The sequence below is a fragment of the Leisingera sp. ABM4_103 genome (genome assembly GCF_056158685.1).
The window spans coordinates 1-113707 of the sequence record NZ_JBSWTU010000007.1 but is presented as its reverse complement, the minus strand read 5'-3'; the positions used below and the strand labels follow the sequence as shown (position 1 = coordinate 113707).

Sequence of the window (113707 nt, the reverse complement as noted above, 5' to 3'; positions counted from 1 at the left end):
CGACGTCCTGCGGCGCGATGCCTGCGTGCTCCAGCGCCTCGGTGACAGCAGCGGCCATCAGCTCTTCCGTGCCGGGTAGCGTAGATTTGCCGAACGGCGTATGCCCCCATCCGATGATCTGTGCTTCGCTCATAGTGTCCTCCTCAGGTGGGGGTGCGCGCGGCATAGAGCTGCGCGAGTTTCGTTTCGATGCTTTGGGCCGCCTCCTGCAGCCGCGCCGCCAGTTCGGCCCGCCGCGGCGGCTGCATCCGGCTTTCGATGGCGGCCAGCGACAGGGCGCCGGCCAGGCTGCCGTCGGGGCGATGCAGTACCACGCCGATTCCCCACGAATCGGGAAAGACCAGCCCAGGATTGAGCGCATAGCCGGTGCTGCGCGTCTCCGCGATGCAGCTTCGAATTCGGCCGGGCGGCAGCTGCGGGTACTCCGAAGCCAGCAGCGCGGCATTGGCTTCAAGCGCGGCCTCCGCCTCTGCAGCAGGCAGGGCGGAGAGCATGGCCAGCGAGCCTGCGCCGACGCCTAGCGGGTGCAGCCGCCCGGTCATCAGCGCAAAGGTACGGATCGGGTATCCCCGCGCCTATGCCGCCGGGCTGGTTTGCACCGGCGCCGCGCTGTCGATCGTCATCCCGCCGTCGATCGGGCTGGTGATCTACGGGGTGATCGCCGAGACCTCGATCTCGCACCTGTTCCTGGCGGCGATCCTGCCCGGGCTTTTCATGGGACTAATGATGCTGCTGACGCTGCCGCTGGCCAAGCGTCGCGGCGGCGCGGGCGGCGATGCGCCCTCGCTGCAGGCGCTTAGCCCGGCGCCGCATGCGGACCGGCCCTATGCGCTGCGGCTGTGGCTGTCGTTCAAGGATAGTTTCTGGGGGCTGATGACCCCTGTGGTGATCCTGGGCGGCATCTACTCCGGTGTCTTCACCCCGACCGAAGCGGCGCTGGTAGCCACGGTCTATGCGCTGCTGGTCGGCGGGCTGGTCTACCGGACGCTGACCATTGCCGGGCTCTACAATTCGCTGTGCGATGCTGCCGCATCCTCTGCCACGGTGATGCTGGTAGTGGCCTATGCCAGCCTCTTTGGCTGGGTGGTCACGGTGGAGGATCTGATTGGCAGCTATTCCGGGGTGCTCTTGGGGCTGAGCGGCAATGAATGGGTGATCCTGCTGGTGATCATGCTGATCCTGCTGGTTGCGGGCATGTTCATGGATGCGGTCACGGTAATGTTCATCTGCCTGCCGATCCTGATGCCGGTGGCCCGCGAACTGGGCTGGGATCCGGTCTGGTTCGGGGTGCTGGTGATGGTCAACCTGGCCATCGGGCTGATCACCCCGCCGGTCGGCATTAACCTGTATGTCGCTGCCAATGTCACCCGGCTGCCCATTGAACGGGTCGCGCGGGGGGCGATGCCCTTCCTGCTGTTCTGCCTCTTGGGGCTGGCGGTAATCGGGCTGTTCCCGCAACTGTCCATCGGCCTGTCCGGCCCTGCCAACTGAGGAATTTGCAATGACCAGAAAAACCGTGATTGTCACCGGTGCAGCCCGCGGTATCGGGCTGGCTGCCGCCAAACAGTTTCTTGCCGAGGGGCGGCAGGTTGCGATGATCGACCGCGACGGCGAGGCGCTGATGGCGGAAGCGGCGCAGCTGAAAAATGTGCTGCCGGTTGTTTGCGATGTGTCGCAGCCGGATCAGGTGGCGGCGATGATGGCGGAATGCGCGGAACACTTTGGCCGGATCGATGCACTGGTGAACAATGCGGGCGTGGCTGATTTCGGACCAATCGAGGAGACCGGCTTCGACCGATGGCGGCGGGTGATGGAGACCAACCTTGACGGCGTGTTCCTGTGCAGCCAGGCGGCGATCCCGCATCTGAAGGAAACCGCGGAGGCGATCGTCAATATCGCCTCGATCTCGGGGCTGCGAGCCTCAACCCTGCGGGTGGCCTATGGCACCTCGAAGGCAGCGGTGATCCACCTGACGCAGCAGCAGGCGGCAGAGCTGGGGGAACACGGTGTACGCGCAAACTGCGTGGCGCCCGGACCGGTGCGGACCAAGCTCGCAATGGCCGTGCACAGCCAAGAAATCATCGATGCCTATCACGACGCTATCCCCCTGAACCGCTACGGGTCGGAGGATGAAATCGCATCGGTGATCGTCTTCCTGTGTTCGGATAAGGCCAGTTACGTGACGGGGCAGACGATCGCCTCGGACGGCGGTTTCCAGTCCACTGGTGTGGGGCTGCCTGCATTAAGGAAGTAGCGCCGCGGGAGGGGCTATTAAGTTAATGCGGCTGCCCGCAAAAAAGTGCGAAGCGGCGGCATGACCGACGCCTGCCTCTGTCGCGGCAACCGTTGCCCGCCCGAAGTGATTGCTTGCGCTGTCTGGCTGTACTTCCGGTTTCTGCGCAGCCTTCGGATGGTAGAGGATCTTCTTGCTAAGCTGGGTATCATCGCATCAGAAAATGTGGGCCCAGGCTGAAAAGTTAGGAAGAAAACGCGCAACAACAATTGCGGCCGGTCAGCTGGCAAGCTCGGCAGAAATTGGCATCTGGACGATGTTGTCATGTCAATCGGGGGGGCGAGCATTGGCTTTGGCGGGTCGTCGATCAGGAGGGGTAGGTGCTGAATGCTCTGGTCCAAGCCCGCAGTGACCAGCAGGCTGCTCTACACCTGATGCGCAAGCTGTTGGCCCGGCAAGGCCATCTGCCGGGTATTTTATCACCGACCGGCTTCGCTCACAACGAGCGGCAAGGCGTGCGATTATGCCCGGGGTTGAGCATCGCCCGAACAAGAGTGTGAACAACCTGGCCGAAAACTCCCGCCAGCCTATCCGAGAGCGTCAAGGCATTTTGAATCGCTTTCGGAAGGCTTGGCCCTTGCGGCGCTTCGTCTTCATTCACGATCCGATTGCAAACTTGTTTCAATTGCCCCGCCACGAAATAAGATCCGCGGAATTTTGCGAGCTCCGCACCACCGCCAGTGATGCGTGGCGCGATATTGCCAATCTCCGAGCCGCGCGAACATCGCAGACAGACCCGGTCGGTTACTTCGCAGTGCCTTGACCTTAAACATCAAGCACTGCGACCGGGTCACCTTGAGCCGCCAAACTCTACTTTGGCCGTGACTCGCGGCAGCCACCAATGGCCTCATCTCACCAACAGCACTCCCCTCAAGCAGCCTGTTCCTTTTTGATAGCCGTAGAAAACAGCCGATCTATTTGGGCAAAGATCCTCTCGCGGACTTCGGCGCTTTCAGCAAACAACTCGTGCTTGGCATTTTTGATCAACTCCAAACTGCCACCGGGCCAGCGTTCCATGCGGTTTTGAATCGCGGGAATGTCAACGATTTGATCCTGATCGCCGCAGAAGGAGATGCATGGGATTTGCGGAGATGCCACGCCTGACAGGCTCCGGGTTTCTCGAAGCGCCTGGAACAGCCAGCCCATGCTTGGTCCGCCAATTTGCAGCTCGGACAGCGACAGGGCCTGACTTACCCAGTGCTGATACATATCCGGATCGTTTGTAAGCTTGTTGCCTTCGAACGCAGAGCCCAGAACATAGGTTTGACCGGTATAACCGGGGGCATAAATGTGGCCTCTTCCCAAGGCTTGAGCGGCCCATGTCAGCGGCCACGCTGCCATACGCTCAATAAGGGAAAGTTTAATCCCGAACATCGGTGCGGTGAATGCACACGCCGACACTGGCAGGCCTTCCGTCAAAGCGCGAAAGCCAATGCAGGCACCCATCGAATGCCCGATCAGATACCAGGGTTTCGGAAGATTCAGCTTCTCTGCAGCCTCGAACATCGCGGCGGCATCCATCTGAAATTCGGAAAAGCGCTTCACATGGCCTGTCTTCCGGTCCCCGGTGACCCGGTCAGCGAGACCTTGCCCGCGCCAGTCGATCGCGAATGCCGTATAGCCCAGCCTATCGAGATCCGCGGCCGTGCGGCCCCATAGCTCTATGTACTCCGTGCGACCCGGGAACAGGAACACAGTGCCTTTGCAAGCCTGGCCGGTTTTCCACAGCCCCGCACGGAGGCGTACATTGTCTTTTGCGTGTATCCAATAGGCCGACCCGTTTTCAGGGCCTTCAGCTGCCTTGGAGTAGTAAACTGCTTTTTCCATTATCAACCCGGTTTATTCATCCAAATCGATGGGGGCAGGTTGCGTGCGCCTGAAAGCGCCGTAGAATCAAGTTGCTACACCAAAATCCGCCAGCAGCTTCGGACGCACGCATGGGTGAAACGCTACGGCCGGTCACGGCCGGATTCAACCGCTCTCTTTCGATCGAAACTCGCGCCGAGCGCCTGACGGGCGATCCTGGCGCAGTACTGCTGCGAGAAGCTCTCGACGCGACCGGGATTATCGGCTGGATGGCGGCGCGGATGAAGGACAGCCGCCGCCAAGCCGATGTCGTGCATGACCTGCCGTCGCTCTTGCGGACCATGGTGCTCCTGGTCGCTCAGGGTTGGCAGGACCACGACGATGCGGATGCCTTGCGGCATGATCCAGCGATGCGTGTGGCGGCCGCCTCGTCGGCCGGGCTGACGCCGCTGACTGGGCACCCTGGGCTGGCCTCTCAGCCCACGCTTTCGCGTTGCACAGCGATGCTGGCGGAGCCAGGCAACCTGAAGGTTCTGCGGGAGGCTGCCCTCGAACTCGCCGGTCGGAACCTGCGCGCCGAGAATGGCGGGCAGCGGCGCACTCGCATGACGCTGGACGTCGACAGTCTGCCCATCGAGGTGCATGGCCATCAACCGAAGGCCGAGTGGAACGGGCACTACCGGACCCGGGTCTATCACCCGCTGGTCACCTCCATCGCCGAGACCGGCGACATGCTCGACGCGCGTTTACGCCCCGGAAATGTCGGCACTGCCGACGGTGCGCTGGACGTCATTCTCGACGTCGTCGATCGGGCCGAGGCCAGCCTGTGCAAGATCACGACCGTGCGCATCGATGCAGGCTTCCCCTCTGGCGCGCTCCTGTCGGGCCTGGAGGGGCGCGGCATCCACCACGTCGCCCGCCTGCGGGCGAACGCAGCCCTCGACAGGCTCGCGGCGCCGCACATGAAGCGACCGCCGGGACGACGGCCGACGGAACCGCGGCTTTGGACGCATGAGCTGGAATACCAGGCGCAGGGCTGGGACGAGCCCCGCCGTGTGGTGCTGGTGGTCAAGGAGCGCGAGGGCGATCTGCTACTCGACCGCTTCTTCCTCGTCACCTCGATCTCGCGCTTCCAGATGAAGGGGCAGGCCCTGCTGGACCATTATCGCCAGCGCGGCAAAGCAGAAGGCCACATGGGCGAGCTGATGGACGTGCTGTCTCCAGCGCTGTCCTCCACCAATCGCGCCAAGACCCATCTGCGCGGCAAGAAGCCGAAATCGGTCACGCCCCCCATCGATGCCTTCGCCTGCAACGAAGTCCGGTTGCTCGTCGCCATGCTCGCCTACCAGATCATGCACGTGGCGCGCCGGGCCATGGCGCGCGCCACGAAAGCCCCTTGGAGCCTGCGCCGCCTGCGGGAACGCGTGCTGCGCGCCGGCGCTCGTCTCATCATTTCAGCCCGGCGCATGACCTTGATACTTGCCGCAACGGCCGCGCCCTACTGGGCCGCCATCTGGCCGCAGATCCAGATGCTACGCGGGGCCGACCCATAATCGCGAGCAAGTTGCAGATGCCGCCGACAGAATGAACGCCCAGGGGCGGCCAGAAGTCGTGGCCGATCCAAAGGGTGAAATCATCCAAAGGATGTCGTCTCGTCCACTCTCTCAACCAAACCGGGATGCGTAGCTCTCATCGGCAATAAGCTGGTGCCCAGAAGCCGGCAAGAACGGCTTCAACCCGCCTCCAGCGCGCCGCCGAGCCGGCTCGGCGAATAATGCGGGATCAATAAGTCTCTTCAATATAAGTCATTTCGGGCACAACCAGCTCGCCTGCGGCACGCCGGAGCCGAGTTCCGCGGCGGCAGCCATGATAGTGCTCAGGCCGCATCCGCAATTTTTCTGAATTCCTGCTCCTGTGTTCGCCAGAAAAGACTGCCGATTGCAACCACCACACTGCCGGCCAGCAGAATTGAAAAGCCGTGGAACTGGCCAACAAGGAGAAACGTGGCAGCGAGCAGAACAACGACAAAAACCATCTTGAACCACAAAATTTTAGCTGGGGCTTCCTGCCGACTTTCTTTTGTCCCGACAGGCGGTTCTGCTACCGCAGACAGGTCCAGAACCCAATAGATTTGGGCAAAACAGACAAAAAATACAAAGCAGGTAACGAACAGAAGAAGGAAGCTTGTGAAGAACGGGGACGGACTCTGGTCAAGCCAACCCCACTCTGCGTTCTGCACACCGAAAGCTGCTCGCATATCGTTGATCAGCCAGTCTGCGACGGTCGCCCCATCTGATATCAAATACGCGGCATTCAGTTTTATGCAGGTGGCAAGCAGGATCCCCAAAACCGTGCAGCGAAAGATCCCCCGCATGATTTTGGTTCCGGCTTCGCGAACCTGGCGCTGGTGCTCTTCATTGGTTTCAAGCTCGGGGGCACTGCGCACTCCGCAGTAGTCACTGACAATCGTGTAGAGCAAGAGAAGACCGATGAAAAAGAACCAGTAGATCATACCAGAATAAAGGAATGCGAGCATGGACACCATGATAGCTTCCGGGACCGATGCCACCTCGGGGCGGGCGAGGACCACGAGGATCCAATCCAGCATGGCATTACCCGGGTCGCCCTGCAGGAGTGTGCGCAAATACACTCCTGCCCACTGAACAAAAAAGACCATCAGAAAACAAATCAGGAAGATCGCCCAGTATGAAAGGGAGAATGAGTCCACCTTGCGCGTCCAGCCTTCATCGCCAGTCAAATCCCCGTGGATCGCTGCCAGCGAAGCGCGCCCGTCTTCTTTCCAGAACGACAGCAGCTCTGCCGCGAATATCAGGAACAGCGGCAGCAAGGCCATTTCGCCAACGGTCCAGCTCAAAGACCAATAGAACCCGACTTGTTTGTCCAAGCCCTCAATCGGGCTGTAGGTGACACTGTGGACCCCCATGATATAGGCTAGGAACCAGAGCACACCGCCGCTAGCCCAAACCGCTATCGGCAAGTTCAATGAGTTGCGGCCGTGGAAAAGGGCTTCGGACGTCCTCGCCAGTCTGAACCGCCGCTTTGGCTGTACGGCGGCGGCATCTTGTGGTCTTTCCTCAGGCACAAGCACCAGGTTGCTCAAGGCAGCATCCGGAACAGGTAGCTGATCCCGCGGCACGGACTTTCTTTTCTGACGTCTCTTCGCCGCCAGCCGCGATTGCCCCGCACTCAGTTCTGCCTGCCATTCGCTGGTTGCTGCTGGGTCTCCGCACCCGAACACTCTGGCAAGCCAGCGGATATTGTCTGCACTTATTCCCTTCTCGTTGTCCTGAAACCAGAGTTGAACGGTGCGCAGGTCAATGCCGGTCCGGTTCGCATCGATCTGAGAAATTGCATCGGCAAGCAGATCCGGCGTCCAGGGCCCTTCAGGGAACCCGTCCTTGTCCACGGGCCGGCCGACGCCGGCGGCTGCAGCCTGTTTGAACAGGTCTTTGAATGTCCCTCCGTTCGATGATGGAGGCTGGAAGAATTTATCTCGTTTTAACAATAGCTTAAAAACTTTCGTTTCGTTATGTTTCGCAAGTCTTCGTATCCTATCGTGCCACTCGCTCAATTCGACGTATTCAGCACGCCGATTCAATTTAATGGTGTGCTAACCAATGAACAACGGCATCAAAGAAGCCATAGAAGCAATGGGTGTGCGGGTCGGAAAACCGCTCAGCGGGTACGAGCCAGCCGCACGCTCTCTCAAAGCCTGTGAACGCCCGGAGGGGGCTGCGCATCGTGCCAGGAAAGGTGTCAGAAAACAGGCGGTTCCGGTCGCCCAAGTTGAGGACGCGCGAGGCAAGACCGGTGTCGCCTATTTCTGGAACACGGGAGAATTTGAACTGGATTGGAGGTAGCCGTATGCGCAGCCGTCATCCGGTGTCACCCCGTTTCATCAGCCCGAACAAACTCTGCACAAGGTTAAGCTGTCCGGCGGCATGCCGCCGCGTCATGGCCCTGAGCGCTCCGCCCGGATTGGCTATTGGAGTAACCGGGTGGAAGCGGTTCCGGTCGATGAGCAGAACACACAGCATTGCCGCGATTTCTCCCATTTGACCGGCAGCATCCTGGTAGGCAGAAGGGTGAATGCAGAGGGGATGCAGCCGGTCAATGGCAGCGTTTATGAAATCTCGCTCATCAAAGCTTGGCCTGTCGCCGCAGGAAATCATGACCTGCATTTGCATGTCGCGGGAACAGAGGCTGAACAGCCTGGTCAGCGTAAGACGGGCCCCGAAGCTGCGGACGTCGTCCTTGTGAACCCGATCCGGCGCCGCATACTGCTTTTCTAAGCAATCTGCACGGCCGTCAGGCTGTGCAGCACAAACATCCAGGCCTGCCCGCTTGGGGGCAGTCCCTATCTTCTCGGGATCGTTACAGGGTACAATTTTTTCTTGAGTTGTATCTTGTATATAGCGGCGGACATCTCTGTCCGGCAGGGCGGACTCTTCATGCTTCGTTTCGGCGAAAGCCTGCAGCTCTTCAAGAACCGAGCTGACCTCACCCAAATGATCCCGCAACGCGCTTGCTGACACAGAAGCGTTGTAGCGGGCGGGCCAGCCGGTGAATTCCTGCGCCAGCTCTGACAAAATCTGGCTTTCGGGGTATACCGGCTGCAGTTCCATCAGCAGTGATTTGATCCGGCGCTTTGCAGCACTGACTTTCTGCTTCAGCACAGACCGGTCAATCCTGCCGGATGCAACATCGGCCTCCAGACTTATGAGGCGGGGCATTGCTTCAATCAACGGAGTGAAAACGATGCCCTGGCGGAACTCTTCACCGTTGGCCCTCCGGTAGCGGCAGCGGCGGCCATTCATAGCGGCTTCGTTGCGGATGAAACCGAAGGCTTGCTCCAGGGCTTTTTCTATGCGCCTGACCGTCCGTTCGTCCTTGCCGGTCAGGTATGCGATATTTGACTGCATCGAAAAGCAGACCGGCTCCATTGCCGGGTCGGTCCAATCGGATGGCCTGGTTTCGTCAATCATGGCGAGCACAACGGTCAACTGGCCATCATTCATTCCGAGTGCAGGGGCTATTCGTCTCAGCAGGCGCTCGACGTCGCTGCGCTGCATGTTTCCTGGAAGTACCGGAAAGGTTTTCGCCTCATTCTGTGAGGCATGGGCATATCTGCTCAATTTCTTGCTCCGTGTCATTGAAGCAAGGCGGAACGGCTTACGAATAAGGCAAAATATCTTTGTTCGCACGAATGCGTTTTCACTTGCCTGTTATGCCGGGGATGCACTAGGAAAAGGGTGACAAGTTATTTTCCTGCATCCCCCCGTATTGGCTACGCCTTGCGGGGGTTTCGCTTTTCAGCGTGGTGTGATGGGCTGTTTGTCCTTTCAGGGCTGAAGTTTCTTGCATGCCGGCATTCAACCCGGCGGTTCGTCGGTGAACGCCTGCACAAGCTATTTCCCTGCGCAGTCCATGGCGGGGCACCGCACGGGTCCCTGCAAATCCTTGGCTATCCTCCTGGTCTCCATGCACACGCAGTGGCGAGTGAAATAAAATTCGAGATGCGCAAAATTTCACATCTGCCTATTTTCGTCTGTTGACACGAAATTGATAAACGTGGCAAGCATCTATTGCGGGATGCGATGGCTTCTCGCTGAACAATCATCTTGCTAGGAAGTCGTCTCCAACAGGGGACGACACATGCCGATAGAGAGACATCAATCCTTGGTCACGGTCGCTGGCGTAAACAGCTGGAAAAAGGCGGGGAAAGTCTTTCGAGTTCGGTATGACCTGGTAAAACCAGGGGTGAACAGCGGTGCGCCGGCCTACAACTGTATTTACATTGTCGACGGCCAGGAGCACGTGCTGGTCGCGACCAACGCCAGGCCGACCGGGTTCATTGAAGAACGTCAAATCAACCTTTGGCCGGGCGTTCTCAAAAAGCACCACCTGCAATACGGAGACGGTTCAATGCTGGTCTTCAATCCCGAAGACCAAACCCTCTCTACTTGGATGGTCGGGCCCGATGGCAAGGCTGAACTCAGCACAACCGGCGAGGACAGCACCGGGGCGGACAACTAACCAAGGCGCCGCACGCCCGGAGATTGCGGGCAATCCATTTCCAACTGTGCGCGAACCCGCAGCTACGCCTCGTGGCGGGTCTGCTCCACGTATGCACGCAGCCCGGGCATGCGCCGAATTTCCTGATTATCAAACACATTCCGAATTTCGCCTGCAATGGGCGAGATCCCGCGGTGTCGGACCCGCGGGTTATTTCTGTGCATCTGAAACTACGAAAGGAACGAGGGATATGCACTTTTCGAGGACCCTGAAGACTGCCGCGATGGCTGCGGCAGTGGCTGTGGCTGGAACCAGCGCAATGGCGGCCGGTTCGGATACCGGTGTTGAAGCCGGTTTCTATGCGCTTGGCCAGGACCTGAACACCATTCTCGATGGTGCAGGTGGTTACGTCATCCTGATCCTGTCTGTGATCATCGGTGGCGCAACTCTGGCCGTGACCGGCCGCTGGGGCCATGTTTTCATTGCCATCGGTGTTGCGGTTTTCCTGGGCTACGGCGTCCAAACCGCCACCAGCCTCGGCGGTGTTACTGCAAGCACCGGTCTTCTGGAGCTGCCGGCCGTGGAGGCCCCCGTTTCGGAAACCGTCACTCAGTGATCCGGACCTGCTTCCCGTGCCTTCTGGCGCGGGAAGCAATCCCTGAAAGGAAGAGGCATGGACAAGGTCGTCAAAGTGGAACAAAGGCTGCAAGACCCGCCGCAGTTCTTTTTCCTGCCTGCCGATGAGGCGGTGGCCGGAATGTTTCCTATTGTACTGGGCCTCCTTGGCCGCCAGGCGTTTTTTGGCTTCGCAGCCGGGCTTGCGTTTTATTTCATCTGGAAACGTGTGAAGGGCGAGCGTGGATTGCATGGGCTCCTGGCTCTTCTCTATTGGATCACTCCGAAAGAGATCACCATCTATCGGTCCTTCCCGGATAGCGCTGTCAGCGCCTGGAGGGCGTGATGAACTTTCAGAACATGAACAAAGCCCTGAACCGCTCCCGGAAAGCGGTACTGACTCTGGGCGTTGTATCGGCTGGACTGGTTGGTGCCGTCGTGATGCTGTCGGCCAAGCTCTATTCGCAGTCCAATCAGGTGGTTCTTGTGCCGACCACCGTCAGCGACGGGATGGTGGCGCGCGGAACAGTGGATAAAGGCTATGTTGAGGCACTGGCCCTGGATGCGGTCTATGCGATGTACAACAGCTCGCCCCGGACCCTTCATTACGGGCGCGGCGTCCTGGAACGGCTGAGCGGCCCGGCTGAGCGGGCCGGCATCCTGGATACTTACGACCGGATTGCCAAGGACATCACCGAACGCAAGATCTCGACCGTCTTCTTTCCCCGGAAGATCGAGCACAACTTTGCCACCTATGAAGTGGTGGTTGAAGGCGACCTCGCCACCTACCTGGAAACAACTCAAGTCACCCGCGAAGACCGCCGGATTTTGATCCGGTTCAAGCCGCAGGCCGGTTCTGTCCGGCTCGCCGCAATCGGGAAAATCTCAGCGGAGGAGTGAAGCTGACCATGATGAAGACTTTGAAACTGGCTGCGGTCTTCGCAGCCGGGCTGGCGGCGGCTTGCCCGGTGAATGCGGCAGACCAGCGTTTTACCGTCTCTGAGGATGGCCTTGTCCGCTTCAAGGCATCTGTCACCGGCATTACCCGCGTCAGTGTCGTGGGCGACCGGATCACGTCGATTGTCAACGACAATGAGGCTTCGGTTTATCAGGTCCGCAATGACGAAAAGACCGGGGATCTGTTCCTCAAATATGCAGGCCCGGAAGGGATGCCGGAAAAGGAAGGCGGCTATCTGGTCACGGAAAAGGGCCTGACAGTCGCCTATGAAATCCTGCCGATCCGCGCGAGCACGCAAACCGCGCTGATCACGGTCAGAAGCAAGAACCCGGAACCGGAGGCTGCTGCGGGCAGCGGCGGCTTCGCCGGCACCTCACTTGGCGGCGGCGACGGGTTTGCAGCTCAGCTGACGGCCGCAACCCGCAACACCATCAGGTCTAAAATCCGTAGCCCGCGCCCGGGCAGCGCTCGCCATGGTGCGCTGATTACCTCGCACCGCACCGGTGAGCTGGTGGGCGAGGTTCGTGTGGCTGCGGCTGGCAAGTCGCCCCGGCAGGTTCGGGAACAGGAGTTTTACCGGTCCGGCGTGCTGTCGGTTTGGGTTCAGAAAAAGAGCCTCGCTGCCGGTGAGCGGTCCTGGGTTGTTGTTGTGAGGGCGAAGTGATGGCGCAGAAAGACCGCAAAAAGAACCAGATCATTGCCATTGGTGTTGTTGGCTCCATCGTGGCTGGTGGCTTTATCGTCCTTGGCTCGATGATGAACGGCGGAGCAGGGGGCGCGGGTCTGCCAAAGCGCGCTAATCCCACAGTTGACGAAACGATTATTTCGGACCGCACGGCTGCGGCCTCACCGGAAATGTCCTGGATCACCTCCGGGCGGATCCAAATGGAGCAGTTGCAAAAGGAACTGGAAGAGCAGCGCAAGCTGGTCGAGCAGTCCCGCCGCGAAGCCGAGCAACAGGCTGAAGCAATCCGGCAGGAATATGACGAGCCTATACTGCAGCTGATCGAAAAGATTTCGACGCTGGAAACACAACTGGCTGAAGCCAAAGACCGCCCTGCTTCAAGCGGGCCGGAACAGACCTTCAATGCCGCGGCGCAATTGCCCGGCAAAGAGCAGTTGACCCGGGACCCTGCGGAAATCGGGCCGGGAAGTGACTTCATTGAGCGCCGCACCCCTACGCGCACCGCACCTCGCCGGACGGGGCAAACAGCCGGTGATGGGGAAGGGGCCTCGGTACGCAGCACCTTCGGGCAGAGTTTCACACTCGCCGCCATCGAGCAGCCGCAAACGGAAGAACGCGAGATCCGCCGCCTGGGCAGCTACCTCCCGGCAGGCAGCTACGCACCAGCAGTTGTCCTTTCGGGCGCCGATGCGGCCACCAATGTGTCCAACCGGGACAATCCTATTCCGGTTTTGTTCCGGATTACCGGCTCCGCGGTGACCGCAGCGCTTGGAAACCGTCAGCCCGCGCGGGTGAACCTGAAGGGCTGCACAGTGCAGGGCTCCGCTACCGGCGATCTGTCGTCGGAACGGGTCAAGGTGCGCCTGATCTCCATGACCTGCGTAAACCGGCAGGGGGAAGTCCTGGAAACCAAAGTCGCAGGCTACATGGCTGGTTCCGGAAAAGAGGGTGTGCGCGGGCACGTCGTGAGCCGTGAAGGGACCAACGTCCGGAATGCTGCCATCGCGGGTGCTTTGGGCGGGCTCGGCAAAGGGCTGAGTGCCGGAGCTACCGCGTCTCTCAGCCAGGAAGACGCTTCGGTCAGTCAGATCCTGCAAAGCGCAGGCGCAGGCACACTGGCCGGCGGAGCGGAAGAAGCGGCCAGCACGCTGGCAGATTACTACATCAAACGGGCCGAACAGTATCAGCCGGTGGTCTCCCTCTATGGCGGAACCAAGGTCGAGCTCGTGTTTCTCGAAGGGGTGGAGCTGGGCCAATGAAGAAAATCGCAAGCCTGATTTTGATCGCGCTGGCCGCTGGCTGTGCCAATCCGAACACGGAAAAAGACTTCCTGTGTGAAGCGCAGCAAGGGTCTCCCTGTACCACTATCGGTGCTGTGGATGGCACTGGAACCGCCGCCGTGACCTCTGTTCAAGAGCGCCCGGAAGACACTGCTGTGAAGAGCCTCGCGCAGAACCCGCTGTTCTCCGGCAAAGGGGCTTTCACCGGCCTGCCGGACGGCGGTTTTCCCTACAACGCTGCGGCCTACCGCTCTCCGGAAGTCGTCGGAACGCTCTGGATAGCGCCGATCCTTGATGAAGGCGGGATCATGCATGAGGCGCGCTTTGTGCATTTCGTGATCCAGGAAGGGCAGTGGCGGCAGTAATGAGCAAAACCAACTCAACAAGCCTGAGCGGCAAAGCAGCCCGCATGGTTTCGATCAGGCAAGAGCGCCGTAATGCTGGTTTTGTCGAAGTGACGGTGTGGCTCCCTGTAGAGGAAGTTCGCCACTTCCGGGTCAAGGCTTGGCAAGCAGTTGAGGCCGTAAGCCGCTCTTTTCCACGCAATACCCTATTGGGCCAAAAACGCCGTCAGAGGGGCAGGAAATGAAAATAGTTCGTGACATAATGGACGGTCTGTTCGGGGATGTCCCGTGGACAGAGGAAGAGCCTGACCTGATGGAGGGTGATGTGCTCTCCGACATTCTGCCGTGGCGGGTCTATGATCCGGAACACAAGCTCTACCACTTTACCCACGGCAGCGGCTTCCTCATGGAAGCGGGGGCGTCGATCGGTCAAAACGATTTGGCGGAGAATATTGGCGGTGTCATTGCCGCCAACCTGCCGTCCGGAGCTACATTTCAGGTGCTGAATTGGACCTCTCCGGCCATCGAACCGGTTGCCGGGCGGTGGAAATCGGCGCGGCTTGGCCGTTCGGCTCTGATTGACGAAATGGTCCGTCAGCGGGTGTCCCACCTTCAGAATATGCGGTTCGGCATTGATGAGGATGGTGCCCGTGCCATCCCCTTCGACAGGCACATCTTCGTCGCGGTCTGGCAGGAAGGGGAAGAGCTTGGGATTGAGGACGAGAAGCGCCTCAAGTCCATGCGCTCGGCCCTCAGGAACGTGTTCGCCACGGCCAGCTGGTCGATGGATGTAGAGCCGCCGCGCTTTCTCGCCCTTTTGAGGGAGCTGTTCCACGCTGCTCGCCCGGAAGGCAGCGGTGAGGACTGGGACCAGGAAGCCTATGACGACAACATGCCGCTCAACTATCAGCTGCCCGGCGCGTCCCTGCGGGTTGGAAGCCAAGCCCTGCAATTCTCCGGAAGCCCAGAGCTGGCGGCTACTGTCTCTTCGGTGAATGCCTACCCGGGGGAATGGGTCTTTGGCCTCGGCATGGCCCTCAACGGCGATCCCGCCCGGCTGATGGACCGCCCGCTCGGTCCGGTTCTGACATCCTTCACGCTGAAGGCGATGCCAGGGCAGAAAGCCGGGGCGTTCATTCTGAAGAAACGGGGTATGGCGGAACACGCTGCCAACAGTTCCTTTGGCAAGTTTGTCCCGAATTTCGCGGAGAAAAAGGCGGAGCTGGACGGGCTGGCGGCTGAAATCCAAGCGGGCGAACGCCTCTTTGAAACACTCTATACTATCGTTTCCTACGCCAGGGGCGGTGCAACAGAGGCGCAGATGGCGGCAGGCGAGGTGGAATCCATCTACCGGCGCCAGCGGATCAAACTCTCTAAAGACACTTTCCTGCAGCTTCCCTTATTCCTTGCCAGCCTGCCGTTTGGCTGCTCGGGCCGGATGATGTCCGACTTCGGGCGGCAGATGCGTATGCGGCTTATGAAATCAACAGCGGCAATGGCCTTCCTGCCAGTGCATGGGGAGTGGATGGGCAATGCCCGGGGAACCGGAATGCTGCTGGCGGGCCGTCAGGGGCAGGTGTTCCAGTGGGACAATTTCCGTTCGTCGGGCAACTACAACACCGCCGTGGTAGGCAAGTCCGGTGCCGGTAAATCAGTGTTCATGCAGGAACTGGCGGTGGGGATCTACACCTCCGGCGGCAACGTCCTGGTGATTGACGACGGCTATTCGTTCAAAACCACGGCGGAAATCCTGGGCGGTAAGCACATTGCTTTTGACGGTCAGACCCGCAACCGCCTCAACCCGTTCTCTCTGCTCGATGCGGGTGCCATGGGGCAGGACGAATACAAGACCGATGCCATCGAGCTGGTTACCCGCGTTGTCGCCTCGATGGCTGATCTCGGCGGCCACACCGGCGGCCGGGTTGAAGGGGTTGAAGAGGACTATATCCGCACAGCCATTGCCCAGGTCTGGGACGAAAAGGGCCGGGACGGTGAAATCTCCGATGTGCGCGACCGGCTGCAGGATGCCGCGGCTGGTGAGCCGCGGCTGCCGGATGTGGTGCGCAAACTCAACCGGTATTCCCGCGGCGGGGCCTACGGCCACTACTTCGAAGGCGAGGCCAATATTGCACTGGATGCCCCGTTCACGGTGGTGGAGCTGAGCGACATCAAGGGGCAGGCCGGTCTTGAAGCGACGATCCTACAGATCGTCATGTTCCTTGGCACCGAACTGATGTTCAAAACTTCCCGCTCCACGCCTACAGCAATCGTGATTGATGAGGCTTGGGATCTGCTGAAAGGAACCGGCACCGCGGCCTTTATCGAGGGTGTCGTGCGCCGGGCGCGGAAATACACCGGGGCGCTGATCACGGGCACGCAGTCGATGCAGGACTATAAGGCCAACCCGGCCGCCAGCGTCTGCCTGGAAAACTCGGACTACCGGATCTTTCTGGCCCAGAAACCGGAGAGCATCGACGCGCTGCAGAGCATCGACCCGCCGGTGAAAATGCTCCTGAAGTCGCTGACATCGGTTCCGGGCCGGTTTTCCGAACTCGCAATTCAGATGCCTGAGGGCTTTGCCTACGGGCGTCTGCTGCTCGATCCGTTCTCGCTGGCAGTGTTTTCATCGAAAGGCTCCACGGTTGAGCGGATGAACCACTACAAGGCTGAAGGAATGAGCACAGTGGAAGCCATCAAGACCCTTGTTGAACGGGGGGAAGTGGCATGAGCTGGCAGAAGAAGACCCTCATTGCGCTTGGATTTGTGGCTCTGGCCCAGGCCGCTGTGTTTGCTTTCCTGCTGCTTCCGGATGTCTTTCGTGATGGGCCTCCGGCGATTGCGGTTTTCGACCCGGAGAAGAGCCTGACCATGTTTGTGGTCTGGTCAAATGGCCGGGTGCCGGATGAACAATTCGGGGACACACTCCCAGCGTTCCAGCAGGCTGTTCAGTTGGAAATTGACCGGCTGTCCGGCCAGACCGGCCAAATTGTCGTCCGTAAGGGCGCGGTGCTGTCGGCTGCGGGCCTTCAGGCCGCAGATGTCACCGGCATCATCATGGAAAAGGTGCTGGGTGATGCAGCGTTCTAAGCTGACCTTGATCCTGCCTGTCCTGGCCGTGACCGCCGCGGGTTACTACGGGCTTGCCTGCGGGCGGCTGGTTGTGAATGCGACCGGCAGCCTGAAAGGCAATGCCTACGCAATGGTGACCTGGCCGCTGATCCTGCGGCCGGGTGCCATCGTCGCGGTTGAAATGCCGGAGATCCTTGAGGGAAAATTCGGCGGGCATGAGCTTTACCTGACCAAGCGGATTGCCGGAGTAGCCGGCGATCCGGTCCGCCGCTCGGGAAATAGCCTCTGCATCAATGGCACCTGTGTCGAGGGGCAGCTGAAGAACGGCGCGCTTGTTGCACCGCTCTGGCAGGGCGATGCGGTGCCGGACGGCATGATTGCCGTGTTTGGAGACAGCCCGGACAGCCTGGACAGCCGGTATGCAGTGATCGGCCCGCGGCCGGTGGCGGACGTCGTCGCCGCAGGATTTGAAATCCCTTTCCCCCATTGGACAGACCTTGCGGAGCGCTGGAAATGACCCCGCCGCATTCTGTTTCTAAAACAATGAACCGCATCCGAAACCGTATTCGGAGCTGCTGCAGGCAGCGCAGAGGCCGCGGTTTCGGATCCCGTTCAAACAGAATGGGCGCACGCCGCCGTTTTCATGCTGCCCTTCTGGTCCTCGCTGCTGCCGCAGGGCAGGGGGCGGCCAAGGATCTCGGCACCCACGGCCCATTGTTCGAGGTGGCTGAACCCTCGCTGCTGGACACGATCAAGGACCGGCTCCTGGAAATGGAAGCGGCTGGCGAACTGGATCAGATGCGGCAGGACATGCAGGACACCACGCGGGCCTATGTGAACCGGCCGCGTCCGGTTCAGGGTCTCGGCAAAGCGGAGGAATACGCGGTTTGGGAGGTCGATATGTCGATCACCCTGAAAGAGGATCTGGCAGACCATCAGGGCCGGGTTTTCGCCCGCGCTGGCACAGTCGTGAACCCGTTGGCCTATTCCCGCTTTGAAAAGCGCATCGTCCTGCTTGACGGCGACGATCCCGGCCAGGTGGCCTTTGCGCTGGCAGATGGCGGCGAGTTGGACACGCTTCTGGTTCTGGTGAACGGTGATCCGCTGGGCCTGATGCGCGAGCATGGCCGCCGGTTTTATTTCGACCAGGATGCTGTGCTGGTGAAGCGTTTCGGCATCCGCAATGTGCCTGCCGTGGTGCAGCGCGCAGATCCCGTCATGCAGGTGGAAGAAATCGCGCTCGGAAAGGGCGGGGAGGTGCTGCAATGAACCTGCGCGCCCTGATCCTCGCCTTTGCCTTCGCCCTTGCAGCAACCCAAGCGGCAGCAATTTGCAACAAGCGGTTTCTGAACCCCATCACGGAAGTTTGCTGGGACTGCATTTTTCCCATCTCCATCGGCGGCCTGAGCCTGAGCTTTGGCGCCAGCCGCCCGGATACGAGAAACCAGACCTTCCCGCTCTGCGTCTGCCCGGGTGTTCCGCCCCGGCCCGGCCTGTCCATTGGCCTTTGGGAACCGGCCCGGCTGGTCGATGTAGCAAATGAGCCCGGCTGCTTCGTGAATATGGGCTTTGACATGGATTTCGGGCTGCTGTCTCTGGGCAAATCCTCTGCTACTCAGCAAAGCGGCGGCAGCACCGGGTCGCGCTGGCAGGCACATTATTACTTCTATCCGCTGATTTCCTGGCTTGGTGTGGTGGTCGATGGTCTTTGCCAGCAAAGCGCGCAATTCGATGTCGCCTATATCTCGGAGATTGACCCGCTCTGGCAGGACGCAGAGTTGAACAACCTGATCAACCCGGAGGCAATCCTGTTTGCCAATCCGATTGCCCAGGCGGCCTGCGCTGCGGATTGCACCAAGGCGTCCTCCGGCAATCTGCCGATGGATGCGCTGTTCTGGTGCACCGGCTGCGGCGGCTCGATCTACCCAATCCAGGGCGATGTCGCTGCCCATGTTGGCGGGGTGATGGCGAGCCAGGTGGTTGCAACCAAGATGGTGGCCCGGATGCACAGGCTGCTGATCGCACGGAAAACCGCGTCGGAAAGACCGCTTTGCCAAACCCAATCGCAGCCGGTGATCAAGAAAAGCCAGTACCGGATGCAGGTGACGCGCCCGCGCCCGAAAACCTCGGGCCGCTACGCCTGCGGCCCCATCGGCTTTTCAGCTCAATACGTGGATCGGCTGAGAGAGTTCCCCTTCAAAGGGGAATCCTTCGGCTGGCTGTTCTGGAGGAAGAGAAATTGCTGCGCACTCTGACTTTTGCACTCGTGGCTGGATCCGCATTGGCTGTCACACCCCTGTCCCTTGGCGCCCAGGAGGCGGGGGAAGGTGTGACCGAATACGCACCGGGCAGCACCGGGCGGATCACCGCGCCGCTGGCGGCCATCGTTGACAGCGCCAAACAGCAGGGGGAGGTGCTGCGGCAGACCCTGCGGCCGCTTGATGAGGCGGAAGGGGCCTTTTCTGACGTCGATTTCGACGGGCTGCGCACCCGCGCTCTGTCGGATCCACGCGTCCGGGCCTTGCTCGGCGCGGATGCCACCGGGGGAGCTGCCAGTGACGCGGAAGAAGTGCGGTACGACGGTGCCACCATCTTTTTGCTGGCCTCTTTCTCGATGCCCAAGGAGTCACTGCAGCAAATGATGGCTGAAGCCCGGAAATTCGGTCTGCCCATCGTGTTCCGCGGGTTCGTGAACAACTCGGTCTATGAAACTCAAGCCGCCCTGGAAGAGACGTTTGGCTCTCTGGATGATGCCGTGGGCTTCTCCATCGACCCTACTGTGTTCACCCGGTTCCGGATTACATCGGTGCCGCAGGTCATTGCCATGAGTGAGGCGGTCGATGTCTGCGAAACACCTGGATGCGAAGCGGACCCTGTGCCGCCGCATGACCGGGTGGGCGGCAATGTTCCGGTCGAATTTGCCCTGCGCCTGATCGCGGAACAGGGGGAGGCCGGCGCTTCTGAGGCCCGGCGGCTGCTCTCCCAGCAGGAGGCCGCAGATGCTGAATAGATCTCTTTCCCTTGCCCTGATGGCCGTCCTGCTTGGCAGCGGCGCTTTCGCGCAATCCTTCATGGACCGCGCTGCGGCTGCAGCTGATAGGTCTGTGAATACGGGCAGCACTTTCCGGGATGAAACGGTCAACGAGGTGGTGACGCCATTTGAAACCTCCCGGCCGCCAGAGGCGGGCATGAGGCACACCACTTTCGAGGACCGCATTCTGGAAACCCGCGATGCGGATAAGACCCAAGGCCGGGTTCTGCGCGCCACAGAAGACAGCGCGCTCATCCGTCCGGACATCGACATCGACGGGCAGGGGGAACTGTTCGATGACGCCAATTGGGCGCATGAGAATGCAGAGGACATTGCCGGACGGTATTTCAGCAGCGAAACCGGCAGCTGCACCACGCCGGAGGTTCCGGTGTCTGACGTGCGCGACGCGTTCTGCGAAAGCCTGCCTGCGCGGGAAGAAAAGACCTGCCGCCTGATCCGGAAAATCCGGGTGGACCGGACCGACACTTACCGCTGCGACAGGCGGGCTGCGAATTATGTGCAGGTTTGCGAAAAGACCAATGAATATGAGTGCAAGGTCAACTCGAACCGCTCTGCCTGCATTCGCAGAAAGATCCGGATTACCGGCGGTGATGTTACCTGGAGCGGAAAAACTGCGACCATCAGCTTCCCGGCCGCTTCGCCAACCGCGAACGATGGCAGCAGCCATCTGAAAAAGCATAGGTTTTCCATAGAAGTCTCAGACCGGTTTGCCCCGGATGAAGTCATCATGGAGCACGTTGAGGCCCGGGGCGCTCTGCAGGTTTTGGCCGGGAACACAGTTGTTGGCACGTTCTCCCGCACCCGTACCGGCCATTTCCTGAATGGCCGCGGCAATGCGTGCCCGGCCAATGACACAGACGGCTTGCTTGTCCCCATGGTTAAGTTGGGACCTCCCAGCTTCAACCAAAATCAACTCTACAGGTGCTTCTGGGGACCGCCCTTCGGTGGCATGGGCGTGCAGCCTCTGACGGCAATTATCAAGAAACCGCTGGCAAGCAGCACCGCCTTGCAGCCGCCGGCATCCGGTCCCGGCGTTTTCTCAAGCGGCTGGGATATGCCGGAAGGCCCTACTTCCTGGCGGGCAAAAGTCTACAGGCTCATCGAGCACGGCAACGATAAAATCTTGCAGTGGTTCGAATGCCAACCGCTGGAGCATGAACTTTGCCATCAAATGCAGGTGCTTACCCGGAGCGAAACGGTTTCGAAAGATGTGCTTCGGTTCATCAATCTGAACACCTATCCCCGGTCGCGCCCGGACCAGGGCCAGCGGTTCCGCAAGACCGACTTCACAGCTCGCGTTGTCTTCGCCGGAGGGACGTCCAATGGCGGCAGAGCCAAGATTACCATCAAGTTCGATGGTGCCTGCTGCGACAGCTTCAGAAACGTCGGAGAGGAGGTCTGCGAGTGAGCCGCCTGATCCTTCTTCTCTTTGCTCTCCTGTTCTGGGCTGCACCCGCCTCGGCCGAAATTACCTGCGCAGATGCCGAATACAGCTGTGTGGAAACAGACACGGCGTCCACAGGCGGCATCCGGCTCACCAGTTATTGTTCCCGTGAAGCAGGAACACGCTCCTGCCATGACAGCGCTCCGCTTGATGAATGCACCGCCACGCGCGCCAGTGTTAATTGCACCAGGACCAACCGCCGCTGCGTCGATTACCGCAACGGGGAATGCCGTCAGTGGCGTCTCACCTATTCCTGCCTGAATGAAGACGACGACATGAGCCCGGCGCGGCTTGTGAACACCGAGTTCGGGCCGACGCAGGAGGAAATCATCAACCGTTGCGGCAGGTTTGAAGACAATGAGGAATGCGAGCTGGTTGAAACCATCACCGAGGAGGGTGCCGAAGTCCGCGACATCAACCGCAAGAGCTTTTCCCGGAGTTGGTGGAAGCGGAAGCGCGTTTACAGCTGCCTGTCCGTTGGTGAAGGCGAAACCGACTGCGGGCCGCTGGAAAGCGATCCGACCTGTATCCTGCAAGGCAACACCTGCCTTGCTGAACGTGATGGGGTCTGCACGAACCGGGAGTATCACTACCGTTGCGGCGTCTCTTCCGGGGATCTGGAAACCAGCTGCGAGCCAATCAACGTCTGTGTTGGTGACAACTGCATCGGGGTCGAACAGGAAACCTCTGATGACTTCGGCAGATCTGCGGCCTGGCTGAACGTGCTGGCGCAGATGCAGGAGGAATACCGGGAGCAGGCCGCCACTGACCCGAACGATGTGCGTTTCTTCCAGGGCACCACAATGACCTGCAGCAAGGCGCCAGGACGTAACTGCTGCGGGACCGGGGGTCTCTTTGGCGGCACTTGCCCGGAATCTGCTGCAATCCTGCGGGACAAGCGGGAAGCGGGCGCAACCCGTTTTGTTGGCGTCACCTGCCAGCAGAAGGTTTTGGGGGCCTGCGTCAAGAAACGCTACCACTACTGCACCTACAACTCGAAATTCGGCCGGGTCTTCATCGAGGAGTTCAAAAAGCAAGTTGACGAGGGCTGGGGCACGCCGGGCTCAGCAAACTGCGGGTATGTCACCATCGAAGATTTCGGGAATGTGGACATCGAGGAAATGGATCTGTCGCCTGTCTTCGGTGACATCATGAGCGACATTCAGGTTCCCGTCTCTGAAGATCTGCAGTCTTTCTATGAAGACCGCTTCCCGTCGGCCGGCAGCCAGGCGCAGGACGCATTCGGGGAGATGGGCCAATGAACCGGCGCATCTTCCTTCTGTCCAGCCTCAGCGCAGCGGCGGCACCGGCATTGGCCAGTGCTCAGGAAAACCCTGGCGTTGGTGTGATCTTCATCGGGGCGTCCTGGTGCTCCTTCTGTAAATCTGCTGCGCCGGTGCTGGCGGCCATGACCCAGCCCGCCGGCATTCCGGTCCTGGTTGCCTCGCATGACGCACGGCCGATCCCGCCGTTTGCAGACGTGACCGATGCCAGAACGCACCCGGTTGCCGCGCAGATCACCGAGTTCCCCACAACTCTGATTTACTCGCAGGCCGCCGGGGAAATCACAGGCCGGATCACCGGTTACCGCAATGCGCGCCACTACGCGCAGTCCGTGCGGGCCGCAGTTCTCGCCGCAGCCGGGAGGACGGGCTGATGCTGAAACCGTTGACCCTTGCCGCACTTCTAGCCACTGCAGCCTATCCCGCCAGCGCGGGGCTGGTCTGCAATGGTGAAGAAGTAGACGGCTGGCATTTCTATTGCGACCCGGAACCTGAGCCGGAGCCGGTCAAACCTGAACCGGCACCGGAGCCGGAACAGGAAGCCAGAGAAGAACCCCAGGAGCCGGAAGAACCGAAAGAGCTGACGGCCACCGAGGAGATCGAGGCGTTCCGGGAATACGCCGACGAGCTGAAGCACCGCGCCATTCTCGATCCGACGCCGGAAAATGTGCAGGCGTATATGGAGGTGAACAAGCAGATGGCACAGCAAGCGGCGCGTTTCGCGGCCGTCTGGCAGCGCGTGCTGTTCGGCTCGCCCCACCTCGATGCCAATACCCGCCGTCCTCTGACCCAGATGGGCACCAATATCTATCAGGACCAGCGCAATGCGGCGGAGCAGGCGGCTCTGCGCCGGGCGGCGCAAGAGGCCGGTCTGATCTTTGTCTATGACAACCCTGCGGACTGCCGCTTGTGCCTCGCGCAGGCGCAGATCCTCGACGGCATCCGCAATGCCTACGGCGTGGAAATTCTGGCTGTGTCCACCGATGGCAGCCCCATCGAATTTTTCCCAGACGCGGTTCAGAACGCGGGCCAGCTTGAGGCCCTTCAGCTCGCGGACAAGCCGCGCCCCTTCATCGCCATTGTCGATGCCGCCAGCGGGGAAACCCAGCTGATCGGGGGCGGACTGCTGACAGAAGATCAGATCCTGGAGCGCATCTACGTGGTCCGGGAAGTGCCCATGGGCGAACGGTATCAGTGAAGGAACAGGCAGAATGGCGTATTTCATCGGCAATATCCCCGTGGATCCGGCAACCGGCGACGGCCAGAACCTCCTTGGCCGGGCGCACCAGGAACACAGCCGCATTACCTGCGGCTGCCGGAAACCGGCCCCGCAAATGTATGTGGCCTGCGTGTATGGCCGGTTCATTCTGAAGCGGATGCCGGGCACCGGCGCGGAACACGCGCCCGGCTGCGAGTTTTTCCTGCCGCCGGAAGATCTCTCGGGCTTCGGCCAGGTGCAGGGCAGCGCGATCAATGAAGATCTGGATAGCGGCACCACGACGCTGAAGGTCGATTTCCCTTTGACCATGGGCAGCAAGCGCCCGGCACCGCCCGCGCCTTCGGGACAAAAGCCGACCGAGGCCAAGGCCAGCCCGCGTAAGCTCGGCCTGTCGAGCCTGCTGCAATACCTGTGGCATGAGGCGGACCTGGTTAAATGGACCCCGGCGATGCAGGGCAAACGCTGGTGGGGGCCGGTGCAGCGTGCGCTTTTGAACGCGGCGGCGGGGAAATCCGCCAAGTCCCGTGACCTGCGGGATATTCTCTATGTTCCGGATTACTGGAAGGCGGAGCGGAAAGAAGAAAACGCCGCGCGCCGGGCCAAACTCCTGCGCGGCCTTCAGGCGCCTGCGCGCGGCCCGGCCCCGCTTGGCCTCGTTGTGGCCGAATACAAGAGCCATGAAGCCACCCGCATGGGTGCGCGCTTCCTGTTCAAACACGCGCCGGACTGCGCCTTCTTCGCGGAAGAGGACCTGGTGCGGAAATTTGAGAAGGTGTTTGCCGATCAGCTCATGCTCGCGGACGCTTTGGGTGACGTGCATGTGATGGTGATCGCCACCTTTAGTGTGGCTAAAGCTGGCTACCCTGTTCTGCGGGAAATCGGCATGATGCTGGTCACTGCAAACTGGATCCCGTTTGAATCCATCCGCGACTATCAGCTGATCCAGGCACTGACAGAGAGCAGGCGCGCTTTCCTCAAGTCCCAGCGGTTCACCCTCGACCATGAGACCCCGATTGCCTGCGCGGTGCTGACCGACCTGGAAAGCCCGGTTTCGCTATTCGTTGCTGATCCCGCCGCGGACACCAACGCCGTCGCCGCCCTGCGCGAAGTGGCTGCAGAAGGCACCTATCCTGCTTGGCTCTGGCTTGATGAGGACACGATGCCGGAACTGCCGAGAGAGGGTGCGGCCACCCCCGGAGCAATTAAGTTGGCAGGTTCCGGGGATGGCCATGAACCCCGGCCAGACTTGTTATGGGACGCTGACCGGGTCTCAGTGCCTGAAGCTATGCGGACCTCCACAGAAAGGAAAGACGCATGAACAAGCTGTTTCTAAGCTGTGTTTTTGTTGCCGCCGGGGCCAACGCTGCCGCGGCCATGCGCGAAGTGGCTGCAGAGGGGACCTATCCCGCTTGGCTCTGTCTGGACGAGGACGCGATGCCGGATCTGCCCCTGTCCGGCAACCGGCGGGCAGAAAAAGGAACGGCCATCCTCGAAGAGACAGGGGATCATGAGGATGGCCGGCAAGCCCTTGGTTTTTGGGAGGAAACAATCAATAGGGGCCTGCCCCAACCAGATAGGAACAGGCCGGGTGAAAGGGAAGGCCAATGAGGCGCAATTTCCTGAGCCTTTTCGCCGCAGCCTCGGTCTTGGCTGCAGCACCTGCGGCCGCCGACGTCGGCCAGGACCTGAAACAGTTCTGGGAACGCACCGGCGGCGGCGTGAACGTCACCAAGCCGACGGCCTACAAAGGGCAGCAGGCGGGCTATGCCACGCTGGGTTCCCTCTATCTGCGCACCCGGCCGCGCAACAGCCAGCTTGCAGAGATCCAGCTGCCCTCCGTTCGCGCGGGATGCGGCGGCATCGACATCTTCGGCGGCGCCTTTTCCTTCATCACCGAGGAAGAGCTTATCGCGCTGATGGAAGCGATCATGCAGAACGCTGCCGGATTTGCCTTCGAGCTAGCGCTGGAAAGCCTGTCGCCTGCGGTGCAGGAGATTGTCGCCAAACTGCGCGATCTGATCCAGCAGGTGAACGCAGGCAACATCAACTCCTGCGAAGCCGGGCAGCTGCTCACCGCCTCACTCTGGCCCAAAATGGACGGGGCCTCCCAGCACGTCTGCCAGACTATTGGCGGCTATACAGGCCGGTTTGCAGACCGTGTGGCCTCGCGCCACGGCTGCGGCACCGGCGGCCAGCATAACGCGACGCTGGGCCGTGCGAGCGGGGCCTTGGCCGAGCAAGTGCCGACAAATGTGAACTATGCCTGGCGCGCGGTGAAGAAAAACAACTTCCTTGCTTCCAGCCCGCGCATTGCAGAGTTTTTCATGACCCTCACGGGCACGATCATCACCATGGCTCCGGAGGATGATGACGCCAGCGCCACGCACCGCACCATCCCGCCGCGTGCCCTATCGCCGGATGCTGCCAAATCCCTGGTTGAGGGCGGCGCCTACAAAAGCCTGCGCTGCGATGAGACAAATGACTGCCTGAACCCGGTGCTCAGGGACAGAACCCTGTCCGCATCAGACGCACTGTTCGCCGTCACGGCGGATGCCATCCAAGGGCTGTCGGATGCCATCAGCAATGACACCGCACCGCCGGATGAAGCCATTGCCCTTATCAACCTGACCACCATTCCGGTCTACAAGCACCTGGTTACAGCCAAGAGCTACAAATACCAGTTTGTCCAGGACGACATCAACTCGATGGCGGAGCTGGTCGCGGTCGATCTGGCGATTGCCTACATTGACGAGGGCATGAACGAGATCCTGAACTCGGCCGCCAACGTCGATATTGCCGGTGACATCAACCGGGAGTTTCAGGAAACGGTGCGCGAGTCCAAGGCCGTGCTGCAGGACCTGCGGGCCTCTGCACAGCGGAAATACGCGGAAGCCCTGCGCAACCTGGAGCGCCTGAGCCTTGCCAGGGGAGAACTGGCCGCATCGTCCAATGCGATTTTCAGCAACATCATCACTCAGACCGGGGGGCAGTGATCCATGCCCGAACTCGAAATTCATACAGTTGGCGGCGGCTACTATCTCTATGATGTCTTCAACTACCTCGCGGCCTTCACCGGCTCGGGCAACTTCGGAGCACTGATTTACGGCGGTATCGTCGCTGGCGTGCTCGTGGCAGGCCTCCAGTTGGCGATTTTCGGAGCAGCACGGCAGGCGGTGACCTACTTCATCGGCGTGATGCTGGTGGTTACCGTCGGCCTCGGCCCCAGGGCGCGCGTGATCATCATGGATTCCACCGTGCCGCTTGGTATCTACGGCACAGTAGACAATGTGCCGTGGTCCGTGGCCTGGGCCGGGTCTCTGACATCGAGGGCCAGCGCATCGCTCACAGATGTGATGGAAACGCTGCTCGCTGCGCCGGATAACCTGACCTACCAGAAATCCGGAATGCTCTTTGGCTCCACCATTTTGAGCCAGGCGGCCCGCTGGCGCTCTGTCACTCCGGTTGTTCAGGAAACCCTCGTGAACTTCATGGAAAACTGCATGGTCGATGGCTCGAACATCGGCATTGTCGATGTGGGCGAACTGGGTCAGGCGGGCAATCTGGTGGCCTACATCGGCGCCAATGTTCCGCAATCTCTGGCCTATTACGATCCGGTTCTGGAAGAAACCACGACCTGCGCAGACGGCTGGCCGCAGATTACCAACCGTCTCAACAATGAAGTGCAGAATGTCCTCTATCAGAAGGCCGCTGCAGCAGACCAAAGCCACTTCGCTGCAGATCCCGCGCTCTCGGCTGCCGATATGCGGCGGACACTCAATCAGTTTCAGACCTTCATCGGCATGACCTCGGCCGGCGCTCAGGCAACCATCCGGCAAACCATGCTGGTCAACTCACTGGACGGCGCGGTCCAGCGGCTGATTGCCTCCTCTGGAAACAACGCGGCCATGACGGCCTATCAGGCAGCTCGAACGGAGGCCCAGACCTCGGCCAGCTACAGCGCTGTCGGGATCTCGGCTCTGAAATGGGTGCCGCTCCTGAAAATCGTCTTTGAATCGCTCTACTACGCGGCGTTTCCGCTGGCGATGATCATGATGATGACGCCTTTGGTATGGAATGTCATGAAGGGGTACTTCGGGGGCTTCCTCTGGCTGTCCGCCTGGGATCCGCTTTCTGCAATCCTGCATTCCATCGTCATGAAAGCCAGCTCCGGGTATTACCGGGAGGCAATGGGCTCTTATAGCGCCGGTGCGCTCGACTATTCCCTGACCTTCGCCAACTACCTGGGCGTCCGCGCGGTCGAACAGGATGTGGGCACCATCGCGGGCTACCTGATGATGTTAGTGCCCTTTGTTTCCACGGTGATCCTGTTCGGCGCGAGCCGCATGGCTGGCCTTGCGACCTCGATGCTGAACGTGGGGCAGGGGGCTGCAATTGAATCTGGCCGCGAAGCGGCCACCGGCAATATCTCCCTCTCCAATGCCAGCATGAATAATTTCGCGGCCAACAAGTGGAACACCTCCGCCGTGCGGGATGCGGGAGCATCCACTGTACGGATGGCAAATGGCGCGATGCGGACAGTCAATGCCGATGGTTCTTCGACCTTCGCCACCGGCACCGCCCAATCGACCGGCGGCATGTCGGCGCGGGTAGGCCAGACCATCAGGGAAGAGGTGTCCGACCGGAAAGAGGCGGCGATCCGCAATGCAACCTCGCTGAGAGATGAGTGGAGCACAGCACTTAATCAGACCGCCGCGAACTATGCGAACTTCGGCCGGTCTCTTTCGAACGGCACAAGCACGGCTAATGACAGCTCGGTGTCCCAAGGTAACAGGTGGTCTGAGGAGGCCCGCGAAGCGCATACGGCAGTTGAAAACTTTGCCAAAGAACATGGGATCTCGGTCGATGCCGCCTACAAGGTGGCGTTGTCTGCAAGCACACCAGGCGGGACCGTCCTTGGTGCACAAGGCAGTATCAATGGGACAGGTCTCGACAGCGACTCTTATCGCCGTGTGGCGTCTGCCGCGCGGGACTCTGGCCTGACGGAAACAGTCGCCAAATACGGCGATGCAGTGAACTCGATCCGGGCCAGCGAACACAGCAGTCTGACCAATACCGAGGACGGCGGCAATCGCTGGAGCATCGACAATGTGCAGCGCAAAGGCAACGCATATGCAGAGGCACGGGAAGAAGCCGAAACTCTGGCCTCGGCAGAAAGCAACCTTTATTCGCACGGCATCAGCTATGATGGTCAGCTGACCGACGCGGTGATCGGCGAATGGCGTGAGGCTGGATACAGTGAGCAGCAGATCTCCGGCTTCCTCAACCCGAAGTCCACCGCTGGTGTGAAAGCCCAGGAGGCCGCCGTGGAGAAAGTCCTGCCCGGGTTGCTTCAGGAGCTTGGCCTGGATCGGCCGAACCCTGGCTTGGCACAGGCTCATACGCTTTCGCGCCCGACGGAAGAAATCACCACCCAGCGCCTGCCGTCCAGCGGCATGGATCATCATAAAGAGTTTGGCCGGATCACTGAGGCCACCGGGAAGGTTCAAGGGGCCAAGGAAAACCATAGGAATGCCTTGTCTGAGCAGGCAACTTCCAAGGCCACAGAAAATGAGCGCGCAGTGGTCGACGGTCAAGATTTCGGAGTGGTTCCTGGCGCGCTTCAGAAGGTTTGGACGACAGGAGAGGACATCGTGGACAGCGTTCTCGATGCAGGCTCAGCAGTATCCTCCGCGATCAGCGGCACACCTCAGCTTTCAAACTATGACCGGGATGTAATGATCCGGACCATCGCCGGAGAAGCTGGACGGGAAAGTGAAACAGGTCAGGCCGCTGTGGCGCACGTGATCATGAACCGGGTTTCAGATGAGCGTTGGGGAGACAATCCGGCCGAGGTCAGCCTGCAGCTCAAGCAGTTCTCTGCCTGGAACAACGGCGTTGGCGGAAACGGCCTTCCAATGAAACTCGAAGAGGGCAGCGCCGAATATGAGCGGATCGGCCGGATTGTCGATGGCGTTGCCGCCGGACAGATCCCCGACGTGACCAGCGGCGCCACTCATTACTATTCGCCAAAAGGCATGGAGGCGCATGTAACCGCCGGGGAGCAAGCCAATTCGGTGCCCGCCTGGCTCGGCAGAGAGTCACAGGCGCGCGGGCACCAGAATGTTCAGATCGGCGGCCACATTTTCACCGGCCTCAGAAGAGAAAGCGAGTGATGCTAGTGCCGATGGTAATAATCCGAGTAACCGCCATACAGCCCTCGCGAGTCGATCAAATCGGGCTCTGGGTCGTAGGTTCCGCCGCTGTTCCGCAGCAGCCAGACAACAAACCAGACTGCACCTGCGCCGAGATAGAACAACCCGATGGTTTCGAGCTGCAGAACAACCAGCACAGCAAAGCCCACCAGGTAGGCGATTTCTTTCCAGAATTTCGTCATCAGGCGTCGCACAGGATTCTCCCTTAGGGCGAGCAAGCGTAGCAAAACACTCCTAATCAGGCAATGAAGCCGCAGAAATTCGAAGAACGGAAAGAAAACGGGCAATGATTTTAAGCAACACAACATGGGGCAAGGCAGTTTTGGCGGCAGCAGTGGGTTTTACCATCCTCGGGACCCCTGCTGCCGCTGAAACGCCGCAGACCGATTTCGAGTTTGATCAGCGCGTGCGTGACGCACTTCTTCGCAATCCGGACATCATCCTGGAAGTGTTCGCTCTGCTGGAAGCAAAGGAAGAAGCCGCCAAAGCCGTGAAAGACCAGGAACTGATCGCCAAAGTGGCTGACGAGCTGTTTGAAGGGCTGGATCCGGAGAAGCCGATCCTGGTGGAGTTTCAGGACTACAACTGCGGGTATTGCCGCCGGGCGCACCCCGTTGTCGCCTCTCTGAAGGAAACCATGCCGGACCTGCAGCTGGTCCTGATGGAAACCCCTGTCCTGGGCAAGGAATCGACATTCACCGCCAAGGCGGCGCTGGCGCTGAAAGCGCTGAAGGGCGTGGACGCCTACCGCGAATTTTCCGACGCCATGATGTCGGTTCAAGGCAAGGCCAGTGCAGCCACCACCATCCGCACGCTGGCGGAGCTGGGCCATGATCCGGAGGAAGTTACCGCTGCGGTGCAGGAAGGTCTTGGCGCGGAAGATCTGGAGAAAGCCAAGCGCCTGGCTGCCGCGCTCGGCGCAACCGGCACCCCGTATTTCGTGGGCCCCGGCGGCATCATCCGCGGCGCGGCCCCGGCGGACCGCCTTCAGGCAATCACCAACGCACCGCAAGGCAGCGGGCAGGGATCGATCTAGAAAAACGGCAGCGGCGGGTAATGGCTGCAATACCTCGGCATTGGATGAGGCCCACAGCCGGGCAAACACAGCCCGCCGCTGCCAAACTGATTATTCCACAGGGACCGAAAGTAAAGCCGGGCCAGCGATTTCAAAAAGGGAAATTTCAGTGAAGAAGAGCAAGCGGGCAGTTGCAGCTGCGGGCCTAATGGTGCCGGCTGGATGCATCGGAGACGCCAACCAGGCTTCGGCCAACATCATGAGGTGCCAATGATGTTCACGCTGAATGGAAAAAACTTTGCGTTTCCGTAGACGTTTTCGGACGCCATCAATGCTGCGTGTGCTTCCAGCCTATGCCTTTCTTGATGAGTAGCAGCCCTTATTTGGGCTGCCAATGGAACGGCGCTTGCTTCTGTGTCCGGAGAAGTCCGGAAGAATACAGCCGCAGCTTACTACGGGAGCATCGTTCAGTTGTGTGAGTGCTGTCTTGCTGCGAACGGCGAGAAACGCGCGAAAGTTGGTGATGCCCTGAGGGGCGGCATATCATGGCGGTGTCGAGTCGCCTTCAGTTCTCTGCTGAGAAAAGGATATGCCACGTGTCAAAGACTACCATCACTCAACTGCCCGATCCATCGGGTTTTACATCCGACCCCTTCACCGACATCCTGCGCGATGGAGCGCGCAAGCTGATCGAACAGGCGATCCATGCCGAACTGGCCGCGTTGATGAACAGCTTTTCCGGGGAAAGGCTAGAGGACGGGCGGGCCCGCTTGGTGCGCCATGGTCACTTACCCGAACGCGAGGTGATGACCGGCATTGGGCCGGTGCCGGTGAAAGTGCCGCGCGTGCGGGATCGGGGTGCTGGCGAAGACAAGATCAGCTTCACACCCAGCATCCTGCCGCGCTATCTTCGCAAAGCGAAATCGGTCGGAGAGCTTCTGCCGTGGCTTTATCTCAAGGGCGTGTCGACTGGTGATTTCACCGAGGCCCTGCAGGCGCTGCTGGGCCCGAATGCCAAGGGCCTGTCCGCCAAGACCATCGCGCGGCTGAAGGCCGACTGGTGGACAGACTATGAGGCGTGGCAGAAGCGCGATCTTGGCAACCGGCGCTTCCTCTACATCTGGGCCGACGGGGTCTACTTCAAACCGCGCATGGCTGAGGAAAAGCAATGCGTTCTGGTGATTGTCGGGGCGGATGAATATGGCCGCAAGGAGCTGCTGGCGATGACCGACGGCTTCCGAGAAAGCACGCAAAGCTGGCGCGAGTTGCTGCTTGATCTCAAACGGCGAGGTTTGAAGCAAGACCCCAAACTGGCCATCGGTGACGGTGCCCTGGGGTTCTGGACAGCGCTGCGCGAGGTCTTTGCAGCGACGCGTGAGCAAAGATGCTGGGTCCACAAGACGATGAATGTGCTGAACGCGATGCCGAAATCCATGCAGGCAAAGGCCAAAGGCCACCTCCATGACATCTGGCAGGGCGAGACCAAAGCCGAAGCGGACGCCGCCTTTGATTTCTTCGTCGAAACATACGGTGTGAAATGGGAAAAGGCGGTCTCCAAACTGGTCAATGACCGCGACGCGCTGCTGACCTTCTACGACGGATGAGATCGACAAGACTTTCGTGCTGGCTTTTGCTATATTTCGTCTGTGCGGTCGACCTCGTGGCGAAGCGTGGCGCAGCGGCTGGAAGCGTCACCGGGCAGCCCATTCAGTCCCTGCCGGTTTGAGGCGGCCGCACACCCGGCCTGTTTTGGGGGGTGTGGCCGCCAGGCAGCGACGAAGTGTTCGTAGCTTTTCTCCGCGTGCTCAGCGATCTTCATTTCCTGCTGCCGCATTTCCTTCACATTGTAGGCATAGCTCGCGCCGCGCCGATTACCCTTCTTCTGCGGCTGCCCGGCCGCCAACTCCATGGCACGGCACTTGTGGGCGACCAGGCTGGGCCGGGCCCAGCGATAGTCCTCGCCTTTCGTCAGCATATGCCAGCACAGGGTGGCGAGCTTGCGTGCGACCGCGACAGCGGCGATCTGATGGCCACGACGCGCGCGGATACGGATGAAGAAGGCGCGCAGCGGACCCGGCGCTTTCGCCGCTGCCCAGGCCGCCTCGACCAACATCGCGCGGGCATGGCTGCGCCCGGCCTTGCTGATCCGGCCATGGTAGGCGGGCCCCAGACCGGACTGACGCACCCGCGGGTTCAGCCCGAAATAGCTCACCAGTTTCTGCGGCGACTTGAACCGCTCGATGCTGCCGATCGCCGCCATCAGCCCGGCCGCCACAGTCAGATTGACGCCCGTGATGGTTAGCAACCGCCGGATCGGTTCGTCCTCCAGCGCGTCTTGGGCGATGTCCCGGTCGAGCGCCGCAAGGTCCTCTCCGAGCCGGTCCAGCTCGCGGATATGGCGCGCAATCGCGGCCCGCTCGTCCGCCGGCACCGGCTGACGCGTCAGCCAATCGCGGCCGCGCTTGTTGAAGAGATCGGCATGCGGGCATTTCGGGATCAGATGCGCATGCAGGATGGCATGCACTTCGTTCTTGATCCGGGTCCGATGCCGCACGACCTGATACCGGCGCGCGGCAAGCCTGCGCATCCGCTCTGTGGCTGCATCCGGGGTCCATATTTCCGGCAGGTAACCGGCGGCATGCAGGCTGGCCAGCGTGCCGGCGTCGACCTTGTCGGTCTTCACATGGGCATGGGCGATCGCCTTGACCTGAAGCGGATTGGCAATCACCACGCGCTTGACGTAGGGCGTCAGCACCCGGGAGACTGCCATGCAGTTTCCCGTTGCCTCAATGACCACTTCATCCGTCTTGAGAAGTTGCCTGCCAAACCCCTCCAGGGCCGTGCGGGTCATGTCGACCCGGCCCTCGTGCCTGGTCAGACCGTTCTCCCAGATCACCACCTCCCCGAAGGTGCGGTGGATATCTATGCCGATTACGCGTCGCATATGCGCCTCCCTTGCCAGTTGAAAACAGCGGGAGCGGCGGGCGACACGACAACTACGGATTCGCGCTCTCAGCGCAACCGGGCGAGTTGCAGAGGCGGCCAGCTACTAACACGAGCTCGCGGCTCATCGTATAAAACGGCCTGCCCGCACCTTCGTGCTCCCGGTGCCTCTGTCCCGGATGCTCGCAGCATACACCCTGATCCGAGAATCGGGGCCGAACATCGGCACCAGGATCTTCATACCGGTTACTATCCGGCCGAACATTGGAAACACGTCCGGACGTCAAATCCGATCGAAAGCACCTTCGCCACCGTCCGGCATCGCACCAAACGAACCAAGGGATGTCTCAGTCGAAAGACCGGGCTGGCCATGGCCTTCAAGTTGATGATGTCCGCGCAGAAGAAATGGCGAAAGCTCGACGGCCAAAACCGCATGCCCGAGATCATCCAGGGGATTGAGTTCCGCGACGGGATCCGCCAACTTCAAGCTGCCGCCTGATCAAGCGTCACCAACTTCTGCGCATATCTCGCGAACGGCAGCCGGAAGTGGCTTGAAACTTACTTTGAAGGCATAGACATTTGGGTTGGAATAGAGGAGGAGAAGATTTTTTCAGTTGGAAGGATGCTGTCCCAATGGATTGTTTTTCAACTACGTTTTTCCCGGATCTGATCCGGAGTAATGACCTGAGGGGGTTCAGCTATGATCCGATCCGAGCTTGCGGATAAAATTTCCTGGGAGAACCCGCATCTGACCAAGGAAGAGGCAGACCGGGTCGTCCGGGTAGTTTTTGAGGAGATCATTAAATCGCTCTCTGACGGCGGCCGCGTCGAGCTCCGTGGATTTGGCGCTTTTTCTGTCAGGGCCCGCGAAGCGCGCCCCGGGCGTAATCCTAAAACGGGGGAAGCTGTCGATGTCGTTTCAAAGCATGTGCCGTTTTTTAAGACAGGCAAGCTTTTGAAGCAGAGGCTGAACGGCGGCTGAGACGGACGAGGCGTTTTCTGCGGTGGACGGGCGGCGGCTGTTCCTGATTGTGTAGATGCTGCTTATTGGAAGCGCATTGGACCGCACTGGCGCTGTCGAGCTGATTGTTGGAGCGCTGAAACCGTTGATGGCCTTGGCGGGTCAATGGGCTGCGCTTGCTATCGTCTATGTTGTCACTTCGGTACTGACCGAGGTTTTGACCAACAGCGCGGTTGCGGTGATCATGACGCCGCTGGCGGCGGGGCTTGCGACAGCCCTAGACCCCATGATCGGTTTCTGAACTGACTGGTAAGGCAGCCACACCAGACTCACGAAATTGGGCAGGCGTGACACCGTAGACCTGACGGAAGTGCCGCAGAAAATGTGATGCATCCGCGAACCCGGCATCAGCTGCGATATCCGAGATCCTGTCGGTCGAGTGGAGCAAGCGCCAGGCGCCATAACGGGTTCGCAGGAAACGGTAGTATGTCGATGGTGACTGTCCGAGACTGCGAGTAAAGCGCCGCGCAAGCTGCCGAGTGCTAAGACCGACGCGGTCTGCAAGATTTTCAAGCGGGACCGGCGCGTTCAGTGTCTGTTCCATGATGCCAACCACATGCCGCACGACGCTGTCGGCAACCTCGCGGATCTCGGAGGTAAACTGCGCCTGCGGATAAGATGCCTCTCTGCGGTGATTGAGAACTAGGTGCCTAAGGCTTTGCTGGGCAAGCTCCTGCCCGCAATGGCGACCAACTAGATATAAGGCGAGGTCCGAGGCTCCAGTCGAACCGGCACAGGTGATCCTGTCGTCAGCGTCGAAAAAGATCCGGTCTGAAATCGCGTGGACGTCGGGGAATTGCGCGGCGAATTCTTCATGGACGTTCCAATGCACGCAGGCAGTTCGCCCCTTCATCAGACCAGCGCGAGCAATGTTAAAGGTACCAGTACAAAGGCCGATCAGAGTTACCCCGTTCTCGGCCGCTTCTTGCAAGTAGCTGGTCAGCCAGGCTGGCTGCAGGCGTTGAGGGTAATCGTTGCCACCCACGACAGCGATGTAGTTGAACTGGCTTGGCTCCACCGGGCCGCTGTCGGGCGTGATCGCAAGCCCACAGCTGGCCCTCGGGCGGCCCTTGCCCATGATAACCCAGCCGCATTCTAACTGGCGGCTTTGCCCGCCAACATCAGCAGCCAATCGTAGAGCTTCCACAAAGCCAGCGAACGCGTTCAGCGTGAAGTTGTCGAGCACTATGAGCCCAACCCGCAGCTTCTGTTTGCCATGACCAAAGGCATCTAATGTTGTGCGCGGGCGAGGCATTCGAGTTTCTACCTGATGTGTCTTATTTTTTCAGTTAAATGTCAGATTTATTCTACATGATGCTTGGTCCGGCCTCTACAGTGAAATCTCTAAACACAGTGAAGCACCTGGGAGGACTATATGACCAAGAATTGGATTGGAGCTGCGATAGCTATCGCAGTATGCGGCGCATTTTCCACGGCAGTATCCGCTCAGGAGCACAAATTCCGCGTCAATATGCCGGGCAACGAAGAGTCCATTGCTTACAAGTCCGTGGAGCGGTTCGACGAGGTGCTTAGCGACCTGACTGGCGGCGCAATCGATATGAAGCTGTTTGCCAACTCCGCGCTGGGAGATCAGGAAAGCTCTCTAGAGGCGTTGCAAACCGGTTTGCTGAACATGGCGACCATAGAAACGCCGATCACGTCGGTTGTCCCCGAGCTGGGCGCTACCGCGCTGCCGTATATCTTTGCCGACCGGGAGCACGTGAAGGCTGCGCTGAATGGCGACGCGGGAAAGAAGATCGAGGCGATGCTGATCGCGAAGGGCCTGCGCCCAGTGGCCTATCTCGAAGGCGGCTTCCGCCAGATCACCAACAGCGTGCGTCCGATCCATACGCCTGCCGACCTGGAGGGCGTGAAGATGCGCACCCCGGGCAGCAGCCTGCGGATCAAGGTCTTCAATCACTATGGCGCCAACGCCTCTCCGTTGCCTTTTGCCGAACTGTACTCAGCGCTGCAGACCGGTGTCTTTGACGGGCAGGAAAACCCGGTGATCTGGGCCAAGTCGCAGAAGTTCTACGAGGTGCAAGACTACCTGTCGCTTACCAACCATCTCTACACGATCACCTACCTGCTGATCGCGGAGAACGACTGGCAGATGCTGACACCGGAGCAACAGGACGCGGTGATGCAGGCTGGGGACGCGGCCGAGGCCTATTCCGTCGAGCTGGGCACCCAGGCCGACGAAGAGATCGTCGCCTTCCTGCGCGAGCAGGGCATGCAGGTGAACACGGCGGACACCGGCGCTTTCACAGCCAAGTCCACCCCGATCTGGGAAGAATGGGCCAATGAGCAGGGGGAAGACGCAACGGCGCTGATCCGCCTGATCACCGGCGTCCGACCGGCCCAGTGACACGGCAAGAAGGTCTGGATACATGATGAACCGCGTTCTTGAAGCTGTCATCGCGGCATTGCTGTTGGCCGCGGTGGGAGTCGCCTTCACGGCGGTGATCTACCGCTACGCTCTGGGGGCCGCGCTCAGCTGGAGCTTCGAGGTATCGCTTGCCCTGCTCACCTACATCACATTCCTTGGCGCCTACCTGGCGCTGAGGAAGGGTGCCCACCTTCGTGTAGACCTTCTGGTCGCAAAGCTGCCGCGCGGTTTGCGCGGTGTGCTCTACTTTGCGAACCAGGCCATTATTGGCACGATCGGCTGGATCATGGCCTGGCACGGTGGTCGGCAGGTGTTGCGCTTTGCTGAACAGAAGACCACCGTGCTGGAAATCTCGACCACTTGGTACTACGCAGCCATCCCGGCCGCCGGTGTGCTCATCATGCTGGATGCCGCGGTCTCCAGCCTGGGCGGGCTGTCGCGGCTTGCCAAGGGGCAAGAAGCCGACACCGGCGCCAGCGAACCCGCAGAGATCTGAACCATGACACTCCTACTTGTACTCGCGGCCCTGCTCGGGTTGATCGGCTTCGGCGTGCCCATCGCCTTCGCGCTGATCTCCATCGCCGTCGGCATCTTCTACCTGGCCGATGTCGACCAGATCATCATTGCGCAGCGGCTCTACCGCGGCGTCCAGAGCTTCCCGCTGCTTGCGGTACCGCTGTTTATCCTGGCAGGCCAGATCATGAGCCGCTCGGGCATTTCCGGCCACTTGGTGGAATTTGCCAAGACTCTCGTCGGGCAGATGCGCGGCGGTCTAGCAGCGGTGAATGTGGTCACCTCGATGTTCTTTGCGGGCATGTCCGGCACCTCGATGTCCGATACCGCGGCGGTGGGCGGGATGATCATCGACCCGATGGTCAAACGTGGCTATTCCCGCGCCTTCACCGGCGCCGTGACCGCAGCCTCCTCGACCATTGGCATCATCATTCCGCCATCGGTCCCGATGGTTATCCTTGGCGCCTATCTCGGGATTTCCACAGGAGCACTGTTTGCCGCAGGGCTGATTTCCGGCCTGCTGCTGGGCCTGGCGCTGATTGCCGCCTCCTGGCTGATCTCGATCCGCGAGGGCTACCCGGTCGAGGCGCCGTTTTCGGCACGCCGTGCCGCAGCGGCCTTCGGCAGGGCGCTGCCTGCGCTGCTCATGCCCGCGATCATCCTGGGCGGCATCCTGTTTGGCGTCTTTACACCCACCGAAGCCTCCGCCGTGGCCGTGGTCTATGGCGCTGCCGTAGGCATTCTGTACTACCGTACGCTGACGTTGCGCGTTCTTTACAAGACGCTGTGCGAAGCGGCGGTGCTGTCCGGCGCGGTGATGATGGTGACGGCGGCTGCGCATGTGATGGGCTTTGCCTTCACCTACGAGCAGCTGGCCGAAAGCATCCTCAAGCCGCTGGCTGAGCTTCAAGTCTCCCCGGTCCTGTTCTTGGTAATGCTCAGCGTGATCATGATTGTCGCGGGCACTTTCCTCGACGGTATCGCGATGATCTTCATCGTCGTGCCCCTGTTCTTCCCGGCCATCGATCTGCTTGGCATTCATCCCGTCCATTTCGGCATGGTGGTGGTGCTGTGCTGGGGCATCGGCCAACAGACCCCACCGGTCGGCGCGGCGCTGTTTATCACGTCGGCCATTGCCAAAGTGGACATGCTGACGCTGACCCGTGCCAACCTGCCCTTCATTGCGGTGATGCTGCTGGTGCTTGCGGCGGTGATCCTCTTCCCTGAAACCCTTGTGCTCTCGATCCCGAGCGCACTGGGCCTCTGACCTTCAAGACTGCAAAGGTAATTGTTCCAATGATGACCCCAAACCGTTTCATCGACGTGATCTACACCCACACGGACGGCGAGCCGACCTGCATCATTCCCGGCGGCATTCCCTATCCCCAGGGGCTGGACATCGTCGGCAAGCGAGACTTCATCCGCGAGCACTACGATTTCGTGCGCACCGGCCTCCTGCGTGAGCCGCGCGGCCATCACGACATGGTCGGCGTCTTTGTTACCCCGCCGTCGAGCCCGGATTTCGATGCTGGCATGCTGTGGTGCGACGGCGACGACTTCATGGAGATGTGCGGCCACGGCACCATCGCGCTGTCGATGGCGATGATCTCCCACGGCATGGTCCACACCACCGCCAAGGACGTGGCCAAGATCCGCTTCGAGACCCCGGCCGGGCCGGTTACGTCGGAAGTCGGCTTCGAGGACGGCCAGGTCGCTTGGACCCGCTTCCAGAACGTGCCGGCCTTCGTACTGCACGCCGATGTTCCGGTGACGCTGCCGGGCGTGGGCGAGGTGCTCTGCGACATCTGTTTTGGCGGCAACTTTTTCGCCGTGCTGAAGTGGCCCTATCCGGAGACCCCGATCGGCCCGGACAACGGCAAGATGCTGTCCGAGATGGGAGTGCTGGTGAAGGATCAGGTCAACGCCAAGATGGACATTCAGCACCCGACTGAAAAGCACATCAAGGGGCTGAACTTCACTACCTTCTGGCAGGAACCCGACGATGCCGACAGCCTTTACCGCAATGTCCACGTGTTTTCCGACGGCAAGCTTGACCGGTCGCCGGGCGGCACCGGCACCTCGATGATGATGGCCTATTTCGAGCGCCGCGGCGAGATGAAGATCGGGGACGTGATCCGCTCCGAGGGGCTTCTGGGCATCGGCCGTTTCGAGGGCCAGCTGCTGGGCGAGACCGAGGTTGGTGGCGTGCGCGCCGTGGTGCCGACCGTCAAGGGCACGGCGAAAGTAACTGGTTATGCAAAATGGCTAGTGGACGAAACCGACCCGGTTGGCCGCGGCTTCGTGGTGACCTGAAGAGCGCGTTTAGAATAAAGATCTTTACCCTATCCAGAGAACGCCGATACCAGGCTGGCTGCCACCAAGGCTGCCAGCTTTCTTACCTCAATGGGATTACCTCCAACTTCCATATGAGGCATGTCCCGGAGAGGTATAGCTCCGGGTAGTGCCCTTGGTGTCGTCCGCGCCCACCATCATGCGCCGAAAGGCGCCATCAAGGGCGCGGTGGTCATCGGTGAATTTTCGGTAGAAATGGGTTATGACAGACAACCTGCAATCGTGGGGCCGAAACCGGAGTGGCTGCGAACGGGTCAATGCAGGATGGTGAATGCAGGCCCCATGGCTCTGGAAGTGCCAAGGTTACGCTGCAGCTGCTGGATCGAACCTGGCTTGGGCGATCATTCTCCAACAGACTGCACTGCAGAGAAGGATAGTTCGTGCAGATTTCTAGATATCCCAAGTAGCTTCTTCACTTGCGATCTTCCGGAGCACGGCGATTGCTTTGTCCAGAGCTGGGTGGGGGATATCCGCGGGGCGGACGATATACATGGGATACGCGAACGTGACGGCTTCTTCGATCATGCCGATTTGACCCGTTTTCAGAAAGGGAGGGGCAGCGCTTTGCCTGCCATATGCGGCCCCGCCATTCTTGAGGATGTGCTTTGCTGCAAGAGGTCCGTAGTCAAAGGACAGTGAGGCTCCTTCGAATCGAGGGTAGCTTTGCCTGAATGTCGCATTGAAGGCCTCTCCCCAGTCTACATATGCAAACCTTGGGTCGTATACAGAGCGGATGCTAGGATCCGTCGTGTACAGCGCAAGACGATCTTCCATCAGCAGATCTGCCTTTAATCCCGCTCTTTCGGGGGGCGCATGCATCAACGCCACATCAATTGTCCCGTCAGAAAACCGGTCGATCAAGTCGCCAGGAATATCAACTTTGCTGCGCAGCGCGGTTTCGGGCATCTCAACCGTCAAACGGCTGATCCATCTGCTCATCCAAGTGGCTGCTACGTTCACCTCAGCGCCTAGCAATAGAACAGAAGAAAAGCCTTCCGGGACGGCAAGGTCGCTTTTCAGGCGCTCCCCAAGCTGAACAAAAGTAGGAGCTTGCCGCAGAAAAAGTTTGCCTGACCTGGTCAACACCGCTCCCGATTTGCGTCTGATCAGAAGCTGTCTCCCGAGGTTTTCCTCAAGCTTTTTGATGCGTGCGCTGACCGTGGTCTGGGCAACGTTAAGCCTCGCTGCAGCTTGTCCGAAGTTTCCCGCCGAAGCAACTTCGATGAAAGTTTTCACAACGTCGGTGTCCACAATAGCCTCCGTGAAGCAGTATTGTTGCTCATACGCAGCGAAATAAATCATTGTACAATTAGATGGAAGGGGGGGTATCTGAAAATTAGTGAAGAATTCACCGATAGGGTGATCTTGAATGTCGAGCAAGATGAGCAAAATTCCAGCGCACGCAAAGTTGCGGCTGCATGATTGGAGGGTTTCTATCCTCTCAAGAAGTAGTCACGGAGTTCATTTTGATCAAATTGCAAGGCGTGCGAACACGTTTTCCGCGAACATAAATATACCAGATGCTTGCGAAATTAATTCGCAAAGTGAGAATAATCTCAGACCAGGCGTTTCAGGTAATATTAGGGTAGGGGTTTGGGGGCGCCTCCTAGCTGCCTGTCGAGATGTGTTCGCTCCCTTGAGCACCGGTCAGCGTTTGCAATCACCATCTTTGGAGCCTGAAAACCCTCATGCAGATGAGGTTGAATCGAGCGCCTCCAGAGCGGAAGCTGAAGTGCCAAAGGCACATTGGAGTAGCCTAAAGAGGCCTGATGTCCTTTGGGAGTTTCTTGATGCAGAATCTGAAAAAATAATTGATAACAGAGGCTTGAATTTAGATAGACCGGCTCTCATAATTTGTTCAACCCTTACATGCGGGCGCCGGCTGGCCCGCTACTTCACATCTCAAGGCGTAGAAGCACACCTGGTCACAGATGTGGACGAAGGGTTTGGCGTTCTCCAGGGACAGCCGGATGCCTGGTCCATGGCAATTCTGGATCTCGATAGTTTCGGAGGTATTCTGGAGTTGTCCGATGACCTTATCGACTTCCGGATCGAAGCTCCGGAGGTGCCTGTTCTTTTGCTGTCATCTGGGTTCTCCCGGGATGATTTGACGGAGGAGCGTTTGCCAATGTGTGACGCTTCAATTCGAAGTCCGGCTCTGTCTCTTTCTATTCTTAATGGGGCGAGGGCCGCAATTGAGAATAATAAATCTTGGCGCCACCGCTGCAAAATTCCTAGTCACTGATGGGCAATTTAGCTGGCTGCTGACATGGCGGGTCAGGAAGCGGTGGCTGAAATGAATGTGGCTGCAGATCGGGCTAATGAATCTTGTATTGCTTTTCACATTCTGCGTTTTGATAATTGCTGCTCCTAGTCGGGCAGTTTCGGGTAATGCAAGTAAAGGCCCGCGCCCTGAAATTTTTAATGCTATTGGAAAAATTCATATTGGCGGGCTTAACTTTTGTACGGGCACCCTCGTCCGACCAGACCTGGTCGTCACTGCCGCACACTGCCTGTCAGATCGGGAGACCAAAGCTGTCTTCCGCCCCGAAGACGTATCAGTACACTTCGAGGTGTATGGAAAGAGATCAAGGCTCACCAGAATTGCCAGGAAGCTTGTGACGCATCCAAAGTATCGCTTCAGTGATCCGGCCGAGAACAATCTACGAACTGACATTGCTTTCCTGCTTCTCGATCAGCCCGTGCCAGAAGATGTTGCGAAGCCCATTCCGATTGCAGCGGACTTGCAGCGGCAGGCGAAAGTCTCCATCCTATCCTATAGCCAACACAGACGAAGAAACCTGAAAATAGACAATGATTGCAATGTTCTAGGCGCCAGCCACCTTGCAGTTGCTTTTTCCTGCAAAGTCGATTTTGGTGCGTCCGGAGCACCCGTGATTTCATGGAGCGGGGAAAACGTGCCAAGCCTGGTTTCAATCATTGCAGCCAAAGCCATGATGGGCGAAGAGCCTGTGGCGCTCGGCGCGGTAATTGATGCGGCCGCAGTTGCAGTATTACGCAGCGTAAGCTGCGCACCTGGACAGCCAAGTTCTTGTTAGGATCAAGGGACTATAAGTTGCTTTAGCGTGCATTTGTGAAAATAAATTTCCCCGCGGGAAAGCCTATCTTTCTCCAAATGGTGCATCTCCGATAAACCTTTTACGTCAGGTCTGCCTGCCGCCTGCTTATCGGGCTGCGGCGGGGAAATTCCCCTGATCAACAGCGCCACACAAAAACATATGCACACTCACGATAATATCTCGCCAGTCAGCTCACACCCAGATCATCCGGTCTAGAGGCAAAGTGACATTCGCTGATCTCTACGACAATTGCCGCGGTCTTGGCAGGAAGGCAGTTAAACACATTACATCAGGAGTTCAAAATCGGCTGGCAAGACCCGGCATGGCGGATGCGGCCACGCCGGGCTAGCCACCGCATCGGCCCCGGAAGGGCAAAGCCGGTGGCGGGGTTAAGCTCAGGCAGCTTTGGCCTTGCGCTGCAGGACACGGCCGCTCAGCGGGATGCCGCGCGCGACGGTCATCGTGGACACGCAGCCCTGTGCTGTCCACAACCAGCGCGATCGGACCACTGGCTGTCCGGGTGTCGGGCGCGATCTGAAGCGATGGCGCACGCCGGCAAAGCGTCGAAAAATCCGGCACGGGGAGGTCCGTCTGCATGAGCCGCAGCGGACTTCGGACAAAGCCCTGCGTTTGGCGAAGCGGCAAGCCGAACACGGCGCGCAGGGTCAAGCAGGTCTCGATCGCCAGATCAGGATATCGTTGTTGACCACCGCGCTTGCCAGAGCGCGCTGCGCCCCACCGGGACACCGCGTTTTCGCTGAACCAGACCGTTACGTCACCACGCTGGCGGAGCGCCTCATTGTATTCGGCCCAGTTCGTCACACGGTACTTTGCCTTCGCAAACTTATCCCGCCGCGACGCGTTGAATTTGAAAGGCATCCCAGCATCCCGCAGTCAAATCGAAGGACCAGCTACGCATCGGAAACGATTTGTGCAACACGCTCCCGCAGATCAGTCCTCGAATTCCACCAGCAGGTCCTTGGCGTCGATCTGGCCGCCGGGCTGGACATGGACGGCCTTGACCACCGCGTCGCGCTCGGCGTGCAGGCCGGTCTCCATCTTCATCGCCTCGATGGTCAGCAGCAGATCGCCTTCATGCACCTGCTGGCCCGGCTGCACCGCCACCGTGGCCACCACGCCCGGCATCGGCGCGCCGATGTGGCTTGGGTTGCCGTGCTCGGCCTTCGGCCGGGCCTGGGTCAAGGACTTCACCCGCCGGTTCGGCACCCGGATCACCCGCGGCTGGCCGTTCAGCTCGAAGAACACCTTCACCTCGCCCTTCTCGTCGTTGTCACCGATCGCCTGCAGGCGGATCTCCAGCGTCTTGCCCGGATCGATCTCGGCGGTGATCTCCTCACCCGGCTCCATGCCGTAGAAAAAGGTGCGGGTCGGCAGCGTGCGCACCGGCCCGTACTGGCGGTGGCGGCCCATGTAATCCAGGAACACCTTGGGATACATCAGGTAGCCGTTCAGGTCCTCGTCATCGGCGGTGAAGCCTTCCAGCTGCTTGGACAGATCCACGCGGACCGCTTCCAGGTCGACCGGCTCCAGGTGCGCGCCGGGGCGTTCGGTGTTCGGCGCTTCGCCCTTCAGCACCTTGGACACGATGCTTTTCGGGAAGCCACCCGGGGGCTGGCCCAGGTTGCCGCGCATCATGTCGACCACCGAGTCGGGGAAGGCGACGTCGGTCTTGGGATCCTCGACCTGCGCACGGGTCAGGCCTTGGGAGACCATCATCAGCGCCATGTCGCCAACCACCTTGGAGGACGGGGTCACCTTGACGATGTCGCCGAACATCTGGTTCACGTCAGCATAGGTCTGCGCCACATCGGCCCATTTCTCTTCCAGACCCAGGCTGCGCGCCTGCGCCTTCAGGTTGGTGACCTGGCCGCCCGGCATCTCGTGCAGGTAGACCTCCGAGGCCGGGGCCTGCAGGCCGCTCTCGAACGCCGCATACTGCGCCCGTACCTGCTCCCAGTAGCCGGAGATCTCGCGCACCTTGGCGATGTCGATGCCGGTGTCGCGGTCGGTATTGCGCAGCGCCTCCACGATGGAGCCCAGGCAGGGCTGCGAGGTGCCGCCGGAGAACGCGTCCATTGCCGCATCCACCGCATCCACGCCGGCATCCGCCGCCGCCAGGATGGTGGCCCCGGCCACGCCGGAGGTGTCATGGGTGTGGAAGTGGACCGGCAGCCCGACCTCTTCCTTCAGCGCCTTGATCAGCTGGCGGGCGGCGGCGGGCTTCAAGAGGCCCGCCATGTCCTTCAGACCCAGGATATGGGCGCCTGCTGCTTCCATCTCCTTGGCCATGCCGACGTAATACTTCAGGTCGTACTTGGCACGGTTCGGGTCCAGGATGTCGCCGGTGTAGCAGATGGTGCCTTCGCAGACCTTGCCGCTTTCAACCACCGCGTCCATCGCGACGCGCATGTTCTCGACCCAGTTCAGGGAGTCGAAAACGCGGAACACGTCAACGCCGGTTTTCGCCGCCTGGCGCACGAATTCCTGCACCACGTTGTCCGGATAGTTGGTGTAGCCGACGCCGTTGGAGGCGCGCAGCAGCATCTGGGTCATCAGGTTCGGCATCCGCTCGCGCAGATCGCGCAGGCGCTGCCACGGGCATTCCTGCAGGAAGCGGTAGGCGACGTCGAAGGTCGCACCGCCCCAGCACTCGACCGAGAACAGCTGGCTGAGGTTCTGGGCGTATGCCGGCGCCACCTTGATCATGTCGATCGAACGCATCCGGGTTGCCAGCAGCGACTGGTGGCCGTCGCGCATGGTGGTGTCGGTCAGCAGCAGCTGGCGCTGCGCCTTCATCCAGTCGGCCACCGCCTGGGCGCCCTTCTGCTCCAGCAGGTTGCGGGTGCCATAGGGCAGGTTGCCCACGTCCGCCTTCGGCGCGCGCGGCTCTTTCAGGTCGGCGGCGGGGGCCGCGCGGCCTTCGGTCTCCGGGTGGCCGTTGACGGTGATGTCCGCGATATAGGTCAGCACCTTGGTGCCGCGGTCGCGCCGCTTCTTGAACTGGAACAGGTCCGGGGTCTCGTCGATGAACTTGGTGGTGTATTCGTTCGACAGGAAGGTCGGGTGCTTCAGCAGGTTCTCGACAAAGGCGATGTTGGTGGAAACACCGCGGACCCGGAACTCGCGCAGCGCGCGGTCCATGCGGGCGATCGCCTTTTCCGGGGTCGGCGCCCAGGCGGTCACCTTGGTCAGGAGCGAGTCGTAGTAGCGGGTGATCACGCCGCCCGCATATGCGGTGCCGCCGTCCAGGCGGATGCCCATGCCGGTGGCCGAGCGGTAGGCGGTGATGCGGCCGTAATCCGGGATGAAACTGTTCAGCGGGTCTTCGGTGGTCACCCGGGTCTGCAGCGCGTGGCCGTGCAGGCGGATTTCATCCTGGCTGGCCTTGCCGGTCGCCTCGGCAATGCTCTTGCCTTCGGCGATCAGGATCTGCGCCTGCACGATGTCGATGCCGGTGACCTCTTCGGTCACGGTATGCTCCACCTGCACCCGCGGGTTCACCTCAATGAAGTAGAAGTTGCCGGATTCCATATCCATCAGGAATTCGACGGTGCCCGCGCATTCATAGTTCACATGCTGGCAGATCTTTCGGCCCAGGTCGCAGATCTCGGCACGCTGCGCCTCGGTCAGATACGGGGCAGGGGCGCGCTCCACCACTTTCTGGTTGCGGCGCTGCACCGAGCAGTCCCGCTCGTAGAGGTGATAGATGTTGCCCTCCTTGTCGCCGAGGATCTGCACCTCGACGTGACGGGCGCGGGTGATCATCTTCTCCAGGTAGCCTTCGCCGTTGCCAAAGGCGGCTTCCGCCTCGCGGCGGCCTTCCAGGACCTTCTCTTCCAGCTCTTTCTCGCCGTAGATCGGTCGCATGCCGCGGCCGCCGCCGCCCCAGGAGGCCTTCAGCATCAGCGGATAGCCGATCTCGGCCGCTTCCTTGCGGATCGCGTCCATGTCGTCGCCCAGCACCTCGGTGGCCGGAATGACCGGCACGCCGGCGGCAATCGCCACTTTCCGGGCCGAAGCCTTGTCACCCAGCGCGCGCATGGTTTCGGCCTTGGGGCCGATGAAGGTGATGCCATTGCGGGCGCAGGCATCCACGAATTCCGGATTCTCCGACAGCAGGCCGTAACCGGGGTGGATCGCATCGGCGCCGCATTCCTTGGCGACGCGGATGATCTCGTCGATCGACAGATAGGCCGCCACCGGCCCCAGCCCCTCGCCGATGCGGTAGGCCTCATCCGCCTTGAAGCGGTGCAGGCCCAGCTTGTCCTCCTCGGCATAGACCGCGACGGTGCGCTTGCCCATCTCATTGGCGGCCCGCATCACGCGGATCGCAATCTCGCCGCGGTTGGCGATCAGGATTTTCTTGAAGTCAGTCATAATGGGCTTTCCGTGTGTTGCGGGAATGCAAGTTCGACCCCAAGGGCGCGGGGCCGGTTTCTGTGCGGTTGGGCAAAACCAACGGTGTTCTGTACGCGGAGCTATCCGCCCTTGGGATCCGGCGCATCGGCCTGATGGCGGTCAATTGCTGTCCTTTGCTCTGCAGACAGGCCTTAATCCAGCAGGAGGCCGTGGCCCGTCCGACCGCGGATCGCAGCGACCTTGGCCCGGCCCAGCCGCTCGGTAAGCGTTCCCAAAGGATAACCCAGGAACTTGCAGGAACAGATGCGGGTGCCGCTCTCACGGTGGTTCAGAACCAGTCGGCCCATGTTGAAGCCCAGGTCGAACCCCCTGCTAGCAAGCCGGCGGCGCAGGCCGGCCCAACTGGTGGATTGCCGAAATACCGGTTCCAGAAACCTGCGCAGTAAAACCCCGGTTTCACAATCGAGACGATTGCTGTCTTCCGGTCCGCGCCACCGGGTCTGCAATGGACCGGTTTCCGCGACTAGATCAGGTTGATACATCATTCTTAGATCCTCCGATGACGCACGCGGCGTCTCCTGATGCGGAAGCGGCAAAACGTGGCCCGGGCACCCATATCCGTGCGGTGAAATGCGTGACCAAGTCTTGCTCCGAACCCGTGAAACGCGCGAGATTACGGAAAACGTTATGCAATCACGGTTCCAGCTTGCGGAAAACTGGGGGTTTCAGATTTCGGAGACGGATAACCGTCTGATTTGGAATGGCTTATTTTGAGGAAAAATTTCCAGCTTCGCCGCTGCGTGGCAGGATTTCAGGGCCAAGCCGCCGCCGATCTGTTGCAAAACGTTTCGGGAGTTACAGTCTGATGTGCCAGAGATGATACATTATTCAGCCCCGGAGCAATTCAAGACCCCGCGGCAAAGGCGCTGGCCAGGCCATCCATGACCTGCGCACGATAACGGATATCCTCCGCCTCTGATAGAAAGCACAGGCGCGGGCCGGTAATGGTGAGAAGAACCATTCCGACACTGCGGCGATTGTCGTCGGAAATCACGAACAGGCCGTGGCGAGGGCCACGGTAGCGATGCTCTTCGATGAAGCCGGGCAGGGCTTCGCTCTCGGGCCAGGGGCCGGACCCGGTCGTCGTCAACATGCGCGCCAGCGCCGGAGCGTCCTGTTGCCGGGCCGGGCGGAGCGACAGGTTGCCTGTCATGAATTTCGGAGGATGCAGCAGGTGCCATTGTTCGGGCGCCATGACGTAGTCACGGCAAGGCTCGGAGGTTTGCGTGCCGTGAAAAAACATGCGTCTTGCGGCAGGGCAAAGTGAAAATCCAAGTCCGGTCAGAAGCGCGCGCGACGCGAAATTTTCTGCATGACAGGTGGCAGTCAGGGGCGGACCAGCGCTGGCAAAGCGGGCCGCAACGGCCAGTTTCAGCGCCCGGCGCATCAGACCCTGGCGCCAAAATTCCGGTGCCAGCCAGTACCACAGCGATGCACCGATGCAGAGCCCACCCGCCACCTTGTCCTGGTATTCGATGATCCGCAGGTTTTCCCCGGGATGCGCGCCATGGTCCAGAAGCTGGCGCGCTGCCTCGGGCGTGAAAGGCCGGGCGACCGCGGCCAGCCAGCGGGCGATGCGAATATCGTTGAAATGGCCTTTGACCACAGTCAGGTCCACCGCGGTCAAAGGGCGCAGGCGCTGGTCGCCCTCGGTCAGAATGTCAGGAAAACTCTCCATCATGCCCCGTTGTCCGTCTGCGGTTCCCTGCCAGATGAGCGCAGATCCCGTGCCTGAATCAAGCCAGTGATTCGGATGCTTATCATGTTCGGAAAAATCTTCTGCGGCGCAGCGAAACGGGCTTCGAAACAGAGCGTTACAAAGCCGCGCGCAAAACGTAACGCAATTTTACACATTTTCGGAACGGCCCTCGGAATCCGCAGAAAATCGCGGTTTTCGGCCTTTTCTGATTGAGTCAACGTGTCGCTCGGATACCCTTTGTGCCACCCGAGAAAATGGGGCCCGAGGGAGGGTTGGCCAATGCAGAAAATCACAAGCAGGCAGCGCAACGGATCACTGGGGGCTTCAGTTCGGTCGGCCGGACCCCGGCACCCCGGGCAGGGAATCCCAGATCGCGGAAAAATCGCTGACCATCCGCAGATGGACTTGCCGGAGAAGGTCGATCTTGAGAGGATCGTTCAGCTTTTCCAAGGCCTTGTGCGCCGCCTGCATGTCCAGAGGATCGCCAGTTTCCAGCGCGCGGTCGATGGCGTCGTGGCAGCTCCGGTCGACATCTTCTGCGGCGTTGCAAACTTCCTTCAGCGCCCGGAAAAAGCGGAGATCGGTGGGGTCTGTCATCGGGTTTGCCTTTCGCTGAAAAAATCGGCGCCGGTTTATAGGGGGCGTCCATGACAGGTCAATCACGCAAAACCGGCGATATCCTTATAGACCGGGTGAAGACCATCCAGGCGATCGCCCAGGCTAATACCGAACAGCTGCGGCTGAACCAGAAGGCCAGCGGCCTGATGGTACTCGACATGAAGGACGCGCGGGACGGGGTCGAAGACCACGCCCACGATGACGCGCAGGCGCAGAACGACGCGGCGCTCGAAGAAAACACTGAAACGATCAACCGGCTAGAGGCCCGGCTTTCCGCCCTGGACGAGGAATTGGAAGCCGCGATGAAGGAGCAAAGTTGAATGACACAGCACAAGCCGCCGCAAGCGATGACGCTTTTCGACCTGATTGCCCGCACATGGGACGTGAAAACCGAGGTGCGGGCGCTTCAGTTCAATGCCAAGGGAACGTCCCTGGCTGCGCAACTGGCCGATGGCCAATTGGCCTTTGTCTCGGTCCAAGACGCCGAGAGCCCGGACAGCCGGGTACGGGTCGAGGCCGATACCGGGCGGTCGAGCATCCGACCCCGGTCCAAGCCGCTGCCGCCACCGGTGTTCAGTAAAGCGCCCGTGGCGCGCGCCGATGTGCCACTGTGTCGGCTTGGCGATCAGGGCTTTGCCTTTCCCCATGTCGATACGGGTGTCATATGGCGCGCAACCGCGCGAGGCCAGACCCTGGCCCTGAATGGCGCGCGCCAGGACGCGGTCACTGCGTTGGCAGCCCTTTCGCGCTCTGGTCAGATGGTCGTCGTGCATGGGACACGCTTGGCCCTGATGTCCGAATGCGGTGGGCGTGAGGTGGCGGGTATCAAGCTGGATCACGGCGTTACCCGGATTGCAGTTTCTGGCGATGAATCCCTGTTGGCCTGTTGGGGTGTCGGTCAGGTGAGCATCGTCCGTGCCGAAGACATGACCTGCCAGGCGCAGATCGCATGCGATGGCAAAGTGCTGTGCCTAGAATGGTCGCCCTGCCAGCGCTGGCTTGTGGCGGGCTGCGAAGACAAGGCGGTGCTGCTGGTCGATGCGGCGGCGGGGACTTCCGACCGGATCGTCGATTTCCCGGCATCGGTTCTGACTGCGGAGTTCAGCGACAAGGCCAAGGCAGTCATTGCCTCAGGCGCGTTTCGGGTTGTGGGTTGGTCCTTGCCGGACCTGCCGTTCGGCGACCGCGCCGGTGCGCCGATCGAGACCGGAAAGCCGGGGCTGACGATTGTCGACCGGGTTTCGGTGCATCCCAAGCGGGATCTCTGTGCGGTTAGCTACGGCTCCGGCCTCGTCATGCTGTGCCGCATCGGGCACCCGGATGAAATGCTGGTGCGCGAAGGCACGGGCGCGGCGGTTACTGCGCTGGCTTGGTCCGACGACGGCGCGCATCTTGCTATTGGCGGGGAGGACGGCAGCCTGTCGATCGCTACCTTCCCGAACAACATGTTCAAATAATACCTGAAGGGAGAAGACACATGTCACAAGCACTGTCCGCTGAAGAGCAAAGCAAGGACCGTTATTTCCAAAAACTGGCAAAGGTTGCCGGAGAGATGGTCGAGGAGCACGGCAAGGACTTTGCCGCTGGAGCGCTGGTTCTGGCCGCGCGTTGGGTCTCGGAAAACCGTCTTAGTAAGACAGAGGACGTCAAGCACTAGTGATGTTTGGCCCTCTCTAGTGACGCAGCTGCCGGTGATGATAGGCACTGAATCTGGTTAACGAGTACACAGCTTAGCGGCGCGGCCAGCTCGGCAAGCGAGCTGGCCGACCTTGTAGCATTGGCGGCCGCCGAAAGCGCATCCGTCAACTCAGGCTCAACGAGCTGTGCATAGGCGCAAAGCTCATGAATGCGGAAGGTCGCAAAATGCAGACTGTCGCCATTCAGCAGGACCTCACCATGGGGACGTTTCGGCAACTGAGTGTTCAGCGCATTGCTGTGTACCGCCGCGCCAAGCGTGGTCAGTACCGATTTTCGCCACTTGGCGTAATCCGTGTCGACGGAATGGTCGATGCCCACCGCATAGAGCTTTTCAGAGATCGCGCGGAAGGCGCGGCCCCCGGCAATGTGGCGGCGCCAGAAATCACTGGCCTCCTCGGCGCTGCGGCAGGCGGCGAAACGCTCCGCCAGCTTGCGGCGGATCAGGATCACCAGCGTCATGTCCACGTCTTCCGACAGCGACCGGGCGATTTGCATCGCGGGCATCGGCAGGTCAGTCAGCGCCAGAAGGCGCAAAGCTGCAAGCTGTTCAGTCAACCGGGCAGAGAGCGCCGTCAGCCCGTGCCATTGCGCCGCGGTCAGCCCGTCGGTCTGGTGGTGACGTCCGACGGCCGCGGCCTCGTGCAGGGCCCGAACCCAGAGCACCGCCTGATCATAGAGAAACACCAGGTCGACATCGGTGCTGGCCGGAGCCGCTTCGACCCGCGGCAGGGCGCGGAATCCCGGCAGGCTGCGCAGGCCCAGGCGCCAGCCATGGTCGAAATCCAAACCGGCGGCGGACCAGAGTTGGCGTACCCGTGCCAGAAGCTGCGGCGACAGACCGGGATAGGACCGTTCCGGCGCGGTTCCGTCGAGCGGGATAATACCACCGATTGGGGGATGCGGGCTCATTTGGCTGCTTTTCAATCGTTTCTTAGCTTCAGGATAGCCCGTCGCGTGGGCTTGCGGCCAGCGTTTTGTCTGTTGCCGGGACAGGAGACGGTGTCATGCCCCTAGGCACTCATCTTCGCGCGAAGCACAGTCAGGTGTTCAGGCTGGGGCAGCTTGTGACCCTGTTGCAGATGTCCTCCGCCGAACTTGACGAGCATCTGGCCGCGCAAGCGCAGGAGAACCCGATGCTGGTCTTGCGCCTGCGCCAGCGTCGTGCCGCCGTGATGAGCGCCACGGATGTGCTGGAAATGACCGCGGTGGAGCAGGCAAACAGCCTTTACGATCATGTGTTCCATGAATTGGCGGGGCTGATCGGCCAGGGCGGGTTGATGGAAAAACTCATCACGGCGCTGATTGCGGAACTGGAGCCGTCGGGCTGGCTGGGCCGCTCGGCCGAAGCGATTGCCGAAAGCCTCGGTCTGAGTGTGACGCTGGTTGAAACCGCGTTGCGGGTGGTTCAGAAACGTGTCGATCCGGCCGGGTTGTTCGCCCGCGACCTGCAGGAATGCCTGCGGTTGCAGCTGGAAGACCGGGAGGCGATTACCGAGGACATGGCAGTGGTGCTGGATCATCTTCCTGCGCTGGAAAGCGGCGGCCCGGCGGCACTGGTCCGGGCGACCGGGCTGTCACGGGATACGGTACAGGACTGCCTCGCATTGCTTCGCCGGCTCGACCCGAAACCGGGCAGCGGCTTTGTCTCGGATCCCACGCTCACACGCGAACCCGATGTCCGGATCACACCGTCGGGCGACGGATGGGAGATCGAATTCCTGTCGTCGTGGCAAGGGGATATCGAGATCATCAATCTTCCGCGCCGCGGCAGGGCAAGCGAGGCCACAGAAGCACTGGCCAAGGCGCGGGCGCTGAAACATGCGCTTCATGCGCGCGCGTCCGCTCTAAAACAGGTGGTCGGAGAAATCGTGGAGCGCCAGGGCGCTTATTTCCGCTTCGGAGATCGAGCTCTGGCCCCGATGACACTGTCCGAAATTGCGCTGGAAACCGGATTTCACCTCAGCACCGTAAGCCGGGTTCTGAACGGGCTGCTGATCGAAGGGCCGAACGGCATTGTCCTGGCGCGCACCCTGTTTACCGGCACGGCGTCTGCCCAGGCAACCCAGTCCAAGCCGCAGGTTCAGGCCCGTATCCGGGCGCTGTTGGCCGAAGAAGACCGAAAGAAGCCGCTCTCCGACCGGCGACTGACGGCCATCCTGCAGTCCGAAGGCATCGCAGTGTCACGCCGTGTTGTATCAAACTACCGGCAGGACATCGGCATCCCCGCCGCGGCGAAGCGCCGGCTGCGGGCCTGACGCCGCAACCCCTCGGCGCAGTATCACGCCACAGAAGGGGACATCCGGGTGCGGTTGCGGACCCGCACGGTTCCACCAATGCTGCGGCGCAGAAAAATCGATATTCTTCAGAGGTTTGTGCTGAAAGGCACGGTGCTTTCGGGGTGCCTGATCCGGGATGTGTAACGCGGGTGATTCAGCAAGTGTAACGAAGCGTAAAATCCCTGGAACGGCAATTGTAACGTTATGCGACAATCATTGCATATGCCGCGCCCGGCCTCGGCCTCAAGAAAAGTGCCCCGTGGAAAAATCATCAAAAATTATTTCGTAAAAACAAAAAGATAATAAATTTTCTGCGCCGCTTAGGGCGCCTGCCGAATTCTGGAACCGGCCTTGCTAGAAGAAAGCCACAAGACGCCAGCGCCCGGACAGGACGCTCAAAGAACGAAGGACAGGGAGAGAGACCAGCAGCCGCCACGATGCAGCGGATGTGTCGAACTTCTCAACCTTTGCCGAGAACCGGCGCCTCAAGTGGGCGCCAAACCGAAATGGCAAAAGCCGCCAACCGGGTGCCGGGCGACTGGCCCCAGAGCTTTAAGGAGGCTCATGGCATGACTTTGACGCTCAACAAGATCACGTCCCAACGTGGTATCTCGGTAGGGGAGGCCACCAAGAAGATCTCCGATCTCGGATGGAATCCGTCCTACGTCCAGGAAGCCGCCACCTTCCCGACCGACTACAAGATCACCAAGGCCCCGCGCGATCCGATGAAACAGGTCCTGCGCTCCTACTTCCCGATGGAAGAGGAAAAGGACAACCGTGTTTACGGCGCGCTCGACGCGGCGCTGCGCGGCGACATGTTCCGCAATGTGGAGCCGCGCTGGATCGAGTGGATGAAGCTGTTCCTGGCAATCATTCCCTTCCCCGAAATCTCGGCCGCCCGCGCGATGGCGATGGTCGCACGGATCTCTCCCGGCGAGGATCTGCGCACCGGCTTCACGATGCAGATGGTCGATGAATTCCGCCACTCCACGATTCAGATGAACCTGAAGAAGTGGTACATGGAAAACTACATCGACCCGGCCGGCTTCGACATCACCGAAGAGGCCTTCGGTAAGTGCTATGCCACCACCATCGGCCGCCAATTCGGCGAGGGGTTCATCACAGGCGACGTGATGACCTCGGCCTGTATGTACCTGACCGTTGTCGCGGAAACCGCCTTCACCAACACGCTCTTCGTGGCCATGCCCTCGGAGGCGGCGCGCAATGGCGACTATGCGCTGCCCACGGTGTTCCTCTCGGTCCAGTCGGACGAAAGCCGCCACATCGGCAACGGCCACTCGCTTCTGATGGCCGCGCTGAAGGAGCCGGAGAACCACCTTCTGCTGGAACGCGACCTGCGCTACGCCTTCTGGCAGAACCACGCCATCGTTGACGCCGCCATCGGCACTTTCATCGAATACGGCACCACCAACCGCGACAAGGAAAAGGAATCCTACGCAGAAATGTGGCACCGGTGGATCTTCGAGGACTACTACCGGACCTACATGCTGCCGCTCGAAAAGTACGGCGTGAAGGTGCACCACGACGACGTTCAGGAAGCCTGGAAGCGGATCACCGAAAAGAACTACGTTCACAAGGTCGCCCAGTTCTTTGCCGTCGGCTGGCCCGTCAACTTCTGGCGCATCGAAGCACAGACTGAGAAGGACTTCGAGTGGTTCGAGCACAAGTACCCCGGCTGGTACGCCGAGTTCGGCGAGTTCTGGAAGTGGTATGCGAAACTGTCGAAGCCGGGTGAGAAAGTTGTCACTTTCAACGAGGACACCGGTTACGTCTATCCGCACCGCTGCTGGTCCTGCCTCGTGCCTTGCCTGATCCGCGAGGACATGGTGGTCGATGAGATCGACGGTGAGCTGCACACCTTCGCCCATGAGCTGGATCGCTGGACCGCGGTCGAGGCATTCTCTGACGAGTATCAAGGCCGGCCGACACCGGCGATGGGCAAGTTCTCGGGCAAGCGCGAATGGGAAACCGTCTATGACGGCTGGGACCTGGCGGATGCCATCAAGGATCTCAACTTCGTCCGCGACGACGGCGAGACCCTGATCCCGCAGCCGCACCTGCGCTTCGACAACAAGGACATGTGGAAGCTGGAGCACGTTCGCGGCCACACCCTGGCTTCACCGTTGAAAGCGCTGCGCGCCATGTCGCCCAGCGATCGCGAGGCGCACATCGCAGAGTACCGCGCAGGCTTCACCATCAATCCCTGCAACTGATCACGACCATCGCTGGGGCTGCGTGAGCGGCCCCAGCACCCCCGCAAGCACGGGAGAGGGAGGAAACAACAATGACGGACATCTACAACGTGCGCCTTGAGCCGGTCGGCGTGGAGTTCGAGGTCGAGGACGGTGAATACATCCTTGACGCCGCCTTTCGCCAAGGCATCGCGCTGCCGCATGGCTGCAAGGAGGGCCAATGCTCGGCCTGCAAGTGCGTCCAGCTCGACGGCGAGACCGAGATGGAGAATTACTCGACCTTCGCACTCAACGACATGGAAAAGGACGGCGGTCATATTCTGATGTGCCGCTCGCTGGCGCTCAGCGATCTCGAGATCGAATTGCTGAATTACGACGAAGAGGTGCTGTCCAAGAGCATCCCGGTCAAGCAGTTCACCGGCCGGATCACCGATTTCCAGAAGCTCACCCATGACATTCGCGGAGTCCAGATCGAACTGGATGCGCCTTTGAAATTCTGGGCGGGTCAATATGTCGACATCACGGTCAAAACCGAAGAAGGGGAGGAGATTACACGCTCGTTCTCCATGGCAAATCCGCCGAGCGAAACCCAAAAACTCGGCTTCATCATCAAGAAATACCCCGACGGACGGTTCAGCAACGAGCTCGACGACGGCGGCATCAAGGCCGGAGCAGAAGTCAGCATCGAAGGCCCCTACGGCATGTGCTTCCGACGCGAAGAGCGGCAAGGACCCGTGATCCTCGTCGGCGCCGGCTCGGGCATGTCGCCGGTCTGGTCAATCCTGAATGACCAGGTGACGAGCGGCGAAGATCGTCCGATCTACTTCTACTATGGCGCCCGCACGCAGGACGATCTGTTCCAGCTCGACGAGATAAGCGCCATCACCGACGCCCATCCCAATGTCGAATTCATCCCCGTCCTCAGCCATGAGGAAGAGGGCAATGGATGGGACGGCGCGCGCGGCTTCGTGCACGAATACGTCGACACGCACCTGCGCGAGCTGGGGATCGACGGCGAGGGCGATGTCTATGCCTGCGGCCCGCCGCCGATGATCGACGCGCTGACGCCAGTGCTCTTCATGCACGACTTCGATACCGACCGCATCTTCTACGACAAGTTCACGCCCACGTCCGGTTCTTCGGGCCACTGACGGCCCGAACGCTCGTGACGTGAACGAAACCCAAGGGAGGCAATCATGCCAGCAACATCCAGCTCAGTCGGATCCGGTGCCGCCGGTGCCGCGGAATTCATCGGCTCCAAGAGCCGCAAGTACAATTACTTCGAACCGCGCGGCAAGCGGGCGACCCACTACGAGGACGTCACCGTCGACGTCCAGCCCGATCCCGAACGCTACCTGATCCAGAACTGGATCATCGAGTTCGAGGGAGGCAAGGGCGGCGGTGCCTACCGGAAGGACAACACAGCCGCGCTGTCGTCGAACTGGCACGCCTTCCGCGCGCCCGACCAGGAATGGGAGCGGACTCATTACCAGCGCCAGTCGAAGATCGAGACCATGGTGCAGAACGTGATCTCGAACGCCCGCAAGGCCGGCGCGCACAAGGTCTTCGACAAAAACTGGCAGACCATCCTCCAGAAACACCTGGGCGCATGGAAGCATGCGGAATTCGGTCTCGGCACCTCGCTCATGCAGGCGCAGCGCTACGGCTATACCCAGATGATCAACAACGCCACGCTGACCAATTCCTCCTACAAGATGCGTCTGACCCAGGACATCACACTCTACCTGGCCGAGATCGGCATGGACATCGACGGCTGGGATGACACGCTGGGCAAGAAGATGTGGCTGGAAGATCCGATCTGGCAACCCTGCCGCGAGGCGATCGAAACGATTATGGGATCGGAAGACTACCTAGAGCAGTATTTCGCCATCAACATCGTCTTTGAGCCGATGGTGGGTGAGCTAATCCGCTCGGGCTTCTTCATGCAGGCGGCAGCGGCCAACAATGACTTCATCACCCCGCCGGTAATTTCCGCCGCCGAAGCTGACTATGAGCGCAACCTCGCGAACACCGTCGATCTGATCTACCTGCTGGCGCACGACGAAGAGCATGGCGAACACAACCGCGCGCTCTTCAAGTCCTGGCTCTCCAAGCACGGCGACCTGGCGGAAAAGGCCACCACCGCGCTTCAGCCAATCTGGTCGCAGCCGCATTCCAAGCCGGTCTCCTTCGAGGATGTCAAAGCCGTCTCGCAAGAGCGCCTTGGCAGAATCATCGCCGAGCTGGGCTTGTCGTAACTCTCTGAAAAGGAACTGGAACTATGTCTAGCACAGCGCGCAATGCGTCCAACCAGAACATCTTCAAGTCGATGAAGGACATCGACCTGACTTCACGCGAGGTCTCGCACCAGTGCGGCGTCACCATGAACGACAGCGTCGAGGCCCGTGCCATCGCCGAGTTCATGGAGGAAAACGATCCCAAGGTCACGATCACCTACAACCCGGCAACCATCCGGATCGATGGCGAGGGCAAGCTGATCTTCAAGATGAGCGAGATCACCGAGTACCTGGGCCGCGAGATGACTGCCGAGACCTTCGAGGTCAACACCTCGACCCACTACGGGCGGATGGTCCGGGTCGACGACGATACCGTGATCCTGTTCGGCGACATGAATGAGGTCATGGAATACATCTGATCGACCTCTGACAGCTCCGGGGCCGCTGCAGCCGCTACGCCCCGGAGCCCCCAATTTCTCAGCCAACGCAAGGGAGTACACCATGTTCAAGACACCGGATGGAAAAGAAATATTCGTGATCGACGGGCACACTCATTTCTGGGACGGCAGCCCTGAGAACCAGGCAAATATACACGGCAAGCAGTTTATCGACTGCTTCTATGCCTACCACACGAACCTGAGCCCGGAAGACCAGCTCTGGGAAAAGATCAAGTTCGAGAAGTATTCCGAGGACGACATCTATCGCGACCTGTTCGTCGAAGGGCCGGACGACATGGCGATCATTCAGACCACCGTGCTGAGCGATTTCTACAAGAAGGGCTTCGGCTGCCTCGAACGGTCTAGCGAAATGGCCAAGCGCCACCCGGAACGCTTCATTGTCAACGGCTCCTTCGATCCGCGTGATGGCGAGAAGGCGCTGGAATATATTCACTACATGAAGGAAGTCCACGACATTCAGGGCGTGAAGATGTACACGGCCGAATGGAACGGTGATAGCAAGGGCTGGGCGCTGAACGATCCGTCGGCCTACAAGTGCTTTGAACTCTGCGAGAAACTTGGCATCAAGAACATCCACGTCCACAAGGGCCCGACGATCATTCCTTTGTCGAAGGACGCCTTCAGCGTCGATGACGTGGATTACGCCGCCACCGACTTCCAGAATCTGAACTGGATCGTGGAACATTGCGGCCTGCCGCGGCTGGACGATTTCTGTTGGATCGCGACGCAGGAGACCAATGTCTATGCTGGGCTGGCGGTGGCGATGCCCTTCATCCATTCGCGCCCGCGCTACTTCGGCGAAGTCATGGCGGAACTGCTCTGGTGGGTCGGCGAGGACAAGCTGCTGTTCGGCTCGGACTACGCGATCTGGACGCCTGGGTGGCTGGTCGAGAAGTTCTGGAACTACCAGATCCCCGAAGACATCTCGGCCGAGCGCGGCGGGGTGCAGCTGACCGACGAGATCAAGGAAAAGATCCTTGGTCTGAACGCGGCAAGGCTATACGGCATCGATGTGGCGGCCAAGAAGGCCGAGCTGGCCGGCGCTCCGGTGCAGATCGCGGCGGAGTAGGGCGATGCTGGTGGCCAATCTCAAGGCAGAGCTGGAAACCGAGGTCTGGGACTGTCTCGACAATGTGACCGACCCGGAACTGGATGAGCCTGTGACAGACATGGGTTTCATCGAGCGGATCGAAGTCAAGGATGCCAAGTCGGTAAAGGTCGAGTTTCGTCTGCCCACCTATTGGTGTTCGCCCAACTTCGCTTTCCTCATGGCCTTTGGCATTCGCAGGGAGGTGACATCGCTGCCCTGGGTAATTGAGGCCGAGGTGCAGCTGAACGATCATTGCTTTGGCGACAAGGTCAACGAGGGTGTAAACAGCGGACGCGCCTATCACGACATCTTCGCGGAGTACTGCGATGGCGCGAAGCTGGACGAAGTGGTCGAGACCTTCCTCGCCAAGGCCTTCGACCGGCGGCAGGAAACCGTGCTGCTGGGCCTGCAGGCGCTGGGTCACAGGCCCTCCGAGATTGTCACGATGACGTTGGCCGAGTTGCAACAGGTGACTTTCAACGGCGAAGAGGAGCTGCGGCAACTGCCACGCTACCTCGACCTCTTGGCGGTGCAGGGTCTGGCCACCGAGCCCGACGATCTCGCCTTCACGACGTGGGAGGGGCACGAGATCGCGGTGGCGGATCTCAGCGATCATCTGACACGGCTGCGCAGCACCCGGATCAACATGGAGTTCAACGGCGCGCTCTGCCGGGGACTCGCCAAGACCCGCTACAAGGAGGTCGAGATCGGGCCCGATGGGCCGCAGCTCATCGACTTCATTGCAGGTCACGTGCCGCCTCGGGAAGAGGCCGCAGCGACCGACTAAGGCGCGGACAAACCGAAACTTCAAAGGGAGGCGCCCAGGTATCGGCCTGGGGCGACGGAGGAAGATATGGCTAAACTTATGATACATGGCAAGACTGCCCGCAATGCATTGGCCCGCGGTGTCGCGCGGCTGGCGGCGGCGGTGGAGCCGACGCTGGGCCCAAAGGGTCTGAACGCGATGGTCGACCGCCCGGTCGGCACGCCGCTGGTCACCCGCGACGGGGTCAGCATCGCCACCGAGATCGAGTTGAACGACCGGTTCGAGAACATGGGCGCGCAGGTGGTCCGCGAGGTCTCAATGCAGACCAATGACGTGGCCGGCGACGGAACCACCACCGCCATCGTGCTGGCCAATGCGCTGATCCAGCGCGGCGTGGACCTGACCGACAACGGCGTTAAGCCGGTGGACCTCTGCAAGGGGATCGATCTGGCCGTGGCGCGGGTGATCGATGGGATCGACGCCTCCTCGCTGAGCTGCGACGATCACCCGGAATACCTAGAGGCCGTGGCGCGCGTGTCCTCGACCGACCCCAAGCTTGGCGAACTGGTGGCCGAAGCCTATCGCCGCGTGGGTCGCGACGGGGTGATTTCGGCCGATTTCGGGGTGACCATCGAGACGACGATGGAAGTGGTCGAGGGCATGTCCTTCGAGCGCGGCTACATCTCGCACCACATGGTCACCGACCGAGAGCATATGGAGGCGGTGCTGCGCAACCCGTTGATCCTGCTGACCGACCAGAAGATCCTCAAGCCTGAGATGCTGGATACCGCCATTTCGCTAGCCGAGGGCGAAAATCGCCCGCTGTTGATCGTCGCCGAAGAGATCGCACCGGAAGTGGTGGTAAAGCTCTTGGACAACGGCGGGGCCGGTAAGTTCCTGATCGTGCATCCCCCGGAATACGGCCATTGGCGCACCGCGGTGATGGACGATCTTGCCATCCTGACCGGGGGTGAAGTTCTGGCCCGCGACCTCGGCAAGAAGATCGAGAACGTCACGCTGGCCCAACTGGGCGGGGCGGAAATGGTCCGCTCACATGCCTCCGGCACCTCGGTGCTGCGTGGCGAGGGCGATCCGGAGGCGATTACCGCCCGCCGCAACCAGGTCCAGCGCCAGCATGATGCGGCCCCGCCGAACATCGAGAAGGACAAGCTGCGCGAGCGGCTGTCTAAACTCACGGGCGGCAGCGCAATCATCTATGCAGGCGGTTTCACCCCGGTTGAGCAGAAGCGCACGATCCAGCTGATCGAGGACGCGCTTTGTGCGGTCCAGGCGGCCGCCGAGGATGGAGTGGTTGCAGGCGGTGGTACGGCGCTAGCGCAGATCTCTGACTGCCTCGACACGCTCGACGCGCTCGGCGACGTGGCCAAGGGCATCCAACTGGTGCGTTCGATCCTAACCGAACCGGTCCGCCGCATTGCCCGTAATGCCGGGGCCGACGTGGCCGCCGTGGCGCAGGCCGTGGCCGAGGGCCCGTCGGGCCACGGCTACAACGCCGCCGCCGGCACCTACGGCAACATGTTTGAGGTTGGCATCGTCGATCCCGCCCGTGTGCCTGCCAGTGCGCTAGTCAACGCGGCCTCGGTCGCGACGCTGATCCTGACCACGGAAACCCTGATCGGCGATCTCGACGAAGGCGAGGCCGATCCGACAGAAGGCCCCGCCCGCGGTGGCGGCGCCGAGCTTCTGGGCCGCGCCTGAGCGCTGTTTCATACCCGAGAGGCCGGGCGTTTCGGCCTCTCCCGAGAAAAGGAAATAAACAATGAAAGCCGCGAGACTATACGAATACGACCCCGACATGAACGTTGAGTTGAAGATCGAAGACGTCGCCGCGCCCACGATCACGGCCCCGGACGAGGTGATCGTCAAAGTCGGCGCCGCGGGCCTTTGCCGCACCGATCTGCACATCATCGAAGGCGTCTGGAAGGACATCATGGACACCGAGGGCAACCTGCTACCCTACGTGATGGGCCATGAAAATGCTGGTTGGGTTGAGGACGTGGGCAGCAATGTCACCTCGGTCAAACCCGGTGACGCGGTGATCTGCCACCCGTTTAACGCCTGCGGCATCTGCCTGGAGTGCCGCTATGGCCATGACATGTACTGCGACCACGGCAAGTTCCCTGGTCTCGGGCTGGATGGCGGCTTTGCTGAGTATTTCAAGACCAACGAACGCTCGGTCATCAAGTTGAACACTGGCATCACGCCGCTGAGCGTCGCGCCGATGGCCGATGCCGGGATCACCGCCTACCGCGCCGCCAAGAAGGCCGCGAAACTGCTCAATCCCGGCGGCTATGTCCTGCTTTTGGGCATTGGCGGGCTGGGCCATATCGCGCTCCAGGTGCTCAAGCACACCTGCGGCGCTCGGGTTATCGCGGTGGACCGGGAACCGGCGGCGCAGGTGCTGGCCAAGGAGCTGGGGGCCGACATCGTGCTCGACGGCGGGCCGAACCTCATCGACGAGGTCAAGGACCTGACCGGCGGCGGGGTGCATGTGGCGATTGATTTCGTCGGCGAGCACGGCACTGAGAACATCTGCTGGAAGCTGCTGCGCCAGGGCGGCGAGCTGATCATGGTGGGCTATGGCGGCACGGTCGAAGTGCCGACGCTGGAGCTTGTCGCCAACGAGATCAAGATCGGCGGCAGCCTTGTGGGCGACTTCGTCGAATTGGTCGAGCTGATGGAAATGAACGCAGACGGCAAGGTCACGATGCACCAGACCGAATACAAACTGGCCAACATCAACGAGGCGATTTCTGACTTCAAGGATCGCAAGTTCACCGGACGCGGCGTGATCGTACCCTGACACGCAGTCCGGTTCCCCGAGGCGCGCCGCCTGCGCGCCTTGCCTCGCGGGCCTGCGTCCTTCCCGTCTGCCCGCGAGGCTCCCTACCACCTTCAATGCCGAGGACACCATGGCCAAAGCCATCCATTCCATGATCCGCGTGCTGGACGAAAAGCGCTCGGTCGATTTTTACCGCAGGGCCTTCGGACTGACCGTGGCGGAACGTCTCGATTTCGACGGCTTCACGCTGGTTTATCTGTCCAATGACGAGGCCGCCTTTGAACTCGAACTGACGATCAACAAGGGCCAGACTGAGCCCTACATCCCGGGCAACGGCTATGGCCACTTGGCGGTCTGCGTGCCCGACGTGGTGGCGGAACACGCAAGGTTCGAGGCAGAGGGGCTGAAGCCCCGCAAGCTCGTCGATTTCAAACACGAGGGCGCAACGCTCGCCCGTTTCTTCTTCGTTCAGGACCCCGACGGTTACGAGATCGAAATCCTGCAACGGGCCGGACGCTACCGGTAATCCAGATCAGACAGGGAGGATCCCAATGTCACTACGCAAGCAAGGCATGACCCGCCGCCAGTTGCTGTCGCAAAGCGCGCTCTTCGGTGCGGGCTTCGTTATCGGCGCCGGTTTCGTCGCAGGCAAGGCCAGTGCCTCCAATTGGGCGCTCGAGGTCCAACATCTCAACCCCGAAACTATGGCGACGCTTATCCAAATGGCGCGCGATATCTATCCGCACGACCAGGTTGGGGATCAGTTCTATGCAATCGCGGTTAAGGGCTATGACAACGCAGAGGCGGCCGAAGGGGTTGAGGCCGGTGTCGCAGCGCTAAACGATGCGGCCAGGGGCGTGGGCTATGCCCGCTACATCGACATCGGGTGGGAACGTGACCGCGCCGATCTGTTGCGCGGTATCGCAGACACCGCCTTCTTCCAGAAGGTCCGCGGTGGTCTAGTGACCGGTCTCTACAACCAGAAAGCCGTTTGGCCGATCTTCGGATACGAGGGCGAGAGCTTCTCCGAAGGCGGCTACATCGACCGCGGTTTCGACGACATCAACTGGCTTTGAGGGGGCTTGACCAATGAGCGCACCATTTGACCTGACAGACGACAGCGTTGTTGTCGTGATCGGAACCGGCGCCGGCGGCGGCGTCCTGGCCAACGAATTGGCCCAGAAAGGCGTTTCCGTCGTCGCGCTGGAGGCTGGCGGGCGCTACCTGCCCGAGGATTACCTCAACGACGAATGGGACAGCTTCGGCCAGCTTGCCTGGGTCGACCCGCGCACCACCAGCGGTGATTGGCGGGTGTCGAAGGACTTCTCGGGCCTGCCGGCCTGGATCGTCAAGGCGGTCGGCGGTACGACCATCCACTGGGCCGGGGCGTCGCTGCGCTTCCAGGACCACGAATGGAAGGCGCGCAGCACCTATGGCGATGTCGCGGGGGCCAACCTGCTCGACTGGCCGATCGACCCGCGGGAGATGGACGGCTACTACACCCGCGCTGAGAACAAGCTGGGCGTGACGCGCACGGGCGGACGTGCCGGGCTGCCGGGCAACAACAACTTCAAGGTCTTCGAGAACGGCGCGCGGGCGCTGGGGTATGAAGCGGTCCACACGGGCCGGATGGCGATCAACTCGGCCGACTACGACGAGCGCCCGGCCTGCCAGCAAACCGGGTTCTGTTTCCAGGGCTGCAAATGGGGGGCCAAGTGGTCTGCCGCCTATACCGACATTCCGCGCGGTGAAGCGACAGGCAACCTTGAGGTGCGTGAACGCTGCCATGTTCTGCGGATCGAGCACAATGAGCGCGGCAAGGTCACGGGCGTCATCTATGTCGATGCGGAAGGCAACCAGCAGGAACAGAAGGCGCGGGTCGTCTGTGTTGCAGGGAACTCGATCGAAAGCCCTCGGCTCCTGCTCAATTCCGCCTCGCCAATGTTCCCCGACGGGCTGGCAAACAGTTCCGGCCAGGTCGGGCGCAACTACATGCGGCATGTGACCGGCTCGGTCTATGGGGTCTTTGATCAGCCGGTGCGCATGTGGCGCGGCACGACAATGGCCGGGATCATCCAGGATGAGGCGATAAACGACCCCTCCCGGGGCTTCGTCGGCGGATACGAGCTAGAGACTCTGGCACTGGGTTTACCATTTATGGCGGCATTTCTCGACCCCGGCGCCTGGGGGCGGGAGTTCACCACTGCGCTCGACCATTACGAGAACATGGCGGGCATGTGGATCGTGGGTGAGGACATGCCGCAGGAAACAAACTGCATCACGCTCAACACTGGCGTGACCGACCAGTACGGGTTGCCGGTGGCCAACGTGCATTTCGACGATCACCCCAACGACATTGCTATGCGCGATCATGCCTACAGCCAAGGCAAGGCGGTCTACGAGGCGGTCGGAGCGACCCGCGTCTTCCCGACGCCGCCATATCCGTCGACTCACAACCTCGGCACCAACCGTATGTCGGCCAACTCGCGCGACGGGGTGGTCAACGCCCATGGCCAGAGTCACGACATCGCCAACTTGTTTGTCTCAGACGGCAGCCAGTTCACGACCGGTGCGGCAGAAAATCCGACGCTGACCATCGTGGCGCTGGCGATCCGGCAAGCCGAGTACATCGCGGAGGAGCTTGGCCGTCAGAACCTCTGACCCCGCGCTGAGACACCGATACAAAACAGAATTTCCAAACCAGGGAGACGAAGATGGACGGAAATGACATGAGGAAGGCGGGCGGATGCCCCGTCATGCATGGCGCAACAAACAAGGCGGGGCGCAGCAACCGCGACTGGTGGCCGAACCAGCTGAATATTTCGGTGCTGCATCAGCATCAGCCAGTATCCAGCCCGATGCCCGAAGGCTTCAAATATGCAGAGGCCTTCAAGGCGCTCGACCTGGGTGCTGTCAAAGCAGACCTGACCGCGCTGATGACTGACAGCAAGGAGTGGTGGCCCGCCGATTACGGCCATTACGGGCCGTTCTTCATCCGCATGGCCTGGCATAGCGCAGGCACCTACCGCACCGCCGATGGGCGCGGCGGGGCCTCGGCCGGCAACCAGCGTTTTGCGCCGCTCAATTCCTGGCCGGACAACGGCAACCTTGACAAGGCCCGCCGGCTGCTCTGGCCGATCAAGGAGAAATACGGCAATGCCCTGTCCTGGGCCGACCTGATGATCCTCGCTGGCAACGTCGCCATCGAGAGCATGGGCGGCAAGACCTTTGGCTTCGCTGGCGGGCGCGAGGATATCTGGGCGCCAGAGGAAGACGTCTACTGGGGCGCCGAGGCGGAATGGCTGGCAACCTCCGACAAGCCGAACAGCCGGTATTCCGGGGACCGCGAACTTGAAAACCCGTTGGCTGCTGTGCAAATGGGCCTGATCTACGTCAATCCCGAAGGCCCGGACGGCAACCCAGATCCCATCGCTTCGGGTCGTGACATCCGCGAAACCTTTGCCCGGATGGCGATGAATGACGAGGAAACCGTGGCGCTGGTCGCCGGCGGCCACACCTTCGGCAAGGCGCATGGCGCAGGGGACCCGGCGCTGGTCGGGCCAGAGCCCGAGGCTTGCCCGCTGCACGAAATGGGATTCGGCTGGAAGAACGCGCACAAGTCCGGCAAGGGCGTGGACACCACGACCTCGGGCATCGAAGGCCCTTGGACGCCGAACCCGACCAAATGGGACAATGGTTATTTCGACGTGCTCTTCGGCTACGACTGGGAACTGACAAAAAGCCCGGCCGGCGCGCATATCTGGCACGCGAAGGGGCTTTCGGACGAGGATCACGCGCCGGAAGTCGATGCCTCAGTCTCCAAGGTGCCGGTGATGATGACCACTGCCGACATGGCGATGCGGATGGACCCGGTCTATGGCCCGATCTCCAAACGGTTCCACGAAAACCCAGAGGAATTTGCCGAAGCCTTTGCCCGCGCTTGGTTCAAGCTGACCCACCGCGACATGGGGCCCAAAGCCTGCTACCTGGGTAAAGAGGTGCCCGACGAGGAACTGATTTGGCAGGATCCGGTCCCGGTTGTGGATCATCCGCTGATCGACGACAAGGATATCGCGTCGCTGAAGGCGGAAATCCTGGGCTCCGGCCTATCGGTCGCCGATATGGTCTGGGTGGCTTGGGCCTCGGCCTCCAGTTTCCGCGGATCGGACAAGCGCGGCGGTGCCAATGGGGCGCGCATCCGTCTTGCCCCGCAGAAGGACTGGGAGGTCAACGAGCCGGATCGCCTGGCACACGTTCTCGATGTGCTGTCTGGCATCACCAGCGCTTTCAACGGCGGCGCGTCTGGTGGGAAAAAAGTGTCTCTGGCAGATGTTATCGTTCTCGCGGGCAATGCGGCCGTCGAAGAAGCGGCAAAAGCCGCAGGCCACGACGTTACCCTGCCGTTCACCCCGGGTCGCACCGATGCGAGCGCCGCCCAAACCGATGCCGAGTCCTTCGTTCCGATGGAGCCAATTGCAGACGGTTTCCGCAACTACGAGAAAGCCGCCTATTCGGTTCCGGCCGAGGCACTTCTGGTGGACAAAGCCCAGCTTCTCGGTCTCAGCGCTCCTGAGATGACGGTCCTAGTCGGCGGGATGCGCAGCATAGGCGCAACCCATAAAGGCACGGATACGGGTGTTCTGACAAAGAACCCCGGGGCGCTTAGCTCGGACTTCTTCGTCAACATTCTGGACATGGAGACGGAATGGGTGCCGGTCAACGGCGCCGAGCGTGTCTTTGACGGTTGCGACCGCGTCAGCGGTGCCAAGAAATGGACCGCGTCGCGCGTAGATCTTGTATTCGGATCGAATTCGCAACTTCGGGCGCTGGCGGAAGTCTATGCCAGCCGTGGCAATGAAGGCCTCTTCGTCTCCGATTTCGTAGCGGCTTGGAGCAAGGTTATGAATGCTGATCGGTTCGAACTGAACTGACGCCTGACACGGTGGATCAGACGAAAACCGTATTTGGTTTGTTAGCGAGTATGTCGGGGGCCAGACACGGGTCCCCGACAGGTTGTGTCTGCCATGTATGCCCAGATCGCGGAACCGCGTTTCGCCCACTAGACATGCTCGGAACACAACCAAAAACCGCAAGAAAAAGCCTGTTGCGGCCATATTCGATCCTAAAGTTTTGGCAATTGGCTGCGCAGCCTGCTAACATTTTTACACGGGAGGAAAAGTAGTGGTGGATATTTTTTCAAAGCGCGACGGTCCGCGTCTTGAAGACGTGAAGGCAAAGCGTCTTCTGTCGGAAAATGCTGGCACGATACGCAAACTTGCGGATCAGATCAGCAATGGCGGATTCAGCCGGATGCAGGCAGAGCAGGAGCGCCGGAAACAAGAGCCGAAGCCCGACGGACTGATCATTCACGACATGAAGGCGCGGGTCACATCCGACGTGCCCGAGCCTTATGTCAAGGTCAGCCTCAACAACCGTGTGGTGCTGGTCGACAAGTCGACAGGCCGCCAGATGCAGATGCTGGGCGAGATCCGCGGCAACTTCATATCGAAAAAATTTATGCTGGCGACGAAGGAAAACGGTTTCTTCTCGCCGCTGGAGGGCGGCACCGCCGCCGCGCTGGCGCATCTGGACGGGGTGGAGATGACCGACACCTTTAACGATCGCACCCTTGCAGAGGCGATTGAAGCCTTGCTTGTACCGCAGGACGATTGAACCCTTCCGCGCAATTTTCTCGTAATAGACCGGATGGAATACCTGCAGGGCCGTTAGTACAGGCCCGCAACGACACTTAAGAAAAGCGAGAGGGCGCAGCAATTGCCTGATAACTCCAGCTATTCGGAAGGCGATACCCGCAAGGCCTGGGAGAGATTTGTCTCCTCCGACAAGGATGGCAACGGGATGCCGACGAACGTACGGGATGAGATCCTCAATTCCTGGCGGCGCAGCCGGGAGTTGGGAGTCGATGCCGGCAGCCAAGCATCGCGCAAGGTGATCGACCAAAGCCAGTTGTTTCTCCGCCGCGAACGCAATTCCGCGCTCCGCCAGGCGGCCTCGGCGGCCTTCAAGCGGCTGGAGCCGCATCTGAAAGAGGCTCGCACCATCCTGATCCTGGCTGACAGCCAGGGGGTGATCATCGACGCCATCGGTGACGAACACGTACTGGACGAGGGCCAGGAAATCCATTTGCAACTTGGCGGCGACTGGAGCGAGCGCACCATCGGCACCAACGGCATCGGCACGGCTCTTAAGACCGGCAAACCCTCTTACGTGCACGCCTCCGAGCATTTTGCCGAAGGCGTACAGGCTTGGACCTGCGCGGGTGCGCCGATCTTCGACCCCCTCACCCAGAACGTGATCGGTGTCGTGGATCTGTCCGGTCCGCCGCAGATTTTTCGCCAGCACAATGTGGCGCTGGTCCTGGCGGCGGCGCGCGAGATCGAGATTGCGCTGGCAGAACAGAAACAGGTTGAACGCACGCAATTGCTGGAGGCCTTCCTGATGTCGGATTACAGCCGCGCGCATGACAGCGTGGTGCTGGTCGATCAGTCAGGCCGAGTGCTGTTCCGCCGAGGGCTGGACGATGATCCGCAGCGCCGGACCAAGGAATTGTCGGTCGGCCACAAGCTGTTGCCGAAACTCGAAGGCCTGTCAGACCAGGACATTCCCAAGCTCTTGCCTCGTAACGTTAAGGCGGAAGGCATCGAACGGCTCAAGCTGGAAGGCGTCTTTCGCGGCGCCGCCCTGTTTCTCAAGGACAAGGGCAAGATGCAGCGTAAGGCTGGAGCAACCTGCACCATCAAGCCGCGGGTCAATGTGGCCGAGGGCGAGATCCAGATCATCGGGTCGTCGCCGAAGATGGCGGATGCCATCGGCCTGGCCGAACGCGCGGCGCTGGCCAATGTTTCGGTGCTGATTCAAGGTGAAACCGGGGTCGGCAAAGAATTGTTCGCGCGCCTGATCCACAGCCGCATACCGGATAACAAAGCGCCCTACGTGCCGGTTAACTGCGCTGCCATTTCCAGCGATCTGATCGGCGCGGAACTGTTCGGCTATTCGGAGGGCGCCTTTACCGGCGCCGTCCGGGGCGGGCGCGCCGGGAGGTTCGAACAGGCCAACAACGGGGTGCTCTGCCTCGACGAGATTGGCGACATGCCGATCGAATTGCAGCCCTACCTGCTCAGGGCGCTCGAACAGCGGGCGATTTACCGAATGGGTGACAACAAGCGGCGCCCGGTCGATGTCCGGTTGGTTTCGATGACCAACCGCGACCTGCGCCAGGAGATCGAGAAGGGCAATTTCCGCCGCGACCTGTTCTACCGGATCGGGGTGATGACCATCGAGGTGCCCCCCTTGCGCGAACGCGGCAACGACATCGTCGCGTTGCTCGACCATTTCTCAAAGAAATATGCCGAAGAAACCGGACGCCCGCCGATGACCTTTGCCGAGCGGGCGATGGAATTGATGCTGCAATACCAGTGGCCCGGCAACGTCCGGGAGCTAAGAAATGTCGTCCAGCGCTTCTACCTTATGAAGTCGGGTGGTTTCGTGACTGAGCGGGACCTGCCACCGGAGATTCAGGACGATTTCGATGATGGCACCGAGGATTCGCTGGAGCACATCCTCGGCGGCCATTCCGGTGACTTGGAAAGCATCGAGGCCAGCGCCATTCGCCGGGCGATCACTGCGGAGAACGGCAACCTGACCAAGGTGGCTCAGGTTCTGGGGATCTCGCGGCCAACGCTTTATCGCAAGATCAAGCGGTATCACATCCGCAAGGTCTGAGGTCGCGGGCTAAAGGGTCCAGAGGGCAGTTACAGCATTAAAGACCCACAGATAACGCAGCAAGCTGCCGGAACGCGTTTTCATATGTCTGGCTAAATGACCCTGTATACCTATGAAAACAGCTCCGAAATGAGCGTGTTGCACAAATCGTTTCCGATGCGTAGCTGGTCCTTCGATTTGACTGCGGGATGCTGGTATGCCTTTCAAATTCAACGCGTCGCGGCGGGATAAGTTTGCGAAGGCAAAGTACCGTGTGACGAACTGGGCCGAATACAACGAGGCGCTCCGCCAGCGTGGTGACGTAACGGTCTGGTTCAGCGAAGACGCGGTGTCCCGGTGGGGCGCAGCGCGCTCTGGCAAGCGCGGTGGTCAACAACGATATCCTGATCTGGCGATCGAGACCTGCTTGACCCTGCGCGCCGTGTTCGGCTTGCCGCTTCGCCAAACGCAGGGCTTTGTCCGCAGTCCGCTGCCGCTCATGCAGACGGACCTCCCCGTGCCGGATTTTTCGACGCTTTGCCGGCGTGCGCCATCGCTTCAGATCGCGCCCGACACCCGGACAGCCAGTGGTCCGATCGCGCTGGTTGTGGACAGCACAGGGCTGCGTGTCCACGGTGGCCGCGAGTGGATGCGGGAGAAGCACGGGCTGCCGAAGGCCCGCAAGATATGGCGCAAACAGCATATCGGCTTCGATCCGGAGAGCGGCGAGCTTGTGGCGTCCTGCCTGACACCCCAGCATGTCGGGGACACCGGCGCTCTGCCCGCCCTTCTTGCCGAGGTATCCGGTCCGGTGCGCCGTTTCATCGGATACGGAGCTTATGATGGTGTACCAACCGCCGCGACAATCCGGCACGCGTTTGGTCCGGATGTCGAGTTGATCATTCCGCCGCCGAAGAACGCCGTTCCCGGAGATTGCCAGGCACGCAACGCCCATCTCGACATGATAACCGAAACTGGCCGAATGGCATGGCAGAGGGCCACCGGATATGGTCAGAGATCGCGCGGCGAGGCCCAGATCGGGCGCTACAAATAGGTCATCGGACCGGAACTGCGCAGCCGCACCATGGAGACTCAGACAACCGAAGCCCGCATCGCTGTCAACGCCCTCAACCGCATGACCCGTCTCGGTCGTGCAGCCTATGAGCGTGTCGCATAACGAACCGGGGAAAGGGGCAAATGCGGCCCGATCGCTATTCGTGCAACGCGGTCCCTGATGACCATGCGCGTCTATGACCCTGCAAAAGGCTGGGAACCGGCGCTGGTCAAAGGCGCGGAGCACGATGCGTACCGGCAATACTGCATCAGTCAGCCGCACGCATAGCAGGCGCAATTTAGGTCAGATAGACTGCCTTATTTAACATAAGCCGGATTACGCGGTTTTTGAGTGTAGCCGCAAAGCAGTATCCGTGTTGATCAAGCGTTTTTCTCTGACCAAATTCGCCCGTCGCGGAGAAGCGCGTTCGCCATGACGACAAGCTTCCTCATGATAGCTGTCAACGCAACTTTTGGCGGTTTTCCAGCTTTCACCAGCTGATCGTATTTTCGTTTTGCGCTCAGATCGTGGCGGATGACACAGAGTGCTGGCATGTACATGGCGCGGCGGAAGAATGCCCGCCCACCTTGAATACGTTCCTTGCCCTGCCATTTGCCCGATTGGCGTGAGATCGGAGCCAAACCAGCGAGACATGCGGCCTGTTTCCCAGTCATCTCTCCCAGTTCTGGCATTTCGATTAGCATTGAAAAAGCTGTGACCGTTGAGATGCCGGGGATGCTTGTCAGGATGTCGAAGCGCGCGGTTAATTCTTCGTCCTGCGCAACAAGATCCAGGATGGCTTGGTCGATCTGTTCGAGATGTTTCTCAACTTGAGCCAGCCGCTCTTTCAGGTGACGCTTCAGCAGTTTCTGAGTGGTTGTCTGCATCCGCGTACGCACTGTGACGCGATCCTTGATCAAACCGCGTCTGGCCGTCATCATCTCTCTGAGAGTATTGAGATATTCGGCTTTGGGTGCTTGCGGCTTAAGCTCCAGAACGGCACCCATCTTGGCCAAAACCGCTGCATCGACCTTATCAGTCTTCGCAATTTTCCCCGTCGCTTCGGCAAATCGGCGGGCCTGCCGAGGATTGATCTTGCAATAAGGGAAAATCTCTCTGGAAAGGCTGTTCTCCAGACGCCGATGGTAGACGCCCGATGCCTCGAACACGACCAAACTGGCGTTGCCAATTTCTATCCATCGATGAAGCGCGCGTAGGCCTTTACCATCATTGGCGAACCGCCTGTATTCAGCGCGCGTCTTGCTAAATGCGTCAAGCCAGTCTTTCGACACGTCGATCCCAATGGTATCGTTCATCTGTCTTTTCCTCACCTCGTCTTGTCATGCGGGCTTTGCGCCCCTGTATCCGTTCAGGTCGATAGAAAAGACGGGGGCGATCACACTGCTTTTCGGTCCTTGCGCGACCTGAAATGTCCCGATCCGTCCCCCGCCGCTGTCCGGCATATTTGAGGTGCCGGTCAGCGGCTCCCTTATCGCATGGAAGCCAAGGATCAGCCTAAGACAAGAAGTGTCACTCTCGCCTGCAATGAGAACAGGCAGAGAGATCGGGCATGGGATGGGTGATGATGAGCGAGCGCGAGTTGAACCGCGTGGAGGTTTTGGCACAGGTCGATGACGGCCGGCTGACGGTTGAGAATGCGGCGAACCTGCTGGATCTGACACGGCGGCAGGTATTCCGGCTGCTGAAGCGATACCGCCAGGACGGCGCATCCGCGATCCGTCACAAGGCGCGCGGCAAGCCTCCGAACAACCGGATCCACAAAGCGAAGCGCGACTATGCTCTGAGCCTGATCAAAGAGAATTACCCGGATTTCGGCCCGACACTGGCGGCTGAGATGCTGACCAAGAATCACGGGTTCAAAGTGTCTCGTGAGACCTTGCGCAAATGGATGATCGAAGACGGCATTTGGCTGTCGCGCAAACAGCGCCGGACATTTCACCAGCCGCGTTTGCGCCGGGAATGTTATGGCGAGCTGATCCAGATCGACGGTTCCGATCACCGCTGGTTTGAGGATCGCGCGCTGCCCTGCACCCTGCTCGTCTTCATTGATGATGCCACCAGCACCTTGATGGAGCTGCGTTTTGTGAAGTCGGAAAGTACGTTCAGCTATTTCGAGGCGCTGGAAAGTTATCTGGTTCAGCATGGCCGTCCGGTGGCCTTTTACAGCGACAAGCATTCGGTATTCCGAGTGTCCAAAACCGATGCCAAGAACGGCGCAGGCATGACCCAGTTCGGGCGCGCGCTGAACGAGCTGAACATCGAGATCCTCTGCGCAAACAGCTCTCAGGCCAAAGGCCGGGTTGAACGGGCGAACCGCACGCTTCAGGACCGGCTTGTCAAAGAGCTGAGACTGGCAGGTGTTTCGAATATGGAGGCCGGAAACGCCTTTCTGGAAGGCTTCAAGGCCCGCTTCAACGCCAAGTTTTCCAAGGCCCCGGCCAAACCGGATAACCTGCACCGGGCGCTGAATGTGGAACCGGACCGTTTGGCGGAAGTGCTGTGCTGGCGTGAGAACCGATATGTCGGAAAGCAGCTCACATTTTCCTATGACCGCAAGCGGATCATGCTGGAGGAAAACGAGCTGTCACGCGCTCTGGTCGGCAAATATGTGGATACCTATGCCTTTGCGGATGGCCGGCTTGAGGTGCGGTGGAAAGGCCAATCCCTGCCCTACAGAGTCTTTGATATGGACCAGCGCGTCACCCATGCTGCCGTCACCGAGAACAAACGGCTCAGTGCTGTTCTGGCTCATGTCAAAGAGATGCAGGAGAAAGCCCCGCCCAAGCCCAAGGTGCGGACGAACTCAGAGAAGATGGGTTATAAGCCGAATGGCCGGAGACCAGGCCGGCCGTCAGGGTCGCGGGCCAAGAAGAAGATTGTGCACGCGGCAGAATAGGCCCAAGAATGAAGGCATGACTGCCGACGACGACCCAGAGATCATCTTCTCCGATTACACGCAATCCGTCGTCATCGACGGGCATCATCTCGATGTTGAGATCTACCGAACCAGCATCAATCCCGGCTGGATCCTGTCCGTGGAGAACCAGTTCGGCACGTTGACGGTTTCCGATAACCCGCCCTTCTTCGGTGATGGCCTCGCCTGGCGCGCCTTTGAAGAGATCCTGCACGAAGAAGGCATCAAAGCATTCTACAATAAGAAAGAGCGGCGAAAGCTCGGTCTATGACCTGAGCCCCGCAAGGCTTTTCAGCCCTTCGATATGTGGGGTCTACGGGCTGCTAAGCCTTGCTCACGTCACGCCTCTTGGTGACGTTTCTGTTTTGCGCAGCCGGTGACATTTCTGAATGGTGTTTACATTGAGTTCACAGCGGGCATCATCTCGATGTTGAGATCTACCGAACCAGCATCAATCCCGGCTGGATCCTGTCCGTGGAGAACCAGTTCGGCACGTTGACGGTTTCCGATAACCCGCCCTTCTTCGGTGATGGCCTCGCCTGGCGCGCCTTTGAAGAGGTCCTGCACGAAGAAGGCATCAAAGCATTCTACAATAAGAAAGAGCGGCGAAAGCTCGGTCTATGACCTGAGCCCCGCAAGGCTTTTCAGCCCTTCGATATGTGGGGTCTACGGGCTGTTAAGCCTTGCTCACGTCACGCCTCTTGGTGACATTTCTGAATGGTGTTTACATTTGTGTGTACCCGCTGCCCCCCAATCAGCGCGACAGCCGGCTCAGGAACCGCTGGAGCCGCACGTCCTTTGGTGCGCCGAATATTTGCTCCGGCGCGCCTTCCTCGACGATCTTGCCGCCGTGCATGAATATCACCCGGTCAGCGATCTCGCGGGCGAACTGCATCTCATGGGTGACGATGAGCATTGTTTGCTTGCGCTCCGCAACGCGGCGCATCAGGTCCAGCACCTCGCCGACCCACTCGGGATCAAGCGCTGAGGTCGGCTCGTCGAACAGCATCAGTTCGGAGCCAATGGCCATGGCCCGGCCGATCCCGACTCGCTGCTGCTGCCCCCCCGACAAGCTCGCCGGATAGCTGCTTGCCTTGTCCGCCAAACCGGTCTCGGCCAGCACCTCAAGTGCGCGTGCGGCGGCCTCCGCTTTGGAGCGGCCCTGTACGGTGACCAGCGCTTCCATGATGTTTTCCTGCGCGGTCTTGTTGGCAAAAAGCGCGTAATTCTGGAACACAAAGGCGGAGCGCCGGCGCAGAGCCAGGATATCGGCCCGCGATGCGCGGGCGGTATCCAGCGCCACATCGCCGATGGTGATCCGCCCTGCGTCGGGCTGGTCGAGGAAGTTGAGGCAGCGCAGAAGCGTTGATTTGCCGGTCCCCGAGGGGCCGATGATCACCACCCGCTCACCCGGGGCAATGTCGAGGTCGATGCCGTTGAGCACCGCCGTGCCGTTGAAACTTTTGCTGAGGCCTCGGATAGAGATCATCGTGCATATGCCTTGTTCAGGTGGGTTTCGAGCCGTTTCTGGCCCTGGCTCAGCAGCTCGACCATGGCCCAGTAGATCAGCGCCACGACGAGGAAGGCCTCGAAGTAGAGGAAGCTGCCCGCAGCCTCCTTCTGCGCTGCGCCCATCATCTCGGTCACGCCGAGGGCGAAGGCCAGCGAGGTGCCCTTGATCATGTCGATGAAGTAGTTGACCAGCGTCGGCGCGGCGACGCGCGTCGCCTGCGGCAGGATGATCCGCTGCATCATCTGCAGCTGCGTCATGCCGACCGACTGGGACGCCTCCCACTGGCTGCGGTCGACGCCGATAATGGCGGCGCGGATCGTCTCGGCCATATAAGCCGAGAAATGCAGCGTCAGGCCCATGATTGCCGCGGTGATCCCATCGATGCTGGTCAGGAAACTCAGCACCTGCGGCAGGCCGTAGTAGAAGAGGAACAGCTGCACCAAGAGCGGCGTGCCGCGGAAGAAGCTGATGAAGAGCACCACCGCCCAGTCGAGCCAGCGGATGCGAAACACCCGCTCGACCGCCAGCAGCGACGCGAGGATGAGCGCAAGCACCATCCCCGCTGCCGCCATGCCGAGCGTCAGCGGGACATAGCCCAGGATAACGGGCACCAGCCCCAGCATGTAATCGAGGTCCAGTCCCTGCATCGTCTTACTCCGGACTGGTGATATCGGTGCCGAACCACTTTTGCGAGATCTCGGCCAGCGTGCCGTTTTCGCGCAGGGTGGTCAGTGCCGCATCGACCTGGTCGCGTTGCGCAATGCCGGCCTCGTCGTTGCGGAAGGGCAGCGCGTTGCGGATCTCGGAGAAGGGTTTGCCGGCCAGCGCCAGCGGCAGCGGGCTTTCCTGGATCAGCTGCGCCGAAGAAACGCGGTCCATCACAAAAGCGTCGACGCGCCCCAGCGCGGTGTCCTGCGCGATGTTGGATTCGTAGGTCTTGATCTCGACCTCGTCAGCAAAGGGCAGCTCGCGCAGCAGCTGCTCGAAGTTCGAGCCGAGATTCACCGCTACGATGCGGCCGCGCAGATCCTCAACTCCGGTAACCTCTTCATTGCCTTCGCGCACCACCACCTGTGCGCCGTCGTAAACGTAGGGCTCGGTGAAGGCGAACTTCGCCTCGCGCTCGGGGGTGATGGTGATCTGGTTGGCAATCGTGTCGATGCGGCCCGCATCGAGCGCGCCGACGAGACCGGAGAAGGACATGGTTTCGAACTCGACGTCGAGGCCCGCTTCCTCGGCAACGGCGTTCATCACGTCGACCTCGAAGCCTTGCAGCACATCCTGCTTGACGAAGGTGAAGGGGAAATAGCCGCCCGACATTCCGACGCGCAGGGTTTGGACCTCCTGCGCGGCAACCGCACCGGAAAGCCCGCCGTTGAATGCGGCGAAGAGAAATGTGGCGGTGACGATGGACTTGAGCATTCTGGCAACTCCTTTGAACTAGGAGCACTAGGTGTTTTCGCGGGCTCCGGAAATCAATGGCTAGGAAGAGAAAAATCCCCTGTCGCCGCCTAACGCGCATTGGCCGGAACGCCGTTCTGCATCTTCCACCTCAAGCGGAATGAGCGTTTAATCTCCAGAACCGCTGGGCTGGTCCGGTATGCGCATACCGGGAGGCTTTTGGCCTGTGCTCCGTGCCCCGGGGGTAATCCCCTCGATCCTTAGGGGGTGCGCAAGTAGAATTTTCTCGTCAGGAGGAACGAGGAGATTCCGATGAAGAAGACACGTTTCACAGAGGCCCGGATCATGGGCGCCCTGCGCCAGATGGAGGGCGGTGTGCCTGCCGCCGTGCGGTGCTGCGAACATGGCATGAGCAGCGCCACGCTGTACAGTTTACCGCATCGGAACTTCCTCGACTACGCTTGACTTGAACCCGCCGAATTGAGAAGCGAAAATCAACAATCTCAAGAAGCAGAATGCCGGTTCATTGACGCTGGCTATTGCCACACTTTTTGAAGGTTCCAGTTCCGCGAACAAGTGTGAAAGCATTGTCAAGTTCACAGTTGCGGTCGTTTAGAGTTTGATTTCCCCCCTGTTTTGTTGATCATTTTCTTTGTACCTCATATCAGCACGCATGACTAAAAAACACGCCAATATATCCAGATTGTGCAACAGCTAGTTAAGGTGATCAAGAAGACGGTTTTGCACTGACACAAGTATATCTTAATGATCTTGATTGTGTTCGCTGTGCGATTTTTGAATGCGTCTTACAGTCCACCAAATAGCTATGACTATAACGGGCACAAACGCAGTGATTGCCAATTCCGGGGCTACGATGCTGTATAGTCCCGGTATCCCCTTAATGAAATAGGCGAGGAGGCCGATTACATAGTAGGAAATCGCCGCCACGGACAAACCCTCTACAGTTTGTTGCAACCTTAACTGCAGTCTCACTCTTTCGTTCATTGAGGCTAAGAGGTCGCCATTCTGGCGCTCAAGTTGTACATCTATCCAAGAGCGAAGTAGTGAAGTCGTGCGCGCCAGTTTGTCGGATAGGTTTGCCTGCCTCTCTTCTACCGAGCGGCAAGCGCGCATTGCCGGTGCAATGCGACGATGCAGGAAGTTACGCCATCTATAGCATCCAGGTACAAAGGTTTCGCCCAAGGCGGTCAACCTTTCTTCTACAATTTCGTAATACGCTTTGCTTGCGCCAAACCGATAGAGGCTCGCAGCTGTTTCAGCCTCAAGTTCGGCTGACAGATCCGTGAGTTCCGACAACAGTTCTTCACTCTTTTGACGTGCCGAAAGACGCATCTCGGCAGTTACGGTAGAAAGGCGCTTCTCCATACGACGCAATCGAGGAGTGATTTCTCTGCTCATAGGGATGCCCAAAAGAGAAAGAGTGCGGTATGTTTCGATCTCCAACAACCGTTGGGCCAACGCTCCAAGTCTCGAAGGTGATAGGCCATGATCTAGGATCAACATTCGAGTAAGACCGTCCCGATCTTGCTGGAAATCTGTGACAATATCCGCCATGCCCTCTTCGACCAAAGAGTGGCAGCGACTTGTCGGATTAAAGGTTTCAATAAGTTTCGCGTTCTCTTCAGACCAAGGCAAAACATCGAGGCGAATGCCACAAACGACAGGGCCGGGCGCTTTAAATCCCATCTTGAAAGGATCTTGCCCCTTCAGTTTTCCGGTTTTTTCATCGATTGGTGCACTCCAAAGATAGGTCGAAAACTCGGTGTGTTTTTCGCAATGAAGCCCGCTTTGATTCCACGTTAGTCCGTGATGGGGAGTTTCGTGGTCTGGATTTTCAGTTCCCAAACGACGAGAAATTTCTGCTAGTGTAGCTCGATCTTTCTCGAGATTTCCTTCGTTCATGAAGGCCAATTGGGTCAGGGCGCTGGAAGCCTGTACAATAGGAAAAGGGCGAGCATGGACTTCCTCGACAGCCACAAGCCTATCTTCATGAGATTCCATTCCGTAGACCCTGGTTCGAACCTCGCCGACGTTGCCATTCATGCTCACGCTATTTCCCTCCGCTTCTATTGTTTGATATCTGTGTCTGCCTTCTGGTCGGCGTAAGTTATGAGACGGGAGCTTCGGTAGCCGATGCTATGCGTCCATGTCCAACTTAAGGCTACGCTGAGCCTGTTCTGTACGCCAATAAGAAAGTAAATATGGATCAACTTCCACATCCACCAAGCGAATGTCCCGCGCAACTTGAGACGCCCCATGTCGACAACCGCTAGGCGTCGACCGATGGTGGCGAGGTTGCCTTGGTGGCGATAACGGAACGGCGCGGGTGGCTTTTTCTGCTTTATGCGCCGGCTGATTAGATCGGCAACGTATTGGCCTTGCTGTTTGGCAGCTGGTGCCAATCCCGGCACGGTTTTCCCATCTTCACCTGTTGCCGCTGCAGTGTCTCCGATCACAAAGATGTTCGGATTGTCCGGGATTGTGAGGTCGGGGCCGACAATAGCACGTCCTGCACGATCAGCTTCGGTATTTAGCCATCGAGCTGCTGGCGATGCCTGAACGCCTGCGGCCCAGAGTATTGTTTCAGCTGGGAGGTGCTTGCCGTCGACCGTAACTCCCTCTGAAGAACATTCTGTCACGGGTTTCCCGAGTCGGATCTCAACGCCAAGTTTCTTGAGAGCTTTACGAGTGTAATCTGAGAGCTTCTCCGTAAAGACAGGCAAGAGACGTGGACCAGCCTCAATCAATATAACCTTGGTCGCATCCGGATCGATAGACCGGAAGTCTTGCTTCAAGGTCAAGTGGGCGAGTTCCGCGATTGTACCGGCCAGCTCAACCCCTGTCGGGCCACCGCCGATCACGACAAAGGTTTGCAAGGCAGCCCGGCGAGCGGGGTCTGGCTCACGCTCGGCCTTCTCGAATGCGAGCAATACGCGTCGACGTATCGTCACTGCATCCTCAAGGGACTTCAGCCCGGGCGCGTAGGGCTCCCAAGCATCATTGCCAAAGTAGGAATGCCGAGCTCCGGTGGCCAGTACGAGGATATCGTAGGGTATGGTCGTTCCATCAGTGAGCAAGACGCTCTGCGTCTGGGCATCGACCCCGTCCACTTCGGCAAGGAGCGTTCGTACGTCCTTGCGTTTGCTGAACAAAGCGCGAATAGGCCAGGCAATTTCCGAAGTCGAAAGCGAAGCGCTTGCCACCTGGTACAACAAGGGCTGGAACAGGTGATGATTGCGCCGATCAATGATCGTCACATCTGCCCCCTTCTTGGCTAGGCTCTGCACAACTTCAAGGCCACCAAATCCTGCGCCGACCACCACAACGCGTGGACGCGCGTTGGAGTAATCCGACTTAGCCTCTGTGGAATGACCACCCGACGGTCCCAGCTGGCTATCGTTGCTTGTGTCCTGTCGCATGTTCTCTACTCCGGTTTTTGCTCAAGACAATGCTTCAGCATGGTGGGCGAGATGGTCGCCTATAAAACTCTCGATAAAGTAGTAGCTGTGGTCGTAGCCCGCCCGCTGATTAAGAGTCAGCGGATGGCCAACCTCATCACAAGCAGCCTTGAGCAGGTTGGGGCGGAGTTGAACGGCCAGGAACTCATCGTCTCCACCTTGATCTACCAAGATGGGGAGGCGCTCCTGCGCGGTTTTTATCAGTTCGACCGTATCGTACTGTTTCCAGGCCTCGGGGTCGTTGCCAAGATAGGCTGCAAAGGCCTTCTTGCCCCATGGCACTTGAGTTGGAGCAACGATGGGGGAAAACGCAGAAACGCTTTTGTAGCGACCGGGGTTCTTCAGCGCTATCGTCAATGCACCGTGCCCACCCATCGAGTGACCAGAGATAGATCTCCGATCAGTCGCAGGGAGGGAGCTTTCGATTAGCGCGGGCAATTCATCAACCACGTAATCGTACATTTTGAAGTGCGAACTCCACGGCGCCTGCGATGCATTCAGGTAAAAGCCAGCACCCTGCCCCAGATCATACGCTTCATCGTCAGCGACACCTTCGCCTCTCGGGCTGGTGTCTGGAGCGACAAGGATAATACCATGCTCGGCCGCGAACCGCTGCGCGGAGGCCTTGGTAATAAAATTCTGTTCGGTGCAGGTTAGACCGGATAGCCAGTACAGCACCGGCGCTTTGCCGTCTTCAACTTGTGGCGGTAGGTAGACGCCGAACCTCATCGAACACCCCAGGCTAATCGAGTCATGTTGATAGACGTCCTGCCAACCGCCGAAGCTGGCGTGATGTTCGACACGTTCCATGTTGGTTTCCTTGCTCTGACGACCACAGGAAGGAGTGGCATCTCATTAGATGCCCTGTGGTTTGACTTCAGGGGGGGAGCGTCGCCGACGCTTCTTTCAGCGTCGGCGACAATTACTCATTGGTCAGCAGGTATCGCTGTGATCTTCCGTTCTTCAAACGAAAGCGTACGCGCAGATCTTGTTGCCCGCCGGATCACGCAGGTATGCTGCATAGGCGCCCGGCAGGTGATCCCGGGGACCGGGCTTACCTTCATCGGTGCCCCCAGCCTTCAGGCCTGCAGCGTGGAACGCATCCACTTCGGCCGGAGAGGCCGCAGCAAAACCTACGGTAGCGCCGTTGCTGGAGGGCTCATCGCCGTTGCCCGGTCGCGCGATGAGGAAGGCCGGCTTGTCGCGACCATACAAGTTCCATCCGTTACCGAAAGGACCGAGGTTGCTGATACCTAGCGCACCCAGTGCCGCGTCGTAGAAGGCGACCGACTTTTCCATGTCGGCGGCGCCGAGAAAGACGTGCGAGAAGATGCCGTCACCAGAGATTACGGGATTAGCCATAGAGAACTTCCTTGATGTTTGGTGTTGATAGTAAAGATTGCAACCCGCTGATTAGTAGCGGATCACCGTGCGGATCGATTTGCCTTGGTGCATCAGATCGAAGGCTTCGTTGATGTCTTCGATGCCCATGGTGTGGGTGACAAAGGGTGCCAGGTCGATTTCACCTTTCATGGCGTCTTCGACCATGCCCGGCAGCTGACTCCGTCCTTTGACCCCCCCGAAAGCAGAGCCCTTCCACACACGGCCGGTGACCAACTGGAATGGCCGCGTCGAGATTTCCTGGCCAGCGCCAGCGACCCCAATGACGATCGATTGACCCCAGCCGCGGTGAGCCGCCTCCAAGGCAGCCCGCATGACGTGGACGTTGCCGATACACTCGAAGGTATGGTCAATACCCCAACCCGTCATTTCAATGAGGACTTCTTGAATCGGCTTTTCGTAGTCTTTCGGGTTGATGCATTCGGTGGCCCCGAACTGACGTGCCAACTCGAACTTGTCCGGGTTGGTATCGATTGCGATAATGCGCCCAGCTTTCGCCTGGCGCGCCCCCTGAATGGCGGCAAGGCCGATACCTCCGAGACCAAAGACGGCAACGGAGTCGCCCGGCTGCACTTTGGCGGTATTGTGAACAGCGCCGATACCGGTGGTCACGCCGCACCCGAGCAGACATACATGCTCATGGTTGGCTTCGGGGTTGATCTTGGCAAGGGAAACCTCTGCCACAACCGTGTACTCAGAGAATGTCGAGCAACCCATATAGTGAAAGAGGGGCTGACCATTATACGAGAAGCGGGTGGTTCCGTCAGGCATCAAGCCCTTACCTTGGGTCGCGCGTACCGCGACGCAGAGATTGGTCTTACCGGACTTGCAGAACTCACACTCACCGCATTCAGCGGTATAGAGCGGGATGACGTGGTCGCCTGGCTTGACGCTCGTGACTCCTTCACCCACCTCGACTACGACACCAGCGCCCTCATGGCCCAGAACCACAGGGAAAATCCCCTCCGGATCATTGCCGGACAAAGTGAACGCATCAGTGTGGCAAACACCGGTGTGGGAAACTTTAATGAGGACCTCGCCCTTCCGGGGAGGCGCGACATCGATTTCTACGATTTCAAGCGGTTTACCTGCTTCAAAGGCTACGGCGGCACGTGACTTCATTTTCGTATTCCTTGTTGGTTGAAACGGAACCTTTGGGAGCATGCGAACATGCTGAAGTGCGCTTTCCGGGCTGATGTCATCAGCGGGGATTGAAGCGTCTCTCACTCCTTGAACGATTAGATAGCATACTCCCCTATAGTATGCAAGTGACATCTCCTTTTTATAGCGCCCGACGCCAACACCTCATGAACCCCGAAAGAATAGGCTCAATATTTTTGTTGTTTTTCAAAATGATGTCGAAAGACACCGTCACGGGAGCTGAGGCCTCATCCCGGAAGAACAAGTGCTGAAGGCTCGTTCATTCCGCCCTATGATCTTGCCGTCTTGCCAGAACTCGACCCGCTCGGCATAGGCGCGGATCTCGACTGGCCGACCGACGGCGCGGCCATCCACCGAGTAGCGGTTCTTGTCTAACCGGACGAGACAGGTCTTCGAGACTGATGCCGGAATAGCGTGGAATCCATCAAAGGGGCCGACATATGGCACCAGACTCGCCCACTCGCCCTCGAAGATCTCCCAGATCGTGCGGTCTCGAAGCCCCTAATGCGGATGAGATTTGGACCAAGCAACGCAGCGGTCCTCGAGCCAGGCGTTGAGTTCGGCGTAGCTCTTAAACTTGGGCCTGGGCACGAAGAAGCGCCGACGGACAACGCCGACCTGGATCTCGACCTGCCCTTTCTCCCAGCCAAACAATTCGATAACGCTGATGTCAGCACTTCGGCAACCGCCGCCGAGTTCATGTGACAAAACCAGCCAGGAAGATCGAAGTACGAGTTCATCCCATCAGGGAGAACAGCGCCTCGCTGGCCTGACCAATTCTGCGGCCTGCAAAACAGTCACAGAGACCTGGTTCACTGCCATGTGAGTTTGTGCTTTGTTAGAAGGATGTAAAAGGTGTCGTCGGGAACTAATCCCAAGTTTTGGATTAGTTCGAGGTAATCCATCGTTGAGTAAAACTCGGTGAACCTTTCATTTTCCACTTTGGCGAATATTTGAGCTGGGGCATCGAAATCAAGACCATTTGATGGGTTTTTAAGATGGAAGACTAAACGCGCCGAGACCCACAGGCCCTGCTCTATGATATGCGTCACGGAGATCCGCCGTGGTCCGAGTAAGTGTTGTAGCGCTTCTGCCACATCGCGATGTGTTACTCCGGGCTCCAAGTAGGGTGAACTCACTCCGACCAAAACGGCCTCATGGGACAGGAGCTGGTCAATCACCTCTAGGTCTCCGTCCTCCCAGATGGCTTTTAGCCAAGCGAGGACAAGTTCAGTGTGCGTCATTATCTCATCTCGTTGTTTGGTCACGAGCCAGCGCAGGTTATGCCTCCGGCGGACTTCGTCAGCAGTTCTACGTTGAGGCTTTCAAGCGCCCATAAGCTTCAGGCTTCGCAGGCCTAAGAGGGCCTGATGTCACATTTGAAGGAGGTGCCACCGCCAGGTTATTATCTCCGTCCCATCCACACATGCTATTGTGGATGGGACGGAGCGACGTGCCGCCAATCCAAGCCAATGAACTATTTTATTAGGTTCTACTTTCGGTCCGTTCGGCAATTGGCAACATCGCTATTCATTTGACACCTGCGGCCATCAGCAGATGTCTGATGCGAGTGGCCTTCAGGCTCGCCCCGCATACTACCATACAGTATACGAATAGTTCGTTCAATGGCCTGCTCTTTGTGTAGCGACTGTATTTTTGAGGTGTCTGGGCCCCATTCCTGACGTCTTTTGCACACGGCATTGGCGACGGTGACAAGCCTACGAGCGACTTCAGTCACAATGCCCTCCGTTCGGCTCCCATAAAACCATCATGGCATAAAAGATGTCGTTGGGTGGGGGCATCCACCGCATCGGTTCACATTTCTGAAATGGCGTATCTGCATGGAAGTCCCGATTCAGCAGGTTGGACGCGATGGTGAAGGCGCGGTTGCTGTCGGTCGTCACCTTGTATTCCTTGGATCATGCGACGTGCATGCCATACTCTCGCGTCAATCGGCCAACACGACGATGACCAACGTTTAGGCCAAGTTTGTTTTAGCTCCCTCGGCTCTTCTGTCATCCTTGGACGATCGTAGCTGCCCAGACTGAGACGGGACTGTCCTAGATGGGGCTAGGAGCACCAGGTCGGTTTGACGTGCTCCCTTTAGAGTCCGCGTTTTTCAGTTAGCTCTGTTCAGGGTTGATGTGCTCCCCAACGTGCCCTCGGCCGTTGTTAGAATTTCCCGGTTCCATCAGGTTCACGGGCTGGTGTCGTGAACTGATTTCATCAGGTCTGCCGGGACCTTGTTCCCGATAGCCCCGTGCGGGCGTTCTTCATTGTAGATCCTATGCAGGTTCTCCGCGGGAGCCGATTGCCCGATCTTCTTAGGAGTTCAAACCGAGGAGGATCGATATGCAGACCCAAAAACATGACTCGCGTAGTGCTTCGGCCGACTGCTATGTGGCACTGGAACTCAGCCGCAGCAAATGGTTGCTCGGCGCTCTCCTGCCGGGGCTGGAGAAGGTGCTGACCGTGACCGTCTCGGGTGGCGACGCGGACGGGCTCCTCGCAGCGCTCGCCGGTATTGCCGACAAGGCGGTCCGCAGGGGGTATCTGAGTGTCCGGCCGCGGGTGTGCTTTGAAGCCGGCTACGACGGGTTCTGGCTGGCGCGGTTTCTGACCGATCGCGGGATCGACGTGACGGTGCTGGATGCGTCGAGCTTTCTCGTGTCTCGCCGTGGCCGGAGGGTGAAGACCGACCGGATCGACGTCGAGGCGATGGTCTTCACGCTGAAGGCGTTCCTTCTCGGCGACAAGTCAGTCTGCCGCGCCGTGCGCGTACCGAGCCCGGAAGAAGAGGATGCGAAGCGGGTCTCCCGGGAGCGCGTGCAACTGGTCAAGGAGCGCACACGCAATGTCAATCGCATCCGCGGACTCCTGAACCTGCACGGGATCCGCAGCGTGCAGGGGCTTCACGGCGGCGACTGGCGGGCTTGGCTCGACAGGGTCAGGACAGGTGACGGTCGGCCCCTCGGCAGCCATCTCTTGCGGGAACTTGGGCGGCAGTTCGAGCGTCTCCACCTGGTGATCGCACAACTGAGAGCGCTGGACACAGAACGCGCGGCAATCGCCGAACAGCCTGACCAAGTACCCTGTGGCCAGAAGATAGCCATGCTGAGGCGGTTGCGTGGTATCGGGGAAGGTGGTGCGACGACCTTGGTCGCGGAAGTCTTCTGCCGCCGCTTCCAGAACCGAAGGCATCTCGCCTCCTACTTGGGCCTCGCACCGAGCCATTACGCCAGCGGTGATCTCTCACGCGATCAGGGCATTAGCAAAGCTGGCAACAAGCCGGCGCGGGTGATGATGGTCGAACTCGCCTGGTGCTGGCTCCGATACCAGCCGCAGAGCCAGCTCGCACTGTGGTATCGTCGGCGGTTCGCCGGGCAGTCCGGACGGTCTGGCAAGGTGGGCATCGTCGCACTGGCGCGGAAGCTGGCCATCGCGCTTTGGCGGTTCGTCGAAGACGGCCTTGTGCCGACCGGTGCCAGGTTGAAGACCGAGTGATTCAGAATTCGGCCACCGACGGGTGACCGGAAGCCGGAACGTTGACCGTGCGTAGAGAGGGCGCTTCAGACGCCGCGTTGTAGTTTGGTCCCGTCCCGGCAGACGTGCATTTGGCCACCATGAATTGGGATCGTGGTTCGGGAGCTGTCCCGACCGAATACAAGTCGAGGCGCCAGGCGCGCCGCCGCCAGCACATGCACGAGGATACGAACCGGAGGGAAGAACAGAAGCTTGACACTTAAGATATCATACAAGTCTCTACGCCAAGCCTCCAACTTTTCGGCTGCATCTTCAAGGCTCATGAGCCAGTGCGCGTTCAGGCACTCCGCCCGGAACCGGCCATTGAACGCCTCGATGAAGGCGTTGTCGGTAGGTTTGCCCGGACGGGAGAAGTCCAATGTCACGTCGTTGGCATAGGCCCAAAGGTCCATATCCTTGGAGATGAACTCGCTGCCCTGGTCAACACGGATGGTGGCTGGGTAGCCGGTGCGCTTGCATACTTGCTCAAGCGTCGCGACCACGTCCTCCCCGCGATATGTGAACCGAGCATCAAGCACCGGGACATAGCGTGAGAAGGTGTCGACGACCGTCAGAACCCGAATTTTCCGGCCTGTCGCCAGCTGATCATGAACGAAGTCCCTTCCGGCAGATTGCGCCTGCGCAATCGCCTTTCGGGCAGCGCATAGCCCAGACGTCATTGGGGCTGACAGCCTCCTTGCGGTCATCCCGCAGCTTGGCCTTCACCCGGCGCTTGGGTGTCTTGTTCCGAAGCTGCATGCCCAACTCCTTGTAAATGCGATAGGTCTTCTTGGCGTTGATCTCCCAGCCCTCCCGGCGCAGCAGCACATGCACACGCCTGTAGCCGAAGCGCACGCGCGTCTGGCAAATCTCCCGTATCCGCTGTTCCAAAGCGGCCTGCCCAGGCCGGCGGGATTTGTAGCGATAGGTTCTCGGATCGAACCGGATCACCTCGCAGGCCCGGCGGATCGACACCTGCCAATCCGCCCGCATCCCGTCGACCAGCGTCCTTTTCCGGGCAGGCCTCAAAGCTTTCGCTTAATGACGTCCTGCAGCATTTCCTTGTCGAGCGCGAGATCCGCGACGATCTTCTTCAGGCGCGCGTTCTCCTGCTCGAGTTCCCTGAGCCGTTTCATCTCGGATGGCATCAGGCCAGCATATTTTTTCTTCCAGTTGAAAAATGTCGCCGTGCTGATCCCGGCCTTGCGGCAGACCTCGGCCACCGAGGTGCCGTCCTCCGCCTGCTTGATGATGAACGCCTTCTGCGCGTCCGTGAACTTCGATGCCTTCATGCGTTTCCGCTCCTCTCCCAGCCAGGGATTCTCTGCGGAAAACTCTAATCAAAAACGGGGGCGTTTTCGGGGATCACATCAGGCTTACAAAAGCCGTTTCATTTTCGCGCAGATGTGGCTCCCACTGAATACATGACATCTCTGCCGCTCCGCCGTGGCGGAGCGGGTTAGTCCAACTTCACGTAAGGCCGGACATAGAGAGGCGACATCAGACGCGGCTCATGCCCTCGCTCCACACAGAAATGGCCAAGGTGGTGGGCGCCGCCGCATGCTTCCATCGCCACGACGCAAGGTGAGAGCCTGGACAAGAAGGCCAACAGCCGATGGCGTCGGATGCGTTTGCGCAGAACCACCGCGCCATCGCCATCCAGACCAGCAACACTGCAAGTCGTCTTTCCCAAATCAATGCCCAGAACTGCGATCTCCATCAGAATGCTCCTCCTTCTCCGCTGATCTCTACGACAATAGCCGTGGTCCCGGCGGGAAGGCAGTTCATCCCATTACGTCAGGTTCGGTGCCGTTGGCTGGTCGGACGGCCGCGGCAGGCACGCAGACCGCGAGCTGACGTCAAACACTTCACACTTATGCTTGGCGCAGAACGCATCGCGATGCTCTTCAGAGAGAGTTGGTACATAGGCCGGTCTGACGCCTGCGCGCAACCAATCCGACGAACGTGATGTACCAGGCGGTATTATAAGAGCGGGAGATGCCTATCCGAGGCGGGCGCAGCGCCAGGCCGCAACGGTTATGACGAACCGGGGCAGATCGACATGGCTGAGGAATTAGGGAGCCCACCTCGCACAACGCTGTGGTTTCAAGTACGCGATGGTTGCTCTGGCTCGCCATATTGCGGTGATACCCCATCTGATCTGGGTCGATAGCTCAGTATTCCAGCCGGATACCCCTCCGAACATGGCCTGACTGAATGTTCTTCTGCCCTCTGCCTGCTTGATCGCAGGTCTTCGAGGTCTCGTAGGGACGTGGTTCCGATGATGCCGTAATCTGGACTGTCGCTGACTTCCGGAAAACACGCCAATTAGATGGGCACATCGAAATTGCATCGAACCAGCATCATGTTGGCAGCCAGCGCGCCGACCACGGACCGAAGCATATACCCGAAGGACCTCAATCCAAAGCCGCCGCAGAATGCTGGACGGGCAAGAATAGAGCTGGTTAAGACGCTTTGGCGGACCAATTTGCCTGCCAAAATGGCTTGACTGAAACGGCCTCGTTTCCGACGGTCGGCCCCTAGTTCATCGTGAAGCTCAGACATGGAGCGACAAAGATTTTCACTTCAGGTATGTCTTAAGAATTTTCATTATCTCAGCAATTTCATCATCGACGCTGCGCAGCGTGCGAGAAGACGTTGCGGCGGCATCCAAGCTAAAGGTTTCCTTCAGATGGCTTTGCATTACCTCTGCCATCAGGCCGTTTGCTGCGCCCCGCATGGCAACAATCTGTTGCAGTAGGGCAGCACAACCAGTCCCGCTGTCAATCGCTCTTTCGAGGGCTTCTGCTTGACCTTTAATGCGTCGAAGGCGTGTGATCGTACGCTTCTTCTCTTCCGGAGTCTGCAGCATCAAGCTATCCTTTATTCTAGTGGCAACATACAATACAATAGTAGAGCTTCAAGAAGCTAGGTTGAAGATTCGTTGCACCCCTTCAGGTGGAGCTATCTTGACGCCATCTTGACTTTTAGTTGCGCGCTCATCAGAACCATAAAGACCATAGTGGATTGAAGGGCTTACGCAAGCTATAAGTGGATATGTGCGGCGCCTAGGTCACCTCGTAAGTGAGTTCGAGAGATGAATGCTCTGCCCACAGAAAACTGGACCGTATGAAGCTGGAGTTTTCCGCTAAGCTTCCCTGTCTGGGAGAGGAGCGGAATCACATGAAAGCATCGAAGTTCACGGAGGCGCAGAAGGCCTTCGTCCTGAAGCAGAGCGAGCAAGGCACGCCGGTCGCGTAGATCTGCCGCAAGGCGGGGATCAGCCAGGCGACGTACTTCAACTGGAAGAAAAATATGGGGGTCTTCTGCCGGACGAGATGCGCCGGCTGAGAACGCTGGAGGATGAGAACACCCAGCTGAAGAAGATCGTAGCTGATCTGACGCTGGACCGGGAAATGCTTCAGGATTTCATTCGGCGAAATGTATGGTTCGCCCCGCCTTTGCAAGGTTCTTCCTGATGACGTTCAGGATTGCATAAATGTATCAGGCTTCTCGCGAGTGGACTGGCTTTCCAGCCAGGCCATGATGAGATCCGCACGCACTGTTCCCAATTAGCTTGTCCGGGCACGACGCCCGCTTTCGCAGCGGGTTTACAGCGGGTCGATCATCATTTTCGTCATCATTCCGAACCTCGCATTCTGATCCGGGCGTTCCGGATGAGTTTAGGCACAGACCCCTTCGGGTGCGCGCCGTTCATATGTTGCCCCAGGCGTGCTCAGCACGACCCAGACAACCCTCGCCAACTTGGCCGCCAGCGCTACTGTGACCTTGTTGACCTGCATCCTGGCTCGAAGCTCGTCTGCCCACTGGCCAAGCCGGTCTTTCGTACGGTCGAGATGCATCAAGACCGATCGCGCTCCGTGGATTAGAAGCGTTCGGAGATAGCGGCTCCCTCGCTTCGCAATGCCGTGAAGTGTCTGCTTGCCCACAGTGGAATGCTGCCGCGGCACAAGACCCAGCCATGCGGCCACGTCTCGTGCTTTCTTGAAACGCGCAGGATCACCAATGAATGCAAGGATGGCAGTCGCTCCGAGAGGACCGACTCCCGGAATGGTCATCAGCCGACGCGCGGTCTCATCACTGTCCGCGATGTTCTTGATCTCGGCTGACACGCTGAAGATAGCCGGTCTCCTCAGCAGTGTGGTTCTGCAAAACCACTGTTGAGACCTGAGGCCGGTTATGGCCACACGCTGCGCTATTTGGGGGGCTACGCGCGTGGCCATAGCCTTAATACAGCGCTTCTTTCCGACGTGCTACGGCAGCGAGTTCATTTCTCGCTATCTGGATCTTTGGGGCTACGCCAACCTTGTCACGCTGGACTTCTCACGGCCCGCAAAACCCACGGGCAGCGGAATGCCGGAACGCCCATTGGTTCATGAGCCTTGCGGACGCTCGCGAAAAGCTGGAGGATTGGCGTAGACACTATAACGACGACAGACCTCACAGTGCGATCGGATGCAACGTACCGATCGCCATGCACTATCCCGATGGCGTCACCAGCCCGTCATCGTGAAACAGCCCGGAAATTCCAGCTTACGGTGGTCCAAGGTTGGGTCGCAGAGAAACTTGTTATCAAGTCGAATGGTGAGTGGAGGAAACGACGATTGAACAACGCGAGTCGAGAAAGCTGTAAAATACGAGAACTAGCAGTCTGCTTGGCTGAAGTTTCAGAACGGCCATTAACCCGGTTTATTCATCCAAATCGATGGGGGCAGGTTGCGTGCGCCTGAAAGCGCCGTAGAATCAAGTTGCTACACCAAAATCCGCCAGCAGCTTCGGACGCACGCATGGGTGAAACGCTACGGCCGGTCACGGCCGGATTCAACCGCTCTCTTTCGATCGAAACTCGCGCCGAGCGCCTGACGGGCGATCCTGGCGCAGTACTGCTGCGAGAAGCTCTCGACGCGACCGGGATTATCGGCTGGATGGCGGCGCGGATGAAGGACAGCCGCCGCCAAGCCGATGTCGTGCATGACCTGCCGTCGCTCTTGCGGACCATGGTGCTCCTGGTCGCTCAGGGTTGGCAGGACCACGACGATGCGGATGCCTTGCGGCATGATCCAGCGATGCGTGTGGCGGCCGCCTCGTCGGCCGGGCTGACGCCGCTGACTGGGCACCCTGGGCTGGCCTCTCAGCCCACGCTTTCGCGTTGCACAGCGATGCTGGCGGAGCCAGGCAACCTGAAGGTTCTGCGGGAGGCTGCCCTCGAACTCGCCGGTCGGAACCTGCGCGCCGAGAATGGCGGGCAGCGGCGCACTCGCATGACGCTGGACGTCGACAGTCTGCCCATCGAGGTGCATGGCCATCAACCGAAGGCCGAGTGGAACGGGCACTACCGGACCCGGGTCTATCACCCGCTGGTCACCTCCATCGCCGAGACCGGCGACATGCTCGACGCGCGTTTACGCCCCGGAAATGTCGGCACTGCCGACGGTGCGCTGGACGTCATTCTCGACGTCGTCGATCGGGCCGAGGCCAGCCTGTGCAAGATCACGACCGTGCGCATCGATGCAGGCTTCCCCTCTGGCGCGCTCCTGTCGGGCCTGGAGGGGCGCGGCATCCACCACGTCGCCCGCCTGCGGGCGAACGCAGCCCTCGACAGGCTCGCGGCGCCGCACATGAAGCGACCGCCGGGACGACGGCCGACGGAACCGCGGCTTTGGACGCATGAGCTGGAATACCAGGCGCAGGGCTGGGACGAGCCCCGCCGTGTGGTGCTGGTGGTCAAGGAGCGCGAGGGCGATCTGCTACTCGACCGCTTCTTCCTCGTCACCTCGATCTCGCGCTTCCAGATGAAGGGGCAGGCCCTGCTGGACCATTATCGCCAGCGCGGCAAAGCAGAAGGCCACATGGGCGAGCTGATGGACGTGCTGTCTCCAGCGCTGTCCTCCACCAATCGCGCCAAGACCCATCTGCGCGGCAAGAAGCCGAAATCGGTCACGCCCCCCATCGATGCCTTCGCCTGCAACGAAGTCCGGTTGCTCGTCGCCATGCTCGCCTACCAGATCATGCACGTGGCGCGCCGGGCCATGGCGCGCGCCACGAAAGCCCCTTGGAGCCTGCGCCGCCTGCGGGAACGCGTGCTGCGCGCCGGCGCTCGTCTCATCATTTCAGCCCGGCGCATGACCTTGATACTTGCCGCAACGGCCGCGCCCTACTGGGCCGCCATCTGGCCGCAGATCCAGATGCTACGCGGGGCCGACCCATAATCGCGAGCAAGTTGCAGATGCCGCCGACAGAATGAACGCCCAGGGGCGGCCAGAAGTCGTGGCCGATCCAAAGGGTGAAATCATCCAAAGGATGTCGTCTCGTCCACTCTCTCAACCAAACCGGGATGCGTAGCTCTCATCGGCAATAAGCTGGTGCCCAGAAGCCGGCAAGAACGGCTTCAACCCGCCTCCAGCGCGCCGCCGAGCCGGCTCGGCGAATAATGCGGGATTAAAGCTGAAGGCTCTATTTGAGCACTATTGCAACAAGTTAGAGAAGCTAGAACTACCCGTAGATAGAGCGTCTCTAGGTTTAGAATTATTGCACCCAAATATCACCGGATGGCAATATATATGGAATTCACAATCCTCAACCTCAACTTCTCTTGAATGCCCGATTAGTTCCAATGTGGATTATACGAACAGTCCCGCGCTCAAGGTTAGTCTAGCAGGCCAGCCTATCAGGTATCCTCTGATTTCTAAGCAATGTGAGCTCCCGATGCTGGAAAGACTTAGAAAGGACGGGGCTACCGATTACTACATAGTTCCTTTACCGTTTCTTGACAGGTGCCGAACTGCGTTCATCTCGTACGCTACGCATCGTACTAACGGATTTCGTCATGAACAGCTGATAGATCTTCACCTTGCAACAATTCTGATTAGCCCATGGATCGAACGACACGTGTTGCGTCGAATATCTAAGGATATCCTGGAAGTTTATGTAGGACGCAGATCGGGTGCACAGGTTTACGAGGGGGTAATTAAGAGAGGAGCTGCGGAAATTGTTGATGCCGTCATTTTTTTTGCTGATCTTCGAGATTTCACAAAGCGCTCTAATAGCCAAAATCTATCTACTGTATTGGAAGATTTAAATCAATGGCTGGAGCTTTTGGTTGCGGCCGTAGTTAATAATGGTGGCGAGGTTCTAAAATTTGTTGGTGACGGAATCTTGGCGATGTTTCCAGTGGGGGAGGAGGGTTTGGAAAACGCAAGCCAATCTGCTCTACTTACCTGTAGAGAGGCGTTGTCAACAGTTTCGAACCTTAATGTTCAGAGGGAAAACTTGGGACAGCAGAAGATATTTTTTGTTATGGGCCTCGATGCAGGAGAAGTAGCATATGGAAATGTCGGCGGGATCGAGAGGCTTGATTTTACAGCAATTGGGAGAACTGTAAATCGTGCGAGCAGACTAGTTGATCTAGCCAAGGATCTTGAAATTACTGTTGCAATATCAAGTACATGCGCTGACAACTTGTCATGTGAGCTAAGCCATGTTGGCTCTCATTTTTTGCGCGGCTTTGACGAAGCTATCGAAGTTTATTCGCTTTGATATTGAGCAAGAGGAATATTCGGTTCTCAGAGGTGTCCAGCTTTCGACGAACCCGGTTGTTGATTTCCGCTTCTCTATTCGGCGGGTTCAAGTCAAGCGTCACCGAGGAAGGTTCCGAGGCGGTAATCTTTGTCTTCCGCGGGGTCTCGCTTCTCTTCGGGATCGGCACACGGGCCCTCCCATGATGGGATAAGAGGAACAAAGCGGCTCGATCTGAGAAACGTCATGGCGGCATGGGCGTCGCCGGCACTGCGGAAATCGCGAGCTCACTTCATCCACCGTCCCGCGAAGGACGTCTTGCCGCCTTGGGCGGACCTCAGAGTTGAAAGAGCTGAAGCGGCTCTAGAAGGAGAACAAGCGGCTCACAATGAGCTTGCCTATCTTTCTACGTTTCCCGAGAGGATTAGCCGCAATAAACCTGCCACTAAGACGAGCACGACAACACTTAATATCCATATAATCGTCATCCAGCGCAGTCGCTTCCATAAGGTGGCTGACACTTTCTTCATTTCTCTTCCTCCGTCATGTTTACAGTCTCGAATAGGAGGTTGCATTCCCTGCGATTGCGTGTCTTCGGTAGACAGATAACATTGTACAGGCAATATTTTGGCGGTGCTCCGCTACCCAACCTTGGACCGCCAGGAGCTGGCTTTTTCTGGCTCTGTCACAATGATGAGCTGGTAACGCCATCGGGATAATGCATGGTAATCAGAACGTTCCATCCGATTGCCCTGCGGGGTCCTTCTTCATTTTAGTGCCGACGCCAATCCTCCGGTTTATCGCGGGCATCTGCAACGCTCATGAACCGGTTAGCGTTCAGGTAGCCAGCGCCAGTAGACTTTAGTCCATCCCTTCCTCTCGGGATAGACCAGGCTATGCCGCAGCGGGAAACTCTCAAGAAGCTGCCCCGGCAATCCTCCCCGACTTGCCCAACAGCTTCATTGCCACGCCCCAACCCAGTGATCTGCCAGTGCAGACCATATCCGTGGGCCTGCTCCAAAGAAGAAAAGCAGCTGTCGGGTTCTTCTACTGAGCCTTTAAAAAATGATTGGGTCGGTGGGTAATGTTGACTTCGTCGCCGCGTTCTCCGCCCGCAGCCGAAACGGTGGCTTTGTGGCGGTCCAGGCCTGTGTATATGATATCCTGCATTTGGCCTCTACCCAATCTTTTGACACTACGCCAGCCAATCTGGCGCAACCCTCGTACGGAGAATGCCTCTGGAGAGGCCACCGCCCCAGTCAACTGGTGACCCCGATCATCCGCTCTAGTGATACCCTTCATCACTGACCTTTCCGCGGAAAACCCAATATGCCCAAGCGGAATAGGTTAGTATGATTGGAACAATGAAAACAGTACCCACCAACAGGAACTTTTGGCTTTCTCTCGGTGCTGCAGCGTCCCAAATCGTAACTGACGGGGGTACTGAATGAGGCAAGACACTGATACCCAGGCCCACAAAACCCAGGAAGAACAATAGCAAAGCCATAAAAAATGGAATTCGGTCTGATCCACTCTTTATCCCACGGAAGAACACCACAGAGCTTAATGCAACAAGTATCGGAACTGGTGCGGTAAACAACATGTGGGGTAGAGCGAACCATTTCTGCCAATATTCAATGCTCAGAAACGGCGTAGCTATACTTACCAGAACCAATGCCACAAGCGTTGCCACCCCGAGAGAAAGAGCCATCTTCCTCGCGTGCTCTTGAGCTTCCCCCTCGGTTTTCCAGATCAGCCAAGTTGCGCCTAGAAGGCTATATCCAACCACAACCGATACGCCTGTCAGAACGCTAAAGGGTGTCAGCCAATCCAACCAGTTTCCCGCATACATATTCTCTTCTACGCGCACTCCCTGCAGGATCGCACCTAGAGTCATACCCTGGCATAGTGCTGCAACCAACGAACCTGTCGTAAAAGCCAAATCCCAGAACCCTCTATGCCGAGGGTCTCGCCAACGAAACTCAAATGCAACTCCTCGAAAAACGAGACCCAAAAGCATCGCAATCATAAGCGGATAGGTTGCCGGCAACAGGATCGAAAAGGCCAAAGGAAACATTGCCATCAGCCCTCCCCCACCAAGCACCAACCATGTTTCGTTCCCGTCCCATACAGGAGCAATAGAATTCATTGCTTGATCGCGCTCGGCGCCAACTTTCAGACTCGGAAACAATATCCCAATCCCCAAATCGAAACCGTCCATAACGACATATGCGAAAACCGCAAATCCAATAATGCAGGCCCACATGACGGTTAAATCCATGTTTTCCATGCCTTATCTCCTATTTGAAGGGTTCGCTTTAATGGAAGTTGCTGGCGTAATGCCGGCCGAGCGCTGGGGAGTATTGGATGGCAGTTCTTCTTTCCTTTGAGGAACGTTTGCCCAGAGTCGGAAAATATAGTACACGCCGGCTCCGAAGACACAAAAATATACAATCACAAAGGCGAGTAGAGATGCCGCTAAAGCGGGGGCGTCAAGGGGCGAGGAGGACTCCGCTGTTCGCATCAAGTCGTAAATAGTGAACGGCTGACGCCCGACTTCCGTTGTCACCCAACCAGCAATCACAGCGACTAGTCCTGAAGGGCCCATAAGAACCACTGTTCGGTGAAGCCATACGTGGTCGAATAGACGGTCGCGATATCTAGCGATTAGACTCCAAACACCCACGCCCAACATCGCAAGTCCTATACCCACCATGATCCGAAAGGACCAAAAGACAACTCCGACTGGAGGCCAATCCTCTCGAGGGTATTCCGTCAAACCTGGAAGTGGAGCAAAAGGATCATGTTTGAGAATCAATGACCCGAGGTACGGAATGGACACCTCATGCCGAATGCGAGCATTTTCAGAATCCGGAAGCCCAAATAAGATTAAGGGAGCTCCTTCTGGGCTAGGGTGATAGTGCCCTTCCATTGCCAACACTTTTATTGGCTGGTGTTCCAGAGTGTTCAACCCGTGCTGGTCACCAACCATAATTTGCAGAGGTGTAACAAGGACGGCCATCCACATCGCCATCGAGAACATTATTTGGGAGCCTAAATTCGACCTATCCCGCAGCAAATGCCATGCGCCGACCGCACCAACAATGAAAGCCGTTGTCAGATATGAGGCGAGGACAGTATGCACCAAGCGGTATGGGAAACTAGGATTAAACACAATTTCCCACCACGAACCTGAGGGGATGAACTGCCCCTGGTCATTTATTGCGTATCCAACAGGAGTGTGCATCCAGCTGTTAACAGAAATAATCCACGTTGCAGAAATCAAGGTACCTACTGCGACCATGCATGTGGCAAAGAAGTGCAAACCTTTCCCAACCTTGTTAGCGCCAAACAACATGACGCCAAGAAAGCCTGCCTCAAGAAAGAATGCCGTCATCACCTCGTAGGCCATCAATGGCCCCACGATCGGACCTGCCCTACGTGAAAACTCGGACCAGTTAGTTCCGAATTGATATGACATGACAATACCGGAAACAACTCCCATGCCAAAAACTACAGCGAATACCTTCAGCCAGTAACGGAAAAGGTTGGCGTAGACGCCACGTCCCGTTTTTAGCCACAGCGCTTCCAAAACCGCGAGATAGCTCGCTAACCCGATAGAGAATGACGGAAATATGAAATGGAATGAAACCGTGAAGGCAAACTGAGCACGCGCCAACAGCAATGGGTCAAAGTAGCTAGACATTTCGTCCCCGCTTTCGCAAGAGTTCGATGATTTTAGAATGGAAGCAAGAGGCCGCTTCTATTATTTGATATCTGTGTCTGCCTTCTGGTCGGCGTAAGTTATGAGACGGGAGCTTCGGTAGCCGATGCTATGCGTCCATGTCCAACTTAAGGCTACGCTGAGCCTGTTCTGTACGCCAATAAGAAAGTAAATATGGATCAACTTCCACATCCACCAAGCGAATGTCCCGCGCAACTTGAGACGCCCCATGTCGACAACCGCTAGGCGTCGACCGATGGTGGCGAGGTTGCCTTGGTGGCGATAACGGAACGGCGCGGGTGGCTTTTTCTGCTTTATGCGCCGGCTGATTAGATCGGCAACGTATTGGCCTTGCTGTTTGGCAGCTGGTGCCAATCCCGGCACGGTTTTCCCATCTTCACCTGTTGCCGCTGCAGTGTCTCCGATCACAAAGATGTTCGGATTGTCCGGGATTGTGAGGTCGGGGCCGACAATAGCACGTCCTGCACGATCAGCTTCGGTATTTAGCCATCGAGCTGCTGGCGATGCCTGAACGCCTGCGGCCCAGAGTATTGTTTCAGCTGGGAGGTGCTTGCCGTCGACCGTAACTCCCTCTGAAGAACATTCTGTCACGGGTTTCCCGAGTCGGATCTCAACGCCAAGTTTCTTGAGAGCTTTACGAGTGTAATCTGAGAGCTTCTCCGTAAAGACAGGCAAGAGACGTGGACCAGCCTCAATCAATATAACCTTGGTCGCATCCGGATCGATAGACCGGAAGTCTTGCTTCAAGGTCAAGTGGGCGAGTTCCGCGATTGTACCGGCCAGCTCAACCCCTGTCGGGCCACCGCCGATCACGACAAAGGTTTGCAAGGCAGCCCGGCGAGCGGGGTCTGGCTCACGCTCGGCCTTCTCGAATGCGAGCAATACGCGTCGACGTATCGTCACTGCATCCTCAAGGGACTTCAGCCCGGGCGCGTAGGGCTCCCAAGCATCATTGCCAAAGTAGGAATGCCGAGCTCCGGTGGCCAGTACGAGGATATCGTAGGGTATGGTCGTTCCATCAGTGAGCAAGACGCTCTGCGTCTGGGCATCGACCCCGTCCACTTCGGCAAGGAGCGTTCGTACGTCCTTGCGTTTGCTGAACAAAGCGCGAATAGGCCAGGCAATTTCCGAAGTCGAAAGCGAAGCGCTTGCCACCTGGTACAACAAGGGCTGGAACAGGTGATGATTGCGCCGATCAATGATCGTCACATCTGCCCCCTTCTTGGCTAGGCTCTGCACAACTTCAAGGCCACCAAATCCTGCGCCGACCACCACAACGCGTGGACGCGCGTTGGAGTAATCCGACTTAGCCTCTGTGGAATGACCACCCGACGGTCCCAGCTGGCTATCGTTGCTTGTGTCCTGTCGCATGTTCTCTACTCCGGTTTTTGCTCAAGACAATGCTTCAGCATGGTGGGCGAGATGGTCGCCTATAAAACTCTCGATAAAGTAGTAGCTGTGGTCGTAGCCCGCCCGCTGATTAAGAGTCAGCGGATGGCCAACCTCATCACAAGCAGCCTTGAGCAGGTTGGGGCGGAGTTGAACGGCCAGGAACTCATCGTCTCCACCTTGATCTACCAAGATGGGGAGGCGCTCCTGCGCGGTTTTTATCAGTTCGACCGTATCGTACTGTTTCCAGGCCTCGGGGTCGTTGCCAAGATAGGCTGCAAAGGCCTTCTTGCCCCATGGCACTTGAGTTGGAGCAACGATGGGGGAAAACGCAGAAACGCTTTTGTAGCGACCGGGGTTCTTCAGCGCTATCGTCAATGCACCGTGCCCACCCATCGAGTGACCAGAGATAGATCTCCGATCAGTCGCAGGGAGGGAGCTTTCGATTAGCGCGGGCAATTCATCAACCACGTAATCGTACATTTTGAAGTGCGAACTCCACGGCGCCTGCGATGCATTCAGGTAAAAGCCAGCACCCTGCCCCAGATCATACGCTTCATCGTCAGCGACACCTTCGCCTCTCGGGCTGGTGTCTGGAGCGACAAGGATAATACCATGCTCGGCCGCGAACCGCTGCGCGGAGGCCTTGGTAATAAAATTCTGTTCGGTGCAGGTTAGACCGGATAGCCAGTACAGCACCGGCGCTTTGCCGTCTTCAACTTGTGGCGGTAGGTAGACGCCGAACCTCATCGAACACCCCAGGCTAATCGAGTCATGTTGATAGACGTCCTGCCAACCGCCGAAGCTGGCGTGATGTTCGACACGTTCCATGTTGGTTTCCTTGCTCTGACGACCACAGGAAGGAGTGGCATCTCATTAGATGCCCTGTGGTTTGACTTCAGGGGGGGAGCGTCGCCGACGCTTCTTTCAGCGTCGGCGACAATTACTCATTGGTCAGCAGGTATCGCTGTGATCTTCCGTTCTTCAAACGAAAGCGTACGCGCAGATCTTGTTGCCCGCCGGATCACGCAGGTATGCTGCATAGGCGCCCGGCAGGTGATCCCGGGGACCGGGCTTACCTTCATCGGTGCCCCCAGCCTTCAGGCCTGCAGCGTGGAACGCATCCACTTCGGCCGGAGAGGCCGCAGCAAAACCTACGGTAGCGCCGTTGCTGGAGGGCTCATCGCCGTTGCCCGGTCGCGCGATGAGGAAGGCCGGCTTGTCGCGACCATACAAGTTCCATCCGTTACCGAAAGGACCGAGGTTGCTGATACCTAGCGCACCCAGTGCCGCGTCGTAGAAGGCGACCGACTTTTCCATGTCGGCGGCGCCGAGAAAGACGTGCGAGAAGATGCCGTCACCAGAGATTACGGGATTAGCCATAGAGAACTTCCTTGATGTTTGGTGTTGATAGTAAAGATTGCAACCCGCTGATTAGTAGCGGATCACCGTGCGGATCGATTTGCCTTGGTGCATCAGATCGAAGGCTTCGTTGATGTCTTCGATGCCCATGGTGTGGGTGACAAAGGGTGCCAGGTCGATTTCACCTTTCATGGCGTCTTCGACCATGCCCGGCAGCTGACTCCGTCCTTTGACCCCCCCGAAAGCAGAGCCCTTCCACACACGGCCGGTGACCAACTGGAATGGCCGCGTCGAGATTTCCTGGCCAGCGCCAGCGACCCCAATGACGATCGATTGACCCCAGCCGCGGTGAGCCGCCTCCAAGGCAGCCCGCATGACGTGGACGTTGCCGATACACTCGAAGGTATGGTCAATACCCCAACCCGTCATTTCAATGAGGACTTCTTGAATCGGCTTTTCGTAGTCTTTCGGGTTGATGCATTCGGTGGCCCCGAACTGACGTGCCAACTCGAACTTGTCCGGGTTGGTATCGATTGCGATAATGCGCCCAGCTTTCGCCTGGCGCGCCCCCTGAATGGCGGCAAGGCCGATACCTCCGAGACCAAAGACGGCAACGGAGTCGCCCGGCTGCACTTTGGCGGTATTGTGAACAGCGCCGATACCGGTGGTCACGCCGCACCCGAGCAGACATACATGCTCATGGTTGGCTTCGGGGTTGATCTTGGCAAGGGAAACCTCTGCCACAACCGTGTACTCAGAGAATGTCGAGCAACCCATATAGTGAAAGAGGGGCTGACCATTATACGAGAAGCGGGTGGTTCCGTCAGGCATCAAGCCCTTACCTTGGGTCGCGCGTACCGCGACGCAGAGATTGGTCTTACCGGACTTGCAGAACTCACACTCACCGCATTCAGCGGTATAGAGCGGGATGACGTGGTCGCCTGGCTTGACGCTCGTGACTCCTTCACCCACCTCGACTACGACACCAGCGCCCTCATGGCCCAGAACCACAGGGAAAATCCCCTCCGGATCATTGCCGGACAAAGTGAACGCATCAGTGTGGCAAACACCGGTGTGGGAAACTTTAATGAGGACCTCGCCCTTCCGGGGAGGCGCGACATCGATTTCTACGATTTCAAGCGGTTTACCTGCTTCAAAGGCTACGGCGGCACGTGACTTCATTTTCGTATTCCTTGTTGGTTGAAACGGAACCTTTGGGAGCATGCGAACATGCTGAAGTGCGCTTTCCGGGCTGATGTCATCAGCGGGGATTGAAGCGTCTCTCACTCCTTGAACGATTAGATAGCATACTCCCCTATAGTATGCAAGTGACATCTCCTTTTTATAGCGCCCGACGCCAACACCTCATGAACCCCGAAAGAATAGGCTCAATATTTTTGTTGTTTTTCAAAATGATGTCGAAAGACACCGTCACGGGAGCTGAGGCCTCATCCCGGAAGAACAACCTGGCCTCTATGTTGGGTACTCGCGTATGAGCATCCCCCACGGAGCGAGCCTCCCATCAAAAGTCATGCGCAACTCAACGATGACCAAAAAGGCAAAGCGGACTCTTCCAACCTGCATCGATCAATAGATCGACGCATCAAAGCCGTCGCGGAACTTAATCAAGTCGAAATCTATTGGCAGTCTTTGCCAATCAGGATCGCTTTCTGCAAATGGCCTGAGGAATCCAATCTCCCCAACCAAGGCACAACATCGCGTAAGTCAATGATCCCAACGTCACAGCACTCCGCGCCGAATGCGCAAGAAGTGTGTCGTCTTCGTCCAAAGCTTTGGCTCCAAACTTGATTCAGACCTTCATCAATCCACTTAGCCCCTGGAATCATCAACTACTTGCGGCCCGAGAACAGCTCTTCCGGCCGCAAGTCACATTTCCGCCAAGACGTATCTTGATGGCCTCAGGAGGCCAGTAAACCGTGAGGGTCAATCACAAATTTCGACGGGGACCCTTGATCAAACTTCGCGTAGCCGTCAGGCGCCTGATCCAAAGTAATGACCTCGATGCTCAGCGCTTTGGAAAGATATGGCATCCGATCCCATAGTATTGCTTCCGTCAGGTGGCGATTGTAGTTTGTCACTGGCGCCATGCCAGTCATCAACCGGATGGACTTGGTCCACATCTTTCCCCAGTCGAGACGAAGACGACCAGCTCCGGCATCCGCATCGACAGGATCAGGATCGCTGCCAACGTAAATCCCCGGAACACCGATCGCACCGCCCGCACGAACAACGTCGAATAGGCTGTTCAACGCCCCATGAGGAAGCTCTGTATCGGCCTCATCACCAAGACCATGAGCCTCGAACCCAACTGCATCGACGCCGCAATCAACCTCGGGACTCCCTAGGATCTGTTCGATTTGATCCCGCAGCGGAGCTGTATTTCTCAGGTCGATAGTTTCAAAGCCAGCATCGGATAGAAGCTTGAGGCGCTCCGGATTTTGATCGCCGACGATCACACAGGCTGCACCTAGCAATCGAGCGCCTGCCGCAGCACATCTGCCCACTGGCCCGGCGCCCGCAATGTAAACATGGCTTCCTGGCTTGACACCAGCCGAAACGCAACCATGAAAGCCGGTTGGAAGAATGTCCGAGATCAATGTCAAGTCCCGGATCTTCTCCATTGCCTGAGCCTTGTCGCGAAATTTCATCAGCATGTAGTCAGCATATGGAACCAAGACGTATTCGGCTTGGCCGCCTGACCACCCTTTCAGGTCAAAGCCAAAAGCGCCAAGATCTGCATCAGGATTGACAAGATCATTTTCACAAACGTCAGAACGAGCCTCCTTACAGTTGCGACAGCGCCCACAAGCAACATTGAAAGGAACAGAGACCAGATCTCCAACGTTGATCATCTCAACATCGGATCCTTTCTCAACCACCTCACCAGTAATTTCATGACCAAGGACATGCCCTTGAGGAACCACAAACCGGCCTCGATAGATATGCTGGTCTGAGCCACAGATATTAGTAGAGACCACCTTCAGCCCGGTTTATTCATCCAAATCGATGGGGGCAGGTTGCGTGCGCCTGAAAGCGCCGTAGAATCAAGTTGCTACACCAAAATCCGCCAGCAGCTTCGGACGCACGCATGGGTGAAACGCTACGGCCGGTCACGGCCGGATTCAACCGCTCTCTTTCGATCGAAACTCGCGCCGAGCGCCTGACGGGCGATCCTGGCGCAGTACTGCTGCGAGAAGCTCTCGACGCGACCGGGATTATCGGCTGGATGGCGGCGCGGATGAAGGACAGCCGCCGCCAAGCCGATGTCGTGCATGACCTGCCGTCGCTCTTGCGGACCATGGTGCTCCTGGTCGCTCAGGGTTGGCAGGACCACGACGATGCGGATGCCTTGCGGCATGATCCAGCGATGCGTGTGGCGGCCGCCTCGTCGGCCGGGCTGACGCCGCTGACTGGGCACCCTGGGCTGGCCTCTCAGCCCACGCTTTCGCGTTGCACAGCGATGCTGGCGGAGCCAGGCAACCTGAAGGTTCTGCGGGAGGCTGCCCTCGAACTCGCCGGTCGGAACCTGCGCGCCGAGAATGGCGGGCAGCGGCGCACTCGCATGACGCTGGACGTCGACAGTCTGCCCATCGAGGTGCATGGCCATCAACCGAAGGCCGAGTGGAACGGGCACTACCGGACCCGGGTCTATCACCCGCTGGTCACCTCCATCGCCGAGACCGGCGACATGCTCGACGCGCGTTTACGCCCCGGAAATGTCGGCACTGCCGACGGTGCGCTGGACGTCATTCTCGACGTCGTCGATCGGGCCGAGGCCAGCCTGTGCAAGATCACGACCGTGCGCATCGATGCAGGCTTCCCCTCTGGCGCGCTCCTGTCGGGCCTGGAGGGGCGCGGCATCCACCACGTCGCCCGCCTGCGGGCGAACGCAGCCCTCGACAGGCTCGCGGCGCCGCACATGAAGCGACCGCCGGGACGACGGCCGACGGAACCGCGGCTTTGGACGCATGAGCTGGAATACCAGGCGCAGGGCTGGGACGAGCCCCGCCGTGTGGTGCTGGTGGTCAAGGAGCGCGAGGGCGATCTGCTACTCGACCGCTTCTTCCTCGTCACCTCGATCTCGCGCTTCCAGATGAAGGGGCAGGCCCTGCTGGACCATTATCGCCAGCGCGGCAAAGCAGAAGGCCACATGGGCGAGCTGATGGACGTGCTGTCTCCAGCGCTGTCCTCCACCAATCGCGCCAAGACCCATCTGCGCGGCAAGAAGCCGAAATCGGTCACGCCCCCCATCGATGCCTTCGCCTGCAACGAAGTCCGGTTGCTCGTCGCCATGCTCGCCTACCAGATCATGCACGTGGCGCGCCGGGCCATGGCGCGCGCCACGAAAGCCCCTTGGAGCCTGCGCCGCCTGCGGGAACGCGTGCTGCGCGCCGGCGCTCGTCTCATCATTTCAGCCCGGCGCATGACCTTGATACTTGCCGCAACGGCCGCGCCCTACTGGGCCGCCATCTGGCCGCAGATCCAGATGCTACGCGGGGCCGACCCATAATCGCGAGCAAGTTGCAGATGCCGCCGACAGAATGAACGCCCAGGGGCGGCCAGAAGTCGTGGCCGATCCAAAGGGTGAAATCATCCAAAGGATGTCGTCTCGTCCACTCTCTCAACCAAACCGGGATGCGTAGCTCTCATCGGCAATAAGCTGGTGCCCAGAAGCCGGCAAGAACGGCTTCAACCCGCCTCCAGCGCGCCGCCGAGCCGGCTCGGCGAATAATGCGGGTTCAGGATCACAGCGTGCTCGAGCTTTCGACCGTCGTGCTCCAACTTGGGGTACGGGACGGTCTCAACTCTTAAATCGCGGGTACCGTGATAAACTACGCTTCTGTTTCCAGACATGGTGCTCCCTCCTTTGACCAGGAATTGGCTAAGGGAATCGGCACGGAACACAAGGTTCGCGACCGAACCCTCAAATGAGGGTGACTGATCACCACCCCATCTGTCAACTTCAAGATCCACCCCTCCCCAGTATGAGAAATATTTGAGCGATGAGCTAAGGGGATGAACTGCCTTCCCACCAACCGCTACTACCGTGGCGGGCATAGGTGGAGAGAGGAGCATCAGATGGACATCAATGCCCAGAACTGCGACCTCCATCAGAATGATCCTTCCTCTCCGCTGATCCTCACGACAATAGCCGTGGTCTCTGCGGGAAAGCAGTTCATCCCATTATTTCAGGACGTAGTTAATGGGTGACAAGTTGTCTGGTGTAGGTTTGCCTAAAGCTTCTAGAACTGAAATTTCTATTGTTCGGCACATAGCATCAAGTGGCAATCCATTTTGCACATCTTTGAACGGAAGCTCTAGTTCGTGCGTAATCTCGAGCAATCCAAAAAAGACATATGCAACCACAGAAGTGATCAGCGGCGCAAACCAATCTGTGGAATCGATCAGGCCAAAGGGAAGTAGCCAGCAGTAAATATAAGTCGTCCTCCTCACAAGGAGTGAATAAACATATGGAAGCGGCGCCGTTGCAATACGTTCGCAGCTCGCCTGATGCAAGCCAAGCGACGAAACAATTTCCGAAATTCGCAACTGCCCGACATCACTTATTTCACCTTTACTAATTGCTGTCTTTATTTGATCCGCCATGGACCTTAAGGCTGCATCGGCAGGACTCTTGAATGCCGCCATTGCGGCAGCCTTCTCCTTTCCAACCCAACCAGAAACACTATCATTGACATTTATTCCACGCAGATTTCCACGATGGAGGTGCACAAATGCGACGGCGCAAGATAGGATTTTCTCGCGAGTGCTTTCATCATTAGCAAAAATACAAAGAAGTCGCCCAAGCGTTCTAATGTCTGCTATCATACCCCCCCATAGTTTCCTAGCCTCCCACCACCTTTCATAAGCTGCGTTATTTCTAAATCCTAAAAACAAGGAAATTGCCAAGCCAAATACGCCCATAGCTGAAATAGATAGTCCAGGCAGTCGAAACACGTACTTATCAACAGATATCACAATGAAAGATAAAGCCGCTACGCCGACGACCTTCCAGATTATTTTAGGCACCACAGAGCCTTGCATTACAAAAAACAATTGGAATGTACTAGGGATCTCTCTAACTATCATCTATAGCGCCACTACTGCTCTTTGCTCCAATGACACGTTGAGGTGCGAGCTCAAAAAGAAACCATATTATCCAGAGCAGAACTCTGGATTCTGATTGGAACTCAGCTCAACCACGGCCCGGCCACATACACAGCATAATCTAATGCAGTATATCAGTCTAGCGTGACCTATTGTGACTGTAGCGAAGTGGTCTCAGCAACCGCGTCACCTTGGAATGGATATTTTCCCTCTCCTCCCGAGGGCTAGATGGTGTATTCGGCTTGCGCCCCACTTCCAGCCTCGGTCTTCGGTAGGTGCTGCGTCTCGAGCTGATGATAAAACGTGGCCAGTGTGAAGCAGCAACAAGCATCAGGGAAGGAGACGCAGCATGAAGCATTATGCCGGATTGGGTGTATCAGTAAGAGAAACCGTCATTTGGCTTTCGTCGGTGACGGCCAAGTCTGCTCAGAAATGAAGATTGCGAGCCACCCCGAGGACCTCCCTCCAGCCTTGAGTAGCATCGGGGTACATTTAGGACGGATTGGGTTGGAAGCCGGTCCGCTGTCGCAATGGGTGTTCAAAGGGCTGGCGCGTGCGGGGCTTGGCAGAGCGGGTTATTCCTAGTAACGTAATGACCACCTCTCCACTACTTCACGAACAGCTTCACGTAGGCTGCCGGAATAAAACGCGCTTCATGGCCATGGGACTGAGCGACCCGGCCTCAATGATGCGATGTGGCACAAGCCGCCATCGCCACCACGCAGGGCAGCTACTTTGCCAGCAGCTGATAAAGCCGCAGCCGCGATATCGACTTGTTGAACATGATCGCGCCGTCAGTTCGGACACCGCAAACCTGGAAACTGCCCTTGGCAAGATCAACTCCCAATATGCTAATCTCTGACATGGATGCCTCCCTCACATTGTTTCCTACGAAACCGTTATGGCACACTCGATGCCGTCGGGTGGGGGCATCCACCACACCAATTTAATCTGGATAACTTTCAAACATTTAATCGCTCACAAGTCATGATGTTCAACGTCCTGTCGTGGATGGTGCAAGCTGAATAAAATTTACCCCTAACAGAAGAAAGGGAATCTAATGAAACGTGCAATCGTTACTGGTGGATCTGGATTGATTGGTCGGGAAATTTGTGCACATTTGCTGCGTGATGGATGGGAGGTTGCTTCATTCGACCTGAAAAAAGATGGCCTTGGGGTGCAAATCTATTGCGATCTATCAAATGAAGAATCTGTCAAAGAAGCGTTTAATGAACTCAACTGGGATCACCTTGACCTTCTCGTCAACAATGGTGGGCTTGTATTCGAGACTTTTTCGCAACTTGGTGAGGCCACGCTTGATCAATGGAATAGCACAATAGGTAGCCACTTGACTGGCGCCTTTATGATGTCGCGCGCGGCACAACCTCTGTTGCGTGAAGGCGGATCCATCATCATGATGGCGTCAACACGCGCTCTGATGTCAGAAGGCATTGACTTCTCTTATGCCGCAGCAAAGGGGGGGATGCTTGCTCTGGCACAGGCGCTCGCAGTTCAACTCGGACCGAAGATTCGCATCAATACGATTGCCCCTGGTTGGATTACAGGTGAAACAGATCTGCGGAATGTGGACAACGCGCAGCATCCTGTTGGGCGCGTAGGTCGACCCGCAGATATTGCCGAAGCCGTGATCTATTTGGCCTCCGCTGGATTTGTTACGGGTGAAACTCTAGTTGTCGACGGTGGCATGACAAAGAAAATGATCTATGCAGAGTAGCAGCTACGCGCCTCAATTTTCTTGAGGCGCGACAGTTTGACTTCACAACTTACCCCCCCAATTCTCTGCTAATCAACCAGACTGAGCTACCCCCTGAAATTTGGACACTGATGGTGTGGATGTGAGCTACTCCCCAATGTTTGGACAGGATCTGGCGTAATTTAAGCTATTCACTGCTCCTGCTGAGTAACCGTCGTTTGCGCCCCACGTTGTAGCGCCTGTCCGGTGCTGCGAGATCTTGCTCATCTCACAGTGGGGAGTGCGTTTCGCAATGTGCGCTACAAATTCGTTTCTCAAATCGTTGGGCGTCGAGATCTACGCGTCGGGTCACCGGCGCTGGCCGGATGAAGCCAAGGCCCGAGCTGTGGCGGATACGCTTGAGCCCGGTGCGACGGTGAATGGCGTGGCCGCGCGGTATGGGGTCTTAGCGAACCAGCTGTCGGCCTGGCGCCGGCTGGCGAAGCAGGGGAAGCTGGTATTGCCAGCGGCGGAGCTGGACGAACCGGTCTTCGCCCCGCTGGTGATCTGCGAAGCTCCGGAGGTGCAGCCGGAGCCGGACATTGCGGCATCCGATGAGGTGATCCGGATCGTCTCGGGCGAAGTCAGGATCGAGCTGGCGCCAGGCACGCCCGCAGCGCGGATCGCCGAGATTGTGTATGCGCTCGGGGCCACGCCATGCTGATGCCCTCACAGGGCGTCCGGATACTGGTGGCGACAAAGCCCGTGGATTTCCGCAAAGGCCATGACGGCCTGGCAGCGCTCGTGCAGTCAGTGCTGGCCGAAGATCCTTTCACCGGCACGGTCTTTGTGTTCCGCGCCAAACGGGCGGACAGGATGAAGATCCTGTTCTGGGACGGCAGCGGACTTGTGATGGCTTACAAGCGGCTGGAGGAAAACAGCTTCACTTGGCCTGCCATCCGCGACGGGGCGATGACGCTGAACCGTGCCCAATTCGAAGCGCTGTTTGCCGGTCTGGACTGGCGGCGGGTGCGGTCCCTGGAGGCGCGCCGCCCGGCTGTGGCAGAGTGACTCGGGCAGCCGAAAGCCTGCGTCCAGAGAGGCAGACCAGGGTATGCTCCGGACATGTCCCGCACCCCGCCCATCGACCTTTCTGCCATTCCCGAAGACCAGCGTGACGCTGTTCTGGCAGTGCTGCGCGAGCGGGATGCGCTTCGGGAGGCCAATAAACGCCTGGAGCACCTCGTTGCCGAGCTGAACCAGGTCGTGCATGGCAAAAGGTCGGAGAAGCTGAGCGAGGACGAGCGGCAGCTGGCCTTCGAGGATCTCGAGACCGCGGTGGCCGAGGTCGAGACGCAGCAAAACACGCAGACATCCACCGGTCCGGCGCCGCGCAAGCCAGCCCGCCGCAACCGGGGCAATCTGCCCAAGGACCTGCCGCGGATCGAGAAGGTGATCGAACCGGCCAGCCTGGACTGCCCATGCGGGTGCGGTGAGATGCACCGGATCGGCGAGGATCGCACCGAGCGGCTGGATATTATTCCCGCGCAGCTCCGCGTCATCGTCACTGTCCGGCCCAAGTATGCCTGCCGCGCCTGCGCCGAGGGCGTCACCCAGGCACCAGCCCCCGCGCACCTGATCGAGGGCGGTCTGCCGACCGAGGGCGCCATCGCGCATGTGCTGGTCAGCAAGTTCTCGGATCACCTGCCGTTATACCGCCAGAGCCAGATCCTGGCCCGGTCCGGGATCGACCTGCACCGCAGCACGCTCGCTGATTGGGTGGGGATGGCCGCCTTCCACCTCGGTCCCGTAGTCGACCGGCTCGCCGAGCACCTGAAGGGATCGGGCAAGCTCTTCATGGATGAGACCACGGCACCGGTTCTGGACCCGGGCCGGGGCCGGACAAAGACCGGGTATCTCTGGGCCCTGGCCCGGGACGACCGCGGATGGGGCGGCGATGACCCGCCCGGCGTTGTCTTCACCTATGCCCCGGGCCGCGCCGGGCAGAACGCGGAACAGATCCTGCAGGGCTTCGATGGCATCCTGCAGCTGGACGGCTATACCGGCTATAACCGGCTGACGCGCCCCTCGCGGAAAGGCGGCGCGCCGGTCACCGTCGCGCATTGCTGGGCGCATCTATGGATGCCCCCGCTCTTGCAAGGTTTTTCTGTTCTCAGTCACGCACCGCGACTGCGGTCATCTATCCGGCCTGTCATGGCGATGCGCCCCGCACCGCCGGCCTTGATGGTTAATCCGCGAGTCGGGTCCCAATCACGCAGCGCGAGCTCGGAGCTCGATGCGCCCAGCGGGTTCAGCCGACCCCGGTCCGCCCGGTCGTGCCATCTCGTTCAGAAAGTCCCTCGCATCTGCGGTGGCTTGCCGACAGCCGTCAGCAATCCTCGTCTTGTCTCATCATCAAGCCGCTTGGCGCATCGGAGTGCCGTAGACACCGCCAAACTTCATCATCGCCCAGATCACGCGGGCCGTCTTGTTGGCAACGGCGACCGTCGCGACATTGGCAGGGCGCCTGGCTCGTAGTTTGGCGAGCCAAACCCAGGTCTTGCTGCGCCAACGCATGATCGACCGGCTGCCGTGGATCAGCAGGCGGCGCAAATACCCGTTGCCACGTTTGCTGATCCCGCCCATGCGCTCTACACCGCCGGTCGAATGCTGCCGGGGAACCAGACCGAGCCAGGCAGCAAAATGTCGGCCCGACTTGAAGTCAGATGGGTCTCGCGTCGCGGCAACCATTGCCGTCGCAATGACAACCCCTACGCCCGGGATTGTCATGAGCCTGCGGCAGGTCTCGTTCTCACCGGCAAGAAGGACGAGCTCCTTGTCGATCGCCTCGAGCTTCTTAGCAACCTGCTCGAGTTGCTCCACCAAATAGAGTAATGCTTGCCGCGCAGCCCCCGGCAAGCGGCCGTCGTTCTCATCACGAATGACATCGACCAGGAGCTGCACCCGGTGCGCCCGCTGCGGTCCGACAATACCGAACTCCGTGAGATGACCGCGGATCCCGTTGATCAGCTGGGTCCGCTGGCGCATGAGCATCTCGCGAACCCGGTGCAGCACCAGAATCTCCTGTTGGTCTTCCTCCTTGATCGGAACGAAGCGCATCGTGGGCCTGGTCATTGCCTCGCAAATGGCCTCTGCATCCGCCGCATCGTTCTTGTTCGTCTTCACATAGGGCCGGACATATTGCGCGGGCAACAATCTTACCTCATGACCGTGGCGCCGAAGTGTCCGAGCCCAGTAGTGACTGCCCGGACAGGCTTCCAGGCCGATCTGACAACAGGGCAGTTCTTTGAAGAACGGCTCGACTTCGTCGCGCTTGAGCCTGCGACGCAAGACCGGCTTGCCTTTCCGGTCGGCCGCGTGAACCTGGAAAATGGACTTGGCGATATCCAGCCCGACAAGGGCGATTGGTTCAGTCATCTTCAATCTCCTCTCTCGCAATCAGTCCTCTCAACCTGCACCAACGGTTGCCGGTTGGGCGAGAGGGGGCATCCATGCCATCATGCCCGCAGGAAGCTGAAGGAGGTCTTCGACCGCGACGGCTCGGAGATCGCTGCCGAGGGGCTGCGCCGGATTGCGGAGCTCTACCGCATCGAGGGTGAGATCCGCGGCATGGGTCCTGGTCAGCGGCTGTCGGCCCGGCAGGCCCGCACCGCGCCGCTGGTCGCCGAGTTCGGAGAATGGCTGCAGAGCCAGCGCCGCCGGATCTCCTCAAAGTCGCGTCTCGGAGAGAAGCTGGC

The 113707-nt window shown here is 59.2% G+C and carries 103 protein-coding genes and 13 pseudogenes (1 of these 116 cut by a window edge); 73 read left to right on the top strand and 43 right to left on the bottom strand.

Features of this window, described 5'->3' with window-relative positions:
* Together ACXAED_RS22885 and ACXAED_RS22880 are read right to left on the bottom strand one after the other, a co-directional pair.
* On the bottom strand, nt 1-133 hold the beginning of the coding sequence (locus ACXAED_RS22885; protein ID WP_475053892.1) for an acetyl-CoA acetyltransferase. The gene continues 1037 nt to the left of window position 1, outside the view; only the first 133 of its 1170 coding nucleotides appear in the window; the start codon lies at nt 131-133; its stop codon lies off the left edge, out of view.
* 10 nt (nt 134-143) lie between these two features.
* On the bottom strand, nt 144-494 hold the full coding sequence (locus ACXAED_RS22880; RefSeq protein WP_475053890.1) for an IclR family transcriptional regulator domain-containing protein: 351 nt from the start codon (nt 492-494) through the stop codon (nt 144-146).
* On the opposite strand from ACXAED_RS22880, the gene ACXAED_RS22875 reads away from it, so the two are divergent.
* The 3 genes and pseudogenes from ACXAED_RS22875 to ACXAED_RS22865 all read left to right on the top strand — a co-directional run bounded on the left by ACXAED_RS22875 (nt 493) and on the right by ACXAED_RS22865 (nt 3056).
* Nucleotides 493-1491, top strand: a complete 999-nt coding sequence (locus tag ACXAED_RS22875) for a TRAP transporter large permease (RefSeq protein WP_475053887.1) — start codon at nt 493-495, stop codon at nt 1489-1491. The two genes, ACXAED_RS22880 and ACXAED_RS22875, sit on opposite strands and share 2 nt — an antisense overlap.
* A 10-nt stretch (nt 1492-1501) precedes the next feature.
* A complete protein-coding gene (locus ACXAED_RS22870; protein WP_475053885.1) occupies nt 1502-2254 on the top strand; it encodes an SDR family NAD(P)-dependent oxidoreductase in 753 nt (250 codons plus the stop codon).
* A 60-nt stretch (nt 2255-2314) separates the two neighbouring features.
* Nucleotides 2315-3056, top strand: a pseudogene (locus tag ACXAED_RS22865) (IS6 family transposase).
* 107 nt (nt 3057-3163) lie between these two features.
* Here ACXAED_RS22865 and ACXAED_RS22860 read toward each other — a convergent pair.
* Complete coding sequence (locus tag ACXAED_RS22860; RefSeq protein ID WP_475053883.1) at nt 3164-4120, bottom strand: alpha/beta fold hydrolase; 957 nt, start codon at nt 4118-4120, stop codon at nt 3164-3166.
* A gap of 110 nt (nt 4121-4230) precedes the next feature.
* On the opposite strand from ACXAED_RS22860, the gene ACXAED_RS22855 reads away from it, so the two are divergent.
* Nucleotides 4231-5652 (top strand): IS1380 family transposase, encoded by a 1422-nt coding sequence (locus ACXAED_RS22855; protein WP_074743528.1) that lies wholly within the window; start codon nt 4231-4233, stop codon nt 5650-5652.
* Nucleotides 5653-5975: 323 nt separating this feature from the next.
* Here the strand turns inward: ACXAED_RS22855 and ACXAED_RS22850 are convergent, their stop codons facing one another.
* A complete protein-coding gene (locus ACXAED_RS22850; RefSeq protein WP_475053881.1) occupies nt 5976-7691 on the bottom strand; it encodes an RcgA family putative transporter in 1716 nt (571 codons plus the stop codon).
* A 46-nt stretch (nt 7692-7737) separates the two neighbouring features.
* Here ACXAED_RS22850 and ACXAED_RS22845 point away from each other — a divergent pair, with 46 nt between their 5' ends.
* Nucleotides 7738-7980, top strand: a complete 243-nt coding sequence (locus tag ACXAED_RS22845; RefSeq protein ID WP_027255871.1) for a hypothetical protein — start codon at nt 7738-7740, stop codon at nt 7978-7980.
* A gap of 15 nt (nt 7981-7995) precedes the next feature.
* Here ACXAED_RS22845 and repC read toward each other — a convergent pair whose 3' ends face one another.
* A complete protein-coding gene (repC, locus tag ACXAED_RS22840) occupies nt 7996-9255 on the bottom strand; it encodes a replication initiation protein RepC (protein ID WP_475053879.1) in 1260 nt (419 codons plus the stop codon).
* Nucleotides 9256-9775: 520 nt separating this feature from the next.
* On the opposite strand from repC, the gene ACXAED_RS22835 reads away from it, so the two are divergent.
* The 22 genes from ACXAED_RS22835 to ACXAED_RS22730 all read left to right on the top strand — a co-directional run bounded on the left by ACXAED_RS22835 (nt 9776) and on the right by ACXAED_RS22730 (nt 30257).
* Entirely contained in the window at nt 9776-10156 is a 381-nt protein-coding gene (locus ACXAED_RS22835; protein WP_475053877.1) for a hypothetical protein, read from the top strand.
* A 229-nt stretch (nt 10157-10385) separates the two neighbouring features.
* A complete protein-coding gene (locus ACXAED_RS22830; protein ID WP_475053874.1) occupies nt 10386-10751 on the top strand; it encodes a hypothetical protein in 366 nt (121 codons plus the stop codon).
* 57 nt (nt 10752-10808) lie between these two features.
* Complete coding sequence (traL, locus tag ACXAED_RS22825; RefSeq protein WP_035919424.1) at nt 10809-11096, top strand: type IV conjugative transfer system protein TraL; 288 nt, start codon at nt 10809-10811, stop codon at nt 11094-11096.
* Nucleotides 11096-11650 carry a TraE/TraK family type IV conjugative transfer system protein gene (locus tag ACXAED_RS22820; protein ID WP_051371724.1) on the top strand — a complete coding sequence of 185 codons (555 nt, stop codon included), beginning with the start codon at nt 11096-11098 and terminating at the stop codon, nt 11648-11650. Before traL ends, ACXAED_RS22820 begins: the two co-directional genes overlap by 1 nt.
* A gap of 8 nt (nt 11651-11658) precedes the next feature.
* Nucleotides 11659-12372, top strand: a complete 714-nt coding sequence (locus ACXAED_RS22815) for a TraK domain-containing protein (RefSeq protein ID WP_475053872.1) — start codon at nt 11659-11661, stop codon at nt 12370-12372.
* Nucleotides 12372-13652: a TraB/TrbI/VirB10 family type IV secretion system protein gene (locus ACXAED_RS22810; RefSeq protein WP_475053871.1), complete on the top strand. Its 1281-nt coding sequence runs from the start codon at nt 12372-12374 to the stop codon at nt 13650-13652. The genes ACXAED_RS22815 and ACXAED_RS22810 overlap by 1 nt, the downstream gene beginning before the upstream one ends.
* Complete coding sequence (locus ACXAED_RS22805) at nt 13649-14038, top strand: TraV family lipoprotein (RefSeq protein WP_222506019.1); 390 nt, start codon at nt 13649-13651, stop codon at nt 14036-14038. The genes ACXAED_RS22810 and ACXAED_RS22805 overlap by 4 nt, the downstream gene beginning before the upstream one ends.
* A complete protein-coding gene (locus tag ACXAED_RS22800; protein WP_475053868.1) occupies nt 14038-14262 on the top strand; it encodes a hypothetical protein in 225 nt (74 codons plus the stop codon). Before ACXAED_RS22805 ends, ACXAED_RS22800 begins: the two co-directional genes overlap by 1 nt.
* Nucleotides 14259-16745 (top strand): TraC family protein, encoded by a 2487-nt coding sequence (locus ACXAED_RS22795; RefSeq protein ID WP_475053866.1) that lies wholly within the window; start codon nt 14259-14261, stop codon nt 16743-16745. Before ACXAED_RS22800 ends, ACXAED_RS22795 begins: the two co-directional genes overlap by 4 nt.
* Nucleotides 16742-17104, top strand: a complete 363-nt coding sequence (locus ACXAED_RS22790; protein WP_475053863.1) for a hypothetical protein — start codon at nt 16742-16744, stop codon at nt 17102-17104. The genes ACXAED_RS22795 and ACXAED_RS22790 overlap by 4 nt, the downstream gene beginning before the upstream one ends.
* Nucleotides 17091-17603: a S26 family signal peptidase gene (locus ACXAED_RS22785; protein ID WP_475053860.1), complete on the top strand. Its 513-nt coding sequence runs from the start codon at nt 17091-17093 to the stop codon at nt 17601-17603. The genes ACXAED_RS22790 and ACXAED_RS22785 overlap by 14 nt, the downstream gene beginning before the upstream one ends.
* Nucleotides 17604-17707: 104 nt before the next feature.
* The gene (traW, locus tag ACXAED_RS22780; protein WP_475053858.1) at nt 17708-18355 is read left to right on the top strand and encodes a type-F conjugative transfer system protein TraW; all 648 of its coding nucleotides are present in this window, start codon (nt 17708-17710) and stop codon (nt 18353-18355) included.
* Nucleotides 18352-19341 (top strand): conjugal transfer pilus assembly protein TraU, encoded by a 990-nt coding sequence (traU, locus tag ACXAED_RS22775; RefSeq protein ID WP_475053856.1) that lies wholly within the window; start codon nt 18352-18354, stop codon nt 19339-19341. The genes traW and traU overlap by 4 nt, the downstream gene beginning before the upstream one ends.
* Nucleotides 19342-19367: 26 nt before the next feature.
* Entirely contained in the window at nt 19368-20096 is a 729-nt protein-coding gene (trbC, locus tag ACXAED_RS22770) for a type-F conjugative transfer system pilin assembly protein TrbC (RefSeq protein ID WP_475053855.1), read from the top strand.
* Nucleotides 20097-20505: 409 nt separating this feature from the next.
* Entirely contained in the window at nt 20506-21546 is a 1041-nt protein-coding gene (locus ACXAED_RS22765) for a hypothetical protein (RefSeq protein WP_475053853.1), read from the top strand.
* Nucleotides 21543-22844, top strand: coding sequence for a conjugal transfer protein TraN (gene traN / locus ACXAED_RS22760; protein WP_475053852.1), 1302 nt, complete (start codon nt 21543-21545; stop codon nt 22842-22844). The genes ACXAED_RS22765 and traN overlap by 4 nt, the downstream gene beginning before the upstream one ends.
* Nucleotides 22841-23239 carry a TlpA family protein disulfide reductase gene (locus tag ACXAED_RS22755; protein WP_475053849.1) on the top strand — a complete coding sequence of 133 codons (399 nt, stop codon included), beginning with the start codon at nt 22841-22843 and terminating at the stop codon, nt 23237-23239. Before traN ends, ACXAED_RS22755 begins: the two co-directional genes overlap by 4 nt.
* On the top strand, nt 23239-24063 hold the full coding sequence (locus tag ACXAED_RS22750; RefSeq protein ID WP_475053848.1) for a conjugal transfer protein TraF: 825 nt from the start codon (nt 23239-23241) through the stop codon (nt 24061-24063). The genes ACXAED_RS22755 and ACXAED_RS22750 overlap by 1 nt, the downstream gene beginning before the upstream one ends.
* Before the next feature lie 13 nt (nt 24064-24076).
* The gene (locus tag ACXAED_RS22745; protein WP_475053847.1) at nt 24077-25402 is read left to right on the top strand and encodes a DUF1173 family protein; all 1326 of its coding nucleotides are present in this window, start codon (nt 24077-24079) and stop codon (nt 25400-25402) included.
* Entirely contained in the window at nt 25399-25692 is a 294-nt protein-coding gene (locus ACXAED_RS22740) for a hypothetical protein (protein ID WP_475053846.1), read from the top strand. Before ACXAED_RS22745 ends, ACXAED_RS22740 begins: the two co-directional genes overlap by 4 nt.
* Nucleotides 25689-27077 carry a conjugal transfer protein TraH gene (locus tag ACXAED_RS22735; protein ID WP_475053844.1) on the top strand — a complete coding sequence of 463 codons (1389 nt, stop codon included), beginning with the start codon at nt 25689-25691 and terminating at the stop codon, nt 27075-27077. The genes ACXAED_RS22740 and ACXAED_RS22735 overlap by 4 nt, the downstream gene beginning before the upstream one ends.
* A gap of 3 nt (nt 27078-27080) precedes the next feature.
* The gene (locus tag ACXAED_RS22730; protein ID WP_475053843.1) at nt 27081-30257 is read left to right on the top strand and encodes a conjugal transfer protein TraG N-terminal domain-containing protein; all 3177 of its coding nucleotides are present in this window, start codon (nt 27081-27083) and stop codon (nt 30255-30257) included.
* A 2-nt stretch (nt 30258-30259) separates the two neighbouring features.
* Here ACXAED_RS22730 and ACXAED_RS22725 read toward each other — a convergent pair whose 3' ends face one another.
* Nucleotides 30260-30490, bottom strand: coding sequence for a hypothetical protein (locus ACXAED_RS22725; RefSeq protein ID WP_323779213.1), 231 nt, complete (start codon nt 30488-30490; stop codon nt 30260-30262).
* Nucleotides 30491-30582: 92 nt separating this feature from the next.
* Between ACXAED_RS22725 and ACXAED_RS22720 the strand changes: the two genes are divergently transcribed.
* On the top strand, nt 30583-31332 hold the full coding sequence (locus ACXAED_RS22720; RefSeq protein WP_475053842.1) for a DsbA family protein: 750 nt from the start codon (nt 30583-30585) through the stop codon (nt 31330-31332).
* A 575-nt stretch (nt 31333-31907) separates the two neighbouring features.
* Nucleotides 31908-32909: pseudogene (locus ACXAED_RS22715) on the top strand (IS256 family transposase); the annotation flags it as partial.
* A 149-nt stretch (nt 32910-33058) separates the two neighbouring features.
* Here ACXAED_RS22715 and ACXAED_RS22710 read toward each other — a convergent pair.
* Nucleotides 33059-34237, bottom strand: a pseudogene (locus tag ACXAED_RS22710) (IS110 family RNA-guided transposase); the annotation flags it as partial.
* 267 nt (nt 34238-34504) lie between these two features.
* Here ACXAED_RS22710 and ACXAED_RS22705 point away from each other — a divergent pair.
* The 3 genes and pseudogenes from ACXAED_RS22705 to ACXAED_RS22695 form a co-directional block, all read left to right on the top strand.
* A pseudogene (locus ACXAED_RS22705) lies at nt 34505-34753 on the top strand (IS256 family transposase); the annotation flags it as partial.
* Nucleotides 34754-34954: 201 nt separating this feature from the next.
* Nucleotides 34955-35236, top strand: coding sequence for an integration host factor subunit beta (gene ihfB / locus ACXAED_RS22700; RefSeq protein ID WP_475053839.1), 282 nt, complete (start codon nt 34955-34957; stop codon nt 35234-35236).
* 55 nt (nt 35237-35291) lie between these two features.
* Nucleotides 35292-35516 (top strand): SLC13 family permease, encoded by a 225-nt coding sequence (locus ACXAED_RS22695; protein WP_475053838.1) that lies wholly within the window; start codon nt 35292-35294, stop codon nt 35514-35516.
* On the opposite strand, the gene ACXAED_RS22690 is transcribed toward ACXAED_RS22695, so the two are convergent.
* Nucleotides 35493-36530 (bottom strand): GlxA family transcriptional regulator, encoded by a 1038-nt coding sequence (locus ACXAED_RS22690; RefSeq protein WP_475053836.1) that lies wholly within the window; start codon nt 36528-36530, stop codon nt 35493-35495. The two genes, ACXAED_RS22695 and ACXAED_RS22690, sit on opposite strands and share 24 nt — an antisense overlap.
* A gap of 120 nt (nt 36531-36650) precedes the next feature.
* Between ACXAED_RS22690 and ACXAED_RS22685 the strand changes: the two genes are divergently transcribed.
* The 4 genes from ACXAED_RS22685 to ACXAED_RS22670 are packed head-to-tail and all read left to right on the top strand — an operon-like array spanning nt 36651 to nt 40490.
* Nucleotides 36651-37643: a TRAP transporter substrate-binding protein gene (locus ACXAED_RS22685; RefSeq protein WP_475053835.1), complete on the top strand. Its 993-nt coding sequence runs from the start codon at nt 36651-36653 to the stop codon at nt 37641-37643.
* A 22-nt stretch (nt 37644-37665) separates the two neighbouring features.
* Nucleotides 37666-38160, top strand: a complete 495-nt coding sequence (locus tag ACXAED_RS22680; protein WP_475053833.1) for a TRAP transporter small permease — start codon at nt 37666-37668, stop codon at nt 38158-38160.
* A gap of 3 nt (nt 38161-38163) precedes the next feature.
* Entirely contained in the window at nt 38164-39444 is a 1281-nt protein-coding gene (locus ACXAED_RS22675) for a TRAP transporter large permease (protein WP_475053832.1), read from the top strand.
* Nucleotides 39445-39473: 29 nt separating this feature from the next.
* The gene (locus tag ACXAED_RS22670) at nt 39474-40490 is read left to right on the top strand and encodes a proline racemase family protein (RefSeq protein WP_475053829.1); all 1017 of its coding nucleotides are present in this window, start codon (nt 39474-39476) and stop codon (nt 40488-40490) included.
* A gap of 429 nt (nt 40491-40919) precedes the next feature.
* Here ACXAED_RS22670 and ACXAED_RS22665 read toward each other — a convergent pair whose 3' ends face one another.
* Nucleotides 40920-41780 (bottom strand): LysR family transcriptional regulator, encoded by an 861-nt coding sequence (locus ACXAED_RS22665; RefSeq protein ID WP_475053827.1) that lies wholly within the window; start codon nt 41778-41780, stop codon nt 40920-40922.
* Between the two features lie 118 nt (nt 41781-41898).
* Here ACXAED_RS22665 and ACXAED_RS22660 point away from each other — a divergent pair, with 118 nt between their 5' ends.
* Entirely contained in the window at nt 41899-42774 is an 876-nt protein-coding gene (locus ACXAED_RS22660) for a hypothetical protein (protein WP_475053825.1), read from the top strand.
* A 76-nt stretch (nt 42775-42850) separates the two neighbouring features.
* On the top strand, nt 42851-43588 hold the full coding sequence (locus ACXAED_RS22655; RefSeq protein WP_475053823.1) for a trypsin-like serine peptidase: 738 nt from the start codon (nt 42851-42853) through the stop codon (nt 43586-43588).
* Nucleotides 43589-43954: 366 nt separating this feature from the next.
* Here ACXAED_RS22655 and ACXAED_RS22650 read toward each other — a convergent pair whose 3' ends face one another.
* The 5 genes from ACXAED_RS22650 to ACXAED_RS22630 all read right to left on the bottom strand — a co-directional run bounded on the left by ACXAED_RS22650 (nt 43955) and on the right by ACXAED_RS22630 (nt 50345).
* Nucleotides 43955-44488 carry a transposase gene (locus ACXAED_RS22650; protein ID WP_475053820.1) on the bottom strand — a complete coding sequence of 178 codons (534 nt, stop codon included), beginning with the start codon at nt 44486-44488 and terminating at the stop codon, nt 43955-43957.
* A gap of 72 nt (nt 44489-44560) precedes the next feature.
* Nucleotides 44561-48007 (bottom strand): pyruvate carboxylase, encoded by a 3447-nt coding sequence (locus ACXAED_RS22645; RefSeq protein WP_475053818.1) that lies wholly within the window; start codon nt 48005-48007, stop codon nt 44561-44563.
* A gap of 173 nt (nt 48008-48180) precedes the next feature.
* On the bottom strand, nt 48181-48534 hold the full coding sequence (locus ACXAED_RS22640) for a hypothetical protein (RefSeq protein ID WP_475053816.1): 354 nt from the start codon (nt 48532-48534) through the stop codon (nt 48181-48183).
* Between the two features lie 359 nt (nt 48535-48893).
* Entirely contained in the window at nt 48894-49676 is a 783-nt protein-coding gene (locus ACXAED_RS22635) for a GNAT family N-acetyltransferase (protein ID WP_475053813.1), read from the bottom strand.
* Nucleotides 49677-50072: 396 nt separating this feature from the next.
* Nucleotides 50073-50345 (bottom strand): hypothetical protein, encoded by a 273-nt coding sequence (locus ACXAED_RS22630; protein ID WP_475053812.1) that lies wholly within the window; start codon nt 50343-50345, stop codon nt 50073-50075.
* A gap of 50 nt (nt 50346-50395) precedes the next feature.
* Between ACXAED_RS22630 and ACXAED_RS22625 the strand changes: the two genes are divergently transcribed.
* Genes ACXAED_RS22625 through ACXAED_RS22615 form a run of 3 tightly spaced genes read left to right on the top strand, consistent with a single transcriptional unit; the run spans nt 50396 to nt 52023 of the window.
* Nucleotides 50396-50686, top strand: coding sequence for a hypothetical protein (locus ACXAED_RS22625; protein WP_475053809.1), 291 nt, complete (start codon nt 50396-50398; stop codon nt 50684-50686).
* Nucleotides 50687-51823 carry a WD40 repeat domain-containing protein gene (locus ACXAED_RS22620; RefSeq protein ID WP_475053808.1) on the top strand — a complete coding sequence of 379 codons (1137 nt, stop codon included), beginning with the start codon at nt 50687-50689 and terminating at the stop codon, nt 51821-51823. It abuts the gene before it with no gap.
* Nucleotides 51824-51843: 20 nt separating this feature from the next.
* The gene (locus ACXAED_RS22615; protein ID WP_174149211.1) at nt 51844-52023 is read left to right on the top strand and encodes a hypothetical protein; all 180 of its coding nucleotides are present in this window, start codon (nt 51844-51846) and stop codon (nt 52021-52023) included.
* Here the strand turns inward: ACXAED_RS22615 and ACXAED_RS22610 are convergent.
* Nucleotides 52020-52973, bottom strand: a complete 954-nt coding sequence (locus ACXAED_RS22610) for a hypothetical protein (RefSeq protein WP_475053805.1) — start codon at nt 52971-52973, stop codon at nt 52020-52022. The two genes, ACXAED_RS22615 and ACXAED_RS22610, sit on opposite strands and share 4 nt — an antisense overlap.
* A gap of 95 nt (nt 52974-53068) precedes the next feature.
* Here ACXAED_RS22610 and ACXAED_RS22605 point away from each other — a divergent pair, with 95 nt between their 5' ends.
* The 16 genes from ACXAED_RS22605 to ACXAED_RS22530 all read left to right on the top strand — a co-directional run bounded on the left by ACXAED_RS22605 (nt 53069) and on the right by ACXAED_RS22530 (nt 72683).
* Nucleotides 53069-54319: an RNA polymerase factor sigma-54 gene (locus ACXAED_RS22605; RefSeq protein ID WP_475053803.1), complete on the top strand. Its 1251-nt coding sequence runs from the start codon at nt 53069-53071 to the stop codon at nt 54317-54319.
* Nucleotides 54320-54909: 590 nt separating this feature from the next.
* Nucleotides 54910-56574, top strand: coding sequence for a ferritin family protein (locus ACXAED_RS22600; RefSeq protein WP_222506251.1), 1665 nt, complete (start codon nt 54910-54912; stop codon nt 56572-56574).
* 71 nt (nt 56575-56645) lie between these two features.
* Nucleotides 56646-57704, top strand: a complete 1059-nt coding sequence (locus tag ACXAED_RS22595; protein WP_174149213.1) for an NADH:ubiquinone reductase (Na(+)-transporting) subunit F — start codon at nt 56646-56648, stop codon at nt 57702-57704.
* A gap of 45 nt (nt 57705-57749) precedes the next feature.
* Nucleotides 57750-58811, top strand: coding sequence for an aromatic/alkene monooxygenase hydroxylase subunit beta (locus ACXAED_RS22590; protein WP_475053801.1), 1062 nt, complete (start codon nt 57750-57752; stop codon nt 58809-58811).
* A gap of 23 nt (nt 58812-58834) precedes the next feature.
* Complete coding sequence (locus ACXAED_RS22585) at nt 58835-59209, top strand: MmoB/DmpM family protein (RefSeq protein ID WP_222506249.1); 375 nt, start codon at nt 58835-58837, stop codon at nt 59207-59209.
* A gap of 82 nt (nt 59210-59291) precedes the next feature.
* Nucleotides 59292-60317: an amidohydrolase family protein gene (locus ACXAED_RS22580; RefSeq protein WP_475053798.1), complete on the top strand. Its 1026-nt coding sequence runs from the start codon at nt 59292-59294 to the stop codon at nt 60315-60317.
* 4 nt (nt 60318-60321) lie between these two features.
* A complete protein-coding gene (locus ACXAED_RS22575) occupies nt 60322-61125 on the top strand; it encodes an iron-sulfur cluster assembly protein (RefSeq protein WP_222506247.1) in 804 nt (267 codons plus the stop codon).
* A 66-nt stretch (nt 61126-61191) separates the two neighbouring features.
* The gene (groEL, locus tag ACXAED_RS22570) at nt 61192-62823 is read left to right on the top strand and encodes a chaperonin GroEL (RefSeq protein ID WP_174149218.1); all 1632 of its coding nucleotides are present in this window, start codon (nt 61192-61194) and stop codon (nt 62821-62823) included.
* A 61-nt stretch (nt 62824-62884) separates the two neighbouring features.
* Nucleotides 62885-63928, top strand: coding sequence for an NAD(P)-dependent alcohol dehydrogenase (locus tag ACXAED_RS22565; RefSeq protein WP_174149219.1), 1044 nt, complete (start codon nt 62885-62887; stop codon nt 63926-63928).
* A gap of 109 nt (nt 63929-64037) precedes the next feature.
* Entirely contained in the window at nt 64038-64433 is a 396-nt protein-coding gene (locus ACXAED_RS22560) for a VOC family protein (RefSeq protein WP_475053794.1), read from the top strand.
* Nucleotides 64434-64458: 25 nt separating this feature from the next.
* Nucleotides 64459-64983, top strand: coding sequence for a Twin-arginine translocation pathway signal (locus ACXAED_RS22555; RefSeq protein ID WP_475053791.1), 525 nt, complete (start codon nt 64459-64461; stop codon nt 64981-64983).
* A gap of 13 nt (nt 64984-64996) precedes the next feature.
* Nucleotides 64997-66568, top strand: coding sequence for a GMC family oxidoreductase (locus tag ACXAED_RS22550; RefSeq protein ID WP_475053789.1), 1572 nt, complete (start codon nt 64997-64999; stop codon nt 66566-66568).
* A gap of 53 nt (nt 66569-66621) precedes the next feature.
* Nucleotides 66622-68838, top strand: a complete 2217-nt coding sequence (katG, locus tag ACXAED_RS22545) for a catalase/peroxidase HPI (protein ID WP_475053786.1) — start codon at nt 66622-66624, stop codon at nt 68836-68838.
* Nucleotides 68839-69091: 253 nt separating this feature from the next.
* Complete coding sequence (locus ACXAED_RS22540) at nt 69092-69580, top strand: hypothetical protein (RefSeq protein ID WP_475053784.1); 489 nt, start codon at nt 69092-69094, stop codon at nt 69578-69580.
* Nucleotides 69581-69682: 102 nt separating this feature from the next.
* The gene (locus tag ACXAED_RS22535) at nt 69683-71650 is read left to right on the top strand and encodes a sigma-54-dependent Fis family transcriptional regulator (RefSeq protein WP_475053782.1); all 1968 of its coding nucleotides are present in this window, start codon (nt 69683-69685) and stop codon (nt 71648-71650) included.
* Nucleotides 71651-71846: 196 nt separating this feature from the next.
* Nucleotides 71847-72683, top strand: coding sequence for an IS5 family transposase (locus ACXAED_RS22530; protein WP_475053780.1), 837 nt, complete (start codon nt 71847-71849; stop codon nt 72681-72683).
* 380 nt (nt 72684-73063) lie between these two features.
* On the opposite strand, the gene ACXAED_RS22525 is transcribed toward ACXAED_RS22530, so the two are convergent.
* A complete protein-coding gene (locus ACXAED_RS22525; RefSeq protein WP_475053778.1) occupies nt 73064-73999 on the bottom strand; it encodes an IS110 family RNA-guided transposase in 936 nt (311 codons plus the stop codon).
* A gap of 254 nt (nt 74000-74253) precedes the next feature.
* Between ACXAED_RS22525 and ACXAED_RS22520 the strand changes: the two genes are divergently transcribed.
* The 3 genes from ACXAED_RS22520 (at nt 74254) to ACXAED_RS22510 (ending at nt 76242) form a co-directional block, all read left to right on the top strand.
* Nucleotides 74254-75600, top strand: coding sequence for an ISNCY family transposase (locus ACXAED_RS22520; RefSeq protein ID WP_475053777.1), 1347 nt, complete (start codon nt 74254-74256; stop codon nt 75598-75600).
* A gap of 16 nt (nt 75601-75616) precedes the next feature.
* Nucleotides 75617-75889 carry a hypothetical protein gene (locus ACXAED_RS22515; protein WP_475053775.1) on the top strand — a complete coding sequence of 91 codons (273 nt, stop codon included), beginning with the start codon at nt 75617-75619 and terminating at the stop codon, nt 75887-75889.
* Nucleotides 75890-76092: 203 nt separating this feature from the next.
* Nucleotides 76093-76242, top strand: coding sequence for a hypothetical protein (locus tag ACXAED_RS22510; protein WP_475053772.1), 150 nt, complete (start codon nt 76093-76095; stop codon nt 76240-76242).
* Between the two features lie 130 nt (nt 76243-76372).
* Here ACXAED_RS22510 and ACXAED_RS22505 read toward each other — a convergent pair whose 3' ends face one another.
* The 3 genes from ACXAED_RS22505 to ACXAED_RS22495 are packed head-to-tail and all read right to left on the bottom strand — an operon-like array spanning nt 76373 to nt 78553.
* Complete coding sequence (locus tag ACXAED_RS22505; RefSeq protein ID WP_475053770.1) at nt 76373-77107, bottom strand: amino acid ABC transporter ATP-binding protein; 735 nt, start codon at nt 77105-77107, stop codon at nt 76373-76375.
* Nucleotides 77104-77778, bottom strand: coding sequence for an amino acid ABC transporter permease (locus tag ACXAED_RS22500; protein WP_475053768.1), 675 nt, complete (start codon nt 77776-77778; stop codon nt 77104-77106). The genes ACXAED_RS22505 and ACXAED_RS22500 overlap by 4 nt, the downstream gene beginning before the upstream one ends.
* Before the next feature lie 4 nt (nt 77779-77782).
* Nucleotides 77783-78553 carry an amino acid ABC transporter substrate-binding protein gene (locus ACXAED_RS22495; RefSeq protein WP_475053767.1) on the bottom strand — a complete coding sequence of 257 codons (771 nt, stop codon included), beginning with the start codon at nt 78551-78553 and terminating at the stop codon, nt 77783-77785.
* Nucleotides 78554-78844: 291 nt separating this feature from the next.
* Between ACXAED_RS22495 and ACXAED_RS22490 the strand changes: the two genes are divergently transcribed.
* Complete coding sequence (locus ACXAED_RS22490) at nt 78845-78997, top strand: transposase (protein WP_475053765.1); 153 nt, start codon at nt 78845-78847, stop codon at nt 78995-78997.
* Nucleotides 78998-79294: 297 nt separating this feature from the next.
* Here the strand turns inward: ACXAED_RS22490 and ACXAED_RS22485 are convergent, their stop codons facing one another.
* From ACXAED_RS22485 to ACXAED_RS22450, 8 genes and pseudogenes are all read right to left on the bottom strand, one after another.
* The gene (locus tag ACXAED_RS22485) at nt 79295-80554 is read right to left on the bottom strand and encodes a DUF3422 family protein (RefSeq protein ID WP_475053764.1); all 1260 of its coding nucleotides are present in this window, start codon (nt 80552-80554) and stop codon (nt 79295-79297) included.
* A gap of 65 nt (nt 80555-80619) precedes the next feature.
* Nucleotides 80620-81972, bottom strand: coding sequence for an NAD(P)/FAD-dependent oxidoreductase (locus tag ACXAED_RS22480; protein WP_475053761.1), 1353 nt, complete (start codon nt 81970-81972; stop codon nt 80620-80622).
* A gap of 21 nt (nt 81973-81993) precedes the next feature.
* Nucleotides 81994-82821: an S-formylglutathione hydrolase gene (gene fghA / locus ACXAED_RS22475; protein ID WP_475053749.1), complete on the bottom strand. Its 828-nt coding sequence runs from the start codon at nt 82819-82821 to the stop codon at nt 81994-81996.
* A gap of 153 nt (nt 82822-82974) precedes the next feature.
* Entirely contained in the window at nt 82975-83373 is a 399-nt protein-coding gene (locus ACXAED_RS22470; protein ID WP_475053746.1) for a VOC family protein, read from the bottom strand.
* Nucleotides 83374-83424: 51 nt separating this feature from the next.
* Nucleotides 83425-84534 (bottom strand): S-(hydroxymethyl)glutathione dehydrogenase/class III alcohol dehydrogenase, encoded by a 1110-nt coding sequence (locus tag ACXAED_RS22465; RefSeq protein ID WP_096790530.1) that lies wholly within the window; start codon nt 84532-84534, stop codon nt 83425-83427.
* Nucleotides 84535-84822: 288 nt separating this feature from the next.
* Nucleotides 84823-85221, bottom strand: a pseudogene (locus ACXAED_RS22460) (Mu transposase domain-containing protein); the annotation flags it as partial.
* A gap of 164 nt (nt 85222-85385) precedes the next feature.
* On the bottom strand, nt 85386-85817 hold the full coding sequence (locus ACXAED_RS22455) for a nuclear transport factor 2 family protein (RefSeq protein WP_096790531.1): 432 nt from the start codon (nt 85815-85817) through the stop codon (nt 85386-85388).
* Between the two features lie 576 nt (nt 85818-86393).
* Nucleotides 86394-86631, bottom strand: a pseudogene (locus tag ACXAED_RS22450) (IS3 family transposase); the annotation flags it as partial.
* Between the two features lie 294 nt (nt 86632-86925).
* Between ACXAED_RS22450 and ACXAED_RS22445 the strand changes: the two are divergent.
* Complete coding sequence (locus ACXAED_RS22445) at nt 86926-88077, top strand: IS110 family RNA-guided transposase (protein ID WP_475053760.1); 1152 nt, start codon at nt 86926-86928, stop codon at nt 88075-88077.
* A 254-nt stretch (nt 88078-88331) separates the two neighbouring features.
* On the opposite strand, the pseudogene ACXAED_RS22440 reads toward ACXAED_RS22445, so the two are convergent.
* Together ACXAED_RS22440 and ACXAED_RS22435 are read right to left on the bottom strand one after the other, a co-directional pair.
* Nucleotides 88332-89387, bottom strand: a pseudogene (locus ACXAED_RS22440) (IS3 family transposase); the annotation flags it as partial.
* A gap of 176 nt (nt 89388-89563) precedes the next feature.
* Nucleotides 89564-89815: pseudogene (locus tag ACXAED_RS22435) on the bottom strand (IS110-like element ISMmg1 family transposase); the annotation flags it as partial.
* Between the two features lie 214 nt (nt 89816-90029).
* On the opposite strand from ACXAED_RS22435, the gene ACXAED_RS22430 reads away from it, so the two are divergent.
* The gene (locus ACXAED_RS22430; RefSeq protein WP_475054071.1) at nt 90030-90173 is read left to right on the top strand and encodes a hypothetical protein; all 144 of its coding nucleotides are present in this window, start codon (nt 90030-90032) and stop codon (nt 90171-90173) included.
* A gap of 503 nt (nt 90174-90676) precedes the next feature.
* Here the strand turns inward: ACXAED_RS22430 and ACXAED_RS22425 are convergent.
* Nucleotides 90677-90967: a metal/formaldehyde-sensitive transcriptional repressor gene (locus ACXAED_RS22425; protein ID WP_096790533.1), complete on the bottom strand. Its 291-nt coding sequence runs from the start codon at nt 90965-90967 to the stop codon at nt 90677-90679.
* A 311-nt stretch (nt 90968-91278) separates the two neighbouring features.
* Here ACXAED_RS22425 and ACXAED_RS22420 point away from each other — a divergent pair.
* Nucleotides 91279-91535 (top strand): annotated as a pseudogene (locus tag ACXAED_RS22420) (transposase); the annotation flags it as partial.
* Between the two features lie 243 nt (nt 91536-91778).
* On the opposite strand, the gene ACXAED_RS22415 reads toward ACXAED_RS22420, so the two are convergent.
* Nucleotides 91779-92339: an IS110 family RNA-guided transposase gene (locus tag ACXAED_RS22415; protein WP_475053758.1), complete on the bottom strand. Its 561-nt coding sequence runs from the start codon at nt 92337-92339 to the stop codon at nt 91779-91781.
* A 34-nt stretch (nt 92340-92373) separates the two neighbouring features.
* Between ACXAED_RS22415 and ACXAED_RS22410 the strand changes: the two are divergent.
* The 3 genes and pseudogenes from ACXAED_RS22410 to ACXAED_RS22400 all read left to right on the top strand — a co-directional run.
* Nucleotides 92374-92629, top strand: a pseudogene (locus ACXAED_RS22410) (integrase core domain-containing protein); the annotation flags it as partial.
* Nucleotides 92630-92903: 274 nt separating this feature from the next.
* The gene (locus tag ACXAED_RS22405) at nt 92904-94325 is read left to right on the top strand and encodes an IS1380 family transposase (RefSeq protein WP_074743528.1); all 1422 of its coding nucleotides are present in this window, start codon (nt 92904-92906) and stop codon (nt 94323-94325) included.
* A 496-nt stretch (nt 94326-94821) separates the two neighbouring features.
* Entirely contained in the window at nt 94822-95652 is an 831-nt protein-coding gene (locus ACXAED_RS22400) for an adenylate/guanylate cyclase domain-containing protein (RefSeq protein ID WP_475053757.1), read from the top strand.
* A gap of 377 nt (nt 95653-96029) precedes the next feature.
* Here ACXAED_RS22400 and ACXAED_RS22395 read toward each other — a convergent pair whose 3' ends face one another.
* The 8 genes and pseudogenes from ACXAED_RS22395 to ACXAED_RS22360 all read right to left on the bottom strand — a co-directional run.
* Nucleotides 96030-96161: a DUF2474 family protein gene (locus ACXAED_RS22395; protein ID WP_102906836.1), complete on the bottom strand. Its 132-nt coding sequence runs from the start codon at nt 96159-96161 to the stop codon at nt 96030-96032.
* 755 nt (nt 96162-96916) lie between these two features.
* Nucleotides 96917-97921, bottom strand: coding sequence for a cytochrome d ubiquinol oxidase subunit II (gene cydB / locus ACXAED_RS22390; protein WP_475053756.1), 1005 nt, complete (start codon nt 97919-97921; stop codon nt 96917-96919).
* Between the two features lie 3 nt (nt 97922-97924).
* Entirely contained in the window at nt 97925-99337 is a 1413-nt protein-coding gene (locus tag ACXAED_RS22385) for a cytochrome ubiquinol oxidase subunit I (RefSeq protein ID WP_475053754.1), read from the bottom strand.
* Nucleotides 99338-99397: 60 nt separating this feature from the next.
* Nucleotides 99398-100747, bottom strand: a complete 1350-nt coding sequence (locus tag ACXAED_RS22380) for an NAD(P)/FAD-dependent oxidoreductase (RefSeq protein ID WP_475053751.1) — start codon at nt 100745-100747, stop codon at nt 99398-99400.
* 21 nt (nt 100748-100768) lie between these two features.
* Nucleotides 100769-101596, bottom strand: coding sequence for an S-formylglutathione hydrolase (gene fghA / locus ACXAED_RS22375; protein WP_475053749.1), 828 nt, complete (start codon nt 101594-101596; stop codon nt 100769-100771).
* A 153-nt stretch (nt 101597-101749) separates the two neighbouring features.
* Nucleotides 101750-102148, bottom strand: a complete 399-nt coding sequence (locus tag ACXAED_RS22370; RefSeq protein ID WP_475053746.1) for a VOC family protein — start codon at nt 102146-102148, stop codon at nt 101750-101752.
* Nucleotides 102149-102199: 51 nt separating this feature from the next.
* A complete protein-coding gene (locus ACXAED_RS22365) occupies nt 102200-103309 on the bottom strand; it encodes an S-(hydroxymethyl)glutathione dehydrogenase/class III alcohol dehydrogenase (protein ID WP_096790530.1) in 1110 nt (369 codons plus the stop codon).
* A 737-nt stretch (nt 103310-104046) separates the two neighbouring features.
* Nucleotides 104047-105132, bottom strand: a pseudogene (locus tag ACXAED_RS22360) (alcohol dehydrogenase catalytic domain-containing protein); the annotation flags it as partial.
* A 104-nt stretch (nt 105133-105236) separates the two neighbouring features.
* On the opposite strand from ACXAED_RS22360, the gene ACXAED_RS22355 reads away from it, so the two are divergent.
* A complete protein-coding gene (locus ACXAED_RS22355) occupies nt 105237-106658 on the top strand; it encodes an IS1380 family transposase (RefSeq protein WP_074743528.1) in 1422 nt (473 codons plus the stop codon).
* A gap of 179 nt (nt 106659-106837) precedes the next feature.
* On the opposite strand, the gene ACXAED_RS22350 is transcribed toward ACXAED_RS22355, so the two are convergent.
* The 3 genes from ACXAED_RS22350 to ACXAED_RS22340 all read right to left on the bottom strand — a co-directional run bounded on the left by ACXAED_RS22350 (nt 106838) and on the right by ACXAED_RS22340 (nt 109121).
* A complete protein-coding gene (locus ACXAED_RS22350; RefSeq protein ID WP_475054083.1) occupies nt 106838-107260 on the bottom strand; it encodes a hypothetical protein in 423 nt (140 codons plus the stop codon).
* A gap of 72 nt (nt 107261-107332) precedes the next feature.
* Complete coding sequence (locus tag ACXAED_RS22345; RefSeq protein WP_475053744.1) at nt 107333-108238, bottom strand: bestrophin family protein; 906 nt, start codon at nt 108236-108238, stop codon at nt 107333-107335.
* A gap of 748 nt (nt 108239-108986) precedes the next feature.
* Complete coding sequence (locus ACXAED_RS22340; protein WP_475053741.1) at nt 108987-109121, bottom strand: hypothetical protein; 135 nt, start codon at nt 109119-109121, stop codon at nt 108987-108989.
* A gap of 195 nt (nt 109122-109316) precedes the next feature.
* On the opposite strand from ACXAED_RS22340, the gene ACXAED_RS22335 reads away from it, so the two are divergent.
* The 4 genes and pseudogenes from ACXAED_RS22335 to tnpC form a co-directional block, all read left to right on the top strand.
* Nucleotides 109317-109991: an SDR family NAD(P)-dependent oxidoreductase gene (locus ACXAED_RS22335; protein WP_475053740.1), complete on the top strand. Its 675-nt coding sequence runs from the start codon at nt 109317-109319 to the stop codon at nt 109989-109991.
* A 271-nt stretch (nt 109992-110262) separates the two neighbouring features.
* Nucleotides 110263-110673: an IS66-like element accessory protein TnpA gene (gene tnpA, locus ACXAED_RS22330; protein ID WP_475053737.1), complete on the top strand. Its 411-nt coding sequence runs from the start codon at nt 110263-110265 to the stop codon at nt 110671-110673.
* Nucleotides 110667-111020, top strand: coding sequence for an IS66 family insertion sequence element accessory protein TnpB (tnpB, locus tag ACXAED_RS22325; RefSeq protein WP_222506893.1), 354 nt, complete (start codon nt 110667-110669; stop codon nt 111018-111020). Before tnpA ends, tnpB begins: the two co-directional genes overlap by 7 nt.
* Nucleotides 111021-111074: 54 nt before the next feature.
* Nucleotides 111075-112085, top strand: a pseudogene (tnpC, locus tag ACXAED_RS22320) (IS66 family transposase); the annotation flags it as partial.
* Between the two features lie 279 nt (nt 112086-112364).
* Here tnpC and ACXAED_RS22315 read toward each other — a convergent pair.
* The gene (locus ACXAED_RS22315) at nt 112365-113387 is read right to left on the bottom strand and encodes an IS110 family RNA-guided transposase (protein ID WP_475053735.1); all 1023 of its coding nucleotides are present in this window, start codon (nt 113385-113387) and stop codon (nt 112365-112367) included.
* A 69-nt stretch (nt 113388-113456) separates the two neighbouring features.
* On the opposite strand from ACXAED_RS22315, the pseudogene ACXAED_RS22310 reads away from it, so the two are divergent.
* Nucleotides 113457-113707: pseudogene (locus ACXAED_RS22310) on the top strand (IS66 family transposase); the annotation flags it as partial.

What these genes read in the sequence shown, in the direction of transcription:
- ACXAED_RS22445 (WP_475053760.1), top strand. Translation starts at nt 86,926, where the DNA reads ATGCAGACCCAAAAACATGACTCGCGTAGTGCTTCGGCCGACTGCTAT.
- fghA (WP_475053749.1), bottom strand. Translation starts at nt 101,596, where the DNA reads ATGGAACGTGTCGAACATCACGCCAGCTTCGGCGGTTGGCAGGACGTC.
- ACXAED_RS22500 (WP_475053768.1), bottom strand. Translation starts at nt 77,778, where the DNA reads ATGCAGGGACTGGACCTCGATTACATGCTGGGGCTGGTGCCCGTTATC.
- ACXAED_RS22585 (WP_222506249.1), top strand. Translation starts at nt 58,835, where the DNA reads ATGTCTAGCACAGCGCGCAATGCGTCCAACCAGAACATCTTCAAGTCG.
- ACXAED_RS22565 (WP_174149219.1), top strand. Translation starts at nt 62,885, where the DNA reads ATGAAAGCCGCGAGACTATACGAATACGACCCCGACATGAACGTTGAG.
- ACXAED_RS22485 (WP_475053764.1), bottom strand. Translation starts at nt 80,554, where the DNA reads ATGGAATCTCATGAAGATAGGCTTGTGGCTGTCGAGGAAGTCCATGCT.
- ACXAED_RS22590 (WP_475053801.1), top strand. Translation starts at nt 57,750, where the DNA reads ATGCCAGCAACATCCAGCTCAGTCGGATCCGGTGCCGCCGGTGCCGCG.
- ACXAED_RS22355 (WP_074743528.1), top strand. Translation starts at nt 105,237, where the DNA reads ATGGGTGAAACGCTACGGCCGGTCACGGCCGGATTCAACCGCTCTCTT.
- traU (WP_475053856.1), top strand. Translation starts at nt 18,352, where the DNA reads ATGAACCTGCGCGCCCTGATCCTCGCCTTTGCCTTCGCCCTTGCAGCA.
- ACXAED_RS22880 (WP_475053890.1), bottom strand. Translation starts at nt 494, where the DNA reads ATGCTCTCCGCCCTGCCTGCTGCAGAGGCGGAGGCCGCGCTTGAAGCC.
- ACXAED_RS22465 (WP_096790530.1), bottom strand. Translation starts at nt 84,534, where the DNA reads ATGAAGTCACGTGCCGCCGTAGCCTTTGAAGCAGGTAAACCGCTTGAA.
- groEL (WP_174149218.1), top strand. Translation starts at nt 61,192, where the DNA reads ATGGCTAAACTTATGATACATGGCAAGACTGCCCGCAATGCATTGGCC.
- ACXAED_RS22380 (WP_475053751.1), bottom strand. Translation starts at nt 100,747, where the DNA reads ATGCGACAGGACACAAGCAACGATAGCCAGCTGGGACCGTCGGGTGGT.
- katG (WP_475053786.1), top strand. Translation starts at nt 66,622, where the DNA reads ATGGACGGAAATGACATGAGGAAGGCGGGCGGATGCCCCGTCATGCAT.
- fghA (WP_475053749.1), bottom strand. Translation starts at nt 82,821, where the DNA reads ATGGAACGTGTCGAACATCACGCCAGCTTCGGCGGTTGGCAGGACGTC.
- ACXAED_RS22575 (WP_222506247.1), top strand. Translation starts at nt 60,322, where the DNA reads ATGCTGGTGGCCAATCTCAAGGCAGAGCTGGAAACCGAGGTCTGGGAC.
- ACXAED_RS22855 (WP_074743528.1), top strand. Translation starts at nt 4,231, where the DNA reads ATGGGTGAAACGCTACGGCCGGTCACGGCCGGATTCAACCGCTCTCTT.
- ACXAED_RS22810 (WP_475053871.1), top strand. Translation starts at nt 12,372, where the DNA reads ATGGCGCAGAAAGACCGCAAAAAGAACCAGATCATTGCCATTGGTGTT.
- ACXAED_RS22805 (WP_222506019.1), top strand. Translation starts at nt 13,649, where the DNA reads ATGAAGAAAATCGCAAGCCTGATTTTGATCGCGCTGGCCGCTGGCTGT.
- ihfB (WP_475053839.1), top strand. Translation starts at nt 34,955, where the DNA reads ATGATCCGATCCGAGCTTGCGGATAAAATTTCCTGGGAGAACCCGCAT.
- ACXAED_RS22660 (WP_475053825.1), top strand. Translation starts at nt 41,899, where the DNA reads ATGTCGAGCAAGATGAGCAAAATTCCAGCGCACGCAAAGTTGCGGCTG.
- ACXAED_RS22515 (WP_475053775.1), top strand. Translation starts at nt 75,617, where the DNA reads ATGACTGCCGACGACGACCCAGAGATCATCTTCTCCGATTACACGCAA.
- ACXAED_RS22745 (WP_475053847.1), top strand. Translation starts at nt 24,077, where the DNA reads ATGGCGTATTTCATCGGCAATATCCCCGTGGATCCGGCAACCGGCGAC.
- ACXAED_RS22655 (WP_475053823.1), top strand. Translation starts at nt 42,851, where the DNA reads ATGAATCTTGTATTGCTTTTCACATTCTGCGTTTTGATAATTGCTGCT.
- ACXAED_RS22555 (WP_475053791.1), top strand. Translation starts at nt 64,459, where the DNA reads ATGTCACTACGCAAGCAAGGCATGACCCGCCGCCAGTTGCTGTCGCAA.
- ACXAED_RS22695 (WP_475053838.1), top strand. Translation starts at nt 35,292, where the DNA reads ATGCTGCTTATTGGAAGCGCATTGGACCGCACTGGCGCTGTCGAGCTG.
- ACXAED_RS22860 (WP_475053883.1), bottom strand. Translation starts at nt 4,120, where the DNA reads ATGGAAAAAGCAGTTTACTACTCCAAGGCAGCTGAAGGCCCTGAAAAC.
- ACXAED_RS22605 (WP_475053803.1), top strand. Translation starts at nt 53,069, where the DNA reads ATGCCCCTAGGCACTCATCTTCGCGCGAAGCACAGTCAGGTGTTCAGG.
- ACXAED_RS22620 (WP_475053808.1), top strand. Translation starts at nt 50,687, where the DNA reads ATGACACAGCACAAGCCGCCGCAAGCGATGACGCTTTTCGACCTGATT.
- traW (WP_475053858.1), top strand. Translation starts at nt 17,708, where the DNA reads ATGGGCGCACGCCGCCGTTTTCATGCTGCCCTTCTGGTCCTCGCTGCT.
- ACXAED_RS22480 (WP_475053761.1), bottom strand. Translation starts at nt 81,972, where the DNA reads ATGCGACAGGACACAAGCAACGATAGCCAGCTGGGACCGTCGGGTGGT.
- ACXAED_RS22370 (WP_475053746.1), bottom strand. Translation starts at nt 102,148, where the DNA reads ATGGCTAATCCCGTAATCTCTGGTGACGGCATCTTCTCGCACGTCTTT.
- ACXAED_RS22735 (WP_475053844.1), top strand. Translation starts at nt 25,689, where the DNA reads ATGAGGCGCAATTTCCTGAGCCTTTTCGCCGCAGCCTCGGTCTTGGCT.
- ACXAED_RS22830 (WP_475053874.1), top strand. Translation starts at nt 10,386, where the DNA reads ATGCACTTTTCGAGGACCCTGAAGACTGCCGCGATGGCTGCGGCAGTG.
- ACXAED_RS22340 (WP_475053741.1), bottom strand. Translation starts at nt 109,121, where the DNA reads ATGTCAGAGATTAGCATATTGGGAGTTGATCTTGCCAAGGGCAGTTTC.
- ACXAED_RS22800 (WP_475053868.1), top strand. Translation starts at nt 14,038, where the DNA reads ATGAGCAAAACCAACTCAACAAGCCTGAGCGGCAAAGCAGCCCGCATG.
- ACXAED_RS22690 (WP_475053836.1), bottom strand. Translation starts at nt 36,530, where the DNA reads ATGCCTCGCCCGCGCACAACATTAGATGCCTTTGGTCATGGCAAACAG.
- ACXAED_RS22505 (WP_475053770.1), bottom strand. Translation starts at nt 77,107, where the DNA reads ATGATCTCTATCCGAGGCCTCAGCAAAAGTTTCAACGGCACGGCGGTG.
- ACXAED_RS22645 (WP_475053818.1), bottom strand. Translation starts at nt 48,007, where the DNA reads ATGACTGACTTCAAGAAAATCCTGATCGCCAACCGCGGCGAGATTGCG.
- ACXAED_RS22530 (WP_475053780.1), top strand. Translation starts at nt 71,847, where the DNA reads ATGCCTTTCAAATTCAACGCGTCGCGGCGGGATAAGTTTGCGAAGGCA.
- ACXAED_RS22625 (WP_475053809.1), top strand. Translation starts at nt 50,396, where the DNA reads ATGACAGGTCAATCACGCAAAACCGGCGATATCCTTATAGACCGGGTG.
- ACXAED_RS22640 (WP_475053816.1), bottom strand. Translation starts at nt 48,534, where the DNA reads ATGATGTATCAACCTGATCTAGTCGCGGAAACCGGTCCATTGCAGACC.
- ACXAED_RS22550 (WP_475053789.1), top strand. Translation starts at nt 64,997, where the DNA reads ATGAGCGCACCATTTGACCTGACAGACGACAGCGTTGTTGTCGTGATC.
- ACXAED_RS22580 (WP_475053798.1), top strand. Translation starts at nt 59,292, where the DNA reads ATGTTCAAGACACCGGATGGAAAAGAAATATTCGTGATCGACGGGCAC.
- ACXAED_RS22400 (WP_475053757.1), top strand. Translation starts at nt 94,822, where the DNA reads ATGCTGGAAAGACTTAGAAAGGACGGGGCTACCGATTACTACATAGTT.
- ACXAED_RS22675 (WP_475053832.1), top strand. Translation starts at nt 38,164, where the DNA reads ATGACACTCCTACTTGTACTCGCGGCCCTGCTCGGGTTGATCGGCTTC.
- ACXAED_RS22365 (WP_096790530.1), bottom strand. Translation starts at nt 103,309, where the DNA reads ATGAAGTCACGTGCCGCCGTAGCCTTTGAAGCAGGTAAACCGCTTGAA.
- ACXAED_RS22685 (WP_475053835.1), top strand. Translation starts at nt 36,651, where the DNA reads ATGACCAAGAATTGGATTGGAGCTGCGATAGCTATCGCAGTATGCGGC.
- ACXAED_RS22785 (WP_475053860.1), top strand. Translation starts at nt 17,091, where the DNA reads ATGCAGCGTTCTAAGCTGACCTTGATCCTGCCTGTCCTGGCCGTGACC.
- ACXAED_RS22315 (WP_475053735.1), bottom strand. Translation starts at nt 113,387, where the DNA reads ATGACTGAACCAATCGCCCTTGTCGGGCTGGATATCGCCAAGTCCATT.
- ACXAED_RS22815 (WP_475053872.1), top strand. Translation starts at nt 11,659, where the DNA reads ATGATGAAGACTTTGAAACTGGCTGCGGTCTTCGCAGCCGGGCTGGCG.
- ACXAED_RS22520 (WP_475053777.1), top strand. Translation starts at nt 74,254, where the DNA reads ATGGGATGGGTGATGATGAGCGAGCGCGAGTTGAACCGCGTGGAGGTT.
- tnpA (WP_475053737.1), top strand. Translation starts at nt 110,263, where the DNA reads ATGTGCGCTACAAATTCGTTTCTCAAATCGTTGGGCGTCGAGATCTAC.
- ACXAED_RS22720 (WP_475053842.1), top strand. Translation starts at nt 30,583, where the DNA reads ATGATTTTAAGCAACACAACATGGGGCAAGGCAGTTTTGGCGGCAGCA.
- tnpB (WP_222506893.1), top strand. Translation starts at nt 110,667, where the DNA reads ATGCTGATGCCCTCACAGGGCGTCCGGATACTGGTGGCGACAAAGCCC.
- ACXAED_RS22680 (WP_475053833.1), top strand. Translation starts at nt 37,666, where the DNA reads ATGATGAACCGCGTTCTTGAAGCTGTCATCGCGGCATTGCTGTTGGCC.
- ACXAED_RS22730 (WP_475053843.1), top strand. Translation starts at nt 27,081, where the DNA reads ATGCCCGAACTCGAAATTCATACAGTTGGCGGCGGCTACTATCTCTAT.
- ACXAED_RS22845 (WP_027255871.1), top strand. Translation starts at nt 7,738, where the DNA reads ATGAACAACGGCATCAAAGAAGCCATAGAAGCAATGGGTGTGCGGGTC.
- ACXAED_RS22835 (WP_475053877.1), top strand. Translation starts at nt 9,776, where the DNA reads ATGCCGATAGAGAGACATCAATCCTTGGTCACGGTCGCTGGCGTAAAC.
- ACXAED_RS22335 (WP_475053740.1), top strand. Translation starts at nt 109,317, where the DNA reads ATGAAACGTGCAATCGTTACTGGTGGATCTGGATTGATTGGTCGGGAA.
- ACXAED_RS22455 (WP_096790531.1), bottom strand. Translation starts at nt 85,817, where the DNA reads ATGACGCACACTGAACTTGTCCTCGCTTGGCTAAAAGCCATCTGGGAG.
- ACXAED_RS22795 (WP_475053866.1), top strand. Translation starts at nt 14,259, where the DNA reads ATGAAAATAGTTCGTGACATAATGGACGGTCTGTTCGGGGATGTCCCG.
- ACXAED_RS22345 (WP_475053744.1), bottom strand. Translation starts at nt 108,238, where the DNA reads ATGATAGTTAGAGAGATCCCTAGTACATTCCAATTGTTTTTTGTAATG.
- ACXAED_RS22490 (WP_475053765.1), top strand. Translation starts at nt 78,845, where the DNA reads ATGAAGAAGACACGTTTCACAGAGGCCCGGATCATGGGCGCCCTGCGC.
- ACXAED_RS22875 (WP_475053887.1), top strand. Translation starts at nt 493, where the DNA reads ATGGCCAGCGAGCCTGCGCCGACGCCTAGCGGGTGCAGCCGCCCGGTC.
- ACXAED_RS22470 (WP_475053746.1), bottom strand. Translation starts at nt 83,373, where the DNA reads ATGGCTAATCCCGTAATCTCTGGTGACGGCATCTTCTCGCACGTCTTT.
- ACXAED_RS22650 (WP_475053820.1), bottom strand. Translation starts at nt 44,488, where the DNA reads ATGCCTTTCAAATTCAACGCGTCGCGGCGGGATAAGTTTGCGAAGGCA.
- ACXAED_RS22750 (WP_475053848.1), top strand. Translation starts at nt 23,239, where the DNA reads ATGCTGAAACCGTTGACCCTTGCCGCACTTCTAGCCACTGCAGCCTAT.
- ACXAED_RS22630 (WP_475053812.1), bottom strand. Translation starts at nt 50,345, where the DNA reads ATGACAGACCCCACCGATCTCCGCTTTTTCCGGGCGCTGAAGGAAGTT.
- ACXAED_RS22670 (WP_475053829.1), top strand. Translation starts at nt 39,474, where the DNA reads ATGATGACCCCAAACCGTTTCATCGACGTGATCTACACCCACACGGAC.
- ACXAED_RS22820 (WP_051371724.1), top strand. Translation starts at nt 11,096, where the DNA reads ATGAACTTTCAGAACATGAACAAAGCCCTGAACCGCTCCCGGAAAGCG.
- ACXAED_RS22610 (WP_475053805.1), bottom strand. Translation starts at nt 52,973, where the DNA reads ATGAGCCCGCATCCCCCAATCGGTGGTATTATCCCGCTCGACGGAACC.
- ACXAED_RS22395 (WP_102906836.1), bottom strand. Translation starts at nt 96,161, where the DNA reads ATGAAGAAAGTGTCAGCCACCTTATGGAAGCGACTGCGCTGGATGACG.
- ACXAED_RS22595 (WP_174149213.1), top strand. Translation starts at nt 56,646, where the DNA reads ATGACGGACATCTACAACGTGCGCCTTGAGCCGGTCGGCGTGGAGTTC.
- ACXAED_RS22425 (WP_096790533.1), bottom strand. Translation starts at nt 90,967, where the DNA reads ATGCTGCAGACTCCGGAAGAGAAGAAGCGTACGATCACACGCCTTCGA.
- ACXAED_RS22385 (WP_475053754.1), bottom strand. Translation starts at nt 99,337, where the DNA reads ATGTCTAGCTACTTTGACCCATTGCTGTTGGCGCGTGCTCAGTTTGCC.
- ACXAED_RS22600 (WP_222506251.1), top strand. Translation starts at nt 54,910, where the DNA reads ATGACTTTGACGCTCAACAAGATCACGTCCCAACGTGGTATCTCGGTA.
- ACXAED_RS22870 (WP_475053885.1), top strand. Translation starts at nt 1,502, where the DNA reads ATGACCAGAAAAACCGTGATTGTCACCGGTGCAGCCCGCGGTATCGGG.
- ACXAED_RS22740 (WP_475053846.1), top strand. Translation starts at nt 25,399, where the DNA reads ATGAACAAGCTGTTTCTAAGCTGTGTTTTTGTTGCCGCCGGGGCCAAC.
- ACXAED_RS22525 (WP_475053778.1), bottom strand. Translation starts at nt 73,999, where the DNA reads ATGAACGATACCATTGGGATCGACGTGTCGAAAGACTGGCTTGACGCA.
- ACXAED_RS22755 (WP_475053849.1), top strand. Translation starts at nt 22,841, where the DNA reads ATGAACCGGCGCATCTTCCTTCTGTCCAGCCTCAGCGCAGCGGCGGCA.
- ACXAED_RS22790 (WP_475053863.1), top strand. Translation starts at nt 16,742, where the DNA reads ATGAGCTGGCAGAAGAAGACCCTCATTGCGCTTGGATTTGTGGCTCTG.
- ACXAED_RS22350 (WP_475054083.1), bottom strand. Translation starts at nt 107,260, where the DNA reads ATGGAGGTCGCAGTTCTGGGCATTGATGTCCATCTGATGCTCCTCTCT.
- ACXAED_RS22495 (WP_475053767.1), bottom strand. Translation starts at nt 78,553, where the DNA reads ATGCTCAAGTCCATCGTCACCGCCACATTTCTCTTCGCCGCATTCAAC.
- ACXAED_RS22560 (WP_475053794.1), top strand. Translation starts at nt 64,038, where the DNA reads ATGGCCAAAGCCATCCATTCCATGATCCGCGTGCTGGACGAAAAGCGC.
- cydB (WP_475053756.1), bottom strand. Translation starts at nt 97,921, where the DNA reads ATGGAAAACATGGATTTAACCGTCATGTGGGCCTGCATTATTGGATTT.
- ACXAED_RS22615 (WP_174149211.1), top strand. Translation starts at nt 51,844, where the DNA reads ATGTCACAAGCACTGTCCGCTGAAGAGCAAAGCAAGGACCGTTATTTC.
- ACXAED_RS22405 (WP_074743528.1), top strand. Translation starts at nt 92,904, where the DNA reads ATGGGTGAAACGCTACGGCCGGTCACGGCCGGATTCAACCGCTCTCTT.
- ACXAED_RS22415 (WP_475053758.1), bottom strand. Translation starts at nt 92,339, where the DNA reads ATGGCCACGCGCGTAGCCCCCCAAATAGCGCAGCGTGTGGCCATAACC.
- traL (WP_035919424.1), top strand. Translation starts at nt 10,809, where the DNA reads ATGGACAAGGTCGTCAAAGTGGAACAAAGGCTGCAAGACCCGCCGCAG.